Here is a 115,343-nt window from a genome sequence, read left to right on the forward strand (position 1 = left end):
CCAACTCACCGGCAGCATTGGTGAGCGGCATGGGCATCAGCCACCGAGGCTTGCCGTTGCGCTTCTGTGCTGCCTTCAGATAGGTGCACTTCAAGGCAGGCTTGCCCGTCTGTGGGTGGGCCTGGACAACAAGGTTGTCCTCACGCAGCTCCTCCGGTCGCAAGCCCAACAGGGCGAGCAGCTTGATCGCATTGGACCAACGCTCACCGGAAGGTGTCTTGGGCAGGCTGGCGATCAGATCCAAGATCTCAACGTCGGTAAGGCAGGCATCCTCACGCCGGGTCGAACCTTCACCACGCAGTCTCCGGGCCTTGCAATCAGTCAATGTCCAGCTGGCTGCAGGCATGTTGTGATCCTCCACAGCGAACTCAAGGAAGCTGTTCCATGCTGCGACCGCTTTCTCACGGGAGCGTGATTTGCCCTCCCAACGCTTGACCACCTCTTCGACAACGCCAGCAACGTTCACGGGGCCGCCAGGGCTATTCAGCAGCTCAACGCCGTACTCAAGGAACGGCTGATAGTTATCGCGCCAGGTCACCGGCTTGAGCTTGCGGGTGAGCTTCAGGTCCTCGTGGAACAGCTTGAGCAGATCAGGCCAGATCGTTGCGGATGTCGGCTTGGGCTGTTTGGCGGAACCAAGCTCACGATCCAGTGCATCAGCGAGATCGACACCGGACTTCACGGAGTCGTGCAGGCGGGTGATCAAGGCTGTTGCTTCAGGCACGGTGTCAGCAGCCCAGGCAATGGGCAATGTCTTGGTGACACCGTTGGCACCACCGGCGCCGGAACGAACAGAGAGGCGAATGGAACCGCGTGATTCTTTGACGGACCAGCCCTTAAGGCAGGCCCCTCGGAGTCTTGCGACCCACTTGGGTGATTTGGCTTGAGACATAAAACAGGGCCGGATCAAGTCCGGTCGTGTCTTCACCACTGACGCGGGCGGAGGTCGCGAATCAAGGGATCAACCCCTCAGCAGGATCAACATTTGCATGGAAAGTGGGCACAGAGTGGGCACGCTCGGGGGGGGGGGTTTGCAGTGGGCACGCCGTGCCCATTTCCTGAAATCCCTTGCGATAACTCAACGGGGCTGGCGGGACTCGAACCCACGACCTACGGTTTAGGAAACCGTCGCTCTATCCAGCTGAGCTACAGCCCCATCAAAAGTCATTATGGGGTTTGAAAGCAGGAGAGGTGATCGCAACCGAAGACCAGCCTCGTGCTGAGCTGCGGTTGAGGAAAGTCCGGGCTCCCCGATGGCCAGGCTTGCTGGGTAACGCCCAGTGCGGGTGACCGTGAGGAGAGTGCCACAGAAACACACCGCCGATGGCCGGTTCGCCGGCACAGGCAAGGGTGCAAGGGTGCGGTAAGAGCGCACCAGCAGCATCGAGAGGTGCTGGCTAGGTAAACCCCGGCCGGGAGCAAGGCCAAGGAACGACGACTGGCCATCTGTCCCGTTCCGATGTGTGAGCCGCTAGAGGCCGCCGGAGACGACGGTCCCAGATAGATGATTGCCCCCTTCCCTCGGGAAGGAGAACAGAACCCGGCTTACGACCTGCTTTCACACTTTTAAGGGAACTGCTCAGAGCACATGAGCCCACCAACTCGGCCACTGCAGCAGCTCTGGGAGACGCTGAATCAGGCCTCCAAGAACCTTGAAGCGGCGGACTTTGCCCTGTTGCAGGAAGCACTCACCCACACCTCCAGCGGCCTGAAACCTCATCACGAGCAGCTGGAATTTCTCGGTGATGCGGTGTTGCGGCTCACCGCCAGTGAATTCATCGCCTCCGCCTATCCCCAGATGCCCGTGGGTGAACGCTCCAGCCTCAGATCCCAACTGGTGAGTGACCGCTGGTTGGCGGAGCTGGGCTCAACAATCGAGATCGAGCGCTGGTGGCGGATCGGCCCCAAAGCCAGTGGCGACAGCACAGCGGCAGCCACCATCCGAGCAGAACTCAGCGAAGCGCTGATCGGGGCGCTGTACAGAATCAATGGGCTGACCGCCGTGCAGCAATGGCTGACCCCACACTGGCAGCGCAGCGCTGAGGCCGTTCTCTCCGACCCCCACCGCGGCAACTGCAAATCCGCCCTTCAGGAATGGAGTCAGGGTGAGGGAGTGGGGCTGCCCACCTACAGGAGCGAAGAGATGAGCCAACGCCATGGTGACCTGCGCCGCTTTCGCTGCAGCGTGACCCTGCCGCCGCGGATCAAAGCAGAAGGATGGGGCCGCTCACGGCGTGAGGCTGAACAGCAGGCCGCCCGGGCTGCTCTGAATCAGCTGACCGGCAGCTGAGCGAAGCCCTGCAGCTCAGCCCCGCACTGGTCGCAATGGCTGGCCTCGCGGCGATGGTCGCGATGACCGCAGCTGCTGCAGAGTCGCCTGTCCAGACGGGCCTGCTGAATCGATTCCACCGTGACGATGCCAGTGGGGATGGCAATGATCCCGAAACCCAGCAACATCACCACCGCCGCCAGCAGACGGCCGAGAACGGTCTGCGGCACAAAATCGCCATAACCCACCGTGGTCATAGTGACGATGGCCCAGTACACACCCTGACCAACGGTCTGAAACTGGGTGTCGGGATGACCGCTCTCAATCAACACCATCAGATAACCCAGCACCACCTGGGCCATCACCACAAAAAACAGAAACACGCCGATGCGGCGAGCACTGGCGCGCAGGGCACGGCCCAGCATCTGTGCCTCATCGAGAAAGCGCAGCAGCTTGAACACACGCAGCACGCGGGCGAACTTGAAGACCCACAGCACCAGGCCACTGCGGATCTGCGGCACGAAAAAAAACAGAACCGCTGAAAGATCAATCAGCCCGTAAAAGCTGCGCGCATACACCCATGGCTTCGGCGACACCCACAGATGCAGCAGGTAATCCGCCATGAACACCAGCAGGCAGAAGTTTTCGAGTGTTTCCACCCAGACAGGAATTTCCCCAGGCGTTGCCACGCGCATCGGGTGCGGTTCAACCAGCAGTCCTGCCACGCTCAGCAGGATCGTCCCGAAAATCACCAGGTTGTAAATCCTGCCTGGACGGGTATCGGAATCGAGAACGACTCGCCGGAGCCGCTGGCGTAGAGCGACCTCCATCGGCGTCAGTCTGCGCTGAGATCTTTGAGCCGCAGGGTGACGAGCTTGTCCCAGTTGCCGCCTTCAAACAACACGGCGGCCCGGTCGCCACTGATGCGCTGCACGAAACCGGTGTAGCCGTTGTAGATGGAACGCTGATCCACCACCGTCACCGTGGCACCGGGCAGGATCGGAGCGGCGGAAGCCATGAAATCGCAGGGCAGTCGTGGGGTCATTATCGACAAATGCCTCCACAGCTGTCATCCATGGCCCCAGACTCCGATTCCCAGACAGCATCAACTGCTGAAGAGTGGCTGACCGTGGGCAAAGTTGTGGGGGCTCAGGGGCTGCGCGGCGAGCTGCGCGTGAACCCAGCCAGTGATTTCCCCGAACGCTTCACCAAGCCAGGGCCTCGTTGGCTGCAGCGCAAGGGCGCAGCACCACAGGAGATCACGCTGACCAGCGGTCGGCAACTCCCCGGCCGCAGTCTGTTCATCGTGCGTTTCAAGGGGATCGACAGCCGCAGCGCTGCAGAAGCGCTGGTGGGTCAGACGCTGCTGGTGAGTGCCGATGACAGGCCCGAGCTTGAGGAGGGAGAGTTCCACCTGCTCGACCTGGTGGGCCTGGAAGCCCGTCTGGATGCGAACGACAACGCTGTGATCGGCAGCGTGAGCGATCTGATCAGCGGAGGCAACGACTTGCTGGAAATCACGCGGCCAGATGGGCGAAAGTTGTTGATTCCTTTTGTGGAGCAGATCGTTCCAGAGGTGCATCGGCAAGAAGGCTGGCTGCTGCTCACCCCTCCGCCGGGACTGCTGGACCTGTGATACCCGCCGGGTGTCAGCAACGAAAAAGCTGCGCAACAATGGCGCCGAACACCGCGTGTGTGCCGTGACCACCCCACTGATTCCGGTGATTCTCTGTGGCGGCACAGGAACACGCCTCTGGCCCCTCTCTCGAGCCAGTTACCCGAAGCAGTACTGGCCTCTGGGCGGCAATGGCGATGAAACCCTGCTGCAGCAGACCCAGCAACGTTTGGAAGGGATCAAAGCGCTGGGTGATCCTCTGCTGATCTGCAACGACGACCACCGTTTCATCGTGGCCGAACAGATGCGCCAGATCGGCATCCAACCGGGTGCCATCCTGCTGGAACCGATGGGGCGCAATACGGCTCCAGCGGTGGCGGTTGCCGCACTGCAAGCCACAGCCGACGGCGAGGATCCTCTGCTGCTGGTGCTCTCGGCTGACCATGTGATTCGCGACGCCGCACACTTCCGCAGTGCCATCGAGGCCGGTCGCAAGACCGCTGAGGCAGGGCGTCTGGTGACCTTCGGCATCGTGCCCACGGCTCCGGAAACCGGCTACGGCTACATCGAGGCCGCCGACTCCCTGCAGACAGACACGCTCACACCGGTGCCGATCGCCCGCTTTGTCGAAAAGCCAGACCAGGCCACCGCCGAACAGTTCCTGGCCAGCGGACGCTTCACCTGGAACAGCGGGATGTTTCTGTTCAGGGCGAGCGCCATGCTCTCGGAGCTGGAACGTCTGGCACCGGAAGTGGTGAGCTGTTGCAGGGCCGCACTCGAGCAGGACGTGGCAGACCTCGACTTCCTGCGACTGGAGCGTGAAGCCTTCGCCAAATGTCCCAACGTGGCCATTGATGTGGCTGTGATGGAGCAGACCCAGCTTGGATCTGTGATTCCCCTGGCTGCAGGCTGGAGTGACGTCGGCAGCTGGAGTGCCCTCTGGGAAACAGCAGACCGCGATGACAACGGCAACGTGCTGCGCGGCAGGGTGATCAGCGAGGGCAGCCGCAACTGCTATCTGCGCAGCGAACACCGGCTGGTAGTGGGTCTCGGTGTTGAGAATCTGGTGGTGGTCGAAACCGACGACGCCGTGCTGATCGCGGAACGCGACCAGGCACAGAATGTGAAGACGATCGTGAAGCAACTGGAGGCCGCTGGCAGCCGGGAAGGCAAGGCGCATCGCAAGATTTATCGCCCCTGGGGCCACTACACAGGCGTGGTGGAAGACAGCCGCTGGCAGGTGAAACGCATTTCAGTGAAGCCAGGCGCCAGCCTCTCCCTGCAGATGCACCATCACCGAGCCGAACACTGGATCGTGGTGAAAGGCACTGCGGTCGTGGAGCGCGACGGCAAGTCTCAGCTGCTCGGTGAGAACCAGAGCACTTACATCCCCATGGGCTGCAAGCACCGACTCAGCAACCCTGGCCGGATTCCGGTGGAGCTGATCGAAGTCCAGAGCGGGGCTTATCTGGGCGAAGACGACATCGTGCGCTTCGACGATGTGTATGGCCGCAGTGATGTGGAAGCAGCGGCTCGGGCTGCACTCACTCGACAGTGACGCTCTTGGCCAGGTTGCGCGGCTGATCGACATCCAGGCCTCGATGGGCCGCAATGTGATAACTGAGCAGTTGCATCGGCACCACCGTGAGCAAAGGGCTGATCCATTCGCTCACCTCAGGCACCGGCAGCAGTTCATCAAACAATTCCGTGTCGGCGCAGATGGGGGCAACACCGATCAACTGGGCATCGCGGGCCTTGGCCTCCTGGGCATTGCTGAGCACTTTTTCGAACACCGCCCCTGGCACAGCAATGGAGATCACCGGCACATGGGTATCGAGCAAGGCGATCGGGCCGTGTTTCATCTCCCCTGCGGGATAGCCCTCCGCATGGATGTAACTGATTTCCTTGAGTTTCAGGGCCCCTTCCAGTGCGATCGGATAGTTGATGCCACGCCCGAGGAAGATCACATCCTGGGTTTCAGCGAAACGGTGGGCCATGGCTTCCGAAAGCTGGTCATGCTGCTCGATCAAAACATCGAGCTGCTGGGGAAGACCGCGCAGCTCGTTCACCAATGCAGCAATCTCGGCTTCGCTTCGGTTGCCGCGCCGTGCCGCAAAGGCTAAAGCCAGCGCATAAAACGCTAGAAGCTGACCCAGGAAGGTCTTGGTGGCTGCAACCCCCACTTCGATGCCCGCACCGATGTCAAGGATGTAGGGCACCTGACGAGCCAGAGAACTCTCCACCCGATTGGTCACGCCCAACTGACGCGGGGCATAGGCGGGGTCGTTCCGGTCCCGTCGCCGATCGGCATCCATGGCAAGAGCCGCCAGGGTATCCGCCGTTTCACCGGATTGGGTAACGCCAATCGTGAGCGTGTTGGCAGCCAGCGGTGGGGGGGCGTAGCGGAACTCACTGGCGTAATGAACACAGGTTGGCACCCCCGCAAACTGCTCCAGCAGATGGGCTCCAACAAGCGCCGCATGTCGGCTCGTCCCACAGGCCAGGATCTGGATGCGCTCGATGTCGGCGTAGAACGCATCGTCGAAGGGCAAGGCCACCGGATAGGCAGCCTGCAAATTCAACGGCAGGTGCCTCTCCACCCACAGACGTGCTGTCTCCGGCTGCTCATGGATCTCCTTGAGCATGAAGTGGCGGAACTGACGCTTGTCGGCCACATGCTCCTGGCCGCTGAGCAACGAGGGACTGCGCTGCTGACGCTCACCGACATCGTTGTAGAGCTCGATGCCAAGCGGACTGAGCAACGCCACCTCTCCGTCCTCCATGGGCAGCACGGTGCGGGTGAACCCTGCCAGTGCAGGCGTGTCACTTGCACACATGAATTCGCCTTCACCCAAACCGATCAGCAGGGGTGCTGCCTTTCGAGCCACCACAAGAGCCCCTGGTGCCTCTGCCCACAACACCGCCAGGGCATAGGCGCCTTGAAGCTTTGGCAACACGGCCTGCACGGCCTGCAACAGCGTATTGCCATCAGCAGGCTGGCCAGCAGCACACCGTTGGCGCAACTCCGCAGAGACCAGATGCGGAATCACCTCGGTGTCGGTGTCTGAGCGGAAGCTGACCCCTGCGCCGCTGAGCTCTTCACGCAGAGCCCGATGGTTTTCGATGATGCCGTTCTGCACAACGGCCACTTGGCCAGCACCATCGCAATGGGGATGGGCGTTATGCACCTCGGGCTTGCCATGAGTCGCCCAACGGGTATGGCCGATTCCACAAAAACCGGGTGCTCGCTCCTGCTCGACCCTTTCGCTGAGATTGACCAGCTTGCCCTTGGCGCGAAGGCAGTGCAGCCTGGCCCTCGCCTCGTTCACCGACTCTTCGATGGTGGCGATTCCGGCGGAGTCGTAACCGCGATATTCCAGTTGCCGCAGCCCTTCAAGCAGGAGCGGCGCTGCCTCTCTGGAGCCAATCACCGCAACGATTCCGCACATACAAAAAAGCCCGGCATTGCCGGGCTGAGCTTATGGGTTATTGAACTGAAAACGAAGGTGGCGATCAATACGCCAGGCCCATGCTTCGGGTGGTCTCATCACCGAGATAAACGCGGATGCTGAGGAAATCTGTTGGGCAGGCGGTTTCACAGCGCTTGCAGCCAACGCAATCTTCCGTGCGTGGAGAGGACGCGATCTGGCCGGCCTTGCAGCCATCCCAGGGAACCATTTCGAGCACATCCAGAGGGCAGGCCCGCACGCACTGAGTGCAGCCGATGCAGGTGTCGTAGATCTTGACGGCGTGGGACATGAATCCCTCTGAGAACAGGTGACTTCGAAACAACTTACCGGGGCTAGGAGACACTTAGGCCGAGCGCGCGCCACGCCGTCACCGTTGTTAACTCCAGGCGGATGTAAAGGCTCAGAGATTGGAAAGGCCGAGGCCAGCCCGTAAGATGCGGCGTCCCGTCTTCACGGCCATGTCCCAGGAAGCGATCCTCGAAAAAGTCCGTTCGATCGTGGCGGAGCAGCTCAGCGTCGACGCCGGCGAAGTCAAGCCCGAATCAAACTTCCAGAATGATCTCGGTGCTGACTCCCTTGACACTGTCGAGCTGGTGATGGCATTGGAAGAAGCCTTTGACATCGAAATTCCAGACGAAGCCGCTGAAGGCATCGCCACCGTCGGCGACGCCGTCAAGTACATCGAAGACAAGCAGGCCTGAGGATCGGCAGCATGGTGGAGGGTCTCCAACGCGTCGTGGTCACGGGCCTCGGCGCGGTGACACCGATCGGCAACAGCGTTTCCGACTATTGGTCCGGGCTCACCTCCGGCAGGAACGGGGTGGCATTGATTTCACTATTCGATGCCTCCAGGCACGCCTGTCGATTTGCAGCGGAAGTGAAGGACTTCGATCCGACGGGATTCCTCGAGCCCAAGGAAGCGAAGCGCTGGGATCGGTACTGCAAATTCGGTGTTGTCGCCGCCAAACAAGCTCTTGCCGATGCAGGGCTGGAGATCAGCGAAGCCAACGCCGATCGGATCGGCGTCAGCATCGGCTCCGGCGTTGGTGGGCTGCTCACCATGGAGACCCAGGCCCACGTGCTTGAGGGCAAGGGACCGGGTCGGGTGAGCCCTTTCACTGTGCCGATGATGATTCCCAACATGGCCACAGGCCTGGCGGCAATTGCCCTCGGCGCCAAAGGGCCAAGCTCTGCGGTCGCAACGGCCTGTGCAGCTGGATCGAATGCCATCGGCGATGCCTTCCGTCTGCTGCAGCTGGGCAAGGCTGACGCCATGATCTGCGGCGGCGCAGAGTCGGCCATCACCCCGCTGGGAGTGGCCGGCTTCGCCAGCGCCAAGGCATTGTCGTTCCGCAACGATGATCCAGGCAGCGCCAGCCGACCGTTCGACAAGGAACGCGACGGCTTTGTGATCGGCGAAGGATCAGGCGTGTTGGTGCTTGAAACCTTCAGCCATGCCAAGGCCCGCGGCGCCGCGATCCTGGCCGAAATCGTTGGCTATGGAACCACCTGTGATGCACACCACATCACCTCGCCCACACCCGGAGGTGTGGGTGGAGCGGCCGCCATGCGCCTGGCTCTGGAGGACGGAGGGCTCAGTGCTGACCGCATCGATTACGTCAATGCCCACGGCACCAGCACACCGGCGAACGACAGCAACGAAACCGCGGCGATCAAGACTGCTCTTGGCCAACGCGCCTTCAAAATTCCCGTGAGCTCAACCAAATCGATGACAGGACATCTCCTGGGTGGCTCCGGCGGCATCGAAGCCGTGGCCTGTGTGCTTGCGCTGCAGCACAATGTTGTACCTCCCACCATCAACTACTCCAATCCCGATCCCGACTGTGATCTGGATGTGGTGCCTAACTCCGCCCGCGAGCACACACTGGGAACAGTGTTATCCAACTCGTTCGGTTTCGGCGGCCACAACGTCTGCCTTGCCTTTCAGCGCATGGACTGAATCCTGAGGTCAGATTCACCTCAGTGACGCTGACCACGCTGTTTCAGACTGATCGCACTCCTTACTGCTTCTCCTACCTCACGCCATGGTTGCCGCGCCCGCTTCTCTCGACACCCTCTGCATCAACAGCATCCGTATGCTGGCCGTTGATGCGACGAATAAGGCCAAGAGTGGCCACCCGGGTCTGCCGATGGGCTGCGCCCCCATGGGTTACACCTTGTGGGACAAATTCCTAAAGCACAACCCCAAAAACCCCAAGTGGTTCAACCGTGACCGCTTTGTGCTGTCAGCTGGCCACGGCTGCATGCTGCTTTATGCCCTGCTGCACCTCACCGGCTACGACTCGGTCTCCATCGATGACATCAAGCAGTTCCGGCAATGGGGTTCAAAGACCCCGGGGCACCCTGAAACCTTCGAAACTCCCGGCGTAGAAGTCACCACAGGCCCTCTTGGCGCTGGTATCTCCAATGCTGTGGGGTTGGCCATCGCCGAGTCTCACCTTGCAGCCAAGTTCAACAAGCCTGATGCCGCTGTTGTTGATCACTACACCTACGTGATCATGGGTGACGGCTGCAATCAGGAGGGTGTGTCCTCTGAGGCCTGTTCCCTGGCCGGACACCTGAAGCTAGGCAAACTGATCGCGCTCTACGACGACAACCACATCACGATCGACGGACGCACCAACGTGTCCTTCACCGAGGACGTGCTTAAGCGCTACGAAGCCTATGGCTGGCACGTGCAGCATGTGCCTGATGGCAACACCGATGTCGATGCCATTGCCAAGGCCATCGAAGCTGCCAAAGCTGTCACCGACAAGCCCTCGATCATCAAGATCACAACCACCATCGGTTTCGGCTCACCGAACAAGAGCGATACCGCCGGAATCCATGGTGCCGCGATTGGCGAGGAAGAAGCCGATCTCACCCGCAAAAACTTGGGTTGGAACTACGGACCCTTTGAGATTCCACAAGAGGCCTACGACCAATACCGTCAAGCCGTTGACCGTGGCGCAACGCTTGAGGCCGAGTGGAACCAAACGCTGGCCAGCTATCGCAGTAACTATCCCAATGAGGCAGCCGAATTCGAGCGCATGCTGCGAGGCGAGCTTCCTGAGGGCTGGGAGAAGGCACTGCCGACCTACACCCCAGATAACAAGGGATTAGCAACTCGCAAGTTATCTCAGCTCTGCTTAGGTGCCTTAGGCCCGAAGATTCCTGAGCTGATCGGTGGTTCTGCCGACCTCACCCATTCCAATTTCACCGATATCGAAGGTGAAACCGGCTCCTATCAACCCGAAACACCCGAGAAGCGCTATTTGCACTTCGGTGTGCGTGAGCACGCCATGGCAGCTGTTCTCAACGGCATTGCCTATCACGACAGCGGCTTGATTCCCTACGGCGGCACCTTCCTGGTCTTCGCCGACTACATGCGCGGCTCGATGCGCCTTTCGGCCTTGAATGAACTGGGTGTGATCTACGTTCTCACTCACGATTCAATCGGACTTGGTGAGGACGGTCCCACCCACCAGCCGGTTGAGACCATCCCTTCTCTTCGCGCCATGCCAGGAATGCTGGTGTTTCGCCCTGGTGACGGCAACGAAACCAGTGGTGCCTACAAGATCGCGATCGAAAACCGTAAGCGCCCCAGTGCACTTTGCCTCAGCCGTCAGGGCATGGCCAACCAGGCCAATTCCTCCATTGAGAAAGTGGCACGCGGCGGCTACATCCTCGAAGACTGTGACGGCACTCCTGATCTGATTCTGATTGGTACCGGAACCGAGCTCGACCTCTGCGTGCAAGCCGCCAAACAGCTCAGAGCTGATGGCAAGAAAGTGCGGGTCGTTTCCATGCCTTGCGTCGAACTGTTTGATGAGCAAAGCGACGCTTACAAGGAAGAAGTGCTTCCTAGTGCTGTTCGCAAGCGCATCGTTGTGGAAGCAGCCGAATCCTTCGGCTGGCACCGCTTCATCGGCCTCGATGGCGACAGTGTCACCATGAACCGTTTCGGAGCATCCGCTCCTGGCCCCACATGCCTGGAGAAGTTTGGCTTCACGGTCGACAATGTTGTCGCCAAATCCAGAGCGCTGCTGAGCTAAAAACGCTCACATTGAATTTAAAAAGCGGAGGAGAAATGCCTCCGCTTTTTTATGCTTAGAACCATTGAAGTTTTGATCCAATGCGAAATCTCATCACAGGCGGCGCCGGATTCCTAGGCTCTCACTTAGTTGATCGCTTGATGCAAGCTGGTGAAGAAGTGATCTGCCTGGACAATTACTTCACAGGCAGAAAGGCAAATATCAGCAATTGGATTGGCCATCCCAACTTTGAACTGATTCGCCACGACGTCACAGAACCCATCAGATTAGAAGTTGATCGAATCTGGCATCTGGCCTGCCCTGCCTCTCCAATTCACTATCAATTCAACCCAATCAAAACAGCTAAAATAAGTTTCCTTGGCACCTACAACATGTTGGGCCTGGCAAGACGCGTAGGAGCGCGCTTCCTCTTGGCCAGCACAAGCGAAATTTACGGAGATCCAGAGATTCATCCCCAACCGGAAAGTTATCGAGGCTGCGTGAATACCATCGGGATTCGCAGCTGTTACGACGAGGGCAAACGCATTGCCGAAACCCTCTGTTTCGACTACCAGCGCATGCACGGAACGGAGATTCGAGTCATGCGCATCTTCAATACTTACGGCCCGCGCATGCTTCCAGATGATGGGCGGGCTGTCAGCAACTTCATCGTACAAGCTCTGAAGGGAAAACCTCTGACGCTCTATGGAAATGGCAGTCAAACCAGATCTTTTTGCTACGTGGATGACCTAATTGAAGGCATGATCCGACTGATGAATAGGGACAACACAGGGCCTATCAACATTGGCAACCCCAATGAATTCACCATCCGCCAGCTAGCGGAGCTCGTGCGCGATCAAATCAATCCCAACCTGAGACTCATCAACAAGCCCCTACCCCAGGACGATCCACTGCAACGTCAACCCGTGATTGCCCTTGCCAGACAGGAACTGGGCTGGGAACCCAAGATTTCTCTTGAAGAAGGTCTCGAACCCACAATCAACTGGTTCCGAAAGGCACTCGAAAAGAAAGCCGAATAAACCACGAACCTAATACATCACCACCAAAAGCAATCAATCTTGCCTTTGGTGGTGATGCAGAGCGGAGCTCAATCATTCAGCTTTATCCATCTTCACCCCGGATAATTCTGCGCCCCCTTTGACTTCAAGCACTTTTTCCAAACCTTCCAGATCTTCATCGGTGATCTTGGTCTGCATAGGACAGTGCTTGGGGCCACACATCGAACAGAATTCAGCCTGCTTATAGATATCTGCCGGCAGAGTTTCATCGTGATATTGCTTGGCTCGCTCGGGATCCAGTGACAATTCAAACTGCCTGTTCCAGTCAAAGGCATAACGAGCCCTGCTGAGCTCATCATCACGATCACGGGCACCGGGGCGATGTCGGGCGATATCAGCAGCATGCGCTGCGATCTTGTAAGCAATCAAGCCTTCACGCACATCGTCGGCATTGGGAAGACCCAGGTGCTCTTTCGGAGTCACATAACAGAGCATCGCAGTGCCATGCCAGCCGGCCATGGCCGCACCGATCGCCGAGGTGATGTGGTCATAACCAGGTGCAATATCGGTCACCAAGGGGCCGAGCACATAGAAGGGTGCCTCATTGCACTCCTCCATCTGCTTCTTGACGTTGAACTCGATCTGATCCATCGGCACATGACCTGGACCCTCAACCATCACCTGAATGTCTTTCTCCCAGGCACGACGCGTCAGTTCACCAAGCGTGTGGAGCTCAGCCAACTGAGCCGCATCGGAAGCATCGTGCTGACACCCCGGCCGCAAAGAATCACCCAGTGAAAACGTGCAGTCATAGCGCTTGAAAATTTCACAGATGTCGTCGAAACGGGTGTAAAGCGGGTTCTGACGGTGGTGATAAAGCATCCACTGGGCAAGGATGCCACCGCCACGACTGACAATCCCGGTGATGCGTCCTTTCACCTTGACCAGATGTTCAATCAGCAGACCAGCGTGGATGGTCTGATAGTCGACACCCTGCTGACAGTGCTTCTCGATGATGTGAAGGAAGTCATCCTCAGAGAGGCGTTCGATCGAACCATGCACACTTTCCAGCGCCTGGTAGACGGGAACGGTGCCGATCGGCACCGGAGAGGCCTTGATAATCGCGGTGCGAACATCATCCAGGTTGACGCCGCCGGTGGACAGGTCCATCACGGTGTCGGCGCCGTATTTCACCGCCAGATTCAGTTTTTTGACCTCTTCCTCGGCATCCGAGGCATTGGGAGATGCGCCGATATTGGCATTCACCTTGCACTTGCTGGCGATCCCAATCGCCATGGGCTCAAGATTTTCATGGTTGATGTTGGCAGGGATCACCATGCGGCCCCGTGCCACCTCCTCCATCACCAGGGTCTCAGGCAGATTCTCTCTCCTGGCCACATAGACCATCTCCTCGGTCACCACGCCCTGACGGGCGAAATGCATCTGGGACACGTTGGCCTGTCCGCGACGGGACTGAACCCAGGAAGCACGCATGATCCATACAGCGAAGGAACTGCCAGGGGCCGGCCTGCTAACTGAGGATCACATTGGTCACTTCCCTAGCGCCGGAATAACCCGGATCAGGTTCAGAGGGTGTGATCTCAGCCAAGAGGATCGCGAACGATCCAAGGCACCCCTAGTGGTGTCCAATTACTAGCAACGCCGTTGAGAACACACCGTCAACGCAGCTGCAATCCGTTCAGTGCCGCTGCCACAACCCGGTGATCACTGTCCTGCTGGAGTGGCTGCAACAAAGCTCTGGCTTGCTCACCAATCGGCTGAGCCGCACGCTCGCGAACGATCCTTCCAAGAATCTCGGCACCGCTGACGCGAACCGTGCCATCTGCATCTGTGATCGCGGCACTGGCCAGGTCGAGCAGCCATTCGAAATCGATCTCAGGCTGTTCGGCCAGAGCAGAAAGAATGCTGCAGCGCACCAGCCATGCACTGTCGGCCTCGAAGGCTGCCCTCAGCAAGGGCCAGGCTCGGGCAACGCCGTAGCTGGCGAGGGCATTGGCTGCTTCAGCGCGAACATTGGCATCAGCATCGCTGCGCAGAAGCCGCTCCAAGACAGACCAACCCTGCTCGGTGCGCTTGTAGCCCAAACCGCTGCAGCTCAGGGAGCGCACCAGAAAGGCCTCCTGCTCACTACCCAGCACCAACAGAGGAACCGCATCCTCATCACTGCAGAATCGCAACTGGGTGAGAGCCGGCATGGCCTGCAATGGATCACCAGAACCGATCGCCTCCCTGAGGGCGTTGAGATCAGGTGCACCTCCCTGGGGCTGCTCTGGTGTGGAAGCCATGAACTCAATTCTCCTGAAAACGACTGCTCCGCAAAGCCACCAGCAGCCTGTAGCGGCGGCGGCGGCGACCCACTACAGCGTGGATCACTAAGCCGGAGCCGACCAGGATGGCAGGAACAGACTGCCAACGCTCCGTGCCCTCCCTCTGGACAAGCGCCAGCACCCCAAGGCACACCAGCAGCGGCGCTGCCAAGGACAGCAAAACATGTAAACGGGTGCGGGGAGGACGGTTCATCTCAATGGTTCCCAAGCCAGCATCGCCGCGGTGAGCACACGAATCCCGACCCCCAGGCAGCGTTCATCCGGAAGGAAATGACCGTTATGCAGCGGCGCACAGCCATCAGGACCCGCAACACCGAGGCGAAACATCATGCCCGGCACATCCCTGATCAACTCTGCGAAATCCTCAGCCCCCAAAGAGGGTTGCTCCAAGCGCAGAACCTGGTCAGCGCCCAGTTGCTCGATGGCACAGCGCTCAAGCAGGGCCGTGAGCTTGGGGTCGTTATCAACCGGTGGAGCAATGCAGCGATAGCGAACCGTTGCCGTGGCACCGAAACCCTCGCAAAGAGCGCGCACCGTCTGCTCGATCCAATCGGGCAGATGGTCGTGCAGCTCGTTGGAGAGACAGCGCACCGTTCCCAGCAACATGACCCGATCGGCAATCACATTGAACGCCTTGCCTCCTTCGATACGCCCGAAGCTCACCACCACTGGCTGTAAGGCATCAAGCCTGCGACTGATGGCTTCCTGGAGGCCAGTGACCACCCTCGAAGCGATCCAGATCGCGTCCACCGACTGATGAGGCCTGGCACCGTGGCCAGCCTGACCGTTGATCTCAATCTCCAACTCACCCGCCGCGGCCGTCAGACTGCCGCTGCGCAAACCCACGCTACCCACAGGCAAAGAGGGGAACACATGCAAACCGAACAACGCTTGAAGGCCATCGGTGGCTCCCGCCTCGCGCATCCAGCGAGCGCCCTGAGCGATTTCCTCAGCCGGCTGAAACAACAGGCGCATCCCAACAGGTAATTGCCGCTCAGCCGCCAGCAGTCGGGCCACCCCCAGACCAACCGTGCTGTGCAGGTCATGCCCACAGGCATGCATCACTCCCTGCCGGATGGATGCATAAGGCAAGTCCGTTAGCTCCTCAATGGGCAGTGCATCCATATCCACGCGCAAGCCGAGTTTGGGACCCTGTTCGGGGCCAAGATCAGCCACCACACCCGTGCGGCCAACGCCTTCACGAACGCGCCAACCGGCCTGACGCAGATCGCCCGCGATCAATGCAGCGGTTTGGTGCTCTTCCCCACTGAGCTCAGGATGGGCATGCAGATGACGGCGAAACTCGATCAACTCCGGCAACAGGGCATCCAGACGCTCTATCCAGGTGGCAGTGAGGTTCATGACACCTCCAGAGCAAGAAAGCGCTCAAGATCAGCAATCGGCCGTGGCGGCCAACGACGGACCTCGGCCAGCCAGGCGGCATCGCGATAACTGGGGTCAAGACCAGAGGCAGCGGCCCAATGGCTTTCCGCTTCACCACGCGAACCTTCACTCCAGAGCAAAGCACTCAAAGCCGCTCTCGCATCAGCGAACAGTGGGTAGCGCCGGATCAGATTGCGCAGGTTTCGCTCTGCTTCTTTCAGATCATTGAGCTGATAAAGAGCCAGAGCATCACTCGATCGAGCCATCGCGAATCCTGGCCTGGCGTCGGCAGCCAAACGATAGAGACGCTGGGCTTCCTGCCATTCACCTTCGGATCCACGCACATTGCCGAGGTTGTAAAGGGCTGAGGCATCGCTCGGGTCTCTTTCCAAAATCCAGTCGTAATCGGCTGCTGCCTCAGACCAGCGCTGCAAAGCCTCTTCCGCTGTGCCGCGATTGAGACGGGGGTCAGCATCCTCAGGAGCAAGCTCAATCGATCGGGTTTGATCGGCGATGGCCCCCTCTGGATCACCCAGCATCAGACGCACATTGCCGCGATTACTCCAGGCCGCAGCATCATCAGGAGCGAGATCCAGCACCTGATCCCAGACCGGAAGTGCATGCTGCGGATCCCCGGCACGGCTGAGCGCGAGAGCACGATCGAACAGCTGCGGCAGCGAATCCACCTCAGTGGCTTCTGCGGAGATGGGAAACAAAACCACCAGCAGAGACAGGCACCAGCCGAGCAGGAGTTGCTTCCACCTCATCTCAAAAGCCCCTGTTCATCCAATAACTGCTGATGATCAAGCCCCCGAACCATGACCGTCGCTCTGTCAAAAAATGCGCCTTAGAACGTCAAGCTGCCAGCGAAAGGAAACCTCTTGCAGGAAGACATTCCAAAGGTCTCAGTAGCGTATCGAGATCAACCCGGTGAAAGTGAGTTGGCGATCTTGAAGTTCGAAACCAAGAGAGTCACAAGGCTCAAACAGTGATCATGGAGCGTCTTGCCAGCTCATAAAGCAACCATTAAGTTCCAGAGACTGTCCGGAAGCCGATCCTCACTTCGCGGATGAAAAAATCTGTCTTCAGATTGTGTCTCGGAGGGTGTGCAGCCGTGCTGGGACTTGGGCACTCGCAACCTCCAGTACCCTCAGAACTGCAGCCTGCACGGGAACTGCTGAATCAGTCAGAACAGATCAATCTCGCCGATGCGATCGAGGCGACACTGCGTAACAACCCACAACTCTTGGCAGCTGTGGAAACGATCAGGGCTCGCCGCTCTCTGCTCGCCTCCGAACAACGCCGCTGGTCTCCAACAGCGGGCTTTTTCACATACAGCGAATCAACACCACTACTAGGTCAATACTTCGAGACTGACATCATTTCCTACCCCCAAGGCAGCGATGAAAGTTCCACCTATGAATTCAATAATTACAGCCTAAGATCTCTTGGACTGCAGGTAAGCTGGAGCTTTTTATAACCAACTCGCCAGCCGGCGATCAATCGCTCTAACTCCTTGCTTAAGGCAGAACAATTTACTTTTGACGCGATTGCTCGAAGCATTGTCCTCGACACCCAAATCAGCTACTACGAGCTACAAGAAAATCAACGATTGATTCAGATTTATGAAAAGATATATGAACGCAACCTAAGGCAACTTGACATCATTGAGGAGCAATTCAAAGGCGGTTTACTTCACATTGTAGATGTATCTCAGCAGAAAACGCTACTGCTCAGCCAGCTCACTGAGCTGGACGGATTTTACAGGTCACAACTGCAGATCGCATCCAATCTTGCACGCATCATGGGGCGGCCTCCAGGAAGTTCTGTGATTCCAGCGGAGCTCAGCAGCAACGATTTTGCCAGCTGGGAGCTCTCCTTGCCGCAAACGATTGATGAGGGTTTAGCCCTGCGAGAGGAGATTCGCCTTTCTCTGGCAGAAGCGGAAGCAGATGATTGGGAGGCCAGGCGGCTTCTCAACCTTTACCTACCTGTGCTGTCCCTAACAGCCAATGGATACGCAACCTATTCAGAAGGAATCATCGATGGCCCGATTGGCAACAGCAACTCCGGAGACCGTGGCAACTCAACCGACACCGATCTGGCGATTGGCCTCGGCTTCAACTGGAACTTCTTCGATGGTGGTGTACAGACAGCACGCGCCGCGGCCAATCGCAGCTTGGCAAAAGCGCAGAGACAAAAAGCCCAACAGGAACGCGACCGGGTGGGGAACCAGATCCGTCGCAGTTACTCCTCTTAACGGAATGATCGGATGCCAGGGAAAGCTCGGATCTCCTGGGCTGGAGCGCGAGGTTTTTGACCTGGATTGAGATGCAGATGGGGTTGTTCAGCGGTCCGTCAGGGAGCAATCCAAACGTCATCCCTGATCGGCCAGGTCGGTCTGCGGGAATGGACAGAAGCGATCAAGCAGCAGCGAGATGGTCACGGCCCGCAGCCGTTACTACCCGGCCACGCGGTGTGCGCTGCAGGAAGCCGAGCTGAAGCAGATACGGTTCAACCACTGACTCCAAGGTGGTGGGATCTTCTCCAAGGGCTGCGGCAAGGGTATCCAGTCCGGCGGGACCGCCTCCATGGGAGTGAAGCAGCAGCTCCAGCAGCCTGCGATCACTGGCGTCAAGACCACGGCCGTCCACCCGATGCAAGGTGAGGGCCTCATCGACCAACATCCGGTCGATCGGTCCGGAGCAGTCACGCACACAGGCCACATCTCGTACCCGGCGCAACAGTCGGTTGGCAATGCGAGGCGTCCCCCTGCAGCGGAGTGCAATCTCAGCGCACGCATCCGCCGTGAGATCGAGGTCAAGCAAACCTGCGGCCCGCTCCACAATCGACTTCAAGTCATCCAAGCCGTAGAACTCAAGCCGCTGAATCAGGCCGAAGCGATCACGCAGCGGAGAACTCAGTGCACCTGCACGGGTTGTGGCGCCAACCAGTGTGAACGGCGGTAATTCCAGTGTGCGGGTTCGAGCGGTACTTCCCTTCCCCACGGTGAGGTCGAGTCGACGATCCTCCATGGCCGGATAGAGCAGCTCCTCGGCCACGCGACTGAGGCGATGGATTTCATCAATGAACAGCAGCTCCCTTGGCTGCAGATTCACCAACAGACCAACGATGTCGCGGGGGCGCTCCAAAGCAGGGGCACTGGTGATGCGGCATTTCACCCCCAACTCCTCTGCCAGCACCATGGCCATGGTCGTTTTGCCCAGACCCGGCGGGCCGTAGAGCAGCACATGATCGAGAGCATCACCGCGGCCAAGGGCGGCCTGCACCGCAATTCCGAGCACCTGCTTGAGCTCACGCTGACCGATGTAGTCCTGCAGACACTTGGGCCTTAAGCCGTCGTCGCGAGAGGCCATCGCCGCAGGATCTAGATCGTCTCCTGGCTGCCGGGCTGCGTCAATCACCCGATTGGGCCCACGCTCCTTGCGTGGACGAGGGGATCCTGCGCTTGAGGAAACAATGGCCATGTGGGAAGAGTACCGAGACCTGGATAGGGTCGGAGCATCAAGCGGCCGAAAGGCCAAACAGGCAATGGCCAAAGGTGGAGCCAAGAAAAACGCGGCAGCTCGCGCGGCGGCGAACCGCCTACTGGCCGACAACAGGCTGGCCAGGCATCAATACGACATCCTGGAAACGCTGGAAACCGGCATTGAACTGGTGGGGACTGAAGTGAAATCCATCCGAGCCGGCCAGGCCAATCTCCGGGATGGTTTCTGCCTGATCCGCAACGGCGAAATGCAGCTCCACAACGTGCACATCTCACCGCACACCCATGCAAGCGGCTACTACAACCATGACCCCCTGCGTGTGCGCAAGTTGCTGGCCCACCGACGCGAGATCGACAAACTGCGCGGGCAACTTGATCAGAAAGGACTGACGCTGATCCCGCTCAACATGCATCTGCAGGGTTCCTGGATCAAGCTCACCATCGGTCTCGGCAAAGGCCGCAAGTTGCATGACAAGCGCGCTGCCGAAAAGGACAAGCAGATCAAGAAAGAGACACGGGCTGCCATCGCCCGCTACTGAATCAGCACCGCCTTAATCATGACCTCTTCAAGGGGCCTGATTGCTATCCAGTCGAGAAGGTGCGGTGAATTCAGGGGTTGATTCACCGGTCGGTGCAATGGCTGCGTCGGCCTCTTCACCAGGAGGGTCTTGAGCACCTGCGGGACGGGGGCCGGGGGGTTCCGGAAGCTCCTCGACAGGGCCTTCAGCCCCTGTGGCCGGATCGGGGATCGGATTGAGATCAACCTCCGGCAAGGGCTTCGGTGCCGGCGCATCGGCACGGCAGGAGAGCGTCAACAAACCGGAGGACACGCCGTCGTTGGTGACCAGCACCTGCACTGGCGATCCTGCCTCCACAGGCAGGGTCACAACGCGCAGCGGTCCGCGATCGGCAGCCACCTCCCCATCGGAGCCATAGACAGTCATCTGCATCAATGGCGTGCCGTTGATGCCCAACACCAGGCGGCGCCCTACTGGAACCGAGATCGAGATCAGGCGAGCACCACCAGCGGACACACGACTGGACAGAACCGTGGGCTCCTGCACACGCGCTTTGACCTGTTCAATTCGCACGTCCTCAAGGCTGCGTAATGCAGCTGCGATCCACAGCTGACGGAAGGGCTCAGGCGGCTTCACCCCTGCCGGCACACCGGGCAGCAACGCCTGTGCCGAAGCGCTGACCAACTGCTCCACCACCTTGTTGTTCACGCCCTGCGACACAAGGGCCTGGCGTTGCGTCTGCCAGTCGCCGGGCTTGAGCTGTCCCAGCCGACTGCGCAGCGCCGGCGGCAGTTGCTCCACCCTGGCCAGCCACTCCTCAGCGAGTTCATTCCAGACAATTCTCAAAGGCGCGTCTTCAAGAGAGTCGCTGGGCAGGCGACCGCCACGCTCCGGGAAACGGGCCATCAGGCTTGCATCCACCAACTGCAGAAACCAACTGCGATCGACCTGCAGGGCTCGCAGACGACTGAGCAGCTGCTGACGTTGATCAACCTCCGCAGGTGGAAGGCTCGCGGAAGGGGAACGCCCGATCACATCACGATCCGTGGAAGGGGCGCCAGCGGGGGGGTTACCACGAGTCAGCAGAAACCAACCGATGGCTGTGCCCACAAGAGCCGAGACCAACAAGGCACCGACCACGGGCCATAAGCGGCCTTCCGCCGCAAGCTGGCGCTGCTCCGCCGAAGGCCGACGCCGGGCTTCCTGCCGAGACGGGTTGGCGATCCTTGGCAGATCCGGAGACCCACTCGCTGCGGGCGGGGAGTCATCCGACACCGCTGGAGCCAGTACCAGAGTGCGGTCAGCCCGCGCCTGAGGTCCTGTTGTTTCAGGCATCGACACAGCCTGCAGAGCCTGGAGGGCATCCGCAGCGAGCTCAAAGCGTTGTCCAGGCTGTTCAGACAGCAAGCGCTCCAACACCTCCCGATAGGAGGAATCCAGATCAAGATCGTTGGGCAGCAGCCAATCCTGTGCATCAGCCTGCAACAGCTGCGCGGGAGGACGGCCGGTGAGCAGGGTCAGAGCCGACACTCCGAGACCATGCAGATCCATCCAGGCCGCTGCAGGGTCCTGCCGCACCTGGGAGCGAGGCGCAAAGACCGGTGACGCTGCCGTCAGCGGCTGCTGACCGCAGCGCTGCAGCAAGCCAAAATCCAACAGCACAGGCAAACAATCCTGATCGCGCCGCAGCAGATTGCGGGGATTGATATCGCCATGGACCAGCTCCTGACCGTGCAGCACTGCGAGGGGTGGCAGCAGCTGCCTCATCAGCAGCAGGACCTCTCCGGAACCAAACACCAACTGACGCTGCAGGCGTTGATTCTGGATCTGGCTCAGACTTGAGCCCTCCTGCCACTCCCGCACCAGCCAGAGACTGCCCTGCTCTTCAAGCAACCCTCCAAAGCGCGGGATCTGCGGATGCAGAAGGGACTGCATCGCCGGCCACAGACTGCGAAAGCGATCCTGAGTCGCCTGATCGTTGAGTTGCCGCAACGCAACGGGCGCATTGGCCGCCATCTGATCAGCGGCACGCCAGAGAGTCCCCTGGGGATGGTCAGGATCAGAGGACAGACAACAGTCCAGGCGATACCTGTCGGCCAGCAACGTGCCGATCACAAAGGAGTTGCGATGTGGGCCGATGGTAGGGGCAGTCCAGCGCTGACACCCGACCGGGATCCCACTAACGTCACCGCCAGCATGATTCCCCTGCATGGCCTCCGGCTCACTGCTGAACCGATTGATGGAGGTGCGTCGTACCAGTGAAGCGCTGATTGAGCCCCTCAATACCGAAGACCTCAACCTGCAGGGCATGGCCGATGCCAGTCCACCGAAATGGCACCTGGCTCACACCACCTGGTTTTTCGAAACCTTCGTGCTGAAGCCCAATCATCCGCACTATGTCCCCGCTGACCCTCGCTGGAGTTATCTGTTCAACTCCTATTACGAAGCTGTTGGCCCGCGACAGCCACGACCACAGCGAGGACTGCTCAGCCGACCACCGATGGAGGAAGTCTCAGCCTGGCGCCATCGGGTGAACCTTGCTCTGGCAGAGCTTTTGGAGCTCCACAGCGAAGCACCCTGGCTGGATCTGGTGGAACTGGGCCTTCACCATGAGCAGCAGCATCAGGAACTGATGCTGATGGACCTGCTGGATGGATTCAGCCGTCAGCCACTCGAACCGGCCTACCGCAGCGACTGGTGTGAACACTTTGATCATCAGCCCATCACCAGCTGCAGGACATCAGACTCAGAGGGCAAGGGATCCTGGCTTGAGTGCCGCGGAGGCCTGGTGGAGGTGGGCCACAACGGTGATTCCTTCCACTTCGACAACGAAGGACCCAGGCATCGAACCTGGCTGGAACCCTTCAGCATCGCGGCTCGACTGGTGAACAATGCTGATTACCGTTGCTTCATCGACGATGACGGTTACCAGCGTCCTGAGCTCTGGATGAGTGAGGGCTGGGCTGAGCGCAGTCAGCGCAACTGGGAAGCACCCCGCTACTGGCGACGAGACCACGATGGCCAGGGTCCCTGGCGCTGGGAGTTCACCCTGGCTGGCCGTTGCCCACTGGAAGACCACCTGCCGGTGCGTCACCTCAGCTGGTTCGAAGCCGATGCCTATGCACGCTGGGCCGGTGGGCGCCTGCCCAGCGAAGCGGAATGGGAGCTGGCCAGCTCTGAGCACGGCGAATCACTTCAACAGAGCCATGGACATCTCTGGCAGTGGACCTCGAGCCCCTATCGCCCCTACCCGGGCTTTCAACCAGCGGCAGGTGCGGTTGGTGAGTACAACGGCAAATTCATGACCTCCCAGTTCGTGCTGCGTGGCAGCAGCCAGCTCACACCCATAGGGCATTCCCGCGACACTTACCGGAACTTCTTCACCCCGGCCAGCCGCTGGATGGCGGCAGGTTTACGCCTGGCCCAATGACAACCCAAACGCCTGCGCGTCCTCAACTGATCGATCTGCATCCACCCAATGCAGACATGCAGCGACTTGTGCATAACGGTCTGCAACGCGAACCCCGCCAGCTACCAGCATGGTTTCTGTACGACCAAGAGGGATCGCGACTGTTTGACCAGATCTGCGAGCAACCGGAGTACAGCCTCACCCGAACAGAAATCAGCCTGCTGGAGTCATCAGCAGCAGACATCGCCCGTGCCATTGGATCAGGGGTGATCGTTGAATTCGGAGCAGGCAGCGCCCGCAAGGTGGGACCGCTGCTGGAGGCGATGCAACCTTCCGCCTATGTGGCTCTCGACATCAGCGCGGACCACCTGCGCCAGTCGATGGCGTCACTTCAGGCCCAACATCCCTGCGTGCCGATGCTGGGAATCTGCTGCGATCACAGTCAGCTTGATGCTCTTCCAGACCATCCCTTGATCCGTGGTGAAAGGCGAGTGGGGTTCTTTCCCGGAAGCTCCCTCGGCAACTTCACTCGCGCTGAGGCCATTGCGCTGCTGCGCAGATTCCGGCGACTGCTCGATGGGGGACCGCTTTTGCTGGGACTTGATCAGCCCAAATCAAGGTCCAGGCTGGAGGCCGCCTACAACGATGCCGCAGGGATCTCCGCCGCCTTCGCCCACAACCTGCTGCAGAGACTGAACAATGATTTAGGCGCCGACTTCAATCCAGACAACTTCCTTTATGAGGCTGTCTGGCAGGAGACAGAGAGCCGTGTGCGCATGGCCCTGATCAGCGAAGTCAATCAAACGGTCTCGGTGGGTGGTGAACCATGGACCTTCAGCCTGGGACAGCCCCTTGTGACCGAATACAGCGTCAAATACTCAGCAGAGATGGCCCGTGAACTGGCCAAAGACGCAAGCTGGCACTGGCGCCACCGCTGGCACGATCCTGCCGATGACCTCTCCCTGCACTGGCTGGAAGCTGCAGACTGAGCAGAGACCCGTCAAGTCCTGATCAACAGCATGAACGTGAGCAACTACTCGCCTTCCGCGGGCACGCTTGGCGACTTCAGAGCGGGCAGGGGTCACTGATGTCGCTTACATGGCTGGATCAGCTTGAACGGAACCTGGAAGAGCGGTTGGATGCATTTCTGCGCTCCAATCCCAACCAGGATCGTCTCGTGCGGGAGCAACATCTGCAGGATCGACAGCGCGATCTGAACAGTCGACGCGATCAGATGCAGATCCAGGCGAAAGACCTACGACGCCAGCTGCTTTCACTGGCAGAACAGGTTCAGGCCTGGGGAGAGCGCACCAAGAAGGCTCACAACGCCGGAGCTGATGACCTGGCATTGCGCGCTGAAAAGCATGTGAACAGCCTGATGGATCAGGGCAGGGATCTCTGGAACGAGCTCGATGAGCTGGGTCGGAATTTCCGAGACCTCGATCAACAGATTTCCAATCTCAATCAGAAGGCTTCACAGCAACGCGGACGTCGCAGCCTGGATGAAGACTGGGCCTTGTTTGAAGCCCATCAAGAATTGGAGGATCTGAGGCGTCGCCAGGGACTCAGCTGATCCAGCTTGCAATCAGGCCTTGGGAGCCGGCGGCTCAAGACTGACGTTCTCGGGCGGTGGAGTCGGATCAGGATCAGCAATCAGCATGTGCTGAAGAACGATCTCAGGACGCTCGCTGTCACGCCAGCGAATGCGATAGGCGGGCATCTTTGTGCCTCGGCTGGTGGTCTGCTCAACGGGCTCCATCACCCAGCCGCGTCGGGAGCGCCCCTGGGGATTGCGCTTGACCACCGCATCGGCGTGCTTGAAGCGGAAACCTACGCGCTCACCACTCATTGGAAAGGGACCATGCCACTGTGTTCCATTATCCACCCTGAGGGAACAAGGCAACCTTCCCCTCACATTCAAACCTCGGGACGGAGCAGCGGAAAGGCAATCACATCGCGGATGGAGGGGCTGTCCGTGAGCAGCATCACCAATCGATCGATGCCGATGCCAAGGCCACCCGTAGGAGGCATACCCACCTCCAGAGCATTGACGAAATCCTCATCCAAACCCTGCGCTTCCAGATCGCCAGCAGCTTTGCGCTGCTGCTGTATTTCCAGGCGCTGACGCTGATCGACAGGATCCGTGAGCTCACTGAAAGCATTGGCATGCTCTCTGCCGACGATGAACAGCTCAAAACGTTCAACCAACCCAGGCTTGCTGCGATGCGGACGCGCCAGAGGCGAAATCTCCAGGGGATAGTCCATCACGAACGTGGGCTGGATCAAGGTGGGCTCCACCGCCTGTTCAAACGCCTCATTCAGAAGGCGTCCCACCGAATCGGCCAACGCAGGAACATGCAGACCCTTGGTCTCCATAGCCGCTGCGGCTTGCTCCCGAGTGCTGAAGCCATGGAAATCAAGGCCGGTGGCGTCCTGCACCAACTCATGCATGGTTGCCCGCCTCCAGGGAGGGGTCAGATCAATCTCGGTGCCCTGATAGGTGATGGTCTGACAAGCGCAAACCTCCTGGCAGACAGCACTGATCATCTGCTCCGTGAGCTCCATCATCCCCAGGTAATCGGAGTAAGCCTGGTACACCTCAACTGTGGTGAATTCAGGGTTGTGTCGAGTGCTGATGCCCTCGTTGCGGAAGATCCTGCCGAGCTCGTACACACGCTCAAAGCCCCCCACCACCAGCCTCTTGAGGTGCAGTTCAGTGGCGATTCGCAACGTCAGTGGCAGGTCCAGAGCGTTGTGATGCGTTTCAAAGGGCCGCGCATCAGCCCCACCAGGCTGGCTCTGGAGAACGGGTGTCTCTATCTCCAGGAAGTCGCGATCATCCAACCAGCGTCTGATGGCGCTCACTGTTAACGCACGCCGCCGGAACGTTTCCCGCGCCTGAGGGGTCACGATCAGGTCGAGATAGCGTTGCCTGTAGCGCTTTTCCACATCGGCAAGGCCATGCCACTTATCAGGCAAAGGCTGCAGCGATTTGGTGAGCATGGTCCACTCGGCCACTTTCACCGAAAGCTCACCGCGATCGGTTCGGCGCAGGATGCCACGCACACCGATCAGATCGCCTGCATCCACAAGCCCCGTGATCTGTGCAAATGACTCACCCAGAGTCGACTTCTCCAGAAACAGCTGGATCGTGCCGGTCTCATCAGACAGGGTGAAGAAAGCCAGTTTGCCCATCACCCGTCGAGTCATCACCCGACCCGCGACGGCCACCTTGAGATCTCGCTCTTCCCCCTTGGGCAGATCAGCGTGGACGTCCTGCAACTGAGCCATCCGATCGGTTGGATCGAAATGGAGGGCGTAGGGCTCCATACCCTGATCCCTGAGGGCATGCGCCTTCTCCAAGCGGGTCTCTCGCAGTTCAGACACGGCACAGAACTCACATGGGCGCCATCCTGCCGCTCGATGGTGCCGACAAGCGAGCAATCGGCGTCAGAACATCAACAGAAGGATCTCAACTGGCGATGGCAGCAGGAGCGTTATCGCCCATCCTTTGGGAGGAATAACCGATGCCGCGCACCGTGAGAATCAGTTCAGGATTGCGAGGATCCGGTTCAAGTTTGCCGCGCAGGCGCGCAACATAAACGTCAACCACTCGCAGGTCCGCAGCACGACGCGGCGGGTAACCCCAGAGCTGCTCAAGAATTTCCGCACGAGGAACAACCCGCCCTGGTTCCCTGAACAAAAGCTCCAGCAGACTGAATTCGGTGTAAGTGAGTGAAATGCGCTCACTGCCACGAGTCACCTGGCGTCGATTGGTGTCCACCACAAGGTCACCGACGCGAACAACGCCCTGACCTGTGGGCAATTCCCGAGGTTCAGCTGCAGCTGAACCTCGGCCCACGCGACGGAGAATCGTGGCAATCCTGGCTTCCAGTTCCTTGGGGCTGAAAGGTTTCGGCAGGTAGTCATCTGCACCGAGGTCCAGACCAGCCACTCGCTCGGAGATGGCTTCAAGTGCCGACAGGAAAATGATCGGCACACAGGATTCGGCCCGAAGACGTCGACACACCGCGAAACCATCCAGTTTCGGCAACATCACGTCGAGAACGACGAGGTCAGGCGATTCGCGATGGAAGACCTCCAGGGCCTCCTCACCATCCTCTGCACAGACAACACGATATCCGGCTAACTGAAGTCGCATCACCAGGACACGACGGACAGCTGGCTCGTCATCCACAACGAGCAAAGTGGCTTTGACGGACTCTGGAGCTCCCTGGAGAGGCCCATCGCCATCAAATTGGTGGGATGGGGCTTCGGGCATACACTCCATCGAGTAAGAATTGCAACCCTACCGTTCGACGGGAACCGATCGAGCTCTGGGATCCAAACCGGGAAGAGGTTTTCGCTTCTTTTAAGAATTGAAGCAGTGGCCAACCCTTGATTTCAGGGCCAACGGGCACTGGCGTAACGGTTCCATTGCTGCTCGGCTTCAAGCACGGCCTGATCACTGCTGATCTGACCCAACATGGCCCGCTGCAACTGGGTGTAGATGATGCTCTGCAGACGCTTCACCCCCGGGGTCGCAGGCACAAGCACCCGGGCACTGTTCAGGGTCTCTGCCGACAACAAACGCGCATCACGGATTTGCGCTTCGGCCGCATCGGATGGCTGCTCCGCCTCAAGCTCCGCACGAATAACCGCCAATGCCTCCAGAGAAGACGGCAGCACTCTTGCCTCGCGAGCGAAACGAGCCTGATTGGTTCCGTTGGTCAAAAACAGGGCCAGTTCAACAGCAGCATCGGCATGCTGACTCTGACGAGGCACGGCCAGGGTCATCAAGGCCACATTGGCCGTACCGTCCGAGCCGGTCAGAGGGGGCTGAGGCGAGGTCACAGCTGCCACACCAGGGGCATTGGTCTGAATGCTGCGCAGAAACTCAGGACCGCTGGCGAGCAATGCAAGTTCACCGCTCTGGTACAGCTCGACGGCGCGCCGTTGGCCCTGACTCACCACTTCCCGAGGCAACAAGCCGTCGCGATACAGATCCGTCCAAAAAGCAAAGGCCTTGCGACCGACCGGCGTGTTGAAGGCGGCTCTCTGACGGGCATCAAGAAGGCTCACACCCATCTGCACGAACGACTCCAGAAGCTCTGCGGAATCGTCGGGAACAACGGTGACAAAGAGACCGTAACGACCCGTGCGCTCTCGAATACTGCGGGCATAGTCAGGCACCTCCTCCCATCGACGCGGAGCCCTGGCGATGCCGGCTTGACGCAGCAAGTCATTGTTGACCAGGCTCAGACGGACGGTCAGATACCAGGGGATGGCGATCTGACCCGCCTCAGAATCCCTGGCTGCCTCCCAGACCGATGGCAAATAGCTCTGCTGTGCATCAGGTGGCAGTAGGGGTGTGAGATCGGTCAGGCCTCCCTTGCTGGCCAGATTGGCCGCAAAAGGGGGATTGAGGTTCACGACATCAGGAGCGGTGCGTGCAAACACTGCCGCCAGCAACTTGCGCTCCACCGATCCCCAGGGAAGGTCTGTCCATCGCACCGGCGCCTCTGGATGGAGGGTGTCCCAGGCCCCGAGCACGTCGTCCATATACGGATTGAACTTTGGAGCAAGCTGCAATGTCCAGAGCTGGAGAGTCCCCTCGGGAGCCGAAATGGGTCGACAGCCCCAGATGAACACCGACAGTCCGGAGAGAGCCAGGCCGGCAAGAAACCGTCGCCGACGCAAAGAAACAATCATGCTGATGCTCGACGACGCCACAAAAGCAACTGCCAGGATCCGACCAACGGAGCCAGCAGTCCAGTGATCAAAGCCTGGGCGAGGGTGGTGTGCAGCGCCCACGACTGGATCAGTCCAGCGGATGGTCCCAGCACCAGCCACTGGAGCCATAAAGACAGACCCAGCACAAGCGAGCCGATCCAGGCAAGCAGTCCCAGATTGAGGCTGCGCTGGATCGGCGGACCGCGGCGTCCCAGACGCCCCCACCACCAACCCATCAAGACAAGAGCCGGGACCTGGCTGACATCCCCGAGGCTCAGACCATCCAGCACAAGCCCAATCGCAGCTCCAGCAACAGCACCGGCAAGCGGACCATCCACCAGGGACCAGGGAAGCAACCAGAGAATCGCCCAGCTGGGCGGAACCCCATCCAGATTGATCCAGGAGGGTGCTGCCATCTGCAACATCGGCACCAGAAGGGCGGATGCCACACAGATTGGTTGTCGGTGCAGGCGCATCATCCTTCAGCGCACCTTCACCTGGACCCAATCGATGGCATCCGGCGGGGCAATCAGCTGCACAACAGCGGTTGGTGCGGGGACTGATCTGGCATTGAGCGACTGCACCACTGCCACGGGCAGATTGGGGGGCAACAAAGTGCTGGCCGGAGAGGTACTGACCAGATCACCTGGACGGACCTGGATGTCCTTGTCGAGAAACTGCAACTGTGGCCGGGCTGTTCCAAGACCCACCAGCAGCCCATGCTGCTGGGTGCGCGGCAGCCAGACGCCGATGCGACTGCCAGCAGCCGTGAGCAGTCGGACGTTGCTGGTGGTGGGTGTCACGCTCTGGACCCTGCCGACCAGCCCTCCGGGACCGATCACAGCATCATCCTTCGCCACACCTTCAACGGAGCCTTTGCCCAGCAGCAACTGCTGCCACCAGCCCGATGCTGTGCGTGAGATCACGGCAGCCTGAAGCCAGTCACCGGATGACTGTTGATCCAGCGCCAGAAGCCCTCTCAAGCGTGCGTTGTCCTGCTCCAACAGCTCCAGACGGGAGAGCTGCTCCTGCTGTTTGGCAGTCTTAATCCATTCGCTCTGAGCAGAGCCTGGCCAGAAAGGCCGGCTCAACAAGGCGAAGGCATCAGCAAATCCAGCCCCTTTACTCAGTCGCACCAAGCCAAGAGCCAGCAACAACAGCAACCACGGCCACAGCTGCTGGATGGAACGCAGCCTTGCGCCCTGGGGCCTCTGGGAGGAGCCCATGGCGATCAGAGAGCAGCAGCGGATCGAACAAACTCAGGAGTGTCGAGCACCCTCTGCAAGCGCTTGTAATCCTCAAGCACCTGACCACAACCCTTGACTACACAGAGGAGTGGCTCTTCGGCGATATGGGTGAAGATCCCTGTCTCATGGCTGATCAGATCACTGATACCACGGACCAAGGCTCCACCACCGGCCAGCATGATTCCTCTGTCAACGATATCGGCGGCCAGTTCGGGCGGAGTGCGCTCGAGGGTGCGCTTCACAGCCTCCACAATCACGTTCAGAGGCTCAGCGATGGCCTCACGCAAATCCCCTGCCTGCAGCTGAATGGTGCGCGGCAGCCCAGAGAGCAGGTGAAGGCCACGCACATCCATCACCGACTGATCGAACTCATCGTCGGGGAACGCCGAACCGATACGGATTTTGATCTCCTCAGCGGTGCGCTCGCCAACCACGAGGTTGTGCACTTTCTTGAGGTAAACGCCGATGGAGTCGCTGATTTCATCTCCAGCAACCCGCACAGATTCACTGAGTACTGTTCCACCGAGACTGAGCACCGCCACCTCGGTGGTGCCGCCGCCGATATCCACAATCATCGTGCCGACAGGCTCCGTGACCGGCAGACCGGCACCGATCGCAGCAGCGACAGGCTCATCAATCAGGTGAACTTCACGTGCTCCAGCAAGACCGGCCTCACGCACGGCACGGCGCTCCACACCGGTGACCCCACTGGGAATCCCAACAACAAGGCGAGGAGCCACAATCCCGCGGCCTTCATTGCCTTTCTGGATGAAGGTTTTGAGCATCTGCTCAGCCGCATCGAAATCGGCGATCACACCATCGCGGAGGGGGCGAACAGCACGGATATTTCCAGGGGTGCGGCCCAGCATCAGCTTGGCCTCGTCGCCAACGGCCATGGTCACACCGCGTTCGAGATCAAGCGCCACAACGGAGGGTTCCTGCAGAACGATCCCCTTGCCCGAGACGTAAATCAGGGTGTTGGCAGTACCCAGGTCGATGCCGATATCGCGGGACAGCTGGAAACGGCGGAACAGCACTGGCGAGAACACATTTCGGCGAATCATAGGGGCAGTCTCAGGCCCCATCTGTTACAGATTCGTTTGACGGTGGAACTTCTAGAAGGCAGCCACGACAACCGTCAGTTTTGACAGCCGTGGCGCATCATTGACCCACAAACAGGAGAGATTCAATGGGTGTCAACTCCGTGACTTTGGTTGGCCGTGCCGGCCGAGATCCAGAAGTCAGGTATTTCGAATCGGGAAGCATGGTGGCCAATCTCACCATCGCCGTGAACCGCCGCAGTCGCGACGACGAGCCCGACTGGTTCAATCTTGAAATCTGGGGAAAACAGGCTCAGGTGGCAGCGGACTACGTGAAGAAGGGATCCCTGCTCGGCATCATCGGCAGCTTCAAACTGGATCGCTGGAACGACCGCAACAGTGGAGAAGAGCGCAGCAAACCCGTGGTTCGGGTTGATCGGCTTGAACTTCTGGGCTCGAAGCGAGACAACCAGGAAGCTGGCGGCAGTTTTGGAGGCGGCAGCCCCAGCGAAGAGGAAGTGCCCTTCTGATGTTGGTCTGATCAGATCAGTCCGCCATCAATCGGCGGACTGACGACGCCTCCAAATCCGCAGTCCCACCCAGATAGCCCCTGCCAGCACAGCGACCACCAGCAGCACCTTGATCAGCTTGCTGACCGGATCAATCCAGGCCTCCACATTGCTGTAACCCTCACCAAGCACCATGCCGGCAACAGTCAGCAACAAGGTCCAGATCAGACTGCCGGCAGTCGTCCAGATCAGGAACGGAGTAATCGGCATCAACTCAATACCAGCAGGCACCGAGATCAGAGTGCGAATGCCTGGCACGAGGCGCCCCCAGAACACCAGAGCCGTTCCATAACGGCTGAACCAACGGCGACTGCGAGACAACTCCTCAGGACTGATCCCGATCCAGCGACCATGGCGACTGAGCCACTGCTCGATGCGTTCTTCATTGATCAGACGGCCAATGCCATACCAGGGCAGAGCGCCCAGGACGGTGCCCAGCAAACCCGCGATCACAACAGGGAGCAACTGCAGCTGGCCCTGCTGAACATAAAAACCGCCAAGAGGCATGATCAGCTCTGAGGGGATCGGAGGGAACAGGTTCTCCAGAAACATGGCCGCAAAGATTGCGGCGTATCCCGCCCAGGGATTGGACTCCACTGCCTGGCCAATCCAATCAGGCAGCTGTGAAACAAATTCGGTGAGCCCCATGGACCGCGCTGAAGTCGAGGCAAGTCTTCCATGTAGTGGTGCAGCTCAGTCCGAAAGGAACAAAGAGGGCCCCAAAAGCACAAAGGCTGGACATAAAGAGACCCTAGAAGCCACATTCCATACATGCCTGGAATTCAATTGACAATCAGAAGCAAAACTTACTCGAACATGAGGCTCAATATTGATTGATTACAAAAGATCATTGACTTAAAATAAAAACTCAATTCAAACCTCAACAGCCCTATTAGCCCAGTCAAGTGCGAGAACGCTTCGGAGCAACAGGAGTGCTGAGCTGAAGCAGCAAATCATGATGATCAACCTTATAAAGTGAAAACTCTCCGGCACAAATCGCATCAGCAGAAGGCACACATTCAGCGGGAAATGAATCCTTCAGTTTTTTAGGCCTGCGTTCAGTGAGCTCCAGACCATGGTGACGCAACTGAGTCACAGAGAAGGTTTGATTGCCATCCAGCAAAGGAGGAATCAAACGATCGATCAGCGGAAACTTACGGACCGTATTCTGCAAAATCGGCGAGCGAGGCATGGTCCCTTTCACAGCCACGGAACGGAAAGGCTGCTTTGGATCACGCGCCTGAAGCGAGGATGCCGCGGCCACGATTCTTGAAATTCGCACCTGCTCAAAATCAGCTTGGGCAGAAAATGAATGGCCATAGGCATAGGAAAACACCACCATCAACCAGATCATTGGCAGAACTGCCAAGCTCCAAAAAGGTCGATGCAATCGCCGTGAGATCGCCAGAAGCTGAAGAATCAGGCTTGTTACAAACGGCCCGAAATACAACAACACACGCGGATGGCGAACAAACGATTCACGCAAAAACAGCATCCCGCCCGGAGCAACAAGAAGCACAACCAGCAAGGCAACAATCGCGATGACAGCAACGTTCCATGAGCGCCATTGAATCAACACAACCGCATAACTCACCACCAGAACCAAAAAAGGCAGCACCACGGGCCAATGACCGAAATCCTCCAACAGTTGCTCAAATGGCTCAATGGCAAAGTTGAGCACTGTGCCTGGCCAAGCTGCATCAAGAGGCGTCAGCGTTGCCGAATTCGCTGCGTAACCATTCAATCGTTGCTCAAAAAACAGTGCAATCAGCAGGCGATAAAGCCCATACCCCCCTGCATAAATCACAGCACTGATCAACAAACGCAAACGCAGCGAGAAAGCACGCGTGGGGCACGCAAGAAGATCCAACGCCGAAGCAACACAGAGACAACCGGTCATTACCAAAAAGCCATTGGCGCCCGGCTGATACAGACCGAACGACAACAGCTGCAGCACAAATGCAGCCAGAAGCAATCGCCAACCGCTGCCTCGATGCACAAGCAATGCGGCCGAGATCGCGCAGGCCAGAGACACCGCCATGAACAGTGAATCAAAGCCATACGACATGGCCTGCAGGGCATAAGGCTGAGCCATCAAGGGCAAGCTGGCCATGGCCGTCCAAAACGGAGAACGGATGCCATAAGCACGAGCGCAAGCCACACCAACAGCAGACAGCACAGCAATGGCCACCAGTGTGTAGAGCGGTGCCACCGCCGTTGCGGGCCGACCGAAGTTCAAGGACTCAACCAGAGCATCCGCTAGAGGGCGCCCCACCCGCACCCAAGAGAAACTGCCTTGCATCGCACGCTCAATGTCATCGATGTAGAGATCAATCGCGATCAGCAACGGGAAGAGCGCCAGCACTCCCGCCACAAAGGCAGCCGACCACTGACGCTGCAGCGCATCATCCCGGAGAACTCCAGGCCAATGATCAAAAAATCGTTGTTGTGCCATTGCTCAGACAATGAACATAAAAAAAGCCAGGACGCCGAAGCACCCTGGCTGAAAGAAAGAACAAAGCAGTGCTTGTCAAGAGCAGATCAGTAACGATAGTGATCGGGCTTATAGGGACCCTGAATAGGCACATTGATGTAATCGGCCTGATCCTTGCTGAGCTCGGTGAGCTGGGCACCGATACGACCCAGGTGCAGGCGAGCCACCATCTCGTCGAGATGCTTCGGAAGAACGTAGACCTCCTTTCCATACTCTTTGCCCTTGGTGAAGATCTCAATCTGAGCCAGCACCTGATTGGTGAAAGAGTTACTCATCACGAAGCTGGGGTGACCCGTGGCGCAACCCAGGTTCACCAGACGTCCTTCGGCGAGAAGAATGATCTTGTTACCGCTGGGCAAGGTGATGTGGTCGACCTGGGGCTTGATGTTTTCCCACTCATAATCTTTGAGTGAAGCAACATCGATTTCATTGTCAAAATGACCGATGTTGCAGACAATCGCCTCATCCTTCATCTTCACCAGGTGCTCATTACGAATCACCTGGTAATTGCCGGTGGCCGTCACGAAGATGTCCATCTCTCCGACGACATCTTCCAGACGGACTACACGATATCCCTCCATGGCAGCCTGAAGAGCACAAATTGGATCCACCTCTGCGATGCAGACGGTGGCACCCAGCCCACGCAGGGACTGGGCTGAACCCTTGCCCACGTCGCCATAGCCAATCACCAGCGCCTGCTTGCCAGCCACCATCACGTCGGTGGCACGCTTGATGCTGTCAACGAGCGATTCACGACATCCATAAAGGTTGTCGAATTTGCTCTTGGTGACCGAGTCGTTGACGTTGATTGCAGGGAAAGGCAACTCGCCGCTCTTCTGCATCTTGTACAGACGAGCCACACCTGTGGTGGTTTCCTCAGTGACACCCTGAATCTGCGCTTTTGTGCGGCTGTAGAAGCTGGAATCCTGTGCAAGCTTCTTTTTGATCGAAGCGAAGAGATAGGTCTCTTCCTCATTCGATGGGTTGTCGAGAACTGTGATGTCCTGCTCAGCTTTGCTTCCCAACATCACCAGACCGGTGGCATCGCCACCGTCGTCGAGAATCATGTTGGGTGAACCACCATCGCCCCACTCGAGGATGCGGTGGGTGTATTCCCAGTATTCCTCCAGAGTTTCGCCCTTCACCGCGAACACGGGGATTCCCTTGGCTGCGATAGCAGCTGCAGCGTGATCCTGCGTCGAAAAAATATTGCAGGAGGCCCAACGCACGTCGGCGCCTAGCTCGACCAGGGTTTCAATCAGAACCGCAGTCTGGATGGTCATGTGCAGTGAACCGGCGATGCGGGCGCCCTTCAAGGGCTTTTCGCTGCCGTATTTCTCGCGCAATGCCATCAAGCCAGGCATCTCGGTCTCAGCGATATCGAGTTCCTTGCGGCCGAAATCAGCCTGGTTGATATCAGCAATAACGCAATCGACGCCAAGCTTCAGCTCAGCCGCGGACGTGGGCGCTGCCACCATGGTTTGGGTGCTCCCTAAAAGAATGTGGAGTTGAATATCTGCGGAGACTCCGAGGCTTCGGGCTCGCTGATTAAGCAATCTACCGATTGGAGCTGGACCCTGAAGGACCTGGAGGCCACTCGTGCTCTGGGCAGGTATCTCGTGCAACAAGCTGAACGACCATCACTGCTGCTGCTTGAGGGCACTCTCGGTGCGGGCAAAACCTCACTGGTGCAAGGTATTGCCTCGGCTGTGGGCATCGACGAACCGATCACCAGCCCAACCTTTGCCCTTGCTCAGCACTACCCCCAGGGCAAACCACCACTTGTTCACCTGGATCTCTACCGGCTGGAGTTGCCAGCAGCAGCCAATGACCTGTTCCTGCAGGAAGAGGAAGAAGCTGTGGAGATGGGCGCCATCCTGGTTGTGGAATGGTCGGAACGACTCAGCCTGGACCTTCCGGATGCCTGGCGGCTGAAGCTGTCTCACCGGAGCGAAGGAGGCAGGCTGGCAACTCTGAACAAAAGCGACTCGTCAGATGCTCGCTAAGAGGCTGATGAACGAAGGATCAGATCAGAGCTCTGAACAATCAGGAGTCGAGTTGATCGAGAAACTCCATCACCATGCTTGGCAGAGGCTGCGGATCAATCGCCCCGGCACCAGCACAGACAAGTGCACCACAGGCGGCTGCATAGCGCACAACCTGTTCCACAACCGCAGCACTGAGCTGAAGTGGCTGTCCGGTTGAAGGGGTCAATGTCACCAGTTGATGCAGCAGTCCTGCCGTGAAAGCGTCTCCAGCACCAGTGGTGTCAACAATCTGAGGCGGTGCCAGAACCGCCATCGAACCGCGATGGCCGGCCATACACCAACGCACCGGCTGACCGCCATCAGTCACCAGAACATCGGGCTGCTGCGACAATGAAGCACTGATCTCTGCTGGATCACTGGTCCTGAACAGCCACTCGGCTTCTTCCCTGGCCAGCTTGATCAATGCGGCTTTCTCAAGAAAGGGTTGCATCAGAGCCAGCGCCTGCGGGGAAGGACCTGCAACCGGGTCCGCAGACGGATCCCAGAACGTTGGGCGCCAGTTCACATCAAGGGCAATCCGCACACCATCCCGCTCGGCTTGACTGACCGCAGAGCGCAAGGTTGCCTCAGAGGCCTCTGTGGCCAGAGGAATGGTGCCGATCAAAAGCCAGCGAGATTCTGCTGCCAGAGCACACCAGATCGGATCAAGGCCGGTCTGATTCAAGGCCTGATCGGCAAAGCCTTCGCCGCGGTCGCCAGCAAATCCCTGAAAGACCCTTTCACCAGTGGAATCGCGGCGCACCAACACCACCCGGGTGGGCCGTTGAGGATCAATCTGCAGGCCGCGCAGATCAACACCGCGGTTGGCCAACATCTCCTGAAAGTTGTTGCCGATGACATCGGCACCCAGCCGACCGATGAAGGCGACCGGTGTGCCAAGCCGGGCCAACGCGCAGGCCACGTTGGCAGGAGCGCCACCAAGACGGTCGTCACAATCCAGTGGCGCAGCCAAGGCAGGGTCACACCCCAGTGGTCCGAGCCGATCCACGAGGGCCTCGCCAAGACACAGCACCTGCGGAGCGGAATCAGACATCAGATCTGCAGCGGCTACCAGCAGCGTGGCCAGAAATTGCACCAACGTCAGGCAGCGCAATCGCTGTTCAGCGTCAAGGTCCGTTCAGAGATCCAGCAAGCCGCTCACGCAGTGCGGCGATGATGCGCACATTGGCGGCAGGGAAGGGGTAATCAGCAAGGTCGGACGGCTTCACCCAGCGCACCTGCTGACTGGCGAGGGGTTGAGGATCTCCTGAAAACCAACGACAAAGATGAACTTCAAAGCGCAGTTTTTTGTGGCTGTAGGCGTGATCCACCGTGATCAACTTTTCATCAACACTGACTTCAATGGCCAGCTCTTCGCGCAACTCGCGGCGGATGGTGTCGGTAATGGCTTCATCAGGCTCCTGCTTACCGCCTGGAAATTCCCATAGACCGCCAAGCAGTCCCTCGTTCAGGCGCTGATCGATCAGAACCTCACCAGCCTCATTCAGAACCACACCCACACCAATCACCTGGAAGGGTATGTCACGTGGTGCCTCTTTCACGGGGTACTGCTGAGGAGAACCGGAAGCGTAAGCAGCGCACTGTGCATCCCAGGGACAAAGCTCACACGCAGGGCGACGGGGAGTGCAAACCGTGGCGCCCAGATCCATCAGTGCCTGATTGAGATTGCGGCTCAAGCCTGGAACGGCATCAATCAACCGTTCACTCCAGGCCCAGAACTGACCCTGCGCCCGCTGGGGGGGCTCGGAATGGGCATAAACCCGGGCCAGCACCCGACGAACATTGCCATCAAGGATGGCCAGAGGGCTGTTGAAAGCCGAGGACAGGATTCCAGCGGCTGTGCTGCGGCCGATGCCGGGCAATGCCAGCCAGGTCTCCGGGTCAAGAGGCCAACGGCTGAACGGCGTGGAATCGTTCACATCCCCTGGGTGACGGCGCAGTTCAGCGAGCAGCAACCGGGAAGCGGCATGCAAACGACGGGCCCGTGAGTAGTAACCGAGGCCCTGCCAGAGCAACAACACCTGCTGTTCCGACGCTTCCGCCAGCACCTCAAGCCTGGGGAAAGCCTGCATCCAACGCTGCCAGTAAGGAAGCACCACCTGCAGCTGGGTTTGCTGCAGCATCACCTCGGCGATCCAGCACTCCAGGACATTGAGCTGTTCATCGGGCTCAGGCCACCTGCCGTCCTTTGTGAACATCCAGGGCTTCAGAGCTGGGTCCTTGCGGCCATGAACTTCCCACCAGGCCAGCAGGGATTGACTGAGCTCAGGCAGTAGCGCACTGAGGCCGCGATGCTCGGCGTTTCTTCGTTGAACCATCAGGCAGCAACCCCAGCCTGGTCACTGCCCAACAGCTTTGCCGACAAGCACAAGCGTTGGAGGATCCGACACATCTGCGCCGGCGCGATAGGACGCCCTGTATTGCTCAGCTTGCCAACACCTGCAAGCGCATCAGCCATGGCCCTGTAACTAAAGCCTGCACGAACCATTGCATTGGCTCAAGGGCTACACAGACACTTTGCCTCAGCAATGGCTTTTTGCTTACGCTCTGACGCCTTCTCAGCAGCACCTAGCCTGTACTTACCGAAACGAACTCATCTGGCCAGTGACGCTGCCAACTTGGGGCGATCGCTTTGACGACCACTTTCGACCTCCACGAATTCAGCTGCGATCACTGCGTACCTCTCGGTGGCCAGGGCTTCCGCCTTGGCCCGCTGCGCTTCCAGGCCCAGTCCGGACTGTTCCTGTCGATCTGTACTAACCCGGTAATAGGCAAGCCAACGAACAGGACTCAGCGTACGGTCAGGCGAAGAAAATATGCATCCAGCCACTTGTTCCACAAGTCAGCGTTGGTTAAACCGGCAACTACAGCAATCCAGTCCCTACAGCAATACCTCAAGTTTTAAAAAGATGGAATCTTCAAGCGAAACAAAATCGCTGATGCCACTGGAACTTCAAGGGAAGCACTAGAAAACAGTCCTATCACCTAAGTGAATGCTGGGGGTGGAATGCCCCCTTCAGTCATGTCAAAACAAAGGATCTCAAGGAATCGCTAAACGACCTAAAACTGCTTTTGGCCTAAAAGTTGAGTCTAAAGCTCTTTGTTGTTATCGAAATCCCAACACTTCGATTGGCATTAGCTCCAGTTGATAAGCATTTGGACAGTGCTCGATTCCTTGCCTAAAAAAAAAAGGGGGGGGGGGCCTTCTTGGATCTTACTTAGTGATTTTCAGCTCAAGCGCCTTGCGTATAATAAATATTAGGCAGAAATAGATATTTTAACTCGCCAGGCGATTCTCGCCTTCCTCCAGCTTCAATGAGATAATAAGCGGCTTTTCTCTCTTCTTTAAGAAGCAAAATGCATCCATCCTGTAATTATATATTTTGAATTGCCGGTCAATAAGCTTCCTTTATGAGCATGAGTCCATTCTGCTGGCCAAATCAAAGTTTGACCCTTTTTGGGTTGAAATTCCAAACCATAGTGGGTAAAAATTGTAGAGCCTCCGTCTTGAACTGCTACATCGTTCAAATATGTCATCCAAGCGAATAAGCGATGAAGATTTGAAACAGAGCTTCGCTCTGTATGAACTTTCTGGAAGTGCTGACCTTCTTCATACCGTTGAATGTTGAATCCACCAATGTGCAATTCTTCCACAAACTCCTTTAAAAAAGGCCATTGCTCAGTGTAATCAGCATAGCATTCAAATAAAGCTGTGAAATAGTTTCGAAAGCACTTATTTTCTGGAAGCAATAGTTCTTTTGGCGAAACATGCACGTCAATGGTATTTTTCGTTTTTAAATTTTTCCCTCCCGCGGTAACTCCCTGCTTTTGTTTTCTCTTATTTACCTCAAAATAGGCTATTAATTCGTCGCAGACTGACTGAGGCTCTATTGCCCAAGACCCAATAAAGTTCGGACATTCATTTTTTACCGGCGAATTCAGTCGCAACATTAGTTAACTATCTTTTACTGAAAGGCCTGTTCTTAGATTAAAGACTATCGCGCCCTCGCCTGCAAGACTCTCTTTGAGACCCTCGACGTATTTACCGCATTTTAATAGAATATCACCTAAGAGTAAATGCGCCTCGGCAAAATCTGGCTTTAAAAATAGTGCTTTCCGAGAATTTTTCTCAGCCTCTACCAATCGACCGAGCTCCTTGTAGATCCCACCCAGGTTCAAGTGGGCATCAGGGTTGTCAGGCTTGAGTTCTAGGGACTTCAGCGTTGATACAAGCGCTTGATCAAACAGGCCGAGCTCCATGTCGATTGCGCCCAGGTTCATATGGGCATCTGGATTATCAGGCTTGAGCTCTAAGGACTTCAGCGTTGAGGCAAGGGCTTGATCGAGCTGCCCGAGATCTTTGTAGATCCAGCCCAGGTTCTTGTGGGCATCTGGATTATCAGGCTTGAGCTCTAAGGACTTCAGCGTTGAGGCAAGGGCTTGATCGAGCTGCCCGAGATCTTGGTAGAGCCCGCCCAGGTTCTTGTGGGCATCTGGGTTTTCAGGATTGAGCTCTAAGGACTTCAGCGTTGAGGCAAGAGCTTCATCGAGCTGCCCGAGTTCTTTGTAGATCCCGCCCAGGTTCATGTAGGCAGGGGGGTGATCAGGGCTTAGATCAAGAACTCTTTGTGTTGCTTGTATTGCTTCCTTTAGGCGACCTTCTCTTTTAAGAGCAGTGCCTAGATTCCCCCATGCGGGAATAAATGACTCATCAAGCTGAGTGGCGATTTGAAACGCTTCTATTGCATTAATATTATTTCCAATGTTGAGCAAGCAGATCCCAAGACTAAAAGGAATCATCATGTTCTTGCATTGATCAATATCTAATTTTTTATATTCAACAATTGCTTCTTTGAATTGCCCGAGGTTTTGATAGGCCTGCGCTAAAAGAAGTGAGCACTGCTCGCTTGGCGCAAGAGCTGATGCCTTTGAAAGTGATTCCGCAGCTGCTGCATTCTGCCCCTTCTGTAGCATCAAAAGCCCTAAATTGAACAATGAGTTGCTAGCTTTGGGATTGATTCCTAATTCCTTCTGATAGCATTCAACGGCTTGATCAGGCTTGCTTTTATTTTGAAAGATAATGCCGAAGATTTCGTTGAGTCCTCGGATACTTTCGTTGATCGCCAGGGCTTGACGTGCGAATAATTCAGCCTGATCAAAATCACCCATCTCCAGAAAGCTTGCTGCTGCTCCTACGTATGCCTGGATATACTTTGGATCCGCCTGAATGGCTCGCTTGAATAAATCGATTGCTTCTTGAGTGTTGCCTGACTGCCGCTTGATAATGGCAATATTACTAACAGCAGGAGCATAGTTGCTGTTAATTTTTAGAGCTTTTTCGTACCATTCAAGAGCAGCATTCTGATTGCCAAGATTCAAGAATATATTGCCAATATCTTTGATTATTTCAGAATCACTACCATCGAGTTGATGAGCTTTAACCAGGCATTGCTGTGCTTTTTCGAATTGACCTAAAGCGAGTAAGGACTTGGCTGCGTATTTATAGACAGAGGTCACCTCTGGATTGAACTGCAAAGCATTTTGGCAAGCATGTAGACATTCCTGATGACGACCAGCGGCTGATAGCTCTTGGATGGTCGCTAAATCCATCACACGTCATCAATGGTTGTATTGACAATATTTTACCGGAGGTTAGAGCCATCACCCAAGCCAGCTCAGAACTTCACTCAAGCAATCACTAGCATTTCTTTAATCTACACCCGCATCAATCAGGCTTCAATAAGCAATGCAGAACTCGAGAGAGCCGCCCCTGGGCCTCACCATCGCTATTGATGCGGCTCACCACATCCAAATAACACTTGAATCATCATCAGCTCTTCTCTGGCCTTGGTGCCTAATGGAGATCAACTTTTAGGTGGCTCTTAAAGGAGGAATTAGCGTTTTTTTGATTGGAAGAGTCAGCACGTCACTGCCAGACTTTGCAAAAACACATTCCGGACCCCCCTGACCCTCCGCACTTCCAACAGAAAAGAACAAGTGAATAAAACCTTTCTAGGGCTGCATGCATTTATAGAGCCCGGAGGGTATTCTCATAAAGTTGGTGAATCAGATTTAGAGAGATCAGCTCGGTAGATTGGCTTCTGATTCTCAAACAGTTTTCGCAGAAAAAGTTTATGAGGCGTCAGTTCACTATTAAAGTAAAGTAGTTTTTCTTTCGATCCGCATTAATCGGGAAAGATCTTGAAGATAGAGTCAATACAGCAGCCCATATTGGTTCCAAAAAAATCGAGGTAAAACTGATCTGCCTGATATTTTTTATTTCTTGAATTGGTGAATTCTAGGATTTCATTTTGCTTAATGCCGCTATCTTCTATAATCAGATAGTCTCCATCGCACAAGTAGCGGTCCAATTCTAAGAGCACACTTTTCATGTCAATGTGCGCATCCTCAATTATTACTTTTCTCTTTTTCTTGTATTTGTCGACCATCGGAAGTCTACAGCTGGAGCGATTTAGCTTGGTTAAATCGTATTCGATGAATGTGACATTTTCGTGCTTAACCCTAGGCTTATTGAGGTCATAACTATAAATTTCAGTTTTCAGCCCGAGTGCTTTGCAGATGTCCGACATCCAAATAGCGCTTCCTCCAGAGCCAGACCCCAACTCAATGATTAGATCAGGCTTTATCTCATTAAGTAGCATCCAATAAATGACTAAATCGTTGCTGCTTTTGTAGATCTCAAAATTTTTCCATTTTATCAGAGAATGAGTTCCCTGTGAGGCTGTCACCGATAAAGCACTAGGTAGTCTAAGGCCGTTGGTTCTTGTAGTTCTCTCAGCAAAAGTTATAAAGCGATTTTCTCTGGAATCGTTGAGTTCTTCGTATATTTTTGGGATATCTAAGTTTTCCCAAATCTTGTCATCGTCGAGGGATCGCATAACGGCATTATCAAAAAAAGTTGGGATAAAATCTTGCCTCGTCAACTTCTGGCCAAGTGAACTTGTTAAGGTTGAAATATTTGCCGTTGTTTTCGACTTTTTTGATCTCAGCCTCAGAGATTCAGTGGTCGATGAAAAAGCTTGATCGAGCTGCCCGAGTTCTTTGTAGATCTGGCCCAGGTTCATGTGGGCCGCGGGGTTATCAGGCTTGAGCTCTAGGGACTTCAGCGTTGCTGCAAGTGCTTGATCGAGCTGCCCGAGTTCTTTGTAGATCTGGCCCAGGTTCATGTGGGCCGCGGGATTATCAGGGGCTAAAGCAAGAACTTTTTGTGTTGCAGGTAGGGCTTCTTGATGCCGTCCTTCGTTCATCAGAGCAATCCCCATATTCCCCCATGCGGGAACAAATGTCTCATCAAGCTGAATGGCGATCTTGAGCACCTCTATGGCATCATTATTGTTGCCGGTTTGAAGTAGGCATAGTCCAAGATTGAATGGAATCATCTTATTCTGAGAGTTATTGATGTCTAGCTTTTTGTATTCGACAATTGATTCTTTGAATTGCCCGAGGTTTTGATAGGCCTGCGCTAAAAGAAGTGAGCACTGGTCGCTTGGCGCAAGAGCTGATGCCTTTGAGAGTGATTCCGCCGCTGCAGCAGCCTGTCCCTTCTCTAACAGCAGAAGCCCTAAATTTAGCAATGAGTTGCTAGCTTTGGGATTAATTCCTAATTCCTTTTGATAGCACTCAACGGCTTGTTCGGGCTTGCTTCTATTTTGAAAGATAATACCGAGGATTTCGTTGAGTCCTCGGGTGTTTTCGTTGATTGCTAAGGCTTGCTGTGCGAATGATTCGGCTTGATCAAGATTACCTATCGCCAGAAGGCTTGCTGCTGCTCCCACGTATGCCTTGATAAACTTTGAGTCTGCCTGTATGGCTCGCTTGAATAGATTGATAGCTTCTTTGGTGTTACCTGACTGCCGCTTGAGGTTGGCAATATTATTAATAGCAGGAGCATAGTTATTGTTGATTTTTAGGGCTTTTTCGTACCATTCATGGGCAGCACCTTGATTGCCAACATTCAAGAATATATTGCCAATATCTTTAATTATTTCTAGGTCACTGCCATCGAGTTGATGAGCTTTAACCAGGCATTCCTGTGCTTTTTCGAATTGCCCTAAAGCAAGCAAGGACTTGCCTGCGTATTTGTAGAGATAAGCTTCTTCTCGTTTGAGCTGCAAAGCATTTTGGCAAGCCTGTAGACATTCCTGATGACGACCAGCCGCTGAGAGCTCTTGGATTGTGATCAAATCTGTCACATCATCAATGATCGAATTAACAGAATATTACTGGTAATTCATAGCTGAGTCAAAGTAGGCAGAACATCTCTCGTGCGTTCTCCAGCCCTTCTCCAACCCACTTCCGATCGATCCTGCGGCAATAAGAAAAGGGCCATTCAGAGATCAGCTCCTTGAACTCATCATCGCTACTGGCGCGGGTCACCACCCACAAATAATTCTAGATTAATCATCAGCCCTTTTCTGGCCTTGGCGTTCAACGGGGTTCGTGTTCAAAGTGAGGTTTACAAGAGTTATAAGCGTTTTTGATTAAAGGAATCAGCTCCCTATCAATTGATCAATAAGGCGTGCCGTTTCAATCCGTCGCCCGAAAGTTTTCATTAGATAGAAAGATCTTCAACCAGCCCTGCGACCCCAAGAGCTGTCGCCTCGATATTCATGGCACCCTCCAAGGCCTTGCAGGCCGCGGCCATCACAGAAGGGAGCTCACGCCCTTGGAGAACGTTGCCGGCTTCCAGGTGATTCCTCACGCTGCTCTCGACGATGGCAAGAAGGTCCTCGGATCGATCTACAACAGTACGCGCTGTGCAGGCTAATCTTGATCAAAGCTGGCGGTGACGCTTATCACCGTCTGATTGCTGCTTCGTTGATGCTTCCGATACCCGCAGCAAGACCCCTAAGTCACAGGAGGGGGGATGAGCAAGGCACTCCATCTGATTCCACTCTCCCGCTCGGCTACGGAGGGTCGCTTCAGAGCAACACACAACATGTGCTAGGTGTTGGATCGATCCTTCAAAGAATGCAGGACTCGCAACCGAACAGAACGCCGAGATCGTGACGCACCACCGACGGTTGCAACCCTGATGAAACAAGCATCCTGCAATGGCAGCCTGCACCAGCCGGTATCGATCACTGGGGATGCTCTTCAAGAAAAACCCGCTGGCGTGATGACCAGCGGGCGCCCACTGATTTTCCACACTGACGAGGACGGACATCGCATCCGGGGTCTCGCGCAACTCAGGCCATGGGCTGTCAACCCACCGACCAGGCCACGCCAACAAAGAAGCGGTGAAAACAACGATCGTTTGCAAGCAAAAACATACGGACCGCAAGAAGCCTGTACTGCATTGGCTTTTGCCTGAATACGCACGCAACAGTTCACACGCAGAAACGACTGACGCAGCTGTCCTCAAGGGGTTAACGACTTTTCCCCTGGCTTAACCAAAAGCCAGGCCCGCAGCTGAGATCTGCTCCTACAGCCCTGTGGAAAAACTGTGCAAAACACTCTGGTCAACCCGAAAACAACCTCTGCTCAGGTCTGCTGATCCATACCAATCGGATCAACAGAATCATCCATTTCTTCCTGACCGATCACCGGCTACCAGAAATGTGCACGCATGCCCTCTGATGCGGTGCGGACTGAGCAAAAACCGGTAAGGTCCGACCTATCCGAGTGGGTTTCTGTGCGGCGAACCGTGTTGTGCACTCTTGCCGCCGTGGCACTGGTCACAGGCTGTGGCAAGCCCAAGCAAGCTGCGCGATCGATGCTGACAGTGCAGACGGCAACGATCAGCGACGCCACCTTTGAACCCAACATCCAGGCCATCAGCATGCTGGAGTCCACCACCACTGTGACTCTGAAGCCTGAGACGGAGGGTCGTGTGGTCCAGGTGCTGGCCAAGGAGGGTCAGCAAGTTAAAGCCGGTCAGCCGATTCTCGTGCTCGACAACGTGCAGGAAAGCGCTGCATTGGATGCCGCCAAGGCACAAGCCCTCACCGACAGGCTCAATGCCGAACGGTACGAATTCCTCTTCCAGAACGGAGCGACCTCAGCCGAACTGCGAGACCAGTACGCCACCCAGGCGATCACCTCTCGCGATCAGGCACGCACCGCTGCCGCAAACCTCGGATACAAATTTGTGCGTTCACCAATCGACGGAGTCATCGGCAACCTCGACAGGGTGAAGCTCGGCGATTACATCGAGACCGGGCAGAACATCACCGGCATCGTGAATAACTCAAACCTATGGACCTTGATGGAGATCCCAGCCACTCATGCAGAAGAGGTGGCGATCGGCCAGACCGTGAAGGTGGTCTCACAGGGAAATCCCCCTGTGCAAGGAGAGGGTTCGGTGGTGTTCATCTCCCCCTACTTCGGGACGAGCAGTAATTCCAGTGCACCCAACACCATGCTCGTGAAAGCGGAGTTCCCCAATCTGACCGGACAGTTGAAGACCGGACAATTCGTGAAAAGCGCAATCATCACTGGAAGCAAGCAAACTCTCGCTGTGCCTGTTCAGGCGGTGATGATGCAAGCGGAACAACCTTTCGTCTACAAGTTGATTCCGCTGAGCAGAGCCCTGCCGGGGATCAAAGCCTCAGCGAATGTTCCAGAAGCAACAAAGAAAACACTGGAAAAGCTCCCCCCCGCAACACCAATCGTGATGCAGACCAAGGTGAAGCTGGGTCAACTTCAAAACAATTTCTACCCCGTTCAATCGGGGCTGAACCGAGCAGACAGAGTGGCGGTCAGCAATACCAGTCAACTGCGCAGCGGTATGCCAGTGAAAGTGGCGCCTGCCAGCTCATCGCAGCGAAGCGCCCCGACCACAACAAAGACAACCACAACGAAGGACTGAACCAGCGATGTCCTTCTCAGACAAGTTCATTAAACGACCGGTCCTAACAACGGTCTGCAGCATTCTGATCGTGCTGGTGGGTGTCATCAGCATCCCTACGCTTCCGATCGCCAGCCTGCCGAACATTGCCAACCCAGTGATCCAGGTGAGCTCTGGATACAGCGGTGCCAATGCGGAGGTGACCGAGCAGGCCGTCACCAATCCACTGGAGCAACAAATCAACGGCACGCCCGGGGTCAGTTACATCACCTCCAACAGCGACATGGAGGGAAACAGCTCGATCAGTGTCTATTTCGATGAAACAACAGACATCGATATCGACCAAGTCAATGTTCAGAACAGGGTGAGCCTGGCGCTGCCCCAGCTACCGAAACAGGTGTCTGACACAGGTGTCTCTGTGAAGCAGAGCACCCCATCCATTCTGTTGGCTTACCAGGTGGGCTCGACCGAAGGCCAGTTCGATATCAGTTATCTCAATGGCCTGATCTACGAGCAGCTTTATTACCCCCTTTCCAGAGTCGAAGGCGTGGCAACGGTGACCGTTTACGGCGGGGCCACTCCTGCCTTCTGGTTGTTTGTGGATCCAGACAAATTGACCGCCAACGGGCTGACTTCCGAGGATGTGATTTCAGCGGTGAAAGCACAAAACAGCGTGGCGATCGGCGGACTCATCGGAGGACCACCAGCTTCTGGCGATCAGACATTCACCTATCCAATCCTGGTTGAGGACAACGGCAATCTGATCACGATTGAACAGTTCGAGAATCTGATCATTAGCCGTACAGAAACCGGAAATCTTCTCAAGCTCCGTGATGTCGGAGAGGTGCGCTACGGGACCAACACCTACACCATTCAGGCCACCGACAAAAAAAGCCAACCGGCTCTCACCGTGGCCGTGTTTCAGACGCCAACCAGCAATGCCCTGGACGTCTCCAAGGCTGTCGTTGAACAGATGAACAAATTTGCTGCAACTGTTCCTCCGGGCGTGAAGGTTGATCAGATCTACGACATCGGCCAGTTCATTGAAGCCTCCGTTGATGGTGTGATCGATGCGCTTGGCCTGGCCATCATCCTGGTGCTGGTGATTCTGTTTCTGTTCCTTCAAAACTGGCGGGCAACCATCGTTCCCAGCCTCGCCATCCCGATTTCGCTGGTGGGCGCTTTTGGCTTTCTGAAGGTCTTCGGCTTTTCAATCAATCAGTTAACTCTGCTCGGCCTGGTGCTTGCCACCGGTTTGGTCGTGGACGACGCCATCGTTGTAATCGAAGCGGTCTCAAGCAACATCGAGAAGGGAATGCGGCCACGACAGGCAGCGATGGAGTGCATGGGGGAGCTGTTTGGCGCACTGGTGGCAACAGCCCTGGTGTTGATGGCCGTGTTCGTTCCCGTGGCCTTCTATCCGGGCAGTATCGGCATCATCTACAAGCAATTTGCTTTAACAATCGCTTTCTCGATCGGAATTTCTGCGTTCAATGCCCTCACATTTTCACCCATGCTTTCGGGTCTGATCCTTCCAAAGGAGCAGCCGAGACAACCGAAGGGCTGGGGCTGGATCGTCGCCGGAGTGATCGTCGGGCTGGCCTTCGGCAAATTCAGTGCCAATTCCTTCGGGAGCTGGACCTATGTCGCCGGAGTGCTGATTGGTGGCTTCGCCGGCGCCAATCTGTCCAGGATTTTCGCAAGCTTCAATGCTGGATTTGGTCGACTTCAAAAGGCTTACGCCAATCTTCTTCAACAGTTGATCAAAGCCAGAAAACTTGTGATGGCAGTTCTGGTGGCCGGCATGGTGCTGACTCTGCTGGCCTTCAACGCCATCCCGGGTGCATTCATTCCTGAAGAAGACCAGGGGTATGGGATGGGTATTTTCCAGTTGCAGAACGGTGCATCCCTGGTCGAGACCCAAAAGGTCGGCATTCAGATTGCTGAAATTCTCCGAAAAGAAGATGACATTGAAAACGCATCAGTGATCAACGGGGCTGGCTTCAACGGTTCAAGTCCCGACCAAGGTCTGTTTTTCTATGGTTTCAAACCTATCTCGGAGCGGAGAAACGACAAAGATAGTGCCGACGCGATTATTGAACGTCTGAATGCGCAGTTGATCGAGCTGAGCAGCGGTCTTGCCATTGCCATCGCGCCACCGGCAGTTCCTGGATTTTCTCCATCGGGTGGTTTCTATTTCCAGTTCAACGATCTCAGCAACGGCACCTTCGGTTTCAACGAGTTCTCCGAGATGGCAGGAAAGCTGATCAAGACAGCCAATACCAGCGGTGATTTCTCCAGCGTTTTCACCCAGTTCAATCCAAGTTCTCCCGCCGTCGGTCTGTCGATTGACCGCGATGTGATGGGTGCACTCAACGTCGACTACCAGGAGGCAATGAACACCATCGCAATTGTGACTGGTGGCAACTATTCGGGACTCACCTACGAAAGCGGACAGGTCCGCAACATCTATGTGCAAGGAACTCCTGATCAGCGTAAGAACTTCGACGACATTCTTGATATCTACGTTCACGACAGAGAAGGAAACCTGGTTCAGGTATCCCAGTTCGCCAGCATCGATCTCAGCAGCGCCCCACCTGTGATCAATCACTACAACCTGTACCGATCGATTCTGATTCAGGGTTCTGAGGCCGCCGGCAAGAGCAGCGGTCAGGCGCTTGACACCATGCAGCAGATCTTCAAGCAGGAAAATTTCACCAACATCGGTTCTGCTTTTACAGGTCTCGCAGCACTTCAACTCTCCTCCGGAAACGCCAGCCTGGTGGTCTTTGGACTCGGCCTGCTGTTCGTTTACCTCGTGCTTTCAGCCCAGTACGAAAGCTACGTGACCCCAGTGATCATCCTGGCGACGGTTCCTCTGGCGATGCTCGGAGCACTGGCTTTCCTGAGTATGCGCTCGATTGATCTCAATATTTACGCCCAGGTTGGGCTTGTGACCCTGATCGGCCTGGCCGCCAAAAACGGAATTTTGATCGTTGAGGTCGCCGAACAGCGACTTCAACAGGGCAAGTCTGCTGTTGAAGCGGTCATCGAATCCGCTGAATCGCGTCTTCGTCCGATCCTGATGACAGCGATCGCGGCCCTCGCCGGTTTTCTTCCACTGGTGGTGGCCAATGGAGCCGGTTCTCACAGTCAGCAGTCGCTGGGAACTGTGATTTTCGGTGGCCTATTGGTTGCCACAGTACTCTCTCTGGGTGTGGTGCCACCTTTTTATGTTGTGATCAAAGGTCTGGAGGCACGGTTGTTCAAGCAAAAGCAGCAGGATGGCAGCGACGATGCATCAATCGCTGGTGCCAGCTGACTCAATCTGGACCTGGAAACAAGCCGACGGCAGCAGCCTTGAGGTCGCCTGGCAGTGCCATGCAGACACTTCAGAGCACAAACAGAACAGCACTGTTCCCGCTGTCGTCCTGGTGCATGGCTTCGGCGCCAGCAGCAATCACTGGCGTCACAATCTGCCTGTGCTGGGGAAGCAAACCCCTACGTATGCCCTCGACCTGATCGGCTTTGGCGGCAGCAGCCAACCTCAGGCACTGCTGCCAGGCGAACAACCTGCTTTTGACCTAGCAGATCACAGTCAAGCCCTGGTCTATAGCTTCGATCTCTGGGGCAAGCAGGTTGCCGACTTCTGCAAGGCCATGGTGCAAGGTCCGGTGCTTTTGGTCGGCAACTCGATTGGCGGAGTCGTGTGCTTACGGGCCGCACAGCTGCTTGAAGAGCAATGCAAAGGAGTGGTGCTGATCGACTGCGCTCAACGGCTGATGGACGACAAGCAACTGGCAACCCAACCGGCCTGGATGGCCTGGATCAGGCCGCTCTTGAAGACACTGGTCAGCCAGCGCTGGCTGAGCACAGCTTTATTCCGCAATGCGGCACGCCCAAGGGTGATCAGAAGTGTTTTGAGACAGGCCTACCCCAGTGGCGACAACGTGGACGATCAGCTCGTTGAGCTTCTCTACCAGCCAACGCAACGCTCTGGAGCAGCGGAAGCTTTCCGAGGTTTCATCAATCTGTTTGATGACTACTTAGCACCCGAGCTCATGGCAAACCTGCCTATTCCTGTACATCTGATCTGGGGAGAAAAAGATCCCTGGGAACCACTCGCAGAGGCTGAACGCTGGACTAAAACATATAGTTGCATTCAATCATTAAAGATCATCGACGGGGCAGGTCACTGTCCTCACGATGAAGCACCAGATCGAGTGAATGCCGCGCTCAAGAAGATATTGGGGCCTTTAATTGAGGAACTCTAGCTAGCAACTCTTGATTGAGCTGTTGCTGCCGATCGGCAAGTTGGCGGTACCAGGCTTCACGTTCAGCCACCTGATAGGCAAACATCCGTTCTTCTGCAACCCACTTACGACCATTGAAACCCATTTCTTTGACGAGGTCAGGATTTCGTCTCCAAGCTGAGAGATGCGCAACCATTTGACCAGGTGAATTAAACAATTCACCTGTGATGCCAGGCCGCACGGAAGCTTGATAGACCACAGGGCTTGCCAAGACCGCCAGGCCATTTGCAGCTGCTTCTAAGGCTTTGAGATCAGATTTAAACTGATTAAAACGATTATCCAGCAAGGGTAAAAAAGCAAAGTCACAACGCGACATCTCTTCTATATAGCTGGAATGAGGGCAAATGGGAACAAAAGACTTTCGAGAATCGGGCAGTTCAAGCGAATCATAGAATTTCCTGTCGTGAACAACAGAAACGCTCCAAAAATCATGATCTGAACGCAAAACTTTATTCAAATCTTCGATAAGCGGTTCCCAATCATTTTCACGATTAAGGGCTCCAAAAAACATTCTCAGACCCGAACCAGCACTCTTCACACCAGGCGACGCCAAAGGCGCCAAACGCTCAATCATATTGGGGAAAACAGCTACATTGGGATTCCATTTTTTAATCATTTCAGCCAGTTCAGGCTTGGAGACCTGAACAGCATGCACCATTTGAAAACTAACATAGTTATCTTGAGCAAGAACTGGCCAATGATCTGGATCATCATCCCAATCAATGACCAAGATATAATCACTTTTGAGTAATTTTTGTATATTGTCAAAATCAAACTGCCGCAAACGAAAAATTGGTCGTTGCCAGATCAGAATACGTTTCACATGTCTAGCATTTGAAGGTAACTGCATTTGATTCATATGAACTGTTGCCTGCACACCGGGACAGCTGCAAAGAGAGCGCAGAGGCTGAGCCAGGCGAACTTCCGCCATTGATGTGGGCTGAAGAGTACTGAAGCCCTCTACAAACAGCGGAATTTTTGGCAAGCGGCCTGCGGTAACCACATATTGCAACGGGGCCATACCCGCATGGACGACTTGGGGGTCTAACTCCAGATTGTTCAAAGCAGGTAAAAGCTTTGAAACAAATTCTTTGGATTGATCGAGATCAAAAATTCTGGGGTAAAGCTCATAAATGAAAAGATTTAGCGATCGAAACCGTTCCAGAATTGTATTGCGCGTGAACCAACTCAAGTAAGTTCTGCCGAACAGACCTTGATCACTCAAGGGCCGGTTACCATTCAATAAATCCGCCAGAACACTCCAATGCTGAACATTGGGAATACAAGCGAGAATTGTTCCTTCATCAGCAAGGAGGTCCAGGTGCCTTACAAGAACAGACCATGGATCTTTTAAATGCTCGAGTACAGCATCATAAATAATACAATCATACTTTTTTCCATTAATCAATGGAATGCTTAGATCTAAATCTTCAATATCCCCGCATATGACTTGATCTAAGCTCTGACTTGCTATTTGAGCGTTTTCCGGAACAACTTCAACTCCAACAGAAATTGAATCTGGCTTGAGCGCTTTAAAAGCCAACCCAAGCAAACCTTCACCACAACCAATTTCCAGAATTCTGGAAGCCGTTTGAGGAATTCTGCTTAACAGGTCTTGATTAACATCGCTGTAACTGTTGTGCATTCGGTCAATTGGCTCTTACAAGCCAAGCCAGAATCGCATCAACCGGACTTTTTAACAGGCGACGTACGCCTCAACCTGATCGCTGAGTCGACGCAAACCCGCCAGACCGTCTCGCTCCAGGTTGCGAACCCGATCGCGGCTAATTCCGATCACCCGACCGATGCCGGTGAGGCTCATCGGATCCTCTCCGTCCATCCCGTAGCGCATCCGCAACACACGCTCCTGCAGTTCCGGCAGCTGGCCCAGCAGATCGCGCAGATCTCCCTTCAGGCACTCGCCTTCCACCTGCTCACTCGGCAGTTCGCCATCACCCGCCAGCAGGTCCAGCAGTTCGGTGTCATCGCCATCGCCCACCTTCATCTCCAGGCTCACAGGCTGACGCGCACGGCACATCAAATCCTTCACCTCCTCCTCAGGCAGCTCCACAAATCCAGCCAGTTCCGTCACCGATGGCGTCCGGCCAAGCTCCTGGCTCAATTCACGCTGACCTTTCTTCAGCTTGTTCAGCATCTCCGTGATGTGGATCGGCAAACGGATCGTCCGGCTCTTCTCCGCAATCGCACGCGTGATCCCCTGACGGATCCACCAGTACGCATAGGTGCTGAACTTGTAGCCACGGGTCGGGTCGAACTTCTCCACACCACGCACCAGGCCGATCGTTCCCTCCTGGATCAGATCCAGCAGTTCCATATTCCGCTTGGTGTACTTCTTGGCCACACTCACCACCAGGCGCAGATTCGCCGCCACCATCCGCTCCTTGGCGCGGCGACCGGCCTGAAGCTTGCGCTTCAGTTGCGCCGCACTCAGCCCTGCTGCCTTGGCTAGCTCCGCCGCTGGCACAGTCTCTCCGCCGCGTTGATCACTCAGCTCCGCTTCCTGGGCTTCCAGATCCATCAGTTCCTGCACCTGACGACCCAGCGTGATCTCCTGCTGATGGCTCAGCAGCGGCACACGACCGATGTCACGCAAGTAGGAACGCACCAGGTCAACGTCGGCACCTGCTGAACGAACAGCTACAGGCTTACCGACAGAAGCCTTAGAGGGAGCTGCTTTTGAAGGAACAGCTTTGAGAGGAGTCGCTACAGGCGCAGCGGCGATAGCAGATGCCATGACGCTTCATTGAGTTGTGTAAAGCGTACTCCTAAGAAACGTAAACGTCCTCTCAGAAATGGGTTGCAACGAGTAATTGGGTAGAAATACCTGTGGTTGCCAGCAGCTGGGGCATGTTCAGCAACAGCCACTCAGCGGTTTTCAGATAAATGAGAGTGCCCACCACATCCGTGCAGGTGGTGATGAACGGCGTGGACATCAGCGCCGGATCCCAGCCCAGACGGTTGAACAGCAGAGGGAATGCAGCACCGGCTGTCGCCGCCAAGGTTGTGATGGCCAACAGACTGGTCCCCACCGACAACCCCACCAGCGGGCTTTGACCACGCCACCAGGCAAAGGGAACCACCAGCAGCATCATCAACAGGCCCAGCAACAACCCTGCTGTGGCTTCGCGCGCAACAGCCCTGAACTGGCCAAGGGAGGTGATGCTCTGCGTGCTCAAGCCCCGGATGACCACGGTGGAACTCTGGGCACCGACATTGCCGCCGGTTCCTGCCAACAGCGGAATGAACGCCGCAAGAAGCACGACCTGCTTGAGCACCTCTTCATTGAGAGCAATCACCTCTGAAGTGACAAAGCTGGCCACAACCAACACCGACAGCCAAACAACCCGGCGTCGAGCGACGGTGAACAGATTGCTCTGGAAATAATCGTCCTCATCACCGGCCTCCACCGCACCTGCGGCGTAAAGATCGCGGGTGGCCTCCTGCTCGATCACATCGATCACGTCATCCACGGTGACGATGCCCACCAGACGGCGCTCCCGGTCCACGACCGGCACAGCCAGAAAGTCGTAACGCTGAATGGCACGGGCAACTTCCTCCTGATCGGTATCGGTGTTCACGCTCACGACATCCCTGGTCATGACATCGCCAATCCGGTCCTCAGGGTCTGCTGTGACGAGGTCACGCAGCGACAGGATCCCAGTGAGATGGCGCTGCCCATCCGTGACATAGAGGCTGTAAATCGTTTCCGTCTCGCGGGCGCGGCGTCTCACGATCGTGAGTGCCTGGGCCGCGCTTTGAAACTCCTTTAAATCGATGTATTCGGTCGTCATCAGACGACCAGCCGTTTCGCTGGCGTAACCCAGCAGCTGAGCAGTCACACGGCGCTCCACCGGACTGAGCTCCGTCAACAGACGACGCACCACCTTGGCAGGCAGTTCATCAAACAGCCGTACCCGATCATCGGGAGACATCTCCTCCACCAGCTCCAGCACCTCACTGGAGCGCAAGCGCTCCAGCAAGCTCTGCTGAATGGGCGGCTCTAGATACTCATAAACCTCGATCGCCTCGTCTTTGCCGAGCAAACGAAACGCCAGGGCCTGCATCGTGCGGGGCAGGCTGCCAATCGCCTCAGCCACATCCACGGGCTGGACCGGTGCCAGAAGAATCTTGACTCCGTCGTAATTGCCCACACTCAGCATGGACTCCAACTGGCGAGCGACCACTTCCACGACCTTCTGATGGGAAGGCACATCGCTCAAAGCAAGGCTTTCACTGGAATCCGGTGCCTGATCCATGCCCCGAGCCCAGCGCACTCAAGTGTATGCCGATGCAAGCCAGTTATCGTCTGCGCCAATCCTCATCCAAAGCCATGGCTACCAGCATCAGCAGCGTTTCCGTGCGCACACCAGACGGCAGCGAAAAATCACTTGGCGCCTACGCCGGCAAGGTGCTGCTGATCGTGAACGTGGCCAGCCGCTGCGGCTTCACCAAGCAATATGCCGGCCTCCAGGCCCTGCAAGACAAGTACGGCGCAGAGGGCCTTTGCGTTCTGGGATTTCCCTGCAACGACTTCGGAGCCCAGGAGCCCGGCAGCCTGGATGAAATCAAAAGCTTCTGCTCAACCACCTACGGCGCCAGCTTCGAACTGTTCGACAAGGTGCATGCCACAGGCAGCACCACGGAGCCTTACACCACGCTCAATCGGACAGAACCTGCTGGAGATGTGGCCTGGAACTTCGAAAAATTCCTGGTCGGCAAGGACGGTACCGTTCTCAACCGGTACAAGAGCGGAGTTGCACCCGAGGATGCTGAATTGAGCAGTGCTATCGAGGCGGCTCTGAAGGCTTGATCGACAAGGCATAGACCCTGCGGCCGATCCAGAAACCAAGGGCTGCGCCACCGAGGCCCAGCCCCAGGGTCATGCCAATCAGCCCAAAGGCCGCAAGTGTGTTACCCGAATAGATCAGATCCACGCTGCTCACCATCCAGCTGCTGAACGTGGTCAACGAACCGCAGAAACCAATCCCAACCAGCAGCTGAACCCTGGGTCGATATGGCAGGCCCAGCAACAGGCCCAAGATCAGAGAACCGAGCACGTTGACCAGCACATCTCGGTCTTGCAACAGCACATCAAACTGCCAGCGCAACAACGCCCCTGGGACTGCACCGATCGCAACAAGCATCAGCTCCTGCAGCTCCGTACCCAGAGAAGGCGACTGTTCAGGCATCAACGTGTCCCAGACTGAAACCTGCAGCAGCGACCAGAAGACCAGCGATCACCGAGCCAGCGGTGAGCAGCACAGCTTCGCCCCAGCGGCGTTCACGCAACGTGTCAAGAACCTCAACCGCAAAGGTGGAGAAGGTGCTCAAACTTCCAAAAAACCCCGTTCCAACCAACAAGATCAGCGAAGTAGCGCCTGCGGAATTAACGCAACGGCCGGTGCGCTCCAGACCGAGCACCAGACCGAGGGCGAATGCCGCCACGAGATTCACCACAAAGGTTCCCCAGTGCTTGCGCGGAACCAACGGTTCAAAGTGGTTGACCACCCTCAGTCGCAACCAGGCTCCAGGAATGGCACCCAGACCGACCATCAGGGCCTGATAGGAACTGAACTCAGTGATGAATCCAACCTCGCTGCTGCTCCAGAGAGTCATTGAGCACAGGTCCAGAAGTGACCTTCACCTGGATCCAGTCACTGCCGTCATCACTGCGCCAACGACGCAACAACTGCAACGGTGTTCCGATCTCAAGTCGCCGCAAAGCAGGAGCAGCTACCCGCGGACTGGAGTGGAGCACACAATCGCTGCCACTGAGCAGAGGGCCACTGCCCTGCTGGCGGCGAATCTGGGGTAAGCGACGCTCCGCCCCGCCAGCCGGCAGTGCCACAGGACCGAACAACGACACGCCAAGCAACCAGCTCCAACGCAGCATCACCGTTGCGGAGTGATTCATCAGATGTCGAGGGCGGACATATCGAGCTCAGCACTATGAGTTTCGATAAATTCGCGCCTGGGTGCCACTTTGTCGCCCATCAAAATGGTGAAGATACGATCTGCTTCCAATGCATCTTGAACTTCCACGCGCTTCATCATGCGAGTGGAAGGATCCATTGTGGTCTCCCAAAGCTGCTGAGGCATCATCTCGCCCAGGCCCTTGAATCGTTGAATATTGTAATTAGCTTTTTCACCAAATCCATCCAACGTTTTTTGCAATTGCTGCTCGTTGTAGCAGTACGAATGTTTTTTACCGCGCTCAACCTTATACAAGGGAGGACATGCAATGTAGATATACCCACCTTCCACCAACTCCTTCTGATATCGATAGAAAAATGTCAAAATTAGCGTACGAATATGGGCGCCATCCACATCAGCATCCGTCATGATCACAACCCGGTGATAACGCAGATTTTTGGCATCAAAATCTTCACCTTTAATGCCCAGACCAAGAGCAGTAATCAGAGCCTGAATTTCAGTGTTTTTATAGATCTTGGCATCATCTGTCTTCTCAATATTGAGAATCTTGCCTCTCAAGGGCAGGATTGCCTGGAAACGACGATCACGGCCTTGCTTGGCAGAACCACCAGCAGAATCTCCCTCAACGATGTAGATCTCGGATTCAGCAGGATCACGGGAACTGCAGTCGGCCAGCTTGCCAGGCAACGTTGAACTTTCCAAGACACTTTTACGCCGCACCAGTTCGCGAGCACGGCGAGCAGCTTCGGCTGCATTGAAGGCCTGAATGGCCTTCTCGAGAATCATATCGATCACACCCGGATTAAATTCCAGGTACTGGCTGAGAGCCTCACCAACAAGATTGTCGACAATGCCGCGAACTTCCGTATTGCCCAGCTTGGTTTTGGTCTGGCCTTCAAATTCAGGCTCTGGCACCTTGACCGACAACACTGCCGTCAAGCCTTCGCGAATATTCTCACCGGCAAGATTGCTATCAGCCTCTTTGCGTTTGCCTCGCTTGCGCGCAAAGGTATTGAGTGTACGAGTGAGAACGGTCTTCAAACCTTCGATGTGGGTACCACCATCCACAGTGCGAATGTTGTTGGCAAATCCAAGAATGCTGTCGGAGTAAGCATCAACGCACCACTGCATCGCTGCTTCGATCGAAACACCATCCTTTTCGGCATTCACATAAATAATTTCGGGGTGCAATGCATCTTTTTCAGCATTCATATAAGCGACGTACTCCTTGATGCCGCCCTCATAGAAATAAATCTCTTCGTGAGGTTGGCCTTCGGCATCACGAGCAGTCTCTCGCTCATCGCGGAAGACAATTTTCACTCCTCCGTTGAGATAGGCGAGTTCGCGTAGACGAGCCGAGAGTGTTGCGTAATCGAACTCGATCCCAACAGTGAAAATTTCAATGTCGGGCTTGAAGCGCACACTGGTGCCGGTCAGTCCCTTCTCAGAGGAAGGCTGATCTTCAGACTCAAGACTGCCGATGGGAGCGCCACGCTCAAAGCGCTGGCGGTGCAGCTTGCCCTGGCGGCGAACGGTGACCTCCACCCATTCGCTCAGAGCATTGACCACCGAGACGCCAACACCGTGCAGGCCTCCTGAAACCTTGTATCCGCCGGCGCCGAACTTGCCACCGGCATGCAGCACGGTGAGCACTGTTTCAAGGGCGCTCTTGCCAGTGCGGGGGTGCACGTCGGTGGGAATGCCACGACCGTTATCAGTGATGCAGGCAGAGCCGTCCTCGCCCAGCAAGACCTGAATCTCGGTGCAGTGGCCAGCCAGAGCCTCATCGACCGAATTGTCCACCACCTCATAGACCAGGTGATGCAATCCCCTCGGCCCGGTGGTGCCGATGTACATCCCAGGACGCTTACGGACGGGTTCGAGACCCTCCAGCACCTGAATCTGTTCGGCGCCATAGGCCGCCTGTACTTTCGCGGCTTCGCTCATGCGATCTGGGTCGGCCAGGCTTCCTGTCAGGCTGAATCTACCACCGGCATGCCAGAGGCGCTTGCAGAGGCCTCTGAGACGTCATTTTTTCAGGGGGTCCACCCCCTATTCCGCTTCATGTCTGAACACAGCCCACCGGCAGCGCCAGGATCAGCGCAGCTTCCACCACTGGTGGTGGTGCTGCTGGGACCCACCGCCAGTGGCAAAACGGCTCTGGCCCTCGAGCTGGCGGAACGCTTTGAGCTGGAGATAGTGAATGTTGATTCACGGCAGCTCTACAAAGACATGACGGTGGGCACGGCCAAGCCGACCACAGAGCAGAGAGCACGGGTACCCCATCACCTGCTGGACCTGCGCCGACCTGATCAGCCAATCACCCTGCGCGAGTTTCAGGACGAGGCCCTGACAGCGGTGAACCGCAACCTGGAACAACGGGCTGCGGCTTTGCTGGTGGGTGGAAGCGGCCTTTATCTCAAAGCACTGACCGATGGCCTGAAGCCACCCTCGGTTGCCCCTCAGCCGTCACTGCGACAGCAACTCACACGACTAGGCCAGGGAACCTGTCATCAACTGTTGATGGACGCAGACCCTGAGGCAGGTCGCCGAATCGCCGCGGCGGATGCAGTTCGCACCCAACGCGCCCTGGAGGTGCTCTATGCCACGGGCAGGACGATGAGCTCGCAGACCAGTGCCAGCCCACCTCCCTGGCGTGTGCTCGAACTCGGCCTCAATCCAGCCAATCTGCGCCAGCGCATCAGCCAACGCACCGAACAGCTCTACGCGCAGGGGTTGATTGAAGAAACCCAGCAACTGAAAAAACGCTACGGAGCTGACCTGCCGTTACTGCAAACCATCGGCTACGGCGAAGCACTGCGGGTGCTGGCAGGTCAGCTCGATCGAACCGGCGCCATCGCACAAACCACCAAGCGCACGCAACAGTTCGCCAAGCGCCAGCGCACCTGGTTCAGACGTCAACACCAGCCTCACTGGCTCAGTGATACCGATCCCTTCAAGGAAGCCAGTCAGCTGATCGAAGCCGGTCTAGGGTGAGGATTGAAACCCCGCCGGGCCCGTTTGTTCTCCGGCAGCCTCTTCATCACTGAATGCCACCACGTCCCCGTTTTGACCGCCGTGCTCCTGTCAGGGAGCTCCCCAACATCAACGATCGCATCAATTACCCACAGCTGCGTGTGGTGGATGCAGACGGCACTCAACTTGGAGTGATTGATCGGGAAGAAGCGCTATCAGTGGCCAAAGAACGGGAACTGGATCTTGTTCTGGTCAGCGAAAAAGCTGATCCGCCGGTTTGCCGGATCATGGATTACGGCAAGTACAAATTCGAACAGGAGAAAAAGGCCAAGGAAGCCAAGAAAAAATCGCATCAGACCGAAGTTAAAGAAGTCAAGATGCGATACAAAATTGATCAGCACGATTACGACGTGCGGATCGGCCAGGCTCAGCGTTTTCTCAAGGCAGGCGACAAAGTCAAATGCACTGTGATCTTTCGCGGCCGCGAGATCCAACACACCGCTCTTGCTGAGGTTCTGCTCAGGCGCATGGCCAAGGATCTCGAGGAGCCAGCTGAGATCCAGCAGCCTCCCAAACGCGAGGGTCGCAACATGATCATGTTCCTCACGCCGCGCAAGACGCCTCTAGCCAAGCAGGACGAAAAGGAAGAAGCGGCTAACAAAGCGGTGCGCACGATCACTGCACCGCCGCGCACGGCGGCAGCGCGGCAGATCAGCAAACCAGGAACGAACGGGTAAACCAGCGACAAGCTCCGAGAGCTTGCAATAACGCTTACAGCTGAAATTGTGTCTGGAAATCACGACGCCTGAGCCGTGGCATTGCTCCATGAGCGCAGAAAAGTCTGGTTTGACCTGCTGTCTTCGTCCCCAACCGGAGAGTTTGCGACAACTGATCCAAACAACTGTCCAGCAAACCCTTTCAAAACTCCAATCAGCTGGCTGGAGGTCATCTCAAACTGGGTTGAGAGACCCTCAGCGAACGAGGAAGAAGCTTGAGTGAGCTCTTGAAAGGGACTGAAGCCCACACCTCTGAGACGCAAAAAGCTCGTATGAAAGGCACTCACAAGCAGACATTGATCAGCGAAACAGAATTGGCATAGGGACACCAACCACACCAGCAATTGTCACCGAGCCAATCAGTCTTTAAGGTGGCCGCATCTTGATCTGGCCCACCGGCGTGCGATTCCACATCCAACAGGAAAGCGACATACCGGCTTCAACCCAGCTCTACAACCAAATCTGTTTCGCAATCGCAGCACGGCACTACCCGCCGGGGCACCGACTGCCCAGCACACGGCAGCTGGCCATGCAGACGGGATTGCACCGCAACACCATCAGCAAGGTGTATCGCCAACTGGAGACCGATGGCGTGGTGGAAGCCATGGCCGGCTCCGGCATTTACGTGCGTGATCAGCAAAAGCCAAGAGAACTGCGGACACCCACCAACATGCGCAACCGCGGGGTCACCGATGTGGACCGCGAAGTGCGCAAGTGTGTGGATGGCCTGTTGAATGCGGGCTGCACCCTGCAGCAGACCAGGGATCTGCTGACCCGGGAGATTGACTGGCGCCTGCGTTGCGGTGCCAGGGTTCTTGTGAGCACCCCGCGGGAAGACATCGGTGCTTCGATGCTGATCGCTGAAGAACTCGAACCCTGCCTCGATGTACCGGTGGAAGTGGTGCCGATGGAAGAACTGGAAAGCGTTCTGGAAAGCGCCAGCAATGGCACCGTTGTGACCAGCCGCTATTTCCTTCAACCGGTGGAGGAACTGGCCAAGCGACATGGGGTGCGTGCCGTGGCCGTGGACCTCAATGACTTCCGAGAGGAGCTGGCCATGCTCAAGGAGCTGCGACAGGGAAGCTGCGTGGGGCTCGTGAGCATCAGCCCCGGCATCCTGCGGGCTGCGGAAGTGATCCTGCACAGCATGCGCGGCAACGAGCTGCTGCTGATGACGGCCACTCCTGATGTGGGCAGCCGGCTGCTGGCCCTGCTCCGAGCCTCCAGCCATGTGCTCTGCGATCGCCCCAGCATGCCTCTGGTTGAGCAGAGCCTGCGCCAGAACCGATCCCAGCTGATGCGCATGCCTCAGTTGCATTGCGCAGAGAGCTATCTCAGTGGAGACACGATCGAACTGCTGCGCAAGGAAATCGGCCTGCAACTCAGCTAGCCAGCGCAACCGGTGCCGGCGACAGGTGATGATGCCTGAACCAGGCAAGCGTGCGGTCCGGACCGAGTCATGTTCAAGTCGATCCGAGCCGACCTGGCCCTCATCCGTGAACGCGATCCTGCAGCCCGCGGCGCCCTCGAGATCCTGCTTTGCTATCCAGGGTTTCAGGCCCTGACCCTGCATCGCCTCAGCCACCGCATGTGGCACTCACGCTTGCCGCTCAAGCTTGCGTCCAGATTGCTCAGCCAACTGGGCAGAGGCCTGACAGGAATCGAGATCCATCCAGGAGCCCAGATCGGCAGCGGAGTGTTCATCGACCACGGGATGGGGGTGGTGATCGGTGAAACGGCGGAAGTGGGAAATCGCTGCCTGCTCTACCAAGGAGTCACCCTTGGAGGCACCGGAAAAGCAAGCGGCAAACGTCATCCCACGCTGTGCAGCAATGTGGTGATTGGCGCGGGCGCCAAAGTGCTTGGCGCCATCACGGTGGGCAGCAATACAAGGGTCGGAGCTGGCTCTGTGGTGGTGCGTGATGTGGAAGCGAACTGCACGGTGGTCGGCATCCCCGGACGCGTGATTCATCAAAGCGGCGTGCGCATCAATCCCCTGGCCCACTCAGCACTGCCAGACGCCGAGGCCAACGTGATCCGCAATCTGATGGAACGGATCGATCAACTGGAAAACCAGGTGAGCACGCTCCAGGCATGCCTGAAAGCACTCTCAACGGGTCGGCCGATCAGTGAGGTGCAACCTGGAGAATCCCAGAATCTCAAGGACCGAGAGATCCTTGAATTTCTTGGTGATCGTGAGGACACATGAGCCAAGCAGAACACATCCGGCCCAAGTCACGGCATCCACGCGGCCTGAGTTTTGCCAGGAGTCTTCTGCATCATCGAGAGTTATGGCTGCGCTTGAGTGAGCGCGAAATCGCTGGCCGTTATCGCGGTTCAATTCTCGGTTGGGGCTGGAGTCTGCTGACTCCATTGATGATGTTGGCGGTGTACACCTTTGTGTTCTCCACAGTGTTCAAAGCACGCTGGGGCGATCTAGAACAAGCAGGATCATTCGGGTTTGCCATCAATCTGTTTGCCGGCCTGATCACATTCAGCCTCTTTGCCGAATGCGCCACACAGGCACCAACACTGATTCTCAAGAATGTGAATTACGTCACCAAGGTGATTTTTCCCTTGGAATCACTGGGTGCCGTATCCGTGGCCGCCGCTCTCTTTCACGCGTTCACCAGCACCCTCGTGCTGATTGTTTTCGAGCTCATCGCCATTCAACAGGTGCCACTCACCATTGTGCTGCTTCCGATTGTCTGGTTGCCCTTTGTGCTTGGTTGTCTGTCGATGAGCTGGTTGTTATCAGCATTAGGAGTTTTTCTGCGCGATCTGGAGCAACTGATGGGTGTCGCCGTCAGCATGCTGATGTTTCTCAGCGCTGTGTTTTATCCGCTGTCGGCCCTGCCTCCCAGATTGCAAGCCTTGATGGGACTGAACCCACTCGTTGTGGTGATCGAACAGAGCAGGCGTGTTTTGGTGCAGGGAGACATGCCGAGTCTGAGCTATGTCGTGTTTGGCTCAGTGCTGATGCTGGGGGTCTGTGAATTCAGCTACAGATTCTTCTGCAAAGCTCGCCGGGGGTTTGCCGATGTGCTCTGATCTGGCCCTTGAAGTGGAAGAGCTCGGTAAGCTTTATCCCATCTACGAGCATCCTCGCGACAGGCTGCTGCAAGCCCTTTGGGGAAAGCGAAAACAGCTGTATCGTCCATTCTGGGCCTTAGAAAAAGTGAGTTTTCAGCTCAAACGCGGGAAAACTCTCGGTGTTGTTGGCCGCAATGGCTCTGGCAAAAGCACACTGCTCCAGTTGATCTGTGGCACGCTCACGCCAACAACGGGCAGGGTCTGGGTTGAAGGCCGCATCGGAGCTCTGCTTGAGCTGGGTAGTGGCTTCAATCCAGAATTCACGGGCCTGGAGAATGTTTACCTCAACGGCACCCTGTTAGGGCTCACAAAAAGCGAGATCAATGCACGGCTGGACACGATTCTTGAGTTTGCGGGGATCGGTGATTTCATCCATCAACCTGTGAAGACCTATTCCAGTGGCATGGCTGTGCGCCTGGCTTTTTCCGTACAAGCGCATGTTCAGCCTGATCTTCTGGTGGTGGATGAAGCCCTGGCGGTCGGCGATGAGATGTTCCAGAAGAAGTGCTACACCCACCTGGAGCAACTCAAGGACAACGGCACATCGATCCTGCTCGTCACCCACAGCTGTCCGCAGATCCTTCAACACTGTGATCAGGCACTGCTTCTCAGCGGCGGAGAACTCAAGCTGATGGGGTCGCCCAAACTGATCACTAGCACCTACCAACGACTCAACAACGCGCCAGCTGCTGAGTGGAGCTCCCTACTGGCCCAGGCCGCCGATCGACTTGATGAAGGCTATAACCCTGGGCCTGAGACAGGATCGCCTGATCTCAGCAACGCGGAGCATGACGCCAACCTGGTGCCCAGCTCGAGCGTGAGCTACGACGCCCGCGGCATTTGCATCGAAGCGGTGGAAGTGCTCAATCAAGACGGGAAAGCGGCCAATTTGATCCCCGTTGGAGAAAACTTCAGCCTGCGCTTCTCCTACCGAGCCGACGAACCGCAAAGCGATCTGAGTCTTGCCTGCAACATCGCCAACCAGACCGGCCTGCGCATCACCGGTCAGCAGCACCAGGGGCCTATCTGCGCCGCCGGTGACACCTTCAGCTTGACGTTTCACTTCAACGGCGGCCTGCTGCCGGGTTTGTATTTCATCGGAGGCGGGATCTGGCCCAGCAATCGCCCCGGCGACTTCCTGCATCGCGTCGTCGATGCCTGTGCATTAAGGATCACCACTGATACAGCGGTAAAAGGCTTTGGCCTTTGCGATCTCAGCTCCGGATCTCCAACATTGCAGCAGGTATCGCTCTAATGCTCAGCTCGCTTGCCTGCGGAGATCTCGAACTGAACATCATGCATCCCAATGGGATGCCCACCCTCGTGCCATCACCAGGGCTCGAGCAGCGCTTGGATTGGAGACTGCACAAGCAATCGGAACCAACGCGCAAGGGGAGAAACAGTGAGCCTGAAACAGACAAAAGCCCCCTGCCACCTTTGGCCGTGCACTTGCATGTGCACTACCTCGAAACCCTGCCAACGCTGCTTGACGCCCTGAGCGCTTGCCAGTCGGGGCTTGAAGATCTGCGGCTCTGGATCAGCACGGACACTTCAGCCAAAGCTGACTCCATCACCAAAACGCTTCTGCAAAGCCCTATCGCTGAACAAGCCAGATCCACTGAGGTGAGGGTTTGTCCCAATCGCGGCCGCAACCTTGGGCCACTGTTACAACATCTCTGGCCCGAGCTTCAGCAGGAAGCACTGGTGCTGCATCTGCACGGGAAACGCTCGCTTGAAACCGACATCGGAGAAGCCTGGCTTGCGCAACTGCTGAAGCGACTGCTCCCTGACGGAAAGACTATTCAGGCCCTGCGACAACGCTTCCACAAGGATCCGCAGCTTGGGCTCGTCATGCCGCAACCGCCTGAGCTGATCCGCCCTTACCTGAACTGGGGGAACAATTTCGAATTGGCACATCAACTGCTGAAGCCGCTCGATCGACGCCTTCACCGCGATGCTGTGTTGATGTTTCCAGCCGGTGGAATGTTCTGGGCGCGCCCCGCAGCCCTGGCCCCCCTCACTCAGTGCTTTCAGTCACTTCAAGAACTCCCTCCGGAACCACTGCCGATCGACGGCAGCAGCTTGCACGCCATGGAACGGGTGGTGGCCCATGCCTGCGAAGCCTCTGGCCATCTCTGGCAACTGTTCTGCGAGAACCCAAGCGCTCCTTCAACAACAGGCCCCACAACCATCAGCGTGCTGAAGCCCCAGACCGAAACATTTGAACAAGCAACGGCTCTGCTTGCGGCACACCTGCGTCAGCAAGACGAACAACTGCAATGCGCCCAGCTGAATCTCGATCGCTGCACCCAACAACTGGAATCTGCGGAGGCGACCATTCAGCAGCTGATCACAACCACTGAAGAGCTGAACAAGCTGAACAACACGATGGCCAGCTCCCGAACATGGAAACTGCGGCGGCTGTTGAAGCGGCTGGTGCGAGCTAAGACATGAACATCGACGAAATCATGACGCGACACGACGCATGTTGATCATCATCTCGAGCACATGTGTTAGCCCACATGGCGAAATTGAATTAGGGGGTCTGGGGTCATCGGCGCTCAGATCGACTTATACGCCGATGAGGCCAAAGCGTTGCTGTTCGATCTGACCCTACTTGACGTCAAAGACATTACATAGCTGATTTTTCAACACGGCCCTGAGCTACTGCATCGATAGGCTCCTCTACTCAGATCTAACTTGAAATCCTCAAGCAAAGCATTAGATACCAATGCCAACGAAGCTGCTTTTCAGCTGGTCGCCTACTGACACTGGCACCATACTTACAGAATAATCCAAGTAGAACCTGGTAAAGGCTGACGACCGACTCGGCCGCCCGACCCACGCTCAAAACCAAACGTCTACCAAAGCCCTGGGCCCATCCAGCTGGGCAAACTGACCTCAAAGCAGTCGCTGTTGGGCAACTTTGAAGACAAGGTCAATTCCTTTGCTGCATCCGAACAAGTTTGCAACTGCTGACATACATACGGCCCGATGCGTGTTAAATTGAATGCTCACATCCCTTCCGGCACAGGCATCCTGAAAGCACGTGACACTGCCTGGACTGGCCTCATCCTACTCAACCTGCAGCCCATCCGGATATTATTTACGTGATGGAGTTGACAGTTCTCGACGAGTTCTTAGACTTCTGACGACTCTTCTCTTTTCTTGAGGAACCTTGGCTTCTTTCAAAACTCTTAAGGGCCCCGGCGGCTCAGATCGCATCGGTGCAACCTATGTGGGATCCGACTCAGTCGATAACATCGTTTTCGAGGGAAATGCTTCAGACTTTTTCCTAGGTGCTGAGCCTAACAACGATTTCATCGCGTTTAACAACGTAAATGCGCTGTCAACTGGCACATTTACATAATGGCACCATCAGAGGTGGTGCAGGAAATGACACCATTGCTCAACTGAATGCTGGTGCTGATCACGTTGGCGCTTTTTACAACGGCAACAAGGGCAACGACTTCATTGGAAGCAGGGTTGCAGGCGTAAATGCCAACAATTCCACAATTCAGGGTGGCCAGGGAGACGACACAGTCAATACCGGCAACGGAACAGGAACTGTGTTTAATGGCAACAAAGGAACTGACACCGTCACCATCGCTGGAGTCGTTACCGCTTCTACAATTGGTGGTGGTCAGGGTAACGATACTCTTGGCTTTACTGCTGTCGGTACCACAGCTCAAACTTCATGGCTCTTGGGCCTTGGCGATGACACCTTGACAGAAGGTGTAGCAAATGGTTTTCTTAACGGAAATACCATTGACGGTGGTGATGGCGCTGACACCCTCGCCATGAACGTAGCAACCACTGCTTCGGTCACCGTTACAGGTGGAAAGGGTAACGACAACCTCACTACAGGCTCAGGTGAAGACGTCGTTAATGGTGGTGTAGGCAACGATACCATCACTGGCGGTTTTGACAATGATCAACTGACAGGCGGCGGTGGCCGAGACATATTCAATTACGCCAATAACAATGAAGTCTTCAACGGCAATTCCAATTCAGCGCAAGCTGTTTATGATGCCTCACTGGCCGCTGGAACAGTTGATGTGTTGACCGACTTTACAAGCGGTACTGACGCAATTCAGACGACCAATGCACAGAGATTCAACGCTGTTAACGAAACTTTCAACCTTGCTGGCGCAGCGAATGGTTATGCCACTTACGCTCTCGCTAATACTGCTGCCACCAACCGCATTCAGGCCCAAGGTAATGATCGGTTCGCTATGACTGCAGTTGGTAGTGCTGGTTCCTGGACCTCTTACCTGTTCGCCGCTGGTAATGATGGTTCGGCCTGGGCAATCCAGATTGGAGAAACTGGTGCCTTTGCAACAGTTGCTCAAGCACAAAGAGCAGTCGTTATTAACGATCTTATCGTTTGATAGCTTCATCTCTATAAAGACTGAGACCCCGCAATTGCGGGGTCTTTTTTATTGGATAGAAAATGATGCTCTATGCAAACAAACAGTCAAACCCTCACTGTACAAATTTGCAAAGATTTATTTGTGTACAAATGAAGCCTCAAGCCGAACAACAATGAAATAAGTGCAGAGTTTTGCAAAGATCTGAGTCAATAGTTCATCAAAAAATATTATTAGCTTTACCAGCCATCAAAAGTTAGCAATCGAAAATTAATTCCAGACTGACCATTACCTAAGATATTACAGAAGAAGAAAGCTCTGTCAATAGTTTACAGGCATAAGTAAATATGACCTCAAAACAACATCGAATAGCAAAATAAAAAATCTTATGTAGCAACGTCTTAGATACGACCAATGAACTACTTTCTTCAACCCAATCAGCCAAGCCAAGCAATAAAACCACTGTCAAAGAATGTCAAAATCCTAGAACCATGAAGAGACTTACCAGAATGGGAGATCCGGTTTATTAAAGCCAATGCAATCGAGGTATTCTGAAACATGAGACAACCATTACAGAATTACGGAAATAAGCAACCAGAATTGCAATGTTTAAGCCGTTTTTTTTACTGTAGGCCTGAGAAATGATAAATTTAAACTTCTTATGCTTTGAGGTCGACAGACAACGAGCAAGACGCAAATGCACCGAGCTTAATCTTAACTTTTATGAATAGAACTATAGTCGCTGGAAAATCTGATTTTCATCCGCAGGTTTGATCAGGCGATGCCACAATTGAGATTCCCAAGGATTTCACAACCCATAAGGTCGTAGACAAAAACCGTCCGCCCTGTTCACGATCTTGATGGCAGCTCCCGCTGGGGCAGCTCATCCAGTAGCGGCAGGAAGGATGGATCGCCGTGCTCAAGTGTGAGAAACTCCCGGCAGGCCCAGCTGGGTTTGAGCACAGGGAAGTGACCCAGCAGTGTGCCGGTAGCCGCTGTCTCCAGTGGGCCCACAAAATCTGGCGGTGGCCAGGCGGCGCTGCGCAGCTGCTCCAGCTGAGGGGCGCTCACGCAGAAGCTGCCGGAATGGGGATTCGAAGCCTCCACAAAGCTGAGCTCCTGGCCATCCCAGAAGCGACCGCTGGCCACCACCGCTTCATCACTGGCCCACACCGGCTGCATCTCTCCCTCTTTCTTGATTGGCCCATCCACATACAGATGCTGGGGTGCATTGGCCTGAGAGGGCTCGCGGCGATGGGGCATCAGCACGCCACGGTGCTCCGTGCGCTTGTGGAACCAGGCCAGCTTGTCGGCATACTGCCGATCCTCAATCACCAGATCATCTTCCAGATACAGCGAAAGATCCGCAGGGGCTGGCATGTCGAGCAACTGGCGCACCGCCGCCAGGGGCAGCTGGCGCGGATCCTCCAGCTCCAGATGGTGCAGCTGCAGCCGGGGCGCATACAGCTCCACCACCTCCTGCAGCCAGTGTTCCCCGCATACGAACAAATGCAGTTCCACCTGCAGCTCCGCCAGACCGGCCAGGCTCGAGACCGGCGTGAGCTCCATCTGCTCTTCGGCGATGTTGAGAATCCAGTCACGCGGAGCGCGGTTCAGCGCCAGAACACTTCCCAGACAGCGTGCCAGCGCCAGGCAGCGCGGAAGGCGATTGCCGCTGCGCCCGGAGCCGTAGCCGTCGCTGCCCTCGCTGACCTCCTCCCGGAAGAAATGGGGAATCACCACCCGCAGGCGCAGAGCTGACACGATCAAGCCTTAAAGCTGCGGCACCATAATGAGCCACGCCAGAAGCGCTTGCCATGAAGCTGCTGTTCGTGCACCAGGGCTTCCCAGGCCAATACATCCATATCCTGCGGGCACTGGAGGCCCTGGGGGGCCATCAGCTTGTGGGGCTGGGGATCGAAAAGAGCGACGAGGTGCTGCCCAGCGGCATGCATTACTTCCGCTACCGCCTGGCGCGCGGCAATCAGCCCGGTATCCATCCATGGGTGCAAGACACCGAAAGCAAGGTGCTGCGCGCCGAAGCCTGCGCTCGCGCAGCCAACCAGCTCAAACAGAAAGGCTTCACGCCGGATCTGATCTGCGGCCACCCCGGCTGGGGTGAACTGCTCTTCCTGCGCGATGTCTGGCCCCAGGTGCCGCTGCTCACCTACCAGGAATTCTTTTACAACCCGCGCGGCTTCGATTACGACTTCGATCCTGAACTGCAGGGCGAGCGGGACTGGGCCGGCTGCGCGCGGCTGCGGATGAAAACCACCAATCAGCTAGTCAATCTGGCAGCCAGCAGCTGGTGTGTGACGCCAACCCAGTTTCAGCGCAGCAGTTATCCGGCCGCCTGGCACGATCGCATCAGCGTGATTCACGACGGGATCGATACCGACAAGGCCTGTCCCAGCAAGGATCCCAAGGCTGTGACCCTCGCCGACGGCACCGTGCTCAGCCCGGGCCAGAAGATCGTGACCTTCGTGAATCGCAGGTTGGAGCCCTATCGCGGCTGCCACACGATGATCCGAGCGATTCCGCATCTGCAGCAGCTCAATCCGGACGCAGAGCTGCTGATCGTGGGTGAAACCAGTGGTGTGAGCTACGGCGCCGATTGCCCCGATGGCGAATGGAAGGATAAGTTCCTGGCGGAAATCGAAGGCCAATACGACCCGAGCCGCGTGCATTTCGCCGGCAAGGTGCCTTACGAGCAGTTCATCCCGATCCTGCAGCTCTCCCAGGCGCACGTGTATCTCACCTATCCCTTTGTGCTGAGTTGGAGCCTGCTGGAAGCGATGAGCTGCGGCTGCGCCGTGGTGGGCTCGGCTACGGCGCCGGTGCAGGAGGTGATCCGGGATCGCCACAACGGCTTGCTGGTCGATTTTTTTGCACCAAAACAGCTGGCGGAAGCGATTGCCGAACTGCTGAGCGAGCGCAAACTGGCCCAGGAGCTGGGCGAGGCGGCACGGGCCACCATGCTGCAGCACTACCGGCTGGCCAACTGCGTGCAGCGCCAGCTGGCGTTGATGGAACTGGTGGCCAGCGGTTCGATTGGCGCCTTGAACTGAACTGGTTGTTCTGGACAGACCCCATCCATTGCAGGTGTGAGCGTTTCAGGCCACATTGCCCTCTCGAAAGCAGAAATGCCCAATGTCAGATAAGGATCGATGAATGGCTGCGGCTGAGGGCTTTCAACCATCCGGGTGGCGGTAGACCACCATCACCTGGTCGCGCGGGTGGCCCCAGCCACCGATGTAGTCCATCCGATAGCCCTGATCCGAGCCAAACGTCTGCATCTGCTCGCGCGTATAGGCAAAATAGCCGTGGTCGTGGGGATCACTTGGATTATCCCGCTGTTGCTCAACCTCGAAGAATGTGGCAAAAAAACGACCATCCGGCTTCAGCCACGGCCGCAGCTTCTCGAGACAACAGCCGATCAGCGGCGGCGGCAGATGGGTAAACAAGGATTGGGCGATCGCTGCATCAACCGGCGTTGCAAACTGCTCAAAGGCAAAATCAGCGGAACACAGCAACCTTGGGCGCTGGCTCGCCAGCAGCGTCTCCCCCAGCTCTTGGTGAATGCCGGCATCGAGCAGCTGCTGCTCCTTGTCCATCCCCAGGTAATGGCCCGGTTGCAGATAGGGGATCACCTTGACACCCAATCTCAGGGATCCACAAGCAATATCGAGCAGCACCTGCTCCGGCCGCAAGCCCTGCTGCTTGAGAAAGCTGAACTGGAGATCACCAATCTCATCCCACTTTCCACCCACATAATCTCGATGGCCGATCTGGGTAATGCCTTCAGGACCCTGGGCCTTGTCCGAGGAAGTCGCGTCAGCCATCCGGTTGCCTCGACGCCACCACCAACCCATTGATCACTGATCTGACGAAAGGGACCTTAACAGCTCACCATTGCAACCCATATCGCCGCTCCATTGCCTCATATGTGGGAGCCAGCTGCCAGCGCAGCCTCTGCACCAGAGCTGGATCAAGATGCTCAGCTTCGCCGGCACCAGCGTTGAGCCGCCCTACCTCATGGGGTAGAGGCCAATCTTCAAGCTGCAAATACGCCAGCACTCGTTGCCACAGGCCCTCAGGGTTCCCAAACAGATCCTCACTACGCAGCAGCAGCAGTTGATCCCGTGGGAACAACTGCTCGTAGCGCATGAGCTGTTGCTCATAGCGGCTACGACTCAGATAGCTGTGCACCTGATGGGACAAGTGGCGACCATCGTTGGCCGCCAGAACAGCCTCAGCCCCCTCCAACCTGCCAAGCTCAGCCTCCAGGGCTTGCTCGACATGCAACGGCTCAAGCCCCAGCCGGCGAGAGTGGAACAACCCCGAAAGACAACGCTGCACCGGATCCCTGAGCAGCACGATCAGGCGCGCTGCCGGCAGCATTCGCCGGATGCGGGCTGGAGCCTCGGGGTGAAACAGGTAGTAAGGAGTGATCTCGCCGCAGCGCTGCTCTGGCTGCGCCGCCACAAACTGCTGGCGATACCACCCCTCTCCCTCGCCGTAGTGAAGGCTAAAAAAATGCAGTTCCTTGACGGGCGGCAGAAAGACTCCAGGATGCTCTTTCAACATGGCCTGCAGGGTGGTGGTGCCCCCCTTCTGCACGCCCACTCCTAGAAAGTCCGGCAGCCTGCCATCCATACACTGCTCCTGGTGGAGGGCTCATCGCGTCATGATCATCGCTGATTCCTTCCTCTGGCTTCATCTCCCGAAAACCGGGGGAACCTCCATGAACCGCCTTTTTCATGAAAGGCAACTCAGCGGGGTTGACGTGGACGATGATTCGACGCCCCTCAAGCATGACTCCGTGGCCCTGCGAGAGAGTCGAGGAGCATGGCGTGCCAACGCACGCCAACGGTTCATCACCAGCCGCCGACTGGAAGATTGGTTGATCAGCGACTGGGAACACAAACGCCGGCACATGAACTTGCCGGATCTGGATTTCGAACCCGTGCGCAGTGGTCTGTCTTATTCCTTACGACTGGGCGGAACCTGGGTGGCTGCCGACTGGTGGCTCCAATACTTTGAAATCGATCAGCAGGTCACCGCGTTGCGTCTCGAGACACTGCAGGACGATCTCAACCGCCTGCTGCTGCCTCTGCTGCCAGAAGGCACAGCACCCTTTCAAGCTCCACCGCGGGACAATGCACGGCCAACAAAGCCAGCCGAACACCCCGGCTTCAGCTCAGCCGAGCGACAGCGCATCGCGACTGTGAACCCACGTTGGAACGCCTGGCAGAAGCGGGTCTATGGAGCAGGAATCGCAGCATGAATCGTGCGCCATTGATCCTGGTGGTGGGCATGCACCGCAGTGGCACGTCCCTACTGGGATCGATTCTCGAGGCCCTCGGCGTCGCCTTGCCCGGGCCTCTGATCCCCGCTGATACTCACAATCCCGCTGGCTACTTCGAGCGATCAGACATCAGGGCCCTGCAGGAAGAGCTGCTGATTGATCTCCAGCGCTGGTGGCCCAGCGAACAGGGCACCCTGGCGCTTCCGCAGGATTGGTTAACAACGCCGCGCGCCCAGCGCGCCGCCATCTGCCTCAAACGACTGCTGACGGTCGATCTGCAACAACAACGAGGGCCTTGGGCCATCAAGGATCCGCGCAGTTCGCTTCTCTTGCCGCTCTGGCGACTTGTGGCAGCTGAGCTGAATCTGCCCTTACGCTTGCTGCTCGCCTTTCGGCACCCAGCAGAGGTGGTTACGTCGCTCGTCAACCGCGATGCAGCAGCCACCGAGATGACCAGCGCGCGAGCGCAGGCTCTGTGGATTCGCCATCAGCAGCAACTGCTGGTCGACGCGGGTGATCTGCCTCTGCATGTGGTGAGTTACAGCAGGTGGTTTGACGAGCCCAAAACTCAGATCCAGGCCTTGCAAACGTTCTGCCGGCCAGACAACAACGATCCAACGGCCGTGCAAACGGCATTGGGCTGCATCTGCTCTGACTATCGCCGCAGCCAGACCCACGGCCAAGCCCCCCGCCTGAAGCGCCAGGTCAGGCGTTGGCATCGACAACTGGAGCAAGCCGCAGCCGGGTCGGTGGGAGCACTGCGGCATTGGGCCAGACGACAGCCGGGGCCATCGGCGCATCTCAACCCCCGGAACCTGTCAACGCCCAATCAGCACCCCTGGAGCCGAGCACTCAAGGCTCTGGGCAGTGATCAAAGCGAACTCCAGGCTGCTGGGATCCAAGCCTGGACACAAAGCGGCATTGCTCCCATCAGCCTTGCTCAACTGAGATGTCTCAACCATCCAGGCTTCCCCGGCGATGACCCCAGTGCCGACCAGGGAGGGCCTCTCCCTCAGAGACTGAAGCTTGGCTTGATTGGGGGCTCCCTGGAGGACTGGACAACACACCTGTGGATCCACCACCTGCCACTCAGCCCGGGGAGCAATCCTGAGATCTGCTCTGCTGAAGCCACAAGCGACGCGGCGTTGCATCTGCAACGACTCGAGGTCACAGCGCAGGATCCAAAACTGCTGTTGCATCTCACCCAGGTGGAGAGGGTGTTCGATCCCGACCCCGATCAGGTGAAGCTGTTACGGCTTCTCGGCGTGAATGCTGAACAGCTCAGTATTCACCACACCCTCCACAACGCAGCGAAGGAGGGCTGGCTAAACAGCAACAACGTTGACGCCTCCACCCAGTTAGGCCTGCCTTGCCCAGAAGCACTGGTGATGCTTGGCGGGGAGTGGCTCTGTCTGGGCAGCAGCGAAACGGATGACAGCTGGCAAAGGCTCCCTGCTGCTCTATTGCATCTGCCTGTCTTTCCCCCCGCACCGGCCCTCTCTCGAGCGCAAGCCAGGCTGCTTGCGGCATGGATTCAAGCTTGCTGCAGCGCCGGCCTCAATCTGGTGCGCATCGATCCCCAATCATCAGAGCCATTGCTCTGGCAGAGCCTGGGTGTTCTCTGTTTTCAAAATCCAATCAACCCCGAGGAACTGCTCGAGGAATTGGCTTGGCACAAAGCAGGCAAACCTGCTCCGGGCACAATTCACACACCGTCACCAACCGCGCAGGTGCTCTGGCAGCACGCCAGTGACCTGCCGCCCGAAGTCTCGATCTGCATCAGCTCCTACAACTACGCCAAACGAATCTCTGCCGCCCTGGAGAGCTGTCTTGCTCAATCATTGCCTGCCGTGGAGTTGTTGATTGTCGATGACGCCTCCACCGATGACAGCCTCACACGATGCCATGAATGGCTTGACGCACACGGGCATCGATTCTGCAGCGGGAAACTACTGAAACACCACAAGAATTCAGGCCTGGCTGCTGCACGCAACACCGCATTTGCCGCCGCCTCGGCGCCCTGGTGCTTGGTGCTGGATGCTGACAACCAGATCGATGCCAGGGCTTGCGAGCTTTGCCTTGGACTGGCCAAAGCAAGCCCTGACAAAACCGCTGTTGTGCATCCGCTCATCCGGATCTGCAATGACGACGGGCAGCCGTTGGGATTGGTGGGAGGCGGTCATCCCTGGCAGCGCGAGCAACTGCGAGCCGGCAACGTGATTGATGCAATGGCTCTGGTGCGACGCAGCGCCTGGGAAGCCGTTGGTGGTTACAGCCACATCCCCGGAGGCTGGGAGGATTTCGATTTCTGGTGCAAGCTGATCGAGGCCGGTTGGCATGGGGTGCTGTACCCGCGACCCCTCGGCACCTACACCCAGCACGGCGCGTCGATGCTGCAGAGCCAGACCAATCAACGCCAACGACAACTCAGCCGACTGCTGCAGCATCGCCATCCATGGCTGCAACTCGCTTTTGCCGCTGAGAACCGCTGATGACGCGCTTCAAGACCGTTCGAGTATTAATCAACTCACCGCTTGGTCGCCAGATCAAGCCGCTGGCGCGCTGGAGCTACGCCCGCTTGCTCACCAGTCTTGGCATGGATGTGCAGAAGGGCAGACAAGCCTTCAATCGCAGTCGGCCGACCGCGATGGTCGTGAGCCACGAGGCCTCAGCCACGGGGGCTCCGATCCTGGCTCTCAACCTGGTGCAGCAACTCAGCCAGACCCACAACGTGGTCGTGTTGCTGCTGAAAGGCGGGCCGCTGCTCCACCAGTTCCAGGCCAACAGCACTGCGGTGATCAAGGCTAAACGGATGTTTGTGAACCGCAAACTTGTCAGACGTGCCATGAAGGCAGCCTGTCCGCAGGGAAATCCTGAATTTGCACTGGTGAATTCGGTGGTCTCGGCCCCCCTGCTGGAGCCCTTGCGCGGAGAGGGGATTGCCTGCCTCTGCCTGGTGCATGAATTCGTGACCTACGTCAAACCACTGGAAGTCTTTGCAGAAGTGGGACTGTGGTCCTCGCGCGTGGTGTGTTCAACCCCACTCACCTGGAGCGATGTGCTCCGCCGTTGCAACCATCTCGCTGATGTGCGTCTGGCGGTGCTCCCGCAGGGCCGCTGCCAACTTCCTGCAGCCAGCCAAACCACCAGCGAGAATGATCTCAAACGGCCATCAAAGGTTGAAGCCAGTGATTTTCTGAACCAACTGCCGCAGGAAACACTGCTGGTACTGGGGGCCGGAGCCGTGCAACCCCGCAAAGGAGTCGATCTGTTCGTGGCGATGGCCGCTCAGATCGTCCAACAAGCTCCTGAACTCAACATGCGATTTGCATGGATCGGCAGCGGTTATGAGCCTGATCACGACTTCAGTGTGTCTGTCTGGCTGGAGGATCAGATCAGCCGCAGCGGCCTCAGTAACCACCTGGTGATGCTGGAGGAATCACCGGCTTATCAGGACCTGATCAATCGCAGCAACCTCTTTGTCGTGAGTTCACGTCTCGATCCACTGCCAAATGTGGCGATCGACGCGATGCTGGCCGCAACTCCTGTGCTCTGCTTTCAAGAAGCCTGCGGCATCGCCAACCTGCTGGAACAGCAACCACTCCTTCACTCAGCCGGCGTGGCTCCTTACTTCGACTACACCGTCATGGCTCGCAAAGCGGTGGCACTTCTGCGCTCTCCTGAGCGGATGAAGCAGCTAGGTGCTCTCACCCGCGAACACGCCAGCCGCTGGTTCCACATGCCTTCCTACATCAAGGAGCTGATCAAGCTGGCTGGCATCAGCCGTACTGAAGTCCGGCAGGAGGAATCCGACCTGAAGCTGCTGCTTGAACAGAAGCTGGTGAACGCCAACTTTGCCTACCCGGATCAACGCCTCACGGATTTAGCCCTGAACCAGCGTTACCTGCTCAGCTGGGGCAGCAACATCCGCGCACGCAAACCCTTTCCAGGCTTCCATCCAGGAATTTACAGAGAACATCAGCTTGCAAACGATGCACGCCGTGATCCGCTGGCTCACTGGCAGCAACAGGGACAACCCAAAGGACCCTGGCTGGTGTCACTGATTCAACCGCACGATGCGATTACACGCCTGCCTGATTCCAGCGAGGTCGCCCTGCACATTCACGTGTTCTATCCAGAGTTGTTGGCCCCCATCCTGGAGCGCCTTGGTCAGAGCACAGTGAAGCCAGATCTGTTTCTGAGTTTCAGCGATCCGCAGCTCGAATCAAAGATCCGCCAAATCCTGCACAACAATCAGCAGGAAGCCAGCCTTCACCCCGTACCGAACCGAGGTCGCGATATCGGCCCCCTGCTGAGCGAACTTGGCCAACAGCTCGATCGCAATTACACCATCCACGGGCATCTGCACACCAAAAAAAGTGTGTTGATCAATAGCGGCACAGCCGAACGCTGGCGTGATTTTATTCTCGCCAATCTGCTCGGTGATGCCGAGCAACCCATGGCCGATATCATCCTTGCCGCCATCAACAGCGATGCCGATCTTGGCCTGGTTTTTCCCGATGATCCCGGCTGCCTGGGCTGGACTGAAAACCGCGTCCATGCTGAACGACTGGCTGAGCGTCTTGGGATTCAACAACTGCCGCAAGCGATCAACTTTCCAGTGGGCACGATGTTCTGGGCACGTCAGGGAGCCCTGAGCAACCTCTACAACCTTGGACTGAACTGGAACGACTACCCCGAAGAACCCCTGGGCTATGACGGCACCATGCTGCATGCCATCGAGCGGCTGCTCCCTCAGATCTGCATGGCCAACGGCAAGCGCTATGCCATGACACATGTGCCTGGGCTTAGTCGATAAGACTGTTGCAAAGACGCTGAAGCCCCTCAGCGACAGTCACCCTGGGCGTCCAACCCAAAGCCTGCTTTGCTCGTGCAATGCAGAGAACGTTGGTGGGAACATCACATCCCCTTGAAGGCAGATACTCAACATTCAGGGATCGCTGCAGCTGGGTCTCCAACAGACCTACAAGCTGGTTAAGGCTCAGACCCTGACCGGAGCCAATGTTGAACAGATACTCATCCGATTGAAAGCGAGCCGCCATCAGCAGAGCTTCGACCACATCAGACACATCCAGGAAATCGCGCACCGTTGTTCCATCACCCCAGATCTGCAGGGGGTCGCCTCTCAACGCTCGTCCAAGGAACACGGGGACCACACCCTGTGTTGCATCCAAGCGCTGACGCGGGCCAAAAGGGTTCGCCACCCTCAACACCACCGCCTCGAGGCCGTGCAACTGGCGATAAAGAGCCACATATTTCTCGATTGCAAGCTTGGTGATGCCGTAGGAGCAGATGGGATCTGTGGGGTGGGTTTCCGGAATCGGCACCTCTCGAGGCACTCCATACACAGTTCCGCCCGACGACACCATCACCAAGCGCTTCACATCGGTGAGACGCGCTGCTTCAAGCAAATTCAATGATCCGAGCAGATTGACCTGCACATCCGCCTGTGGATCGTGATTGGAGGTCTGGGGAAGACTCCCGCAAGCCAGATGAAACACAACCTGCGCACCCTCCAGCGTTTGCTGCAGAGCCAGACCATCTGCCAATGGCACGGAAGACAGCGTCAGATCGGGATGGACCTGCGCCTCCGCACTGATCAGACCTGGAAGCTGTCGCCCCAAGGCCTTGACCCTGTACCCCGCACAAAGCAGACCATCCACCAGATGGGAACCAATGAAGCCACTGGCACCGGTAACAACGGCCTGCATGCCTTAACGCCTGATCACGCGAGCGTAGATCTGTTCGAGCTGATCGCCGTAATCAGCAATCGTTCGTGGAACACCTCCACGATTCACAAAGGCCGCCAGAACCCCCTGATCACGTACACATTGGATGAGATCAGCAGCCAATCTTCGACTGTCGCCCGGCGGAAAGAGCATGGCATTCACGCCGGAAACCACCCGATCTGCCATCCCATCAACATCTGAAAGCAAGAGCGGCAGTCCGCTGGCCTTGGCTTGCTCAACAATCAAGGGCGAATTCTCTCGCCAAAGCGAAGGTACAACGAGAACATCGAGAGACGCCAACACCTCAAACACCTGCTCTGAAGCGAATACGCCTCCAAAGCGAACCTGAGGCAGTGCATCAGCCTGACGCTGCAAGCTTTGCCAGTACTCAGGATCATCGGCAGGGTTGCCATACAACACAGCTTGCAGAGACTGATGCCGGCCCACCAATGCCAGGGCCTCGAGCAACACATGGGCACCCTTGGCCTGATTGAAACTACCGATGAAACCCACACGCAGTGATCGCTGCTCCGGCCCGGCCCAGGGCTTCCGCTGTGGCAGTACATCAAGTCCTTCCAAAGAAATGCCGTAGGGGCACAACGCGAAATGATGGGTCGAGACACCCATCTCTTCAAACGTTCTCCACATCAACTGAGAAGGAACCAGTACCTGCTCAAATTGCTCAAAGGCCTGGGCCATCAACAAAGGACGACGTTTGAGAGCCGAAAAAGGACTCCTCGGGATCAACGACAACAAGGGGTTGAGCCAACGCCAGAGCCAAAGCAGGATGAAGGCCAGTGGAGGACTGAAGCGCCGAGCGAGGTAGTTGTCAGGAAACTGCAGTTGGCCGGAGGGACAGACCATCCAGTAATCAGTCAGGCTTGCAAACACCGGCACGCGGCAACGCCGGGCAGCCTGAACAAGGGTGAGAGTATGCCGACGCAGATGAAACACATGCAACAGCTCGGGCTGCAGATCCCGAAGCAAAGCAATGAAGCCAGCTTCCAGTTCAGGCCTCCAATAACTCTGAGCGACTCCCCCCAAAAAAGGAGAAGCCTCAGGAGGTGGATTCATGCGAACCAACTCAAGCCCTTCCCAGCTCTCACGCCGCCAGGTTGGGCAACCAGGCTTATGAGGACCAGCGGTGAGGATCCAGACGTGATGGCCGCGTCTCTGCAGTTCTTCCGCCGTTCGCCTCGTGAGCGTTTCCGTGCCAGCGCGGAAATCAGGAAAAAACTGATGAACAGCGAGAAGAATTCGCATCAAGACGGCTCATGTCGTGATGGCCTGGAGCACAACAATGCTGCATAAAAACCCGCTGTACGCCACCAGCCATGTTTGCGTAACCCCAGCCTCAATGCAGTCGACAAACGAACGCAAACGGAAGCACTCCACAACCGTTCCAACTGCGCTGCACTCTCTGGCGAATCAAAACGGTTCAGACAAGCCCGCAACTGCAATAAACCTGGACTAATCAATCGCTGAGCAGAACGCCTGAGGTGGAAGACATCAACATCCCGAAATCGTGTGATCAACTGCCGGCGCCATCCTCGTGCACCCACCACATTGGTCTGATGCTGCCGGTAACTGGAACAGGATTCGGGCCAATAGTACAAACCACCCGCCTGGGCGGCCACAAGAGCAAGCCACCAATCATGCAGAACCACTTCTGGTGGGAAGGGTAGAGATCGCTCAACCGCCGATCGATTCAGCAACAACGCACAACCCGTCACCACGTTCTGCAATCCGATCTCAAACAGACCATCACGCCCAGGATGCAAACCCTGACAACGATGAAAGGAAGGGTGAATCTGATGACCCTCAGCATCAATCAAGCACTGATCACAATGCACGAGAAGGGGCCGGTCAGCACCAAGCCGATGCTCCAGAGCATCCATCTGCTGCAGTAAGCGTTCGGCTTTATCAACATCCCAAACATCATCCTGATCAGACAACATCACGTAAGACGCCTCACTCGCATAGAGAAGTCGTTCAAAATTACGGCAACTTCCCAGGCGCCCAGATTCCCTTATTGTTAAAAATTCAAACGGAACATCACTCTTTTCCTGCCAATGATGCAGGAATTCCAATGTCTGATCCGAAGAACAATCATCAGCAACCAACAAACGCTCAGGCAAAATAGTCTGCCTGAGAATGGATGCAATTTGCTGATCAAGGAAGCGCTCACCATTGCAAGTGGCCATGACGACCTCGTAATTTTTCACCAGAACGTCCAACCCCACTTGCAAAAATAACGCCAGGCACTCTGCACATTCACGACCATCAACCTGAGACTTTTATAGTTTCCGCGTCCCCAGGAATGGACAACGTACGCAGATGAAAAATGCTGACAACGACCCCATAAGGACATCTCACGGGTTAAATCCGCATCTTCCAGATAAAGGAAATAGCGCTCATCAAAGCCACCACTCTGCAAAAAAGGCTTGGATTGCATCACCATGCAACACCCACTCAAATAAGGAACATCGAATTGATCGTCATAAGAAGAATCAGCCATCACATACCATCGGTCATATCGTTTCAACCAACCAGGCTTGAACCAATCAGGAATGAATCGCCTGCTCAACAATCCCAATACGGTGGGATTTCTCTTGCAGAGCTTCTGTTCATTGCCTAACGGGTCAAGGATCTGAGGCGCGGCGAGGACCACATCTGGATTTTGATCCATCCAGGACGTCATCGTCGCGAAAGTACCTTTAGTCCACTGAAGATCAGTATTAAGAACGCCTAAATACTTAGGAATGTTTGGCAATGTTTTAACCAAGCGATTAACGGCTCTTCCATAACCTGGGTTATCTGAGTTGCATAGCCAACTATCTGCATTCTCTGCCAGAAGATCGATCGGTTCACCAGGCAGATAATCATTCACAACAACTGCATAACCAATAGTCGCAGGAAGGGATCTCAAGCATGTGTTCAAACAATTCACCTCCTGCTTGGAAGGATGAAACGCCACCAAGAGCAAGATCAAAGATCGCAGTGGCGCTTCAGCCTCGCTCATGAACTCGAAACAGCACTCTGATCAGCTATTCCGATCCGCTCACCGTCATATCCCGATTGTTCACGCACCGCTTGACACCATTCAAGATTCTGTAGGTACCACTCAACCGTGACCTGTAAGCCCTCCTCAAAACTGTGCTGCGGCTTCCAGCCGAGTTCCCTGGATATTTTGCTGGCATCAATGGCATATCTGCGATCATGCCCTGGCCGATCAGACACACATTTGATCAAGCTTGCATAGGGCTCATTCTGTGGCCTGATCCGGTCAAGAATTGAGCAGATCGTTTCAACAACATCGCGATTACTCCGCTCACTCGCAGAGCCATGATCACCGGCACCTCCCACGCAATAATGATCACCGATTCGTCCACGCGTTGCAGCCAATAACAACGCATCAACGTGGTCTTCAACATACAACCAATCACGAACATTCAGACCATCCCCATAAAGAGGAATCGATTCACCTGCAATGGCCTTGAGAATGACAACAGGAATCAGCTTCTCTGGAAATTGCCAAGGACCGTAATTGTTAGAGCAGTTGGTCAGAACGACAGGCAAACCAAAAGTGTGGTGCCATGCATTAACTAGATGGTCGCTAGCAGCCTTACTCGCAGAATACGGACTGCGAGGATCATAAGCAGTGGTTTCAGAAAAGCGACCCTGATCTCCAAGAGAACCAAACACTTCGTCCGTACTGATGTGATGAAAGCGAAAACGAGCACGGCGATGTGGCGCCAGCTGCTCCCAGTGTCGACGCGCAGACTGAAGCAAATTATAGGTCCCAACGATATTGCTTTCAATAAAAAAGCCTGGGCCGTCGATTGAACGATCGACGTGACTTTCTGCAGCAAGATGCATAACAAGATCCGGATCCGCGATTCGGACAGCTTCCTCCGTAGCCTCAGCACTTGCGAGATCCACCCTGAGTAAATGGTGCTTGGGATGCTCACCGATACTTGTGAGGTCACTGGCATAACCAATTTTATCCAGATTGAAGACCTGAGCATCTGAGTGATGCAAAAGCCTGCGCACGACGGAGCTCCCAATAAATCCAGCTCCCCCGGTCACCAACACACGGGAATCAGCTGGCAGGGAAAAAGACATCACAATTCAAATCCTGATGGAAGGATAAACCCCCAAACGCCCCTAGGGGCGGGCTGCTATAGAAGCTTGAACTCTTTTGCAAACGCCAATCAATCGATTTTCCAACAAACAATCAAATAGAACAGACCACTCCCGCTCAGATCAGACAACAAGAACTAACACATTACTCAGCTAAAATGGACAAGATCACCAGCGGTGATCAAAACCTTATGCCATTTGACCATGTTAAAAGCATAACAATACATCGACAGTCAAAATAAGCAGTAGAGCACGACAACTTACACGAATTGATGTCACAATAAACAGGTACATAATATAAGCTAGCTCAAACCAGCTCTCTGCTAGTAGATTAAATCTCAGGGAATTTACAAAAATTTGTAGCATATGTTCAGCTCAAGGACCTAAGAAACCTGCAAATGAACATGGCCCGCGTCCATTTTCCAAAAGCTGCGTTAATTAACGACCACAATCACTCTTTTTCAAAGTTCAGCCAAAGCCCGTAGCTGATCATCAGAAATCCAGCCATGCCTCCAGGCTTCACTCTTAGCTTACGACGACTAGCTTCACCGCAAATTCGCGATCATCGACTGCAAAACAGTCATCTCCGGCAGTTTCAACTGGTCTCAGGCTGCCACTCACTCCAACCACGAGCGGTGCTGATAGTTCACACACCTAAGCTCGCCGATCATTCATACGGGAGATGAATGGGATCTGGCGGAGGGCTGAGCTGTCAATCACCGCACGAATGCACGGCAGGTTTGACTGGTAACGAGGCAAGTGCGGGGGCGGGTCGAGGGAAATTTAGAATGGCTTAGAAAGCAGCTTGCAACGAGAACAGGTGGAAGATCTCATAAATGTCTTAGAGTCAATGAATTGCTACATCAACAAATGGCAGGATTCAAAAAAAGCGAGCCAAATACGAAGAAGAAAAAGATCTCTAAAAATGGTCCTCAACTTCTCGAAGCTGCGATCAAAGCTCATAAAGCAGGGGATATTAAAAATGCAGAAGCACTATATTTAAACGCCATAGACAGTGGCTTCCACCATGAAATAGCCTTCTCCAACCTTGGAGTGATTTACAAAAACACAAACAGAAGCAAGGAAGCGGTTTCAATATACGAGCGTGCGGTAGCCGCCAATCCAAACTATGCAGATTCACATGCAAATCTAGGCAATCTTTTCAAAGATCTTGGGCAGCTCGATCAAGCCCTTGCCTCAACGCTGAAATCCTTAGAGCTGAAGCCTGATAACCCAGATGTCCACATGAACCTGGGCGTCATCCACAAAGATCTCGGGCAGCTCGATCAAGCTCTTGCCTCAACGCTGAAGTCCTTAGCGCTGAAACCTGATAACCCAATGACTTACATGAACCTTGGCGCGATCTACCAAGATCTCGGGCAGCTCGATAATGCGCTTACAACAACCCTCAAGTCCTTACAGCTGAAGCCTGATAGCTCAACGGCCCACATGAACCTGGGTGGGATCTACCAAGATCTTGGGCAGCTCGATCAAGCCCTTGCAGCAACCCTGAAATCCCTAGAGCTCAGAGCTGATAACCACGATGCCCACATGAACCTGGGCGGGATCTATGGCAATCTCGGGCAGCTCGATGAAGCGCTTGCAGCAACACTGAAGTCCCTAGAGCTCAGTCCTGATAACCCCAATGCCCATACGAACCTTGGCGGAATCTACCAAGATCTCGGGCGGTTCGATCAAGCCCTTGCAGCAACACTGAAGTCCCTAGAACTCAAACCTGATAACCCCGATGCCCATACGAACCTGGGAGGGATCTACCTAGGTCTCGGGCAGCTCGATCAAGCCCTTGCAGCAACCATAAAGTCCCTAGAACTCAAACCTGATAATCCCGGCGCTTTGAACAATTTAAAAGGGTTTATAGACCAGCTCACACTCAACTCATCCAATGCGCAGAATCTTATAAAAGCTTACGAATTACTGATTAATTTAGAGAATATCTCCCACTCCAAACTTTCAACAATTTTCATTCAAGTCTTCCTACCAACCATCCAAGAAGCTGCAAAATTTGATCCTATCATCTCAACGGAGAATAATGCTCTCACCAATCTCGCTGCGGATTGGCGGCTGAGAAAGTCCCTTACAATGCTTATTCCGCCTCATCAAGCTATTGAGCACTTTTTGACACGCCTGAGAAAAGAACTAGTAGGACTAGCATCTAATCAGAAGAAGATTCCAGATAACTTAAAAGGACTCACGGAAGCATTAGCCACCCAGTGCTTCCTGAATGAATACGTGTACGAGCAATCACCAGAAGAAGAAGATCTGGTAAATCAACTGATACCTGGCTTAAGCTCAAGCCAGGAGGAGGTGTTCAATCAATTCCTAGCCATTGTCGCCTGCTATGTGCCTATCTATCAGCTAAGATTCGATCAAGGATGGCTAGAAAATTACCCAACTTCTACATATGAAAGCAGAACGCTCATCGAAAGCCAACTGCAGCAACCTCAAGAAGAGAAGAGGATTAAAGCCACAATCAAAGGTGTTTCAGAGATATCCGATACCGTCTCAAGAAAAGTACAAGATATGTATGAAGAGAACCCATATCCTAGGTATCGGTATGCAGACTTTACCGATAAGACATCAGCAAAGTGCATATCTAAAGCAATTGAATACGAATCTACTAAGAAGAATCTTCAATTCTCAGAAGTACTCGCTAGCAATCATTCGCTACCAAGGGTGCTGATTGCAGGCTGCGGTACTGGCAGCCAAGTCATTACTTCTAGTCGCTACAAGAATGCACAGATTACAGCTATTGATCTAAGCAGTAGCAGCCTGACATACGCTATTAGGAAAGCCAAAGATTACGGAATGAAAAACGTTGACTTCAGAAAGATGGATTTATTAGATGTAGCAGCTCTTGACGAAACATTCGACACAATTGAATGCAGTGGTGTCTTACATCACATGGAAGATCCCGCAAAAGGGCTTTCAGCGTTAACAAAAAAACTGAAGCCTGGGGGCTATATCAAGCTTGGGTTGTATAGCGATATCGCCAGGAAAGAGATTGTGATTGCACGAAAACGAATTAAGCAGCTAGGCCTGAAAAGTACAGCAGACAGCATCAGAGAGTTTCGCCAAAAGGTCCTAAAGGGAGAATTCAAAGATCTAGCAAATCTGCCTAACTTTGGGGGTGATTTCTATTCACTCTCGAGGTGCCGGGACCTCTGCTTTCACGTTCAAGAACGTCGCTATACAATAGAAACACTCCGAAGACTTTTAGATTCTCACGGTCTAACTTTCTGTGGTTTTATGATATCAAAAAAAATAAAGAATCTTTACCAAGAGCAATATCCAGAAGATAGTGATATGGTTTCATTCGCTAACTGGGGAAAGTTTGAAGAAACACATCCCTCAACCTTCGTAGGCATGTATCAGTTTTGGGCACAGAAGTCTTACTAAACAAATTGCCAGAGCAACGCCTAAGATGCAATTATTGATCAAATATTATCCACAAAGCATAGCATCAATGCTCATAACTCGAGCTCATCTCGCTTTTACACTACCCTTCTCTGTGAATCAACTGCTCACCAGTAGAAGTCCCGAACTGGCATGACTGTTACGGTTGGAATTCAGTCAGCTTCGGGGAGATGTACTGACGGCGAACGAAACAGTCGATTCGGGCGCGGCAAAATAGCCCAGGAATGCAAGCTATTCAAGTCAACGGCATAAGCGTATCGAAGTGCTCTTCGCTTCACACTCAAATCAATTCCCGGAGCATGGACTGAACATAATCGCTGAGCAGCTGGCTGCAGTAAAGCGAAGAATCGGCCTGGCGCTGTGAAGTCTACATCTTAAACAATGAACAATATTCTGGCGAAACGAATGAATACTGGTGTCGATATTCGACTGCTGACAGATCCAAGCTTCGCAAGCCACTACTTTTCGAAAATACTGGATCTGCTCGAATTGCGACCACCAGACCGCTATTGCAAACTAAAATGATTAATTAACTCCTCATAGCGGCATCACGAACCGTCGGAACTGGCAAGGGGAGCCAAGCTGCATCACAAGTTCGCATTCATTGAGAATAAAACCGTGACCACGACCGGCTTCAACTAGCCACCCGTCGCTTCCTACATCAATGACGAAATCCTTCTTGTGATTCACTCCCACAAGCTTGATGCTCACTTCAGCCAAGAAATGGATCGAATGGGTGCAGTGCTGGACAAGTGATCACAGCAAGGATTCGCAACAAGCTGGAAAGGCCTCGACTCAAATGCAGAGGTTGAGTCAAAAAAATCCTGAGAAAGTCTGAACACAATTTCAAATGCTGAAAAGGTCATGCGGCAAATAATTTTGGCCGCGGACTCCCAGCAACAATTGAAAAATGATTAGGCAATCATAAAAGAGGCTCACAACTTCTCAAAGAATTAAGTAAACACTCATGGGCTGAACTCTCTAGAAGCAGATAAAGTATCAGAGGATTTTAAAAATATTAGCAGCAGATCTTCAGCTCAAGCTACAAGGAGACTTGCCATTGAACATATTCAGCATCCGTTTTCCAGAAGCTGAATTAAATAATGACCATAACCACTCTTTTTTAATGGTTCAGCCAAAGCCTGTAGCTGATCATCAGAAATCCAGCCATGCCTCCAGGCCACCTCTTCAGGGCACCCCACTTTCAAACTCTGTCGATGCTCAAGTGTACGGATGTAGCTGGATGCTTCATGCAAAGAATCACAGGTTCCAGTATCCAACCAAGCCATCCCACGACCCATCAGCTCAACCTTGAGCAAACCATCCTTGAGATAATCACGGTTGAGATCCGTGATCTCCAATTCACCACGGGCAGAAGGTTTGACCTTTTTGGCGCGATCAACAACAGTGCTGTCATAAAAATAGAGACCAGTCACGGCGTAACGCGACTTGGGTCGTGCCGGCTTTTCTTCGATACTGATGACGCGTCCATCATCAGAAAAATCAACGACCCCGTAGCGCTCAGGATCTCGCACTGGATAAGCAAAAACGGTGGCACCCTGATCAGATAAATCATCAGGGACAAGATCCTGGCCGTGGAAAAGGTTATCTCCGAGCACCAATGCTGCTGGATGACCGTCCAAAAAATCAGCACCAATCAAAAAAGCCTGAGCCAAACCGTCAGGGTCCGGCTGGACCGCATAGCTCAAACGCATGCCCCACTGACGTCCATCACCAAGCAAGCGCTGAAATGCCGCTTGATCTGAAGGGGTCGTGATAATCAACACGTCCCTGATCTTTGCCAACATCAGAGTGCTCAGTGGGTAATACACCATGGGCTTGTCGTAAACCGGCAATAACTGCTTGCTGGCGGCCTTCGTGATCGGATGCAGCCTGGTGCCGCTACCGCCCGCAAGAATGATGCCTTTTCGAGACCGAGCCAACTTATGCATCCTTTCTGCATGAATACTGCCACAACGATGGCCAGATGGAAGCCAGAAACAAATCAGTGGATCGACTGGAAAGTGAATGACACTTAATTTTTATGCATCGAAAAAATGAGCAAAAATGATCTCAAAGTATTGGAAGCAAAGTCTAAAGTACATTAAAATCTGATGCATTGGAGCAAATCATTGCTCCACGGCTCATATCAAAAGCCGCCCAAAGGCAACCTGGTGACAACGAATCTGAAATAAGGGTGCATATCAAGCTCTTGCATCATTTAAAACTGAAAGAATGGCAAGACAGCCAAAAACGAAGCCGCACAACACAAATCAACTCATGAGTCGAATATTATCCAATTAATCAGTCAAAAATTAAGTCAAATCTGCTGGACTAATGAAGATATTGGAATCATCGATCCATCAACATTTTGCAAGTTCAAGGAACCAAAATCAGCGGATACTTGCAAATCAGCCCCAACTTGACGAATCTTGAATTCGGATCCTGAAGCAACCAGCACACGATCTCCAGAGAAAAAATCAAAATCTGTCACCACATCGAACCCTTCAGACAGAACAAATGCATCAGCACCAACACCACCTGAAAGCCAATCATTACCTGATCCACCATTCAACCAATCATTGCCCAAGCCACCATGAATCAGATCATCACCCAACTGACCATCAAGGCGATCATCTCCCTGATCACCATTGATCCAGTCATCCCCCTCACCAGCAAATAAAGCATCAACGCCTAAACCACCGCTCACTTCGTCATCTCCGCCCTTGGAGCGGATCATGTCATCACCCAAACCACCAAGAAAGGCTTCTGAATAATCACCACCTTCTCGAACTTCACCCAAGCTTGATAATTGCTGTTGCTCAGGCCCCCAAATGGCTGCCAGTGCATTGAGGTCATTGGCAGTAAAGAAATCGGGCCATCGCCCAAACAATGGAGATCGATAAGCCATCACAGTTTCTTCTGGATAGTTACTACTCCATGGATCTGTAATCCCTTGCGTAACATCACCATCGGAAGAATTGAAGGCATGCTCCAAACCAAGTGCGTGGCCTAGCTCGTGAAGAAACACATAACGACGATATGCTTCATCATCTTGGAGTGGGGGGTAGTTAACGAATAACTCCCAATCTCGACCGGATGAGACCGCCAAACCAAGTGTTGTTTCTTGATCACCTAAATCGATTCCAGCGTCGTAAAAAAGATCAATATCAGCGGCTGCGGCACGATCAACAAAACGAAAATCCAGATCAATGACCGCATCAAGCCTTGCAATCACCGAGCGAACAAATTCCTGATCGACCGAAGGAATGGGCACAGACTGAATCACTTGCCCACCAAGACTTCCGCCTGAGACGCTGACAACACCACCCGCAGAATGCATGTAGAAATCAAGAAAACCGTCGATTGCCACTGCCCAGCGAGTGATCCTGGCACTCAACTCATCGATTAATTGTGCAGGAGCAATCGAAGGCCCACTCCAAAAACTGGGATCAGCTGCTTGAGCGGAAACTGCCTGAGGCCCTAATGACTGATTAGGGTGGAAATAACTTGACACGAAGATTTATATATAAAATCCTGATAAATTGAACCTAACCAAACGATTTGAGCAGGATGTGACTCAAATATGATTGGAAAATGAGAATCCTCTGAGCGATCAGCGACCTCCTGCTTTAAGCACCGTCTTGATCGTGCGGAACAGGATCACAAGATCCAGCCAGGTGCTGAAATTCAAAAGGTAATAAAGGTCATAGGACAATTTGAGATCAGAGTCTTCGACACTGCTGGCATAGGGAGCACAGACCTGAGCCCAACCACTCAACCCCGGTCGCATCCAGTGGCGCTTTCGGTAATGCGGGATTTGTCGTTCGAGCTCCTGCTCCATTTCTGGTCGCTCAGGTCTCGGACCGATCAGACTCATCTCTCCTTTGAGCACATTGAACAGTTGAGGCAGTTCATCAATGCGAAACCGTCTCAGCCACCCACCCACTGATGTAATCCGATGGTCTCCAGGCTTGGTCCAGGACGGCGGTTCGTGACTGGGCTGAACGCTCATTGTGCGCAACTTAATCACCCAGAAAGGGCGACCCAGCCAGCCACTGCGCTGCTGTGTGTAAAACACTGGCCCCTGATCTTCGATCCAGATCAACAGAGCGGAGATCGCAACGAAGGGAAATGTGATCAGCAGCAAGGCTGCTGCCACAAGCAGGTCGGCCATGCGTTTGAGCTGAGCCTGCACGCTGAAGGTGGCAGCCCAGGGAAGGTCGTCATAGGCCAGACCGTCCTGACCGATAAAGGCTGGAGGCAAGCGCTCCTGCTGCTGTTGAAACAAGCTGAGCAGCGACAACATCCGAATTTCACGGGGATCACTGGTCTCGGAGCACTCCAGTAACGGCAGCAATTCAGAGTGCTGACGCAGCGCTGGAGTGATTGCAAGCAGCAAAGGCTCGTCCATTCGCTTCATCCGTTCGAGTAACACTTCAGGCTGAGTAGGCCAGAGTCTCTGCCGCTCAGGAACGCGTTTCCAGGCCCACATGACTTGCGCAATTTCATCGGGCTCCGCCAACAAAAACAAGCGAGGTGATTCGGGTAACAACAGTCCACGGCGCATCGCCAGCCGAACCGCAAACGCCCAGCCACTGACTCCCGTCATCCAAAGGAGTTGCACCCTGCGATGCACGAGCCACACCTCAACGCCAGGGTTCAAAAGCCAACGAACGATGGCAACAACCATCAGTGTCGCTACAGCGGTGAGCAGCAAACGCTGCAGAAGCACGGGCAATGTCAGCCGGCGCCAGCGCAACACGGTGTAGCTGCCAAACAACCATCCCAGGGCTGGATAGAGCAACAGCATGAACAGCAACCAGCCTGTCTGGCTGAACAACGTGATGCCATCACTCGGTAACCCCGCCAGGCCTTGGAACAGCATCACCAGCGCCAGAATCAACAGCTGCCCGAGCCAGTCGAACATCACCGCACGCACGAGCAGCGTGCGGGGATCATTCATTGAGAGCCCCCAGCACGTCATCAAGCATGGATTGCCAATGGCGGGGGGACACTCCCAGGCGTTCGTGAGTCGACGTGCAATCGAGCAAGGAGTACGCAGGCCGATGGGCTGGGGTGGGGTAATCACTGGTGCGTATCGGCTTCACCTCAGCAGCTGCCGAGATCAGACCCCGTGCTGCGGCTTGAGCCCCAATCGCAACAGCAAAGTCAAACCACGTGGCAGCACCAGCATCACTCCAATGCAGAATTCCAGCGGCCTGACGGGCGATGACAGTCCAGCAGGTCTGGGCCAGACCAAACGTGGCGGTAGGACAGCCCACCTGATCAGCAACAACCCGAAGCGGTTCCTTGGCTTCGGACTTCAGCTGGTGCAAACGCAACATGGTCAGCAAAAAATTCTGTCCCACCGGGCCGTACACCCAACTGGTCCGCAAAATCGCGGCACGGCCATCCCCTTCTGTGCCCAGCAGCTCACGCACAGCCTGTTCACCAGACGCCTTGGTGGCGCCGTAAACCCCGAGAGGATCCGGGCGATCATCCGTTTGATAGGGACGACCCTGCTCTCCGTTGAAGACAAAATCCGTGCTCAGCTGCAACAGACGACCGCCTGGGCAACACGAGGCCAGGGCCTGCGACAGAGCACGCGGTGCACCCGCGTTCACGGCCTGCGCCAGCACAGGTTCCGATTCAGCTTGATCCACAGTGGTGTAAGCACCAGCATTGAGAACCCAATCGGGGAGATGGTCCTGCACCGCTCTCTGGCAAGCATCGTGATCCGCCAGATCAAGAGCTTCCAGGCCTTGGCCTCCACTGCGGCTCGTGCTGATCAACTGCACCCGGGGAGGCTTGGATGCAATCAGCGCCTGGCCGAGCTGACCACTGGCACCAGTGAGCAGAACTTTCAAGCAAACACCTCGTTTGCCGCTTCCAAGACAGCCAATTTTGGAGCCTCGGCGTCTTTTTCAGCGAGAGACGGTGCAGCTCCAGAGAGCTGTTCCAGAGGCCACTGAATCGCCAGGGCTGGATCGTCCCAGCGCAGAGAGCGTTCACACTCGCGGTTCCAGAAACCACTGGCCTTGTATTGCACCTCAGCGACCTCACTGAGGGTCAAAAACCCATGGGCAAAACCAACTGGCACCCAAAGCTGCTGGTGGTTGTCGGCACTGAGAGTCGCTCCCACCCACTGCCCATACGTTGAGGAATGCAGGCGTAGGTCAACCGCCACATCAAAAATGCTGCCAAAGCTGCATCGCACGAGCTTGCCCTGGGGCTCGGGAGGTAACTGAAAATGCAAGCCTCTCAAAACACCACGACTTGAGCGAGAGTGGTTGTCTTGCCGGAAACGGAGGGCCTGAACCTCATCTGCAGAACAGCCTGAAGCGATCAGTTCAGCACGGAAACTTCGCTCATTCCAGCTCTCAAAAAAATAGCCACGGCGATCACCAAAGATCTGGGGAGTGATCAGCAACGGGCCATGAATCGATTCTCCAGAGACGGTTTTCAGAGTTTCAGCCGCCATAAGTCATCTCCGGAACCAGGCTGATCAGGAGAGACGGAGACTACAGCTCGCAAGGAACACTCCCTCACCAACAGCAGACACAAACAAGCCTTCAAAGCATTGAAAGCTTCGCATGACGCTCATCCTCAGGCGGTGGCTGTCTGCTGAGCAGCTGGCGGTGCCGGCTGGAACATGAACATGGAGTAGATCACGTTGCGGCGCATGTTGGTCATCATGTCCAGGAACATGTCGTACCCCTCGTTCTTGTATTCGATCAGGGGGTCTTTCTGTCCATAGCCGCGCAGACCCACCGATTCGCGCAGGGCATCCATGGCCTGCAAGTGTTCACGCCACAGCGTGTCAATCTGCTGAAGGATGAAGAAGCGCTCGGCCTCACGCATCAAGCCTGGACGCTGCTGCTCGATCTGACCCTCTTTGAGGTCATAGGCGTTACGCAGCTGTTCCTGCAGAAAAGCCTTGAGCTCCTCCATCGATAAACCCTGTAACTGCTCGGCCTTGAGATCCTCCAGCAGGTAAACAAACTCCTGCACTTTGCTCACCAGCTGAGCCACGTCCCATTCCTCGGGCGGCAGGTCGGGATTCACATAGGCCTCCACGATCTCATTCATAGTGCGCTCGCCATAGCCCACCACCTGCTTCTTGAGCTCGCGACCATCGAGCACGCGACGGCGCTCTGAATAGACCGCCTTGCGCTGATTGTTCATCACTTCGTCGTACTCGAACACCTGCTTGCGGATGTCGTAGTAGTAGGTCTCCACCTTTTTCTGAGCTCCCTCAAGAGAGCGGGTGAGCATGCCGGATTCAATCGGCATGTCCTCCTCCACACGGAAGGCATTCATCAGTCCGGCCACGCGCTCACCGCCGAAGATGCGCAACAGGTTGTCGCCCAGAGAGAGGAAAAAGCGGGTGGAACCTGGATCACCCTGACGACCGGCGCGTCCGCGCAGCTGATTGTCAACACGGCGCGACTCATGACGCTCGGTACCGATCACATGCAGGCCACCCGTCTCTCTCACCCGGCCTTCTTCCTTCTTCACGACCTCGTCGTATTCGGTTTTCACCATGGCGATGGCAGCACGCAGTGCCGCAATCTGGGGATCGTCGGTGGGAGCCTTCTCAGCAGCTGTTGCGATGCGATCCTCCAGTTCGATCACGCTGAGAGCGCGGTCGCCCCAGGCCTTGACCAGATCCCTGGCCAAGCCGGCAAGAGCCTGGTCGGTTGAATCGGTGAGCTGACAGGGATAGAGGCTGCCGATGGCCTTGGCTTCACTGGGGGCACTGCCATGGGGCCCGGAAGCCGGCGCTGCTTTAGCTGCAAAGCCATCACCACCATCGGTGCTGCGCTGCAGCGGCACCGGCGGGCGATGCCCCTCTTCCGGCCGCACAAGCCGAGGCAACAACACCTCGCGCAGTTTGAGGCGGGCCATGTAATCGCTGTTTCCGCCAAGGATGATGTCGGTGCCACGTCCGGCCATGTTGGTGGCGATGGTGACGGCGCCGGAGCGACCGGCCTGAGCCACAATTTCAGCCTCCCGCTCCACGTTTTCCGGCTTGGCGTTGAGCAGGTTGTGGGGAATGTTCTGTTCCGCCAGCAGGGAGCTCAGCAACTCACTTTTTTCAACGCTGGTGGTGCCCACCAACACGGGCCTGCCCTGCTGATGCACCTCAGCGGTCTCCTGCGCCACCGCACGCCATTTGGCCTCTTCAGTTTTGTACACCTGATCCACCCAGTCCTGACGGGCACGCACCCGGTTGGTGGGCACAATCGTGGTTTCAAGCTTGTAAGTCTTTTCGAACTCGGTTTCCTCCGTCTTGGCCGTACCGGTCATGCCCGCCAGTCGCGGATAGAGCAGGAAGAAGTTCTGATAAGTGATTGAAGCCAGCGTCTGGGTTTCAGGCTGGATTTGCAGTTCTTCCTTGGCTTCAATCGCCTGATGCTGGCCATCACTCCAGCGGCGACCAGGCATCACACGACCGGTGAATTCATCAACGATCACCGCTTCACCATCACGCACGATGTAATTCACATCGCGCGTGAACAGATCCTTGGCCTTGAGAGCATTGGTGATGTAGTGAGCCCAGGGATCCTGAGGGTCATAGAGGTCATTGACGCCGATCATCTGCTCGGCCTTGGCGAAGCCTTCATCGGTGAGAGTGCAGCTGCGCTGCTTCTCATCCACCTCGTAATCACCCTCAGGATCAATACCATCTTTGCCCATTTCAGCAGCACGCGCCAGGGCTGATGCCACCTCAGCAGCCTTCTGGTATTTTTCCTGCGGACGTTCAACCTGACCGGAAATAATCAGAGGCGTACGGGCTTCATCAATCAGAATGGAATCGACCTCATCGATTACACAATACTGAAATTCGCGTTGAACCACTTCACTGATATCTGCGGCCATGTTGTCGCGCAGATAATCAAACCCGAGCTCGGAATTAGTGGCATAAGTGATATCGCAGCCATAGTTGATGCGACGCTCAGCAGGAGCCATATCCTGCTGAATCAGGCCCACTGAAAGGCCCAGGAAACGGTGCACCTGACCCATCCACTCGGCATCACGACGGGCCAGATAATCATTCACGGTCACGACGTGAACCCCACGACCCGTTAAAGCATTCAAGTAGCTGGGCAGCGTGGCCACCAGGGTCTTGCCCTCGCCGGTCTTCATCTCACCGATCTGGCCCTCGTGCAGGACCATCCCGCCGATCAACTGCACATCGAAATGACGCATGGCCAGCACCCGCTTGGCGGCTTCGCGCACCACGGCGAACGCCTCGGGCAGGATCTCGTCGAGAATCGGGCGCTGATTCTCAAGGCTTCCGGCATCGGCCAGACGTTGCTGAAACGCAGTCGTCTTGGCACGCAGCTCATCATCAGTCAGCGGGGCGATCTCCTCCTCCAGCAGATTGATGTCAGAAACTATCGGCTGATACCGCTTCAGCTTGCGGGCATTGGGGTCACCCAGCAGGAGCTTGAGCATGGTGTCGACAACTACCCTCGGGCCCGAAAGCCTACCGGGGTCTGGGAACGATTCAGGGGTTTGCTCCAGTGGTTGAGCTGATCCAGCCAGATGCTGCGGCAGAACAATTGCTCGTAGCGAAGGCGCGCCTGCACTCCGAGATGACACAGCAGAGAAGGATCATCAGCAAGTTTTTGCAGCACCCGCGGTAAATCCTCCGGCGTCTGAGACCAGTCAAGATCAGCCAGCTGACAGACCCAACCCATACCCGAACGCCAACGCTGAAAGGCGAGAGCAGGCAAACCAGCAGCCATCGCCTCCAGTTGCACGATGCCAAACGCCTCATTGGAACTCTCTGAGGGCAGAACAAGCAGATCGGCCTGCAGCAGCTGAGTCAGTTTTTCGGCCTCCGACAAGCGGCCATGAAATCGCACCACCCCATTTTGATGAGATGAAGTCAGCTCACGACTGAGGGCTTCAAATTCAGCCCGCCGCGGCCCATCACCGACAACATCCAGCGACCAGGGGCCCTTGACACTGACAAGACTGTGCAACAGCCAATCCAGTCGTTTGTAGCTGCCTAAGCGGCCGATGAACAGCACCCGCATGGGCCGATTGGCTCGCGGTTGGGACAACGACCGCTTCGCCACCAGAGCAGCAGCTTCCTGGTCGTGGCTGAGGCAACAGCTCAGCACCGCAACGCGTTCAGGCCGGCAACCGCAACGCACCAATTCCGCTTTCAGCAACGGCGATGTGGTGATCACCCCCGGAAGCCAGGACACAACCCTGAGTGCCAGCCACTCGTAAAAGCCGAAAAAGCGTCCCTTCAAGCCTGAAGCAGGTTCGAAAAAGAAGTGCCAGTGAGCCGTGACACGACGCCGGGGGCGGCCCAAACGGGCGAGCAGCAGCACCAGAAGCACCCCGATGGAGGGCAGATGGCCATGCAGAGGCTGATGCGAACGCAACAACGACCACAGCTCAGGCGAAGGCAGCGGCAAGACCAGACGTCCAAGGGCTGGCGTGCGCGCCAGTCGTCTGCGCGGGTAGTGGGCAGGGATGGCGTCGTGCTCGCTCAGGCTGCGGTTTTGCGCATCCAGGCTCCAGACCGCCCCTCCCCAGACCATCGCCAATTCATGAGCCACCCGTTCAACACCGCCATAACCCGGTGGCCACTCGCGCAACAACTGCTGGATGGTCTGGGGCCGCTGTTCAAGAAGCCACTGTTCACCAGGCACTGACGTCATGACCTCGGCGCATCAAAGCCTTGGAACAAATGAATTTTGTTGCACACAACAAGTGAGGTCGCAGTGAGACGGATGATGAGGCCTGCATCAGAAGACGATGGCCCGCATCCATCTGGTTGAACATGCACCAGGAGCCCCAGGCCTGCGCCTGATGGGGCTGGGGCCAAACCTACGCCCGACGCGCGGTCTGCTCAAACTGCGGCGCTTACTCAATAAACACGCCTTCTGGGCCAAGGGCCGCAGCCGTCAACAACTGCGTCGGATGCTGCAAGGCAGCCCGGTGGTTGTGAGCCTTTGGCGCGGCAAACGCATGGTGGGCTTTGGCCGAGCCAGCAGCGATGGGATCTACAGGGCCGTGCTCTGGGATGTGGTGGTGGCCGGAGACCTTCAGGGACGCGGGCTTGGACGGCGGGTCGTTGAAGCGCTGCTGGCGTCCCCAAAACTGCGTGAGGTGGAGAGGGTGTATCTGATGACCACCAACAGCAACGGGTTTTACGAACAAATGGGGTTCAGAGCCGTTTCCTCTCAGCAGCTGCTGATCCGAAAACAATGATTCAACAAGCGGATGAAGAGATTCGAACTCTCGACCCTCTCCTTGGCAAGGAGATGCTCTACCACTGAGCTACATCCGCAGGCCTGCAGGTGGATATCACCTGACGACCCGAGAAGCATGCACCACCAAGGGGCCGTTGGTCAATCCACCGTTCAAGCCGCTGGCAATGCCTTAACAAGAGACCCCATTTCCAGAGCCTGCAGGGCATAGCTCCATCCCAGATTGCTCTTGATCCCTGCCCGCTCAAGGGCCTGTTGCATCGTGTCGGTTGTGAGCACACCGAAAATCACCGGCACACCGGTGTCGCGGGACACGGTGGCAATCCCCTTGCTGGCTTCGGCCACCACCACATCGAAATGGGGCGTGTCGCCCCGAATCACTGCGCCAAGGGTGATCACCACCTGATAGCGACCGCTGCGAGCCAACTGCTGGGCCACCAGCGGCAACTCAAAGGAACCAGGCACCCAGGCCGTATCGAGCTGGTTGCTGTCTGCTCCGGTATCAATCCCATGGCGTCCAAGACAATCAAGGCAGCCGCTCAGCAACTTGGCTGTGACCAGATCGTTGAATCGAGCAATAACAACGGCGATGCGCAGGCCCTGCACATCAGTGAACCGTCCTTCAAAGGTGGCCATGACGCCTTGATCCGTTCATTCCATGTTCACACCCAGCCGACGTGAACTAGACAAAAAAGATGCTCGCCGACCTGGCTTCAGACCACGAAGAAGCTCATGCCCCAGTTCACGAGCACCAAGGCCACCCAGGCGATGCCACCAAGCAAGATCAGGCGGTTTGAGCGGCCACTGTCCTCATTCGAGGCGTAAAGGACGGGCACAGCCACGATCAGCGCAAAGGACATCACCACAAGTGCCAGAACGGTGAGGGTGTTAAGGATTTGCATGGTGAATCGGTCGACGCCAGGTCGTTCCCGGGGATTCTCACACGTTGGGGAGAGCCCTCTCCGTTGCCTGCGCATCAAGCTTCACAGCTTGTGTTGAACAGGATCGGTACGATCCAGCCACTTCCGGATGTCCCATGCCCCTCACCTGCCCCCAGCCCGAGGAGCAGTCACTGCAGGGGAATCTGTTCGGGGCTCCGGAACCGACCAAAGGCCCCTCGCTCTTACCTGCCAATGCCTCTCAGGCACTGGCAGGCGATGCATTGTCAGAGGTCAGTGACGCCGACCTCAGCGCTGATGCAGCCTCTCGCCCCAGACAGCGTCAGAACAGCAGTGATCCCGACCAGGCCTCCAACCCGGACGACGACCTGACCAGCTCAGACAACGACGACAGCGACGCCCCGGCCTGGGCCCACCACAGCCAGGTGGATCCGATCCTGCTGACGCCAATGTTGCGCCATTACGTGGAGCTCAAGGCCGAACACCCTGAACGCGTGCTGCTGTACCGACTGGGCGACTTCTTTGAATGTTTCTTCGAAGACGCCGTCGAGCTCTCGCGAGTGCTGGAACTCACCCTCACCGGCAAGGAAGGGGGCAAGGCGATCGGACGCGTGCCGATGGCGGGAATTCCCCATCACGCCGCCGAGCGTTACTGCGCTGAGCTCATCCGTCGTGGTTACTCCGTGGCGCTGTGCGACCAACTGGAAACCACCCCCGCCAAGGGAGCCCTGCTCAAGCGGGGCATTACCCGGGTGCTCACTCCGGGCACGGTGCTAGAGGAAGGCATGCTCGCTGCCCGCCGCAACAACTGGCTGGCCGCAGTGGTGGTGGAACCTGCCAGCGGCAAGCAACCCTTGCGCTGGGGTCTGGCCAGCGCCGATGTGAGCACCGGCGACGCTCAGGTGCTGGAACGCAGCGGCAGCGATGCCTTGCATCAGCAATTAGCCCAGCTGGAGGCCTCGGAACTGCTCTGGGCAGCCACGGACGACGCCGGCACGCAGCGACCTGCCTGGTGTCCTGAACGGCTGATGCTCAGCCCGATGGCGCTCACACCCTTCAGCCGCCCCCAGGCCGAACAGGCCCTGAAAACGCACTACCGGCTGGCTGGGCTGGATGGCCTTGGCCTGCAGGAACTACCCCTGGCCCTGCGGGCCTTTGGTGGGCTGCTGCAGTACGTCAATGACACGCAACCGCTCGAGGAGGCAGCGCGAGTCCCCCTTGATGTGCCGAAGATCGTGCAGGCCGGTGATGCCCTCGTGCTCGATGCCCAGACCCGCCGCAATCTGGAGCTGACGGCCACCCAACGCGACGGACAACTCCAGGGTTCGCTGCTCTGGGCGATCGACCAGACCCTCACGGCCATGGGTGGGCGATGTCTACGCCGCTGGCTGGAGGCGCCGCTGATGGCTCTCACCACAATCCGGGAGCGACAAAGCGTGGTGAGCTTGCTGGTGAGCCAAAGGCCCCTGCGCCAGGGCTTGCGGCGTCTGCTCAGGCCGATGGGGGATCTGGAAAGGCTGGCGGGTCGGGCCGGCGCCGGACATGCGAGCGCCCGTGATCTGGTGGCCATCGCCGATGGCCTGGAGCGGCTTCCCCGCCTTGCCAGTCGCCTGGTGGGAACCCTGGAAACATGGCCACGCGTTCTTGAGGCACTGCTGCAGCCAGATCCAGCGCTCGCTGAACTGGCCTCCGCCATTCGCCATGCCCTGGTGGACGCTCCGCCCCTTTCCCTCAGCGAAGGCGGGCTCATCCATGACGGAGTGGACCCGCTGCTGGATGGCCTACGCAATCAACTCGATGACCAGGACGCCTGGCTGGCCGAGCAGGAACGGTTGGAGAAAGAGCTCAGTGGCATCAGCAACCTGCGTCTGCAGTACCACCGCACCTTCGGGTATTTCCTGGCGGTGAGCAAAGCGAAAGCGTCCTCCGTGCCCGACCACTGGATCCGCCGCCAGACCCTTGCCAATGAAGAACGCTTCATCACTCCTGAACTGAAAGAGCGGGAGGGACGCATCTTCCAGCTGCGGGCACGGGCTTTTCAGCGCGAATACGAGCTGTTCTGCAAGTTGCGCGACCAGGTTGGCAGCATGGCCATACCTATCCGCGAAGCAGCCCGCGCCACGGCCGGATTGGATGCACTCTGTGCCCTGGCTGACACGGCCGCCACCGCAGGCTGGTGCGCCCCCCAACTGAGCGACGACCGTGAGCTCGCCATCACAGCTGGCCGTCACCCAGTGGTGGAACAGTTGCTGGTGGAAGCGCCCTTCACCCCCAACGATCTGGCTCTCGGACGTGACACCGACCTGATCGTGCTGACGGGACCCAATGCCAGCGGCAAAAGCTGCTATCTGCGCCAGATCGGCCTGATCCAGCTGTTGGCTCAGATCGGCAGCTGGGTGCCCGCCTCCGCCGCTCAGATCGGCATAGCCGATCGCATCTTCACTCGGGTGGGAGCCGTGGACGATCTGGCCGCGGGCCAGTCCACCTTCATGGTGGAAATGGCCGAAACCGCCAACATCCTTCACCACGCCAGCGACCGCTCCCTGGTGCTTCTTGATGAAATCGGCCGCGGCACAGCCACCTTTGATGGCCTCTCGATCGCCTGGGCCGTGAGCGAACATCTGGCCAGCGATCTCAAGGCGCGCACGGTGTTCGCCACCCATTATCACGAGCTGAACAACCTGGCGGAGGAGCGGCCCAACGTGGCCAACTTCCAGGTGATGGTGGAAGAAACCGGCGAGGATCTCGTGTTCCTGCATCAGGTGCAGAGCGGCGGTGCCAGCCGCAGTTACGGCATCGAAGCGGCCCGCCTTGCAGGGGTCCCCTCCCCCGTTGTGCAACGGGCCAGGCAGGTGCTCGATCAGCTGGCGGCCTGAGCCGCTCGCAGCAGGGCATTCGCCGCCGCCGCCACCAAACCTGCTCCGCCACGGGTTCCCTCCAGGCGGATCTGAGCCAGAGCCGTCGCCGCCAGACGACGCTTGCTTTCAGGGACACCAACGAAACCAACGGGCATGCCGATCACCAGCGAAGGGGCCGCGGCCCCGGCATCGAGCTGATCCAGCAACTGTTCCAAAGCCGTGGGCGCACTGCCCACAAGCAGCACCGGCATGGGCTGCCCGCTCGCGTTGGCCGCCTGTGTGAGCTCCGGCCAGGCCCTCTGCATGGCCGCAGCGGAACGAGTGGACTCCTGCGGTGAAACCTCAGGAGCCCAGTCGAGCAGGCAGCGCACGGTCGTGCCCAGTGTGCGCATGGCCATCGGCGTCACGGCAGCTGCAGCCATGGCCGTATCGGTGAGGATCGCTGCTCTGCCCTGCAACGCCGCAAGTCCCTGCTCGCAGGCCCCCTCGCTGAACCGCAGCAACGGCTGCAGGCCTGGATCTCCGCTGCTGTGCACCAGACGCTCCAACACCTGCTGCTGCAGAGGATCGAGTCCCGTGTCCCCCAGCAAGGCCCGAATTCGACGGATGCTTTCCGTGAAGATCGGATGATCAGCCATTCCAGCAAGTTCCTCTGACGGGGGCTGCCAGTCAGGGCAGACTTCGACATTGTGCGACGACACGCCTCAATGCCGATCCAGTTGTTCTGGGGCGATGATTCCGCCGCGCTGGAACGGGCGGTTCAGGCCTTGATCGAGAAGGCAGTTGATCCGAGCTGGGCGAGCGTGAACGTGAGTCGACTGGATGGCAGCGAAGCGGGACAAGCCAGGCAGGCACTGGAAGAAGCACGCACGCCACCCTTCGGCGCTGGCTCCAGGGTCGTGCTGCTGCAGCGGTCTCCCTTCTGCAACACCTGTCCCAGCGAGCTGGCCGATCGCTTCGAAGCTTCTCTGGATGGCATCCCTGAAAGCACCCAACTGCTGCTCTGCCATCCCTCCAAACCTGACGGTCGTCTGCGCACCACCAAAGCCCTGATCAAACGCATCAAGGCGGGAGAAGCCTGCGAGCGCAGCTTCAAGTTGCCGGCGGTCTGGGACGGCGCCGGCCAGCGCCAGCTGGTGGAGCGAACTGCTGAGGAACTGAACCTAAGGCTGGAGCCCCGTGCAGTGGATGCCTTGATCGATGCCATCGGCAACGACAGCGCAAGGTTGACCATGGAACTGCAGAAGCTGGCTTTGCATGCTGAAAGCAGCGGAGAGGCACGCATCAGTGCCAGCTCGGTTGACAGCCTGATCGAGGGTCTCAGCACCAACGCTCTGCAGGTGGGTGATGCCCTGCTAGCAGGTGATCCCGGCGAGGCGATTGCCTTACTGGATGCCCTCAACGATGCCGGCGAACCGGCCCTGCGCATTGTGGCCACACTCACCGGTCAGATCAGGGGGTGGCTCTGGGTGATGCTGCTCGAACAACAGGGAGAGCGGGACGTGGGGGTGATCGCCAAAGCGGCAGGAATCGGCAACCCCAAGCGCATCTATGTGATGCGCAAACAGCTGCAGGAGCGTTCACCCCAGCGCTGCCTCAACCTGCTGGGCCGCCTGCTGGATGTGGAAGCAGCTCTCAAACGCGGCACCCAGCCGGGAGACGCATTCCGCGATGGGCTGCTGGGAGCAGCACAGTGAGACAATCTCCTGCGACATGAGGCGGCATGGATGGCCCTTCTGGTGCAGAAGTTCGGCGGAACCTCCGTCGGCAGCGTGGAGCGCATCCAGGCCGTGGCCAGGCGTATCGCCAGCTGCAAGGAGGAGGGGCACGATCTGGTGATCGTGGTCTCGGCCATGGGTCACACCACCGATGAATTAACCGCCAAAGCCAACGCCATCAGCAGCAATCCACCCCAGCGGGAAATGGACATGCTGCTGGCCACCGGTGAACAGGTGTCGATTGCGCTGCTCTCCATGGCGTTGCATGAGCTGGGCGTCCCGGCCATCTCCATGACCGGCACCCAGGTGGGCATTGTGACCGAATCCGCCCATGGCAAGGCACGCATCCTCGATGTGCGCACCGATCGACTGCGCAGCCGACTGGCCGAAGGCCGCGTGGTGGTGGTGGCCGGTTTTCAGGGCACGAGCCAGAGCAGCGGCGGCACCGCCGAAATCACCACACTGGGGCGCGGAGGCTCCGACACCTCTGCTGTAGCCCTTGCGGCAGCCCTGGGTGCCGCGGCCTGTGAGATCTACACCGATGTGCCAGGGGTCCTGACCACCGATCCGCGCAAGGTGGAAGACGCCCAGCTGATGGCTCAGGTGAGCTGCGACGAAATGCTCGAGCTGGCCAGTCTCGGCGCTGCCGTGCTGCACCCGCGTGCCGTGGAGATCGCACGCAACTACGGCGTCACGATGGTGGTGCGCTCCAGCTGGAGTGATGAACCCGGCACAACCCTCACCAGCCGCAACTCCCGGCCCATCGGACGCGAGGGTCTTGAACTGGGCAGGCCGGTGGACGGCGCCGAACTGGTGGAGCACCAGGCCGTGCTGGCTCTCTCCCACGTGTCCGATCAGCCCGGCGTTGCCGCCCAGCTGTTCGAAAGCCTGTCTGAGGGAGGCGTGAATGTGGACCTGATCATCCAGGCCACCCACGACGGCAACAGCAACGACATCACCTTCACCGTGGCTGAAACCGACCTGGAGAGGGCTCGCAGCATTTGTGAATCCCTGATCCAGAAGCTAGGCGGTGAGCTGGTCGCCCAGTCCGGGATGAGCAAGCTGAGCATCAGCGGCGCCGGCATCATGGGTCGCCCGGGCATTGCCGCCGGTCTGTTCCAGACCCTCTCCCGGGTGGGCATCAATCTGCGTGTGATCGCAACCAGTGAGGTGAAGGTCAGCTGTGTGATCAACGCCGACGTGGGCAGCAAAGCCCTGCAGGCCACCCAGGAAGCCTTCGAACTGGAGGCCGGTCAGATCAGCCTCAATCCCAGCGCGAGCGGCGAAGCTGAGCCGGAAGTGCGTGGCGTGGCCCTCGACCGTGACCAAGCCCAGGTCAGCGTGCGCCATGTACCCGACAAACCCGGAACCGCCGGAGCCCTCTGCAATGCGCTGGCCGACGCGGGCATCAGCCTCGATGCCATCGTCCAGTCGGAACGCCAGCACGCCGATGGCAGCCGAGATATCAGTTTCACCTTGAAACGTGAGGACCGCACTGCGGCAGATCGCGCCCTGAGTGCTTTGCTGGCTCAGTGGCCTGGAGCCCTGCTCGAAGACGGTCCAGCCATTGCCAGGGTCAGTGCCGTGGGCGCGGGCATGCCTGCAACGGCGGGCACCGCAGGGCGGATGTTCCGTTTTCTGGCGGAAGCAGGCGTCAACATCGAAATGATCGCTACCAGTGAGATCCGCACCAGCTGCGTGGTCGCTGAGGCCGATGGTGTGGCAGCACTTCAGGCCGTGCATGCCGGTTTCCAGCTGGGCGGCAGCACCCGCCATGCAGCCGAGGGAAGCGAATCACCCCTGGTGGCCTAGCGGAGGAGCCTCAGCAGCTCAGCTCTGACCCACCAGCTTCTGACGCAGCTTCTTGATCCGATCACGAAGGTTGGCAGCCTCCTCAAAATCAAGCTTCTTGGCCGAGTCCTTCATCTTGACCTCGAGCTGATCGATCAGTTCGGGCAAGGCATCGAGAGCCAGGCCATCAGTGTCATCTTCCAATGCCTGCACGGCCTTGCCGGCCACTTGTACCAGGTCTGCGTCGGGGCCATCGGTCTTGAGTTTTCGCGAGAGCTCCAGAAACGAAAGAATTGAATTGCTTGCCTTTTTACCGGCCGCCGTCGGCACAATTCCATGCTGTTCGTTGTGGACCTGTTGGATCTTGCGCCGCCGTTCGGTCTCCTCGATCGCCTTCGCCATCGAATCCGTCATGTTGTCGGCATACAGCAGCGCAACCCCCTCCACATGCCGTGCAGCCCGGCCGATCGTCTGAATCAGTGATCGCTGCGCTCGCAGGAATCCTTCCTTATCAGCATCCAGGATTGCCACCAGGCTCACCTCGGGCAGATCCAGGCCTTCTCGCAGCAGGTTCACACCAACGAGCACGTCGTACTCACCCAGGCGCAGATCCTGAATGATCTCGATGCGCTCAATCGAATGGATCTCCGAGTGCAAGTAGCGCACCCGCACCTTGTTCTCGGCCAGATAGTCCGTGAGGTCTTCCGCCATGCGCTTGGTGAGTGTGGTCACCAGCACGCGCTGCTGCTTCTCGGCCCGCGTGCGGATCTCTCCCAGCAAGTCGTCGATCTGACCTGTTGTCGGCCTCACCTCCACAACCGGGTCCAGCACTCCCGTGGGACGGATGACCTGCTCCGCCACCTGGCCATCACTCACCTTCACTTCCCAGTCACCAGGCGTGGCACTCACAAACACGGTCTGGCGTGCCTTCGTCCAGAACTCTTCGCCTTTAAGCGGCCGATTGTCGGCTGCACTGGGAAGACGAAAACCGTGATCGATCAACACCTTCTTACGGGCCTGATCGCCGTTGTACATGGCCTGAAGCTGTGAACAAGTGACATGGCTCTCATCAACAATCAGCAGCCAGTCGTCGGGGAAGTAATCGATCAGGCATTCCGGCGCGGAGCCCGGTTCACGTCCGGCCAGATGACGGGCGTAGTTCTCAACGCCATTGCAATAGCCCACCTGCTGCAGCATCTCCAGGTCGTAGGTGGTGCGTTGCTCCAGGCGCTGAGCTTCCAGCAACTTTCCTTCGGTTTGCAGAAACTCCAGTCGGTCTTTGAGCTCATGGCGGATATCCTTCACCGCCGAATCCAAACGATCCTTCGGCGTCACAAAGTGCTTGGCCGGGTAGATATTGATGGTGTCCAGACTCTGCAGAATTTCGCCCGTGGTGGGGTCGACATAGCGGATCGCCTCCACCTCATCACCGAACAGCTCCACCCGCACTAGACGATCTTCATAAGCAGGACCGATTTCCAACACATCGCCCTTCACGCGAAAGCGACCGCGAGTGATGTCCATATCATTACGGCTGTACTGGTTATTTACCAATTCGCGCAAGGAGCCCCTTAAATCAAGAGACTCGCCCACCCGAAACTGCACCGATGCCTTCAGGTATTCGCTGGGGATTCCCAGTCCATAGATGCAACTGATGGAAGCCACAACAATCACATCGCGCCTTTCAAACAACGATCGCGTCGCTGAGTGGCGCAGCATGTCGATCTCTTCGTTGATCGATGCTGTTTTGGCGATGTATGTATCACTCACCGGCACATACGCTTCCGGCTGGTAATAGTCGTAATAGGAGATGAAATATTCCACAGCATTGTTGGGAAAGAATTCCCTCAGCTCATTGCAAAGCTGTGCCGCCAGAGTCTTGTTATGAGCCAACACCAGGGCAGGACGTCCGGTCTGAGCAATGACATTGGCCATCGTGAACGTTTTGCCCGTGCCGGTCGCACCCAGAAGAGTCTGATAACGACGACCACCATTCACACCTTCCACCAGTTGAGTGATCGCCATCGGCTGATCACCTTTGGGGGCATAGGGCGCAGTCAGGTCGTAGGCAGGCATGGTCCTCGCGCTTTAAACCCTGAATTGGGCACTCACGTTACGGGGCCCATTGGCGCGCGCGTGTCCGCAGCAATCAGACGCGGCTGGTGACCTCACGACCTAAGGCTTCACGCAGACCACGCACCACAGCGACCATGGACAACTCATCATCGAGGCGATTCACCGCGGAACCAACGCCCACACCCGCTGCGCCAGCTGCGATCGCCATCGGCACGGTGACAGCTGAAAGACCCGATGCACACAGCACCGGTGCCGTCTCACCGGCATTCTGCAAAGCAGCACTGATGCTGTGAGCCGCGGCCAGAGTGGGAGCTGCCTTCTCAATCAGGCCAAGGCTGCCGGCGCTGAATGGTTTGGCACTGGTACCACCCTCGGTTTGGATCAGATCGGCACCGGCCGCCACCAGATCCACGGCCAGCTGTTCCTGCTGATCCATCGGCAACACGTGGGGAACGGTGACGCTCAGCACCACCTCAGGCAGCAATCCACGAGAGCGGCGTGTGAGTTCCAGCACCTCGTCGGCTCCGAAGATGCGCCCCTGGGGATAGAAGCAATCGAAATTACCGATCTCCACCATCACAGCTCCTGCAGCAACAGCAGCGGGAAACTGCTCGGGCTCAACAGACGACACGCAGACCGGCAGGCCAGCGGATGCCTCAACCGCCAGCTTTACCAGTTCCGCATCACAGGCCACATCAATCAAATTGGCCCCACCCAGACCAGCGGCGCGGGACACACGAGCGACCGAGTCCGCGTCGAAGTTCATCAGACCGGCAATCACCTTCAGCGAGGAACGCTGTTCCAGGCTGCGGCGGAGAGCAGCAGGCAGCAGAGAAAGGCGGGACATCAAGCTGACATCAGATGGATACATTCTCCCACCGCATGAACAGCCAGGATCGAAGCCACACCCAACCAGAGCAATGACAGCCGGCGAGCCTTGGCTGAACTGGCACGACAGGCTTCACCGCCAACTTCTACAAAATCCCCAGCTGTTGCCCAAAGGGGCAACCCTTTTACTGGCGATTTCCGGCGGTCAGGACTCGATGGCTCTGCTGGGGCTGCTGAGGGATCTGTCCAGTAGACATCACTGGACTCTGCAGCTCTGGCATGGAGACCATGGCTGGCATCCAAGGTCCGCTCGCATTGCCGCCGATTTGACCAGCTGGTGCCAGACGCATCAACTGCCCCTGCTGGTCAGTACCAGCACATTCAGCACCACCGGCAGCGAAGCTAAAGCCCGTGCATGGCGTTACGCCCAGCTTCATCAGGCCTGTCAACAGCTCAACCTCCACAAGACAGGCGAACCGTGCCGTACTGTCGTGACCGCACACACCGCCAGCGACCGAGCCGAATCCTTGCTGTTACAACTCAGCCGAGGAACGGATCTGGCCGGGCTGGGCAACATGCGTTGGCAACGGACCCTGAATGCGGATGCAACGGATGACATTCAACTGGTCCGACCATTGCTGCATTTCAGCCGTGACGACACGTCCGCCATCTGCCGGGACCTGCAACTGCCGATCTGGACAGATCCGAGCAACAGCGATCCACGCTTCGATCGCAACCGCATCCGTCAGGAGGTCCTACCGGTGCTGGAGGCCCTGCACCCCGGCTGCAGCAGGCGCATGGCTGAGCTGAGCGAGCGAGTGTCCCAGCTGCAGGACACCCAGAGCGCACTAGTGAAGCTGAGTCTGGAGAATCTGAAGGGTGCTGACGGTGCCTTGAAGCGAACGCCCTTACAACAACTCCCCGATTCGGCAAGACGACTGCTTTTGCACGGATGGCTTCAGGCCCAGGGCATGCCAGCACTCTCGGCCCGACAGCTTGAAGAACTGAGCAGTGCCATCGGTCCCAGCCAACCGCCCGGCGAGCGCCATCTGGCAGGTCAGAAGCGACTCCACTGGTGCCGGAACTGGGTACAACTGGAGAACAACCGCTGAACCCCATTGGACGGCGACTTCCAAAGCAAGTACCTCGCCGCTGAAAAAGCCTATGGCGCTGGTGATTTCGAGGCTGCGCAATCGATCACCCTTGAACTGCTCAGTCAGCTGGAACCAATACCGGAAGAGGGTGCTGAACGGGATGCGGTTTTGGCATGGCGAGCCTTCGTGGCTCTGCTGGCGGGTCACATTGTCCTGTATGGCTTTCAGGAGCCTGCTCAGGCTCGGAAGTTTTACCAACTGGTACTGGCCAGCAACCCCCAAGACACGTTGCGGGAACTGGCGGAACAAGGCCTTGAACGGACCCGTGGCACGCCGGAGTTGGTGACCGGATCGGAGCAGGTGATTGATCAAGATGAGGATCAATGCACGCAGCCTGCGCAAACAACGGGCTCCCTGGCCTTGATCGCAGACCCCTTTCTCAGCGCGGCATCCGCCAAGGAGGACTCTCTGCAGCCGACGGTGATCACAACCGCGATGCCCTGGCTCAAGGACGAGCAAATCGTGGGCAGCCACATCCAAACACCCTCCAACCAGATCAGCGCTCTGGCTGACCCTGAGCCCGAAGCGGAAGCTCAGCCCATCACTGAACTGGAACCTAAGCCTGAGACAACATCCACGATCACCGAGATCAACACTGTGATCAACGATGAGCCATCAGACAGCATTCGTGACCAAACACCCTCCAACCAGATCAGCGCTCTGGCTGACCCTGAGCCCGAAGCGGAAGCTCAGCCCATCACTGAACTGGAACCTGAGCCTGACTGCGAATCTGAACCCAGCGGTGAGCTCGCCCATGGAACAACAATTGAAGTCGTCACCATCGCAACCAAGCCCAAAGCCGATCCGGAGATCAGGGAAGCCATCATCAAACGGCTGGAAGCGGGCAATTTGCTGGTGACGCTCCCAGATAAGGCACTGGAGCCCACCAAGAAAAGCTCGGTGGGCGACCAACCCAAAAACCGTTGGTCGTGGCTGCGAACAACCTTACGCAGCCGCTGAGCGACGACGACGGGTGCGGCCAGCGGGCATGTCCTGATCGACTGCTGGGGCTGGAGCGGCAGGCGCAGGCACCTTGGCTGGCTCAGGGGCTTTTGAAGCTGCAACCACAGGTTGCTTCGCTGCAGCCGACTTGGCCTCAACAGCAGCTGAGCGAGCTGTCGTGATCACCCGCGCTGGCGTGACTTCCCGGTTGCGATCTCGACCACCACCGTCACGACCTCCACCGTGGCGACCAGCTCCATGACCACTGCCATGGCGACCACCACGACCCCGCGGCGCCGGACGATCATCGGGCTCGGAGTCCGCTCGACCCTTGTACACAGGTGTTCCTGCCGGTGCGGGCTGCACCAGACAGAGAATCAAAGGCTCCACCTGAAGTTCACGGCGCATTCGGCGGCTGAGGCCAACCTCCACTTCCCGCTGTACACCCATCCAGTCCACATCAGGGGCTTTGCCACCGGTGTTGCGGGTCAGCTGCTTCCAGCGATTCTCGAGCACCCACTTGATTTCGCGTTCCGTCCACAGCGACATCTTGCGGGCATCGGCAGTGGTGACGACACCGCGAAGATTCACGCGAGGCGGGGCCACCATGGCGCCATCGGTGCTGATTGCAGCCAGGATCGTGACGATGCCGTCTTCCGCCAGTTGCTGACGCTCCTTGAGCACGCGAGCGTCAACAATGCCGTTCCGCGACTGATCGAGCAGCTCGATACCAGCCTTCACAGGGTCAGACTTGGTGATTGAGTCTGCGGTGAGCTCAACAACATCGCCGTTATCAATGATCAGCGTGTTGTTCTCGGGAACGCCCATGGAATGACCGGTCCTGGCATGACGCACCAGCATGCGGTGCTCACCGTGCACGGGCACGAAAAATTTCGGACGGGTGAGCGCCAGCATCAGCTTCTGGTCTTCCTGGAAGCCATGGCCAGAGACATGAATGCCCTCTCCCTTTCCGTAGACCACCTTGGCGCCCAGCATCATCAGTCTGTCGATCGTGTTCACCACGGAAATGGTGTTTCCTGGAATCGGGCTTGCCGAGAAGATGATCGTGTCGGAGCTTTTGACTCTCACCTGCGGGTGTTCACCGCGGGAGATGCGGCTCAGTGCCGCAAGGGGCTCACCCTGACTGCCGGTCATCAGCAGCAGGGTCTCGCGATCGGAGACATTGTTGATCTGCTTGATCGGCACAAACAACTCATCCGGAGCACGCATGTAGCCCAGCTCACGGGCCTTGGCGATCACATTGAGCATGGAGCGACCCAGCAAGCCAACCTTGCGCCCGTTCTTGAGGGCGAGCTCAAGGATCATCGACACACGATGGATTGAACTGGCAAAGGTGGTGACGATCACTCGCCCATCGGCCTCGGCGATGTGACGGTCAAGGTTGGAGAACACAGACCGCTCGGGAGGACAGAAGCCCGGCACCTCGGCATTGGTGGAATCGCTGAACAAACAGAGAACTCCCTTGTCGCCATGGTGAGCCAGACGGGCCAGATCGAAGTGCTCGCCGTCAACAGGGGTGTGATCGAACTTGAAGTCGCCTGTGAAAATGATCGTTCCGACAGGCGTGGAGATGGCAAGCGAAAAGCTGTCGGCCATCGAGTGGGTGTTGCGGATGAACTCCACTGAGAAGTGCTGACCCACCTTCACCACATCGCGAGGTCCGACGGTCTGCAGGGTGGTGCGATCGGCGACGCCGGCTTCATCCATCTTTCCGGTGAGCATCGAAAGAGCCAGTCGCGGCCCGTAGATCACCGGAATATTGAAGTGCTTGAGATGGTGGGCGATCCCACCGATGTGGTCTTCATGACCATGGGTGACGATCATGCCGCGGATACGCTTCTGGTTCTCGCGCAGGAAGCTGGTATCGGGCAGAACCACGTTCACGCCGTGCATGCCATCGCTGGGGAAGGCGAGGCCGGCATCAACCAGCATCAGGTCATCGCCGTATTCAAAAACGCAGGTGTTCTTGCCGATTTCATGCAGTCCTCCGAGAGGGATCACTCTCAGGGTTGGTTGCTTGGTCTGGGCAGTTGTGACGGTCATGGGATCGCTTGGGTATGGAGAAAATCAATCAGGGAGGCGCACTTCAGCGCTGGTCAACAGCCTTGGCGTCAGGTCTGACGCAGGGCATCAAGGGCTTCGGAGAGGGCAGCGCGCATGGCAGGCTCCAGCGGAACGAGGGGAAGTCGGGGAGCACCCACCGGCCAACCACTCAATTCGAGAGCGGCTTTGACCGGAATGGGGTTGGTGGTGGCGAAAAGGGCCTTGAACAAAGGCAGTAACTGCTCGTGATGTGAAAGAGCGACTGCGTTCTGACCAGCCAGATAAGCCTCAATCATGTTGCGCAGTCGACGCCCCACTACATGGCTGGCCACACTCACGACACCCACAGCGCCCACAGACAGCATCGGCAGTGTGAGGGCATCATCACCGCTGTAGATCGCCAGGCGGTGACCACAGGCCTGTCGTAACTGGGACACTTCTTCCGTGGTTCCACTGGCGGCCTTGAAGCTCATCACATTGGCGCAATTCATCAGCCTCGCAACTGAGTCCGGTTGCATGCTGCAACCTGTCCTGCCGGGAATGTTGTAAAGCATCAGCGGCAGGTCAGCAGCAGCCTCAGCGATGGCGCGGAAATGGGCTTCCATCCCGTCCTGAGGGGGTTTGTTGTAGTAGGGCACCACCACTAGAGCACCATCAGCACCGGCTGCCGCAGCCTCGCGGGTGGCCTCAACCGCTTCGCGGGTGCAATTACTGCCGGTTCCTGCCAGCACATGCACACCGGGACCAACGGCCTGCCGCACGGCCTCGAACATCTTCAGTTGCTCGCTCCAGCTGAGCGTGGGGGACTCTCCGGTGGTTCCACACACCACGAGACCTTCCGATCCCTCATCAACCAGGTGACGGGCCAGACGACCTGCGAGCGCCAGATCCACGGCGCCTTCTGCATCGAAGGGGGTGACCATGGCCGTCACCAAACGACCGAAAGGAGTTGGAGAGAGTTCTGCAGCGGTACTCATAACGTTCAGGCGGCGGGCAACAGCAATTCGGCGATCTGAATGGCGTTGAGCGCCGCACCTTTACGAATCTGATCTCCACAAAGCCAGAATTCGAGTGCTTTCTCTTCACTGATGTCCTGTCGGATCCTCCCCACAACAACGGGATCACGACCAGTCACATCCGTGGGCATGGGAAAACGGTTGCTGGCAGGGTCTTCAAGCAGTTCCACACCCGGCGCAGCAGCGAGAAGCTCCCTGGCTTCAGTCACGGAAAAGGGCTCAGTGAATTCCACATTGACCGCTTCTGAATGGGCACGAAGGACCGGCACCCGCACACAGGTTGCCGTGAACCGAAGCTGCGGCAAACCCATGATCTTGCGGGTTTCATGGACCATCTTCATTTCCTCTTCGCAGTAACTGTTGGACTGCAGTGGTGAGTTGTGCAGAAAAAGATTGAAGGCCAGCGAGTGGGGAAGCACTTCACTTTTGGGGGTGCCGCCATCGAGCACGACCCGGGACAGATCCTTCAGTTCCTCCATGGCCCGGGCACCGGCACCACTGGCTGACTGATAGGTGCTCACGACAACCCTGTGCATCGGACGCTTGGCAGCAAGAGGAGCCAGAGCCAGCGTGAGGATGATCGTGGTGCAGTTGGGGTTGGCGATCACCCCCTTGTGCTCAGCAGCAGCCTCCGGATTCACCTCAGGAACCACCAGGGGCACGCCGTCTTCCATGCGGAAGGCACTGGAGTTATCCACCATCACGGCACCGGCGGAAACAATCGCTTCTCGCCATTGGCGCGACACCGAACCGCCAGCGGATGCCAGCACCAGATCAACTCCCTGGAATGAGGACTCAGAAACTTCCTGAACCGTGATCGCCTGTCCGTTCCATTGACAGACCTGCCCTGCTGAACGGGCCGAGGCCAGCAGACGCAACTCAGCCACTGGGAAATTGCGCTCCTGAAGCAGCTGAAGCAACTCCTGCCCCACCGCACCACTGGCACCGAGGACGGCCACCGTCAGAGGTCGATTCGGTAACTGGTTAACAGGGGTCAAACGGACGGGGACTCAGATACAGACGGGCAGGTGGTGCAACCACCGGCTGCAACAACCCTGAACACTTGAAGACAGGGTGTGGCTTTTCCTACAAAGAAGCTTACGCGGGGGTGATGGTCAGGCACT

99 protein-coding genes, 2 tRNA genes, 1 other RNA gene, 2 pseudogenes and 1 riboswitch (1 of these 105 running past the window's edge) are annotated in these 115,343 nt (G+C 56.5%); of the genes and pseudogenes, 43 read left to right on the plus strand and 61 right to left on the minus strand.

All coding sequences use genetic code 11. The annotated features are described in order from the left end of the window. A protein-coding gene (locus SIB58_RS13775; RefSeq protein WP_067327290.1) for a hypothetical protein crosses the window boundary here: on the minus strand, nt 1-892 show its 5' portion. Its footprint begins 299 nt before the window's first position; the window shows 892 of its 1,191 coding nt (coding positions 1-892); the start codon lies at nt 890-892; its stop codon lies off the left edge, out of view. A 190-nt stretch (nt 893-1,082) separates the two neighbouring features. Then, nucleotides 1,083-1,156, minus strand: a tRNA-Arg gene (locus tag SIB58_RS13780). A gap of 22 nt (nt 1,157-1,178) precedes the next feature. Between SIB58_RS13780 and rnpB the strand changes: the two genes are divergently transcribed. Both rnpB and rnc read left to right on the plus strand, forming a co-directional pair. After that, nucleotides 1,179-1,564: RNase P RNA component class A (gene rnpB / locus SIB58_RS13785), an RNA gene on the plus strand. Nucleotides 1,565-1,588: 24 nt separating this feature from the next. After that, nucleotides 1,589-2,290 carry a ribonuclease III gene (rnc, locus tag SIB58_RS13790; protein ID WP_067327288.1) on the plus strand — a complete coding sequence of 234 codons (702 nt, stop codon included), beginning with the start codon at nt 1,589-1,591 and terminating at the stop codon, nt 2,288-2,290. On the opposite strand, the gene SIB58_RS13795 is transcribed toward rnc, so the two are convergent. Both SIB58_RS13795 and SIB58_RS13800 read right to left on the minus strand, forming a co-directional pair. After that, nucleotides 2,272-3,099, minus strand: coding sequence for an ion transporter (locus SIB58_RS13795; RefSeq protein WP_066910171.1), 828 nt, complete (start codon nt 3,097-3,099; stop codon nt 2,272-2,274). The two genes, rnc and SIB58_RS13795, sit on opposite strands and share 19 nt — an antisense overlap. Before the next feature lie 5 nt (nt 3,100-3,104). Beyond that, nucleotides 3,105-3,287, minus strand: a complete 183-nt coding sequence (locus SIB58_RS13800) for an NAD(P)H dehydrogenase subunit NdhS (protein ID WP_066910270.1) — start codon at nt 3,285-3,287, stop codon at nt 3,105-3,107. Between the two features lie 57 nt (nt 3,288-3,344). Between SIB58_RS13800 and rimM the strand changes: the two genes are divergently transcribed. After that, entirely contained in the window at nt 3,345-3,905 is a 561-nt protein-coding gene (gene rimM, locus SIB58_RS13805) for a ribosome maturation factor RimM (protein WP_067327308.1), read from the plus strand. 64 nt (nt 3,906-3,969) lie between these two features. Next, nucleotides 3,970-5,442, plus strand: coding sequence for a mannose-1-phosphate guanylyltransferase/mannose-6-phosphate isomerase (locus tag SIB58_RS13810; protein WP_066910273.1), 1,473 nt, complete (start codon nt 3,970-3,972; stop codon nt 5,440-5,442). Here the strand turns inward: SIB58_RS13810 and glmS are convergent. Further along, a complete protein-coding gene (gene glmS, locus SIB58_RS13815) occupies nt 5,429-7,333 on the minus strand; it encodes a glutamine--fructose-6-phosphate transaminase (isomerizing) (protein ID WP_066910177.1) in 1,905 nt (634 codons plus the stop codon). The genes SIB58_RS13810 and glmS overlap by 14 nt on opposite strands. Nucleotides 7,334-7,397: 64 nt before the next feature. Further along, the gene (psaC, locus tag SIB58_RS13820; protein ID WP_006850103.1) at nt 7,398-7,643 is read right to left on the minus strand and encodes a photosystem I iron-sulfur center protein PsaC; all 246 of its coding nucleotides are present in this window, start codon (nt 7,641-7,643) and stop codon (nt 7,398-7,400) included. 169 nt (nt 7,644-7,812) lie between these two features. Between psaC and acpP the strand changes: the two genes are divergently transcribed. The 4 genes from acpP (at nt 7,813) to SIB58_RS13840 (ending at nt 12,428) form a co-directional block, all read left to right on the plus strand. Then, nucleotides 7,813-8,055 (plus strand): acyl carrier protein, encoded by a 243-nt coding sequence (gene acpP, locus SIB58_RS13825; protein ID WP_066910276.1) that lies wholly within the window; start codon nt 7,813-7,815, stop codon nt 8,053-8,055. An 11-nt stretch (nt 8,056-8,066) separates the two neighbouring features. Next, nucleotides 8,067-9,314 (plus strand): beta-ketoacyl-ACP synthase II, encoded by a 1,248-nt coding sequence (gene fabF / locus SIB58_RS13830; RefSeq protein ID WP_067327287.1) that lies wholly within the window; start codon nt 8,067-8,069, stop codon nt 9,312-9,314. An 85-nt stretch (nt 9,315-9,399) separates the two neighbouring features. Then, nucleotides 9,400-11,409, plus strand: coding sequence for a transketolase (gene tkt / locus SIB58_RS13835; protein WP_066910183.1), 2,010 nt, complete (start codon nt 9,400-9,402; stop codon nt 11,407-11,409). Between the two features lie 80 nt (nt 11,410-11,489). Then, nucleotides 11,490-12,428, plus strand: a complete 939-nt coding sequence (locus tag SIB58_RS13840; RefSeq protein ID WP_066910186.1) for a UDP-glucuronic acid decarboxylase family protein — start codon at nt 11,490-11,492, stop codon at nt 12,426-12,428. A gap of 72 nt (nt 12,429-12,500) precedes the next feature. Here the strand turns inward: SIB58_RS13840 and thiC are convergent, their stop codons facing one another. From thiC to SIB58_RS13865, 5 genes are all read right to left on the minus strand, one after another. Then, nucleotides 12,501-13,901, minus strand: a complete 1,401-nt coding sequence (gene thiC / locus SIB58_RS13845; RefSeq protein ID WP_066910189.1) for a phosphomethylpyrimidine synthase ThiC — start codon at nt 13,899-13,901, stop codon at nt 12,501-12,503. A 45-nt stretch (nt 13,902-13,946) separates the two neighbouring features. Then, a riboswitch (TPP riboswitch) is annotated at nt 13,947-14,055 on the minus strand. A gap of 31 nt (nt 14,056-14,086) precedes the next feature. After that, nucleotides 14,087-14,713, minus strand: coding sequence for a HEAT repeat domain-containing protein (locus tag SIB58_RS13850; RefSeq protein ID WP_066910192.1), 627 nt, complete (start codon nt 14,711-14,713; stop codon nt 14,087-14,089). A 4-nt stretch (nt 14,714-14,717) separates the two neighbouring features. After that, nucleotides 14,718-14,948: a DUF3188 domain-containing protein gene (locus tag SIB58_RS13855; protein WP_066910195.1), complete on the minus strand. Its 231-nt coding sequence runs from the start codon at nt 14,946-14,948 to the stop codon at nt 14,718-14,720. Then, on the minus strand, nt 14,945-16,117 hold the full coding sequence (locus tag SIB58_RS13860; protein ID WP_066910198.1) for an amidohydrolase: 1,173 nt from the start codon (nt 16,115-16,117) through the stop codon (nt 14,945-14,947). Before SIB58_RS13860 ends, SIB58_RS13855 begins: the two co-directional genes overlap by 4 nt. Next, complete coding sequence (locus tag SIB58_RS13865; protein ID WP_067327285.1) at nt 16,114-16,905, minus strand: tetratricopeptide repeat protein; 792 nt, start codon at nt 16,903-16,905, stop codon at nt 16,114-16,116. The genes SIB58_RS13860 and SIB58_RS13865 overlap by 4 nt, the downstream gene beginning before the upstream one ends. 302 nt (nt 16,906-17,207) lie before the next feature. On the opposite strand from SIB58_RS13865, the gene SIB58_RS13870 reads away from it, so the two are divergent. The 3 genes and pseudogenes from SIB58_RS13870 (at nt 17,208) to SIB58_RS13880 (ending at nt 18,398) form a co-directional block, all read left to right on the plus strand. Continuing rightward, nucleotides 17,208-17,618 (plus strand): hypothetical protein, encoded by a 411-nt coding sequence (locus SIB58_RS13870; RefSeq protein ID WP_156487725.1) that lies wholly within the window; start codon nt 17,208-17,210, stop codon nt 17,616-17,618. An 18-nt stretch (nt 17,619-17,636) separates the two neighbouring features. Continuing rightward, nucleotides 17,637-17,936 (plus strand): annotated as a pseudogene (locus SIB58_RS13875) (TolC family protein); the annotation flags it as partial. 6 nt (nt 17,937-17,942) lie between these two features. After that, on the plus strand, nt 17,943-18,398 hold the full coding sequence (locus SIB58_RS13880) for a TolC family protein (RefSeq protein WP_156486766.1): 456 nt from the start codon (nt 17,943-17,945) through the stop codon (nt 18,396-18,398). 163 nt (nt 18,399-18,561) lie between these two features. Here the strand turns inward: SIB58_RS13880 and ruvB are convergent, their stop codons facing one another. Continuing rightward, nucleotides 18,562-19,626 (minus strand): Holliday junction branch migration DNA helicase RuvB, encoded by a 1,065-nt coding sequence (gene ruvB, locus SIB58_RS13885; protein WP_066910210.1) that lies wholly within the window; start codon nt 19,624-19,626, stop codon nt 18,562-18,564. Nucleotides 19,627-19,690: 64 nt separating this feature from the next. Here ruvB and smpB point away from each other — a divergent pair, with 64 nt between their 5' ends. Further along, entirely contained in the window at nt 19,691-20,185 is a 495-nt protein-coding gene (gene smpB, locus SIB58_RS13890; RefSeq protein ID WP_066910279.1) for an SsrA-binding protein SmpB, read from the plus strand. Nucleotides 20,186-20,212: 27 nt separating this feature from the next. On the opposite strand, the gene SIB58_RS13895 is transcribed toward smpB, so the two are convergent. Beyond that, nucleotides 20,213-22,279 carry a serine/threonine protein kinase gene (locus tag SIB58_RS13895; RefSeq protein ID WP_067327307.1) on the minus strand — a complete coding sequence of 689 codons (2,067 nt, stop codon included), beginning with the start codon at nt 22,277-22,279 and terminating at the stop codon, nt 20,213-20,215. 94 nt (nt 22,280-22,373) lie between these two features. Between SIB58_RS13895 and egtB the strand changes: the two genes are divergently transcribed. From egtB to SIB58_RS13910, 3 genes are all read left to right on the plus strand, one after another. Beyond that, entirely contained in the window at nt 22,374-23,594 is a 1,221-nt protein-coding gene (gene egtB / locus SIB58_RS13900; protein WP_197461190.1) for an ergothioneine biosynthesis protein EgtB, read from the plus strand. Next, the gene (egtD, locus tag SIB58_RS13905) at nt 23,591-24,562 is read left to right on the plus strand and encodes an L-histidine N(alpha)-methyltransferase (RefSeq protein ID WP_067327277.1); all 972 of its coding nucleotides are present in this window, start codon (nt 23,591-23,593) and stop codon (nt 24,560-24,562) included. Before egtB ends, egtD begins: the two co-directional genes overlap by 4 nt. Before the next feature lie 98 nt (nt 24,563-24,660). Continuing rightward, nucleotides 24,661-25,146 (plus strand): hercynine metabolism protein, encoded by a 486-nt coding sequence (locus SIB58_RS13910; protein WP_067327274.1) that lies wholly within the window; start codon nt 24,661-24,663, stop codon nt 25,144-25,146. 12 nt (nt 25,147-25,158) lie between these two features. Here the strand turns inward: SIB58_RS13910 and SIB58_RS13915 are convergent, their stop codons facing one another. The 7 genes from SIB58_RS13915 to SIB58_RS13945 all read right to left on the minus strand — a co-directional run bounded on the left by SIB58_RS13915 (nt 25,159) and on the right by SIB58_RS13945 (nt 31,590). After that, the gene (locus SIB58_RS13915) at nt 25,159-25,422 is read right to left on the minus strand and encodes a hypothetical protein (protein WP_006042532.1); all 264 of its coding nucleotides are present in this window, start codon (nt 25,420-25,422) and stop codon (nt 25,159-25,161) included. Between the two features lie 68 nt (nt 25,423-25,490). Then, entirely contained in the window at nt 25,491-26,960 is a 1,470-nt protein-coding gene (lysS, locus tag SIB58_RS13920) for a lysine--tRNA ligase (protein WP_067327272.1), read from the minus strand. Nucleotides 26,961-27,045: 85 nt separating this feature from the next. After that, nucleotides 27,046-27,855, minus strand: coding sequence for a response regulator transcription factor RpaB (rpaB, locus tag SIB58_RS13925; RefSeq protein WP_067327270.1), 810 nt, complete (start codon nt 27,853-27,855; stop codon nt 27,046-27,048). A 122-nt stretch (nt 27,856-27,977) separates the two neighbouring features. Beyond that, the gene (locus SIB58_RS13930; protein ID WP_197461189.1) at nt 27,978-29,285 is read right to left on the minus strand and encodes an ABC transporter substrate-binding protein; all 1,308 of its coding nucleotides are present in this window, start codon (nt 29,283-29,285) and stop codon (nt 27,978-27,980) included. Continuing rightward, complete coding sequence (locus SIB58_RS13935; RefSeq protein WP_067327267.1) at nt 29,282-29,785, minus strand: rod shape-determining protein MreD; 504 nt, start codon at nt 29,783-29,785, stop codon at nt 29,282-29,284. The genes SIB58_RS13930 and SIB58_RS13935 overlap by 4 nt, the downstream gene beginning before the upstream one ends. A gap of 3 nt (nt 29,786-29,788) precedes the next feature. Next, nucleotides 29,789-30,532: a rod shape-determining protein MreC gene (mreC, locus tag SIB58_RS13940; RefSeq protein ID WP_067327266.1), complete on the minus strand. Its 744-nt coding sequence runs from the start codon at nt 30,530-30,532 to the stop codon at nt 29,789-29,791. Between the two features lie 5 nt (nt 30,533-30,537). Continuing rightward, nucleotides 30,538-31,590 (minus strand): rod shape-determining protein, encoded by a 1,053-nt coding sequence (locus SIB58_RS13945; protein WP_066910291.1) that lies wholly within the window; start codon nt 31,588-31,590, stop codon nt 30,538-30,540. 152 nt (nt 31,591-31,742) lie between these two features. On the opposite strand from SIB58_RS13945, the gene SIB58_RS13950 reads away from it, so the two are divergent. Beyond that, entirely contained in the window at nt 31,743-32,123 is a 381-nt protein-coding gene (locus tag SIB58_RS13950; RefSeq protein ID WP_066910231.1) for a single-stranded DNA-binding protein, read from the plus strand. A 27-nt stretch (nt 32,124-32,150) separates the two neighbouring features. On the opposite strand, the gene SIB58_RS13955 is transcribed toward SIB58_RS13950, so the two are convergent. From SIB58_RS13955 to ahcY, 3 genes are all read right to left on the minus strand, one after another. After that, entirely contained in the window at nt 32,151-32,810 is a 660-nt protein-coding gene (locus tag SIB58_RS13955) for a DedA family protein (RefSeq protein ID WP_067327263.1), read from the minus strand. A gap of 253 nt (nt 32,811-33,063) precedes the next feature. Further along, nucleotides 33,064-34,617 carry a glucosyltransferase domain-containing protein gene (locus SIB58_RS13960; protein WP_066910237.1) on the minus strand — a complete coding sequence of 518 codons (1,554 nt, stop codon included), beginning with the start codon at nt 34,615-34,617 and terminating at the stop codon, nt 33,064-33,066. A gap of 86 nt (nt 34,618-34,703) precedes the next feature. Continuing rightward, entirely contained in the window at nt 34,704-36,134 is a 1,431-nt protein-coding gene (ahcY, locus tag SIB58_RS13965; RefSeq protein WP_066910240.1) for an adenosylhomocysteinase, read from the minus strand. A 24-nt stretch (nt 36,135-36,158) separates the two neighbouring features. Between ahcY and tsaE the strand changes: the two genes are divergently transcribed. After that, the gene (gene tsaE, locus SIB58_RS13970; RefSeq protein ID WP_074159353.1) at nt 36,159-36,662 is read left to right on the plus strand and encodes a tRNA (adenosine(37)-N6)-threonylcarbamoyltransferase complex ATPase subunit type 1 TsaE; all 504 of its coding nucleotides are present in this window, start codon (nt 36,159-36,161) and stop codon (nt 36,660-36,662) included. A gap of 40 nt (nt 36,663-36,702) precedes the next feature. On the opposite strand, the gene SIB58_RS13975 is transcribed toward tsaE, so the two are convergent. From SIB58_RS13975 to SIB58_RS14000, 6 genes are all read right to left on the minus strand, one after another. Then, nucleotides 36,703-37,737 (minus strand): carbohydrate kinase family protein, encoded by a 1,035-nt coding sequence (locus SIB58_RS13975; RefSeq protein ID WP_066910297.1) that lies wholly within the window; start codon nt 37,735-37,737, stop codon nt 36,703-36,705. A 73-nt stretch (nt 37,738-37,810) separates the two neighbouring features. Further along, a complete protein-coding gene (gene mutT, locus SIB58_RS13980; RefSeq protein ID WP_066910243.1) occupies nt 37,811-39,022 on the minus strand; it encodes an 8-oxo-dGTP diphosphatase MutT in 1,212 nt (403 codons plus the stop codon). A gap of 275 nt (nt 39,023-39,297) precedes the next feature. Beyond that, nucleotides 39,298-39,534, minus strand: a complete 237-nt coding sequence (locus SIB58_RS13985; RefSeq protein WP_231857145.1) for a recombinase family protein — start codon at nt 39,532-39,534, stop codon at nt 39,298-39,300. Nucleotides 39,535-40,049: 515 nt separating this feature from the next. Beyond that, on the minus strand, nt 40,050-40,655 hold the full coding sequence (locus SIB58_RS13990) for a 2OG-Fe(II) oxygenase (protein ID WP_066910249.1): 606 nt from the start codon (nt 40,653-40,655) through the stop codon (nt 40,050-40,052). Between the two features lie 3 nt (nt 40,656-40,658). Continuing rightward, nucleotides 40,659-42,314: a tetratricopeptide repeat protein gene (locus SIB58_RS13995; RefSeq protein WP_067327260.1), complete on the minus strand. Its 1,656-nt coding sequence runs from the start codon at nt 42,312-42,314 to the stop codon at nt 40,659-40,661. Nucleotides 42,315-42,889: 575 nt separating this feature from the next. Next, on the minus strand, nt 42,890-44,917 hold the full coding sequence (locus SIB58_RS14000) for a CmcI family methyltransferase (protein ID WP_066910252.1): 2,028 nt from the start codon (nt 44,915-44,917) through the stop codon (nt 42,890-42,892). Nucleotides 44,918-45,243: 326 nt separating this feature from the next. Between SIB58_RS14000 and SIB58_RS14005 the strand changes: the two genes are divergently transcribed. The 5 genes from SIB58_RS14005 (at nt 45,244) to SIB58_RS14025 (ending at nt 51,788) form a co-directional block, all read left to right on the plus strand. Next, nucleotides 45,244-45,492, plus strand: coding sequence for a hypothetical protein (locus SIB58_RS14005; RefSeq protein WP_066910255.1), 249 nt, complete (start codon nt 45,244-45,246; stop codon nt 45,490-45,492). A 267-nt stretch (nt 45,493-45,759) separates the two neighbouring features. After that, entirely contained in the window at nt 45,760-46,038 is a 279-nt protein-coding gene (locus SIB58_RS14010; protein ID WP_156486765.1) for a hypothetical protein, read from the plus strand. A gap of 360 nt (nt 46,039-46,398) precedes the next feature. Continuing rightward, on the plus strand, nt 46,399-47,535 hold the full coding sequence (locus SIB58_RS14015; RefSeq protein WP_066910300.1) for an efflux RND transporter periplasmic adaptor subunit: 1,137 nt from the start codon (nt 46,399-46,401) through the stop codon (nt 47,533-47,535). Between the two features lie 7 nt (nt 47,536-47,542). Next, nucleotides 47,543-50,836: an efflux RND transporter permease subunit gene (locus SIB58_RS14020; protein WP_066910261.1), complete on the plus strand. Its 3,294-nt coding sequence runs from the start codon at nt 47,543-47,545 to the stop codon at nt 50,834-50,836. Next, on the plus strand, nt 50,811-51,788 hold the full coding sequence (locus SIB58_RS14025) for an alpha/beta fold hydrolase (protein ID WP_066910303.1): 978 nt from the start codon (nt 50,811-50,813) through the stop codon (nt 51,786-51,788). The genes SIB58_RS14020 and SIB58_RS14025 overlap by 26 nt, the downstream gene beginning before the upstream one ends. On the opposite strand, the gene SIB58_RS14030 is transcribed toward SIB58_RS14025, so the two are convergent. From SIB58_RS14030 to mgtE, 3 genes are read right to left on the minus strand one after another with little or no spacing between them, the layout of a single operon-like run. Then, nucleotides 51,751-53,472, minus strand: coding sequence for a methyltransferase domain-containing protein (locus tag SIB58_RS14030; RefSeq protein WP_067327254.1), 1,722 nt, complete (start codon nt 53,470-53,472; stop codon nt 51,751-51,753). The genes SIB58_RS14025 and SIB58_RS14030 overlap by 38 nt on opposite strands. A gap of 51 nt (nt 53,473-53,523) precedes the next feature. Further along, on the minus strand, nt 53,524-54,582 hold the full coding sequence (locus tag SIB58_RS14035) for an RpoD/SigA family RNA polymerase sigma factor (protein ID WP_414494668.1): 1,059 nt from the start codon (nt 54,580-54,582) through the stop codon (nt 53,524-53,526). A gap of 52 nt (nt 54,583-54,634) precedes the next feature. Further along, a complete protein-coding gene (gene mgtE / locus SIB58_RS14040; protein ID WP_066911313.1) occupies nt 54,635-56,104 on the minus strand; it encodes a magnesium transporter in 1,470 nt (489 codons plus the stop codon). Between the two features lie 74 nt (nt 56,105-56,178). On the opposite strand from mgtE, the gene SIB58_RS14045 reads away from it, so the two are divergent. Further along, complete coding sequence (locus SIB58_RS14045; RefSeq protein ID WP_066911409.1) at nt 56,179-56,658, plus strand: glutathione peroxidase; 480 nt, start codon at nt 56,179-56,181, stop codon at nt 56,656-56,658. Here the strand turns inward: SIB58_RS14045 and SIB58_RS14050 are convergent. Genes SIB58_RS14050 through gyrB form a run of 4 tightly spaced genes read right to left on the minus strand, consistent with a single transcriptional unit; the run spans nt 56,633 to nt 59,729 of the window. Beyond that, nucleotides 56,633-57,037, minus strand: a complete 405-nt coding sequence (locus SIB58_RS14050; protein ID WP_066911316.1) for a fluoride efflux transporter FluC — start codon at nt 57,035-57,037, stop codon at nt 56,633-56,635. The genes SIB58_RS14045 and SIB58_RS14050 overlap by 26 nt on opposite strands. Next, nucleotides 57,030-57,464 (minus strand): fluoride efflux transporter FluC, encoded by a 435-nt coding sequence (locus tag SIB58_RS14055; protein ID WP_066911319.1) that lies wholly within the window; start codon nt 57,462-57,464, stop codon nt 57,030-57,032. Before SIB58_RS14055 ends, SIB58_RS14050 begins: the two co-directional genes overlap by 8 nt. Then, nucleotides 57,424-57,762, minus strand: coding sequence for a hypothetical protein (locus SIB58_RS14060; RefSeq protein ID WP_066911322.1), 339 nt, complete (start codon nt 57,760-57,762; stop codon nt 57,424-57,426). Before SIB58_RS14060 ends, SIB58_RS14055 begins: the two co-directional genes overlap by 41 nt. Continuing rightward, nucleotides 57,762-59,729, minus strand: coding sequence for a DNA topoisomerase (ATP-hydrolyzing) subunit B (gene gyrB / locus SIB58_RS14065; RefSeq protein WP_066911326.1), 1,968 nt, complete (start codon nt 59,727-59,729; stop codon nt 57,762-57,764). Before gyrB ends, SIB58_RS14060 begins: the two co-directional genes overlap by 1 nt. A 117-nt stretch (nt 59,730-59,846) precedes the next feature. Between gyrB and miaA the strand changes: the two genes are divergently transcribed. The 8 genes and pseudogenes from miaA to SIB58_RS14105 all read left to right on the plus strand — a co-directional run bounded on the left by miaA (nt 59,847) and on the right by SIB58_RS14105 (nt 69,018). Then, a complete protein-coding gene (gene miaA, locus SIB58_RS14070; protein ID WP_066911329.1) occupies nt 59,847-60,779 on the plus strand; it encodes a tRNA (adenosine(37)-N6)-dimethylallyltransferase MiaA in 933 nt (310 codons plus the stop codon). A gap of 53 nt (nt 60,780-60,832) precedes the next feature. Beyond that, complete coding sequence (gene infC, locus SIB58_RS14075; protein WP_066911332.1) at nt 60,833-61,495, plus strand: translation initiation factor IF-3; 663 nt, start codon at nt 60,833-60,835, stop codon at nt 61,493-61,495. Nucleotides 61,496-61,934: 439 nt separating this feature from the next. Continuing rightward, entirely contained in the window at nt 61,935-62,924 is a 990-nt protein-coding gene (locus SIB58_RS14080) for a GntR family transcriptional regulator (RefSeq protein ID WP_066911411.1), read from the plus strand. A 66-nt stretch (nt 62,925-62,990) separates the two neighbouring features. Continuing rightward, nucleotides 62,991-63,743 (plus strand): annotated as a pseudogene (gene cysE, locus SIB58_RS14085) (serine O-acetyltransferase); the annotation flags it as partial. Next, nucleotides 63,740-64,585, plus strand: a complete 846-nt coding sequence (locus tag SIB58_RS14090) for an ABC transporter permease (protein ID WP_066911342.1) — start codon at nt 63,740-63,742, stop codon at nt 64,583-64,585. The pseudogene cysE and the gene SIB58_RS14090, both read left to right, overlap by 4 nt. Beyond that, entirely contained in the window at nt 64,575-65,882 is a 1,308-nt protein-coding gene (locus SIB58_RS14095; RefSeq protein ID WP_066911414.1) for an ABC transporter ATP-binding protein, read from the plus strand. Before SIB58_RS14090 ends, SIB58_RS14095 begins: the two co-directional genes overlap by 11 nt. Then, nucleotides 65,882-67,081 carry a rhamnan synthesis F family protein gene (locus SIB58_RS14100; protein WP_067327361.1) on the plus strand — a complete coding sequence of 400 codons (1,200 nt, stop codon included), beginning with the start codon at nt 65,882-65,884 and terminating at the stop codon, nt 67,079-67,081. Before SIB58_RS14095 ends, SIB58_RS14100 begins: the two co-directional genes overlap by 1 nt. 887 nt (nt 67,082-67,968) lie before the next feature. Then, entirely contained in the window at nt 67,969-69,018 is a 1,050-nt protein-coding gene (locus SIB58_RS14105) for a calcium-binding protein (protein ID WP_414494669.1), read from the plus strand. Between the two features lie 828 nt (nt 69,019-69,846). Here the strand turns inward: SIB58_RS14105 and SIB58_RS14110 are convergent. Continuing rightward, complete coding sequence (locus SIB58_RS14110; protein ID WP_197461198.1) at nt 69,847-70,761, minus strand: hypothetical protein; 915 nt, start codon at nt 70,759-70,761, stop codon at nt 69,847-69,849. 53 nt (nt 70,762-70,814) lie between these two features. Between SIB58_RS14110 and SIB58_RS14115 the strand changes: the two genes are divergently transcribed. Continuing rightward, nucleotides 70,815-72,065 carry a glycosyltransferase family 4 protein gene (locus SIB58_RS14115; RefSeq protein WP_066911353.1) on the plus strand — a complete coding sequence of 417 codons (1,251 nt, stop codon included), beginning with the start codon at nt 70,815-70,817 and terminating at the stop codon, nt 72,063-72,065. Between the two features lie 123 nt (nt 72,066-72,188). Here the strand turns inward: SIB58_RS14115 and SIB58_RS14120 are convergent, their stop codons facing one another. Both SIB58_RS14120 and SIB58_RS14125 read right to left on the minus strand, forming a co-directional pair. Next, nucleotides 72,189-72,839, minus strand: a complete 651-nt coding sequence (locus SIB58_RS14120) for a class I SAM-dependent methyltransferase (RefSeq protein WP_067327352.1) — start codon at nt 72,837-72,839, stop codon at nt 72,189-72,191. A gap of 64 nt (nt 72,840-72,903) precedes the next feature. Then, nucleotides 72,904-73,653: a sulfotransferase family protein gene (locus SIB58_RS14125; protein ID WP_082823441.1), complete on the minus strand. Its 750-nt coding sequence runs from the start codon at nt 73,651-73,653 to the stop codon at nt 72,904-72,906. Nucleotides 73,654-73,684: 31 nt separating this feature from the next. Here SIB58_RS14125 and SIB58_RS14130 point away from each other — a divergent pair, with 31 nt between their 5' ends. Genes SIB58_RS14130 through SIB58_RS14140 form a run of 3 tightly spaced genes read left to right on the plus strand, consistent with a single transcriptional unit; the run spans nt 73,685 to nt 79,124 of the window. Then, nucleotides 73,685-74,284, plus strand: coding sequence for a hypothetical protein (locus tag SIB58_RS14130; RefSeq protein ID WP_066911360.1), 600 nt, complete (start codon nt 73,685-73,687; stop codon nt 74,282-74,284). After that, complete coding sequence (locus SIB58_RS14135; RefSeq protein WP_082823440.1) at nt 74,281-76,797, plus strand: glycosyltransferase; 2,517 nt, start codon at nt 74,281-74,283, stop codon at nt 76,795-76,797. Before SIB58_RS14130 ends, SIB58_RS14135 begins: the two co-directional genes overlap by 4 nt. Then, nucleotides 76,797-79,124 carry a rhamnan synthesis F family protein gene (locus SIB58_RS14140; RefSeq protein ID WP_082823439.1) on the plus strand — a complete coding sequence of 776 codons (2,328 nt, stop codon included), beginning with the start codon at nt 76,797-76,799 and terminating at the stop codon, nt 79,122-79,124. Before SIB58_RS14135 ends, SIB58_RS14140 begins: the two co-directional genes overlap by 1 nt. Here SIB58_RS14140 and SIB58_RS14145 read toward each other — a convergent pair. From SIB58_RS14145 to rfbB, 5 genes are read right to left on the minus strand one after another with little or no spacing between them, the layout of a single operon-like run. Next, nucleotides 79,114-80,037: an NAD-dependent epimerase/dehydratase family protein gene (locus tag SIB58_RS14145; RefSeq protein WP_066911363.1), complete on the minus strand. Its 924-nt coding sequence runs from the start codon at nt 80,035-80,037 to the stop codon at nt 79,114-79,116. The two genes, SIB58_RS14140 and SIB58_RS14145, sit on opposite strands and share 11 nt — an antisense overlap. 3 nt (nt 80,038-80,040) lie before the next feature. Further along, nucleotides 80,041-81,318: a glycosyltransferase gene (locus tag SIB58_RS14150; RefSeq protein WP_066911366.1), complete on the minus strand. Its 1,278-nt coding sequence runs from the start codon at nt 81,316-81,318 to the stop codon at nt 80,041-80,043. Beyond that, complete coding sequence (locus SIB58_RS14155; RefSeq protein WP_156486772.1) at nt 81,318-82,259, minus strand: glycosyltransferase family 2 protein; 942 nt, start codon at nt 82,257-82,259, stop codon at nt 81,318-81,320. The genes SIB58_RS14150 and SIB58_RS14155 overlap by 1 nt, the downstream gene beginning before the upstream one ends. Nucleotides 82,260-82,276: 17 nt before the next feature. After that, a complete protein-coding gene (locus SIB58_RS14160; RefSeq protein ID WP_067327349.1) occupies nt 82,277-83,077 on the minus strand; it encodes a glycosyltransferase family 2 protein in 801 nt (266 codons plus the stop codon). Then, nucleotides 83,074-84,180: a dTDP-glucose 4,6-dehydratase gene (gene rfbB, locus SIB58_RS14165; protein WP_066911374.1), complete on the minus strand. Its 1,107-nt coding sequence runs from the start codon at nt 84,178-84,180 to the stop codon at nt 83,074-83,076. Before rfbB ends, SIB58_RS14160 begins: the two co-directional genes overlap by 4 nt. 600 nt (nt 84,181-84,780) lie before the next feature. On the opposite strand from rfbB, the gene SIB58_RS14170 reads away from it, so the two are divergent. Both SIB58_RS14170 and SIB58_RS14175 read left to right on the plus strand, forming a co-directional pair. Then, the gene (locus tag SIB58_RS14170; protein WP_231857177.1) at nt 84,781-84,840 is read left to right on the plus strand and encodes a hypothetical protein; all 60 of its coding nucleotides are present in this window, start codon (nt 84,781-84,783) and stop codon (nt 84,838-84,840) included. Between the two features lie 228 nt (nt 84,841-85,068). Further along, nucleotides 85,069-87,615, plus strand: a complete 2,547-nt coding sequence (locus SIB58_RS14175; protein ID WP_082823438.1) for a tetratricopeptide repeat protein — start codon at nt 85,069-85,071, stop codon at nt 87,613-87,615. 555 nt (nt 87,616-88,170) lie between these two features. Here the strand turns inward: SIB58_RS14175 and SIB58_RS14180 are convergent. The 8 genes from SIB58_RS14180 to SIB58_RS14215 form a co-directional block, all read right to left on the minus strand. Continuing rightward, nucleotides 88,171-88,353 carry a hypothetical protein gene (locus SIB58_RS14180; RefSeq protein ID WP_066911376.1) on the minus strand — a complete coding sequence of 61 codons (183 nt, stop codon included), beginning with the start codon at nt 88,351-88,353 and terminating at the stop codon, nt 88,171-88,173. Nucleotides 88,354-88,703: 350 nt separating this feature from the next. After that, nucleotides 88,704-89,585 (minus strand): glucose-1-phosphate thymidylyltransferase RfbA, encoded by an 882-nt coding sequence (rfbA, locus tag SIB58_RS14185; RefSeq protein ID WP_067327346.1) that lies wholly within the window; start codon nt 89,583-89,585, stop codon nt 88,704-88,706. A 368-nt stretch (nt 89,586-89,953) separates the two neighbouring features. Then, nucleotides 89,954-91,006: a M64 family metallopeptidase gene (locus tag SIB58_RS14190; RefSeq protein WP_197461195.1), complete on the minus strand. Its 1,053-nt coding sequence runs from the start codon at nt 91,004-91,006 to the stop codon at nt 89,954-89,956. A gap of 243 nt (nt 91,007-91,249) precedes the next feature. Beyond that, a complete protein-coding gene (locus tag SIB58_RS14195) occupies nt 91,250-92,599 on the minus strand; it encodes a sugar transferase (protein ID WP_082823437.1) in 1,350 nt (449 codons plus the stop codon). Next, the gene (gene rfbD, locus SIB58_RS14200; RefSeq protein WP_067327339.1) at nt 92,592-93,503 is read right to left on the minus strand and encodes a dTDP-4-dehydrorhamnose reductase; all 912 of its coding nucleotides are present in this window, start codon (nt 93,501-93,503) and stop codon (nt 92,592-92,594) included. The genes SIB58_RS14195 and rfbD overlap by 8 nt, the downstream gene beginning before the upstream one ends. Next, the gene (gene rfbC / locus SIB58_RS14205; RefSeq protein WP_067327336.1) at nt 93,500-94,117 is read right to left on the minus strand and encodes a dTDP-4-dehydrorhamnose 3,5-epimerase; all 618 of its coding nucleotides are present in this window, start codon (nt 94,115-94,117) and stop codon (nt 93,500-93,502) included. The genes rfbD and rfbC overlap by 4 nt, the downstream gene beginning before the upstream one ends. Before the next feature lie 125 nt (nt 94,118-94,242). Next, nucleotides 94,243-97,098 (minus strand): preprotein translocase subunit SecA, encoded by a 2,856-nt coding sequence (gene secA / locus SIB58_RS14210; RefSeq protein WP_067327333.1) that lies wholly within the window; start codon nt 97,096-97,098, stop codon nt 94,243-94,245. A gap of 11 nt (nt 97,099-97,109) precedes the next feature. Beyond that, nucleotides 97,110-98,321 (minus strand): glycosyltransferase family 4 protein, encoded by a 1,212-nt coding sequence (locus SIB58_RS14215; protein ID WP_067327330.1) that lies wholly within the window; start codon nt 98,319-98,321, stop codon nt 97,110-97,112. Between the two features lie 97 nt (nt 98,322-98,418). Between SIB58_RS14215 and SIB58_RS14220 the strand changes: the two genes are divergently transcribed. After that, nucleotides 98,419-98,874: a GNAT family N-acetyltransferase gene (locus tag SIB58_RS14220; RefSeq protein ID WP_067327327.1), complete on the plus strand. Its 456-nt coding sequence runs from the start codon at nt 98,419-98,421 to the stop codon at nt 98,872-98,874. A gap of 7 nt (nt 98,875-98,881) precedes the next feature. Here SIB58_RS14220 and SIB58_RS14225 read toward each other — a convergent pair. From SIB58_RS14225 to psbZ, 3 genes are all read right to left on the minus strand, one after another. Continuing rightward, nucleotides 98,882-98,953, minus strand: a tRNA-Gly gene (locus SIB58_RS14225). Between the two features lie 73 nt (nt 98,954-99,026). Next, on the minus strand, nt 99,027-99,509 hold the full coding sequence (gene ribH / locus SIB58_RS14230; protein WP_066911403.1) for a 6,7-dimethyl-8-ribityllumazine synthase: 483 nt from the start codon (nt 99,507-99,509) through the stop codon (nt 99,027-99,029). Nucleotides 99,510-99,586: 77 nt separating this feature from the next. Further along, nucleotides 99,587-99,775 (minus strand): photosystem II reaction center protein PsbZ, encoded by a 189-nt coding sequence (gene psbZ, locus SIB58_RS14235; protein ID WP_011932021.1) that lies wholly within the window; start codon nt 99,773-99,775, stop codon nt 99,587-99,589. Between the two features lie 134 nt (nt 99,776-99,909). On the opposite strand from psbZ, the gene mutS reads away from it, so the two are divergent. Continuing rightward, nucleotides 99,910-102,648 carry a DNA mismatch repair protein MutS gene (gene mutS / locus SIB58_RS14240; protein ID WP_414494670.1) on the plus strand — a complete coding sequence of 913 codons (2,739 nt, stop codon included), beginning with the start codon at nt 99,910-99,912 and terminating at the stop codon, nt 102,646-102,648. Here the strand turns inward: mutS and SIB58_RS14245 are convergent. Then, nucleotides 102,633-103,268, minus strand: coding sequence for a precorrin-8X methylmutase (locus SIB58_RS14245; RefSeq protein WP_414494671.1), 636 nt, complete (start codon nt 103,266-103,268; stop codon nt 102,633-102,635). The two genes, mutS and SIB58_RS14245, sit on opposite strands and share 16 nt — an antisense overlap. A gap of 69 nt (nt 103,269-103,337) precedes the next feature. Here SIB58_RS14245 and holA point away from each other — a divergent pair, with 69 nt between their 5' ends. Both holA and SIB58_RS14255 read left to right on the plus strand, forming a co-directional pair. Continuing rightward, nucleotides 103,338-104,327, plus strand: coding sequence for a DNA polymerase III subunit delta (gene holA / locus SIB58_RS14250; protein WP_067327089.1), 990 nt, complete (start codon nt 103,338-103,340; stop codon nt 104,325-104,327). A gap of 30 nt (nt 104,328-104,357) precedes the next feature. After that, on the plus strand, nt 104,358-106,160 hold the full coding sequence (locus tag SIB58_RS14255; protein WP_067327091.1) for an aspartate kinase: 1,803 nt from the start codon (nt 104,358-104,360) through the stop codon (nt 106,158-106,160). An 18-nt stretch (nt 106,161-106,178) separates the two neighbouring features. On the opposite strand, the gene uvrB is transcribed toward SIB58_RS14255, so the two are convergent. Then, a complete protein-coding gene (gene uvrB / locus SIB58_RS14260) occupies nt 106,179-108,215 on the minus strand; it encodes an excinuclease ABC subunit UvrB (RefSeq protein ID WP_067327093.1) in 2,037 nt (678 codons plus the stop codon). A gap of 73 nt (nt 108,216-108,288) precedes the next feature. Beyond that, complete coding sequence (locus SIB58_RS14265) at nt 108,289-109,062, minus strand: DUF561 domain-containing protein (protein ID WP_067327161.1); 774 nt, start codon at nt 109,060-109,062, stop codon at nt 108,289-108,291. Between the two features lie 73 nt (nt 109,063-109,135). Here SIB58_RS14265 and tilS point away from each other — a divergent pair, with 73 nt between their 5' ends. Continuing rightward, nucleotides 109,136-110,155, plus strand: coding sequence for a tRNA lysidine(34) synthetase TilS (tilS, locus tag SIB58_RS14270; protein WP_067327096.1), 1,020 nt, complete (start codon nt 109,136-109,138; stop codon nt 110,153-110,155). Between the two features lie 6 nt (nt 110,156-110,161). After that, nucleotides 110,162-111,157: a hypothetical protein gene (locus tag SIB58_RS14275; protein WP_067327098.1), complete on the plus strand. Its 996-nt coding sequence runs from the start codon at nt 110,162-110,164 to the stop codon at nt 111,155-111,157. Here the strand turns inward: SIB58_RS14275 and SIB58_RS14280 are convergent. The 3 genes from SIB58_RS14280 to SIB58_RS14290 form a co-directional block, all read right to left on the minus strand. Beyond that, nucleotides 111,143-113,203 (minus strand): ribonuclease J, encoded by a 2,061-nt coding sequence (locus SIB58_RS14280; RefSeq protein ID WP_067327103.1) that lies wholly within the window; start codon nt 113,201-113,203, stop codon nt 111,143-111,145. The genes SIB58_RS14275 and SIB58_RS14280 overlap by 15 nt on opposite strands. Nucleotides 113,204-113,271: 68 nt before the next feature. Beyond that, nucleotides 113,272-114,180: a 4-hydroxy-tetrahydrodipicolinate synthase gene (gene dapA, locus SIB58_RS14285; protein WP_067327105.1), complete on the minus strand. Its 909-nt coding sequence runs from the start codon at nt 114,178-114,180 to the stop codon at nt 113,272-113,274. 5 nt (nt 114,181-114,185) lie between these two features. Further along, nucleotides 114,186-115,178 carry an aspartate-semialdehyde dehydrogenase gene (locus SIB58_RS14290; protein WP_414494672.1) on the minus strand — a complete coding sequence of 331 codons (993 nt, stop codon included), beginning with the start codon at nt 115,176-115,178 and terminating at the stop codon, nt 114,186-114,188. Nucleotides 115,179-115,343 lie beyond the last annotated feature (165 nt).

The sequence above is a fragment of the Synechococcus sp. MIT S9504 genome (genome assembly GCF_047497135.1).
GTDB lineage: Bacteria > Cyanobacteriota > Cyanobacteriia > PCC-6307 > Cyanobiaceae > Synechococcus_C.

Bases quoted from the DNA above. Each gene is read 5' to 3' on its own strand.
- rnc (WP_067327288.1), top strand. From the start codon at position 1,589: ATGAGCCCACCAACTCGGCCACTGCAGCAGCTCTGGGAGACGCTGAAT.
- SIB58_RS13795 (WP_066910171.1), bottom strand. From the start codon at position 3,099: ATGGAGGTCGCTCTACGCCAGCGGCTCCGGCGAGTCGTTCTCGATTCC.
- SIB58_RS13800 (WP_066910270.1), bottom strand. From the start codon at position 3,287: ATGGCTTCCGCCGCTCCGATCCTGCCCGGTGCCACGGTGACGGTGGTG.
- rimM (WP_067327308.1), top strand. From the start codon at position 3,345: ATGGCCCCAGACTCCGATTCCCAGACAGCATCAACTGCTGAAGAGTGG.
- glmS (WP_066910177.1), bottom strand. From the start codon at position 7,333: ATGTGCGGAATCGTTGCGGTGATTGGCTCCAGAGAGGCAGCGCCGCTC.
- psaC (WP_006850103.1), bottom strand. From the start codon at position 7,643: ATGTCCCACGCCGTCAAGATCTACGACACCTGCATCGGCTGCACTCAG.
- acpP (WP_066910276.1), top strand. From the start codon at position 7,813: ATGTCCCAGGAAGCGATCCTCGAAAAAGTCCGTTCGATCGTGGCGGAG.
- fabF (WP_067327287.1), top strand. From the start codon at position 8,067: ATGGTGGAGGGTCTCCAACGCGTCGTGGTCACGGGCCTCGGCGCGGTG.
- tkt (WP_066910183.1), top strand. From the start codon at position 9,400: ATGGTTGCCGCGCCCGCTTCTCTCGACACCCTCTGCATCAACAGCATC.
- SIB58_RS13840 (WP_066910186.1), top strand. From the start codon at position 11,490: ATGCGAAATCTCATCACAGGCGGCGCCGGATTCCTAGGCTCTCACTTA.
- thiC (WP_066910189.1), bottom strand. From the start codon at position 13,901: ATGCGTGCTTCCTGGGTTCAGTCCCGTCGCGGACAGGCCAACGTGTCC.
- SIB58_RS13850 (WP_066910192.1), bottom strand. From the start codon at position 14,713: ATGGCTTCCACACCAGAGCAGCCCCAGGGAGGTGCACCTGATCTCAAC.
- SIB58_RS13855 (WP_066910195.1), bottom strand. From the start codon at position 14,948: ATGAACCGTCCTCCCCGCACCCGTTTACATGTTTTGCTGTCCTTGGCA.
- SIB58_RS13860 (WP_066910198.1), bottom strand. From the start codon at position 16,117: ATGAACCTCACTGCCACCTGGATAGAGCGTCTGGATGCCCTGTTGCCG.
- SIB58_RS13865 (WP_067327285.1), bottom strand. From the start codon at position 16,905: ATGAGGTGGAAGCAACTCCTGCTCGGCTGGTGCCTGTCTCTGCTGGTG.
- SIB58_RS13870 (WP_156487725.1), top strand. From the start codon at position 17,208: ATGAAAAAATCTGTCTTCAGATTGTGTCTCGGAGGGTGTGCAGCCGTG.
- SIB58_RS13880 (WP_156486766.1), top strand. From the start codon at position 17,943: ATGGGGCGGCCTCCAGGAAGTTCTGTGATTCCAGCGGAGCTCAGCAGC.
- ruvB (WP_066910210.1), bottom strand. From the start codon at position 19,626: ATGGCCATTGTTTCCTCAAGCGCAGGATCCCCTCGTCCACGCAAGGAG.
- smpB (WP_066910279.1), top strand. From the start codon at position 19,691: ATGGCCAAAGGTGGAGCCAAGAAAAACGCGGCAGCTCGCGCGGCGGCG.
- egtB (WP_197461190.1), top strand. From the start codon at position 22,374: ATGGCCTCCGGCTCACTGCTGAACCGATTGATGGAGGTGCGTCGTACC.
- egtD (WP_067327277.1), top strand. From the start codon at position 23,591: ATGACAACCCAAACGCCTGCGCGTCCTCAACTGATCGATCTGCATCCA.
- SIB58_RS13910 (WP_067327274.1), top strand. From the start codon at position 24,661: ATGTCGCTTACATGGCTGGATCAGCTTGAACGGAACCTGGAAGAGCGG.
- SIB58_RS13915 (WP_006042532.1), bottom strand. From the start codon at position 25,422: ATGAGTGGTGAGCGCGTAGGTTTCCGCTTCAAGCACGCCGATGCGGTG.
- rpaB (WP_067327270.1), bottom strand. From the start codon at position 27,855: ATGCCCGAAGCCCCATCCCACCAATTTGATGGCGATGGGCCTCTCCAG.
- SIB58_RS13930 (WP_197461189.1), bottom strand. From the start codon at position 29,285: ATGATTGTTTCTTTGCGTCGGCGACGGTTTCTTGCCGGCCTGGCTCTC.
- SIB58_RS13935 (WP_067327267.1), bottom strand. From the start codon at position 29,785: ATGATGCGCCTGCACCGACAACCAATCTGTGTGGCATCCGCCCTTCTG.
- mreC (WP_067327266.1), bottom strand. From the start codon at position 30,532: ATGGGCTCCTCCCAGAGGCCCCAGGGCGCAAGGCTGCGTTCCATCCAG.
- SIB58_RS13950 (WP_066910231.1), top strand. From the start codon at position 31,743: ATGGGTGTCAACTCCGTGACTTTGGTTGGCCGTGCCGGCCGAGATCCA.
- SIB58_RS13955 (WP_067327263.1), bottom strand. From the start codon at position 32,810: ATGGGGCTCACCGAATTTGTTTCACAGCTGCCTGATTGGATTGGCCAG.
- SIB58_RS13960 (WP_066910237.1), bottom strand. From the start codon at position 34,617: ATGGCACAACAACGATTTTTTGATCATTGGCCTGGAGTTCTCCGGGAT.
- ahcY (WP_066910240.1), bottom strand. From the start codon at position 36,134: ATGGTGGCAGCGCCCACGTCCGCGGCTGAGCTGAAGCTTGGCGTCGAT.
- SIB58_RS13975 (WP_066910297.1), bottom strand. From the start codon at position 37,737: ATGTCTGATTCCGCTCCGCAGGTGCTGTGTCTTGGCGAGGCCCTCGTG.
- mutT (WP_066910243.1), bottom strand. From the start codon at position 39,022: ATGGTTCAACGAAGAAACGCCGAGCATCGCGGCCTCAGTGCGCTACTG.
- SIB58_RS13990 (WP_066910249.1), bottom strand. From the start codon at position 40,655: ATGTTGCGACTGAATTCGCCGGTAAAAAATGAATGTCCGAACTTTATT.
- SIB58_RS13995 (WP_067327260.1), bottom strand. From the start codon at position 42,314: ATGGATTTAGCGACCATCCAAGAGCTATCAGCCGCTGGTCGTCATCAG.
- SIB58_RS14010 (WP_156486765.1), top strand. From the start codon at position 45,760: ATGAAACAAGCATCCTGCAATGGCAGCCTGCACCAGCCGGTATCGATC.
- SIB58_RS14020 (WP_066910261.1), top strand. From the start codon at position 47,543: ATGTCCTTCTCAGACAAGTTCATTAAACGACCGGTCCTAACAACGGTC.
- SIB58_RS14025 (WP_066910303.1), top strand. From the start codon at position 50,811: ATGCATCAATCGCTGGTGCCAGCTGACTCAATCTGGACCTGGAAACAA.
- SIB58_RS14030 (WP_067327254.1), bottom strand. From the start codon at position 53,472: ATGCACAACAGTTACAGCGATGTTAATCAAGACCTGTTAAGCAGAATT.
- SIB58_RS14035 (WP_414494668.1), bottom strand. From the start codon at position 54,582: ATGGCATCTGCTATCGCCGCTGCGCCTGTAGCGACTCCTCTCAAAGCT.
- mgtE (WP_066911313.1), bottom strand. From the start codon at position 56,104: ATGGATCAGGCACCGGATTCCAGTGAAAGCCTTGCTTTGAGCGATGTG.
- SIB58_RS14045 (WP_066911409.1), top strand. From the start codon at position 56,179: ATGGCTACCAGCATCAGCAGCGTTTCCGTGCGCACACCAGACGGCAGC.
- SIB58_RS14050 (WP_066911316.1), bottom strand. From the start codon at position 57,037: ATGCCTGAACAGTCGCCTTCTCTGGGTACGGAGCTGCAGGAGCTGATG.
- SIB58_RS14055 (WP_066911319.1), bottom strand. From the start codon at position 57,464: ATGACTCTCTGGAGCAGCAGCGAGGTTGGATTCATCACTGAGTTCAGT.
- SIB58_RS14060 (WP_066911322.1), bottom strand. From the start codon at position 57,762: ATGAATCACTCCGCAACGGTGATGCTGCGTTGGAGCTGGTTGCTTGGC.
- gyrB (WP_066911326.1), bottom strand. From the start codon at position 59,729: ATGAGCGAAGCCGCGAAAGTACAGGCGGCCTATGGCGCCGAACAGATT.
- miaA (WP_066911329.1), top strand. From the start codon at position 59,847: ATGTCTGAACACAGCCCACCGGCAGCGCCAGGATCAGCGCAGCTTCCA.
- infC (WP_066911332.1), top strand. From the start codon at position 60,833: ATGCCACCACGTCCCCGTTTTGACCGCCGTGCTCCTGTCAGGGAGCTC.
- SIB58_RS14090 (WP_066911342.1), top strand. From the start codon at position 63,740: ATGAGCCAAGCAGAACACATCCGGCCCAAGTCACGGCATCCACGCGGC.
- SIB58_RS14095 (WP_066911414.1), top strand. From the start codon at position 64,575: ATGTGCTCTGATCTGGCCCTTGAAGTGGAAGAGCTCGGTAAGCTTTAT.
- SIB58_RS14100 (WP_067327361.1), top strand. From the start codon at position 65,882: ATGCTCAGCTCGCTTGCCTGCGGAGATCTCGAACTGAACATCATGCAT.
- SIB58_RS14105 (WP_414494669.1), top strand. From the start codon at position 67,969: ATGCGCTGTCAACTGGCACATTTACATAATGGCACCATCAGAGGTGGT.
- SIB58_RS14115 (WP_066911353.1), top strand. From the start codon at position 70,815: ATGAAGCTGCTGTTCGTGCACCAGGGCTTCCCAGGCCAATACATCCAT.
- SIB58_RS14120 (WP_067327352.1), bottom strand. From the start codon at position 72,839: ATGGCTGACGCGACTTCCTCGGACAAGGCCCAGGGTCCTGAAGGCATT.
- SIB58_RS14125 (WP_082823441.1), bottom strand. From the start codon at position 73,653: ATGGATGGCAGGCTGCCGGACTTTCTAGGAGTGGGCGTGCAGAAGGGG.
- SIB58_RS14130 (WP_066911360.1), top strand. From the start codon at position 73,685: ATGATCATCGCTGATTCCTTCCTCTGGCTTCATCTCCCGAAAACCGGG.
- SIB58_RS14135 (WP_082823440.1), top strand. From the start codon at position 74,281: ATGAATCGTGCGCCATTGATCCTGGTGGTGGGCATGCACCGCAGTGGC.
- SIB58_RS14140 (WP_082823439.1), top strand. From the start codon at position 76,797: ATGACGCGCTTCAAGACCGTTCGAGTATTAATCAACTCACCGCTTGGT.
- SIB58_RS14145 (WP_066911363.1), bottom strand. From the start codon at position 80,037: ATGCAGGCCGTTGTTACCGGTGCCAGTGGCTTCATTGGTTCCCATCTG.
- SIB58_RS14150 (WP_066911366.1), bottom strand. From the start codon at position 81,318: ATGCGAATTCTTCTCGCTGTTCATCAGTTTTTTCCTGATTTCCGCGCT.
- SIB58_RS14155 (WP_156486772.1), bottom strand. From the start codon at position 82,259: ATGGCCACTTGCAATGGTGAGCGCTTCCTTGATCAGCAAATTGCATCC.
- SIB58_RS14160 (WP_067327349.1), bottom strand. From the start codon at position 83,077: ATGAGCGAGGCTGAAGCGCCACTGCGATCTTTGATCTTGCTCTTGGTG.
- rfbB (WP_066911374.1), bottom strand. From the start codon at position 84,180: ATGTCTTTTTCCCTGCCAGCTGATTCCCGTGTGTTGGTGACCGGGGGA.
- SIB58_RS14175 (WP_082823438.1), top strand. From the start codon at position 85,069: ATGGCAGGATTCAAAAAAAGCGAGCCAAATACGAAGAAGAAAAAGATC.
- rfbA (WP_067327346.1), bottom strand. From the start codon at position 89,585: ATGCATAAGTTGGCTCGGTCTCGAAAAGGCATCATTCTTGCGGGCGGT.
- SIB58_RS14195 (WP_082823437.1), bottom strand. From the start codon at position 92,599: ATGAATGATCCCCGCACGCTGCTCGTGCGTGCGGTGATGTTCGACTGG.
- rfbC (WP_067327336.1), bottom strand. From the start codon at position 94,117: ATGGCGGCTGAAACTCTGAAAACCGTCTCTGGAGAATCGATTCATGGC.
- secA (WP_067327333.1), bottom strand. From the start codon at position 97,098: ATGCTCAAGCTCCTGCTGGGTGACCCCAATGCCCGCAAGCTGAAGCGG.
- SIB58_RS14215 (WP_067327330.1), bottom strand. From the start codon at position 98,321: ATGACGTCAGTGCCTGGTGAACAGTGGCTTCTTGAACAGCGGCCCCAG.
- SIB58_RS14220 (WP_067327327.1), top strand. From the start codon at position 98,419: ATGGCCCGCATCCATCTGGTTGAACATGCACCAGGAGCCCCAGGCCTG.
- ribH (WP_066911403.1), bottom strand. From the start codon at position 99,509: ATGGCCACCTTTGAAGGACGGTTCACTGATGTGCAGGGCCTGCGCATC.
- psbZ (WP_011932021.1), bottom strand. From the start codon at position 99,775: ATGCAAATCCTTAACACCCTCACCGTTCTGGCACTTGTGGTGATGTCC.
- mutS (WP_414494670.1), top strand. From the start codon at position 99,910: ATGCCCCTCACCTGCCCCCAGCCCGAGGAGCAGTCACTGCAGGGGAAT.
- SIB58_RS14245 (WP_414494671.1), bottom strand. From the start codon at position 103,268: ATGGCTGATCATCCGATCTTCACGGAAAGCATCCGTCGAATTCGGGCC.
- holA (WP_067327089.1), top strand. From the start codon at position 103,338: ATGCCGATCCAGTTGTTCTGGGGCGATGATTCCGCCGCGCTGGAACGG.
- SIB58_RS14255 (WP_067327091.1), top strand. From the start codon at position 104,358: ATGGCCCTTCTGGTGCAGAAGTTCGGCGGAACCTCCGTCGGCAGCGTG.
- uvrB (WP_067327093.1), bottom strand. From the start codon at position 108,215: ATGCCTGCCTACGACCTGACTGCGCCCTATGCCCCCAAAGGTGATCAG.
- SIB58_RS14265 (WP_067327161.1), bottom strand. From the start codon at position 109,062: ATGTCCCGCCTTTCTCTGCTGCCTGCTGCTCTCCGCCGCAGCCTGGAA.
- tilS (WP_067327096.1), top strand. From the start codon at position 109,136: ATGACAGCCGGCGAGCCTTGGCTGAACTGGCACGACAGGCTTCACCGC.
- SIB58_RS14280 (WP_067327103.1), bottom strand. From the start codon at position 113,203: ATGACCGTCACAACTGCCCAGACCAAGCAACCAACCCTGAGAGTGATC.
- dapA (WP_067327105.1), bottom strand. From the start codon at position 114,180: ATGAGTACCGCTGCAGAACTCTCTCCAACTCCTTTCGGTCGTTTGGTG.